General features: G+C 39.6%; 105 protein-coding genes, 2 pseudogenes and 1 other annotated feature. Of the genes and pseudogenes, 93 read left to right on the top strand and 14 right to left on the bottom strand.

All coding sequences use genetic code 11. The features are described 5' to 3' along the window. Positions 1–231: 231 nt before the first annotated feature. A complete protein-coding gene (locus G622_RS0120865; protein ID WP_026512248.1) occupies positions 232–807 on the bottom strand; it encodes a hypothetical protein in 576 nt (191 codons plus the stop codon). Between the two features lie 206 nt (positions 808–1,013). On the opposite strand from G622_RS0120865, the gene G622_RS0120860 reads away from it, so the two are divergent. The 4 genes from G622_RS0120860 (at position 1,014) to G622_RS0120840 (ending at position 5,121) form a co-directional block, all read left to right on the top strand. Then, positions 1,014–1,397: a fibronectin type III domain-containing protein gene (locus tag G622_RS0120860; RefSeq protein WP_026512247.1), complete on the top strand. Its 384-nt coding sequence runs from the start codon at positions 1,014–1,016 to the stop codon at positions 1,395–1,397. 48 nt (positions 1,398–1,445) lie between these two features. Next, positions 1,446–2,561 carry a hypothetical protein gene (locus G622_RS26085; RefSeq protein ID WP_026512246.1) on the top strand — a complete coding sequence of 372 codons (1,116 nt, stop codon included), beginning with the start codon at positions 1,446–1,448 and terminating at the stop codon, positions 2,559–2,561. A 153-nt stretch (positions 2,562–2,714) separates the two neighbouring features. Then, positions 2,715–3,473: an SDR family NAD(P)-dependent oxidoreductase gene (locus G622_RS0120850; protein ID WP_026512245.1), complete on the top strand. Its 759-nt coding sequence runs from the start codon at positions 2,715–2,717 to the stop codon at positions 3,471–3,473. A 385-nt stretch (positions 3,474–3,858) separates the two neighbouring features. Next, positions 3,859–5,121, top strand: coding sequence for a glycoside hydrolase family 27 protein (locus G622_RS0120840; protein ID WP_026512244.1), 1,263 nt, complete (start codon positions 3,859–3,861; stop codon positions 5,119–5,121). Positions 5,122–5,397: 276 nt separating this feature from the next. On the opposite strand, the gene G622_RS26075 is transcribed toward G622_RS0120840, so the two are convergent. Continuing rightward, a complete protein-coding gene (locus tag G622_RS26075) occupies positions 5,398–5,571 on the bottom strand; it encodes a hypothetical protein (protein ID WP_155831589.1) in 174 nt (57 codons plus the stop codon). A 194-nt stretch (positions 5,572–5,765) separates the two neighbouring features. On the opposite strand from G622_RS26075, the gene G622_RS0120830 reads away from it, so the two are divergent. Then, entirely contained in the window at positions 5,766–6,167 is a 402-nt protein-coding gene (locus tag G622_RS0120830) for a hypothetical protein (RefSeq protein ID WP_026512243.1), read from the top strand. Between the two features lie 471 nt (positions 6,168–6,638). Continuing rightward, positions 6,639–6,845: a hypothetical protein gene (locus G622_RS0120825; protein WP_155831588.1), complete on the top strand. Its 207-nt coding sequence runs from the start codon at positions 6,639–6,641 to the stop codon at positions 6,843–6,845. A gap of 169 nt (positions 6,846–7,014) precedes the next feature. On the opposite strand, the gene G622_RS24120 is transcribed toward G622_RS0120825, so the two are convergent. The 4 genes from G622_RS24120 to G622_RS0120805 form a co-directional block, all read right to left on the bottom strand. Further along, positions 7,015–9,846, bottom strand: coding sequence for an alpha-L-rhamnosidase (locus G622_RS24120; protein WP_044958240.1), 2,832 nt, complete (start codon positions 9,844–9,846; stop codon positions 7,015–7,017). Between the two features lie 92 nt (positions 9,847–9,938). Beyond that, positions 9,939–10,820, bottom strand: a complete 882-nt coding sequence (gene alsK / locus G622_RS0120815) for an allose kinase (protein ID WP_026512241.1) — start codon at positions 10,818–10,820, stop codon at positions 9,939–9,941. A gap of 92 nt (positions 10,821–10,912) precedes the next feature. Further along, positions 10,913–11,902, bottom strand: a complete 990-nt coding sequence (locus tag G622_RS0120810; RefSeq protein WP_049946006.1) for a Gfo/Idh/MocA family protein — start codon at positions 11,900–11,902, stop codon at positions 10,913–10,915. Beyond that, positions 11,890–12,909, bottom strand: coding sequence for a Gfo/Idh/MocA family oxidoreductase (locus G622_RS0120805; protein WP_026512239.1), 1,020 nt, complete (start codon positions 12,907–12,909; stop codon positions 11,890–11,892). The genes G622_RS0120810 and G622_RS0120805 overlap by 13 nt, the downstream gene beginning before the upstream one ends. Before the next feature lie 121 nt (positions 12,910–13,030). On the opposite strand from G622_RS0120805, the gene G622_RS0120800 reads away from it, so the two are divergent. Continuing rightward, the gene (locus G622_RS0120800; RefSeq protein ID WP_049946005.1) at positions 13,031–14,113 is read left to right on the top strand and encodes an AraC family transcriptional regulator; all 1,083 of its coding nucleotides are present in this window, start codon (positions 13,031–13,033) and stop codon (positions 14,111–14,113) included. A 40-nt stretch (positions 14,114–14,153) separates the two neighbouring features. On the opposite strand, the gene G622_RS0120795 is transcribed toward G622_RS0120800, so the two are convergent. Beyond that, positions 14,154–14,771, bottom strand: a complete 618-nt coding sequence (locus tag G622_RS0120795) for a hypothetical protein (protein WP_026497807.1) — start codon at positions 14,769–14,771, stop codon at positions 14,154–14,156. A gap of 413 nt (positions 14,772–15,184) precedes the next feature. Between G622_RS0120795 and G622_RS0120790 the strand changes: the two genes are divergently transcribed. Next, entirely contained in the window at positions 15,185–15,631 is a 447-nt protein-coding gene (locus tag G622_RS0120790; RefSeq protein ID WP_026512237.1) for an Hsp20/alpha crystallin family protein, read from the top strand. 100 nt (positions 15,632–15,731) lie between these two features. On the opposite strand, the pseudogene G622_RS25580 reads toward G622_RS0120790, so the two are convergent. Beyond that, positions 15,732–15,914: pseudogene (locus G622_RS25580) on the bottom strand (transposase); the annotation flags it as partial. Positions 15,915–16,151: 237 nt separating this feature from the next. Here G622_RS25580 and G622_RS24115 point away from each other — a divergent pair. From G622_RS24115 to G622_RS0120580, 40 genes are all read left to right on the top strand, one after another. Then, on the top strand, positions 16,152–17,072 hold the full coding sequence (locus G622_RS24115; protein ID WP_081675449.1) for an alpha/beta hydrolase: 921 nt from the start codon (positions 16,152–16,154) through the stop codon (positions 17,070–17,072). A 17-nt stretch (positions 17,073–17,089) separates the two neighbouring features. Then, positions 17,090–18,634: a cardiolipin synthase gene (gene cls, locus G622_RS0120775; protein WP_026512236.1), complete on the top strand. Its 1,545-nt coding sequence runs from the start codon at positions 17,090–17,092 to the stop codon at positions 18,632–18,634. A gap of 14 nt (positions 18,635–18,648) precedes the next feature. Further along, positions 18,649–18,801, top strand: a complete 153-nt coding sequence (locus G622_RS26070; protein ID WP_155831586.1) for a hypothetical protein — start codon at positions 18,649–18,651, stop codon at positions 18,799–18,801. A 72-nt stretch (positions 18,802–18,873) separates the two neighbouring features. After that, complete coding sequence (locus G622_RS0120765; RefSeq protein WP_026512235.1) at positions 18,874–20,139, top strand: hypothetical protein; 1,266 nt, start codon at positions 18,874–18,876, stop codon at positions 20,137–20,139. A 298-nt stretch (positions 20,140–20,437) separates the two neighbouring features. After that, on the top strand, positions 20,438–21,061 hold the full coding sequence (locus G622_RS25040; RefSeq protein WP_026512234.1) for a DUF998 domain-containing protein: 624 nt from the start codon (positions 20,438–20,440) through the stop codon (positions 21,059–21,061). A 144-nt stretch (positions 21,062–21,205) separates the two neighbouring features. After that, entirely contained in the window at positions 21,206–21,364 is a 159-nt protein-coding gene (locus G622_RS26065) for a hypothetical protein (protein ID WP_155831585.1), read from the top strand. A 153-nt stretch (positions 21,365–21,517) separates the two neighbouring features. Further along, positions 21,518–22,267: a LytR/AlgR family response regulator transcription factor gene (locus G622_RS0120750; RefSeq protein ID WP_026512233.1), complete on the top strand. Its 750-nt coding sequence runs from the start codon at positions 21,518–21,520 to the stop codon at positions 22,265–22,267. Positions 22,268–22,358: 91 nt separating this feature from the next. Then, positions 22,359–22,565: a hypothetical protein gene (locus G622_RS0120745; RefSeq protein WP_026512232.1), complete on the top strand. Its 207-nt coding sequence runs from the start codon at positions 22,359–22,361 to the stop codon at positions 22,563–22,565. 155 nt (positions 22,566–22,720) lie between these two features. Next, a complete protein-coding gene (locus tag G622_RS0120740) occupies positions 22,721–24,055 on the top strand; it encodes a sensor histidine kinase (protein WP_026512231.1) in 1,335 nt (444 codons plus the stop codon). Positions 24,056–24,148: 93 nt separating this feature from the next. Beyond that, complete coding sequence (locus tag G622_RS25035) at positions 24,149–24,892, top strand: AAC(3) family N-acetyltransferase (protein ID WP_026512230.1); 744 nt, start codon at positions 24,149–24,151, stop codon at positions 24,890–24,892. After that, positions 24,885–25,121 (top strand): hypothetical protein, encoded by a 237-nt coding sequence (locus G622_RS0120730; RefSeq protein ID WP_026512229.1) that lies wholly within the window; start codon positions 24,885–24,887, stop codon positions 25,119–25,121. The genes G622_RS25035 and G622_RS0120730 overlap by 8 nt, the downstream gene beginning before the upstream one ends. Before the next feature lie 31 nt (positions 25,122–25,152). Then, positions 25,153–25,680 carry a GNAT family N-acetyltransferase gene (locus G622_RS0120725; RefSeq protein ID WP_026512228.1) on the top strand — a complete coding sequence of 176 codons (528 nt, stop codon included), beginning with the start codon at positions 25,153–25,155 and terminating at the stop codon, positions 25,678–25,680. Further along, positions 25,680–26,654 (top strand): phosphotransferase family protein, encoded by a 975-nt coding sequence (locus G622_RS0120720; protein WP_026512227.1) that lies wholly within the window; start codon positions 25,680–25,682, stop codon positions 26,652–26,654. The genes G622_RS0120725 and G622_RS0120720 overlap by 1 nt, the downstream gene beginning before the upstream one ends. Before the next feature lie 176 nt (positions 26,655–26,830). Beyond that, on the top strand, positions 26,831–27,319 hold the full coding sequence (locus G622_RS0120715; RefSeq protein WP_026512226.1) for an isochorismatase family cysteine hydrolase: 489 nt from the start codon (positions 26,831–26,833) through the stop codon (positions 27,317–27,319). 194 nt (positions 27,320–27,513) lie between these two features. After that, positions 27,514–28,389 (top strand): alpha/beta fold hydrolase, encoded by an 876-nt coding sequence (locus G622_RS0120710; protein WP_026512225.1) that lies wholly within the window; start codon positions 27,514–27,516, stop codon positions 28,387–28,389. A gap of 187 nt (positions 28,390–28,576) precedes the next feature. Then, a complete protein-coding gene (locus G622_RS0120700; protein WP_242833038.1) occupies positions 28,577–29,110 on the top strand; it encodes a GNAT family N-acetyltransferase in 534 nt (177 codons plus the stop codon). A gap of 157 nt (positions 29,111–29,267) precedes the next feature. Continuing rightward, on the top strand, positions 29,268–30,170 hold the full coding sequence (locus G622_RS0120695) for an AraC family transcriptional regulator (RefSeq protein ID WP_026512223.1): 903 nt from the start codon (positions 29,268–29,270) through the stop codon (positions 30,168–30,170). A 471-nt stretch (positions 30,171–30,641) separates the two neighbouring features. Then, the gene (locus tag G622_RS0120690; protein WP_026512222.1) at positions 30,642–31,046 is read left to right on the top strand and encodes a GNAT family N-acetyltransferase; all 405 of its coding nucleotides are present in this window, start codon (positions 30,642–30,644) and stop codon (positions 31,044–31,046) included. A 53-nt stretch (positions 31,047–31,099) separates the two neighbouring features. Continuing rightward, entirely contained in the window at positions 31,100–31,600 is a 501-nt protein-coding gene (locus tag G622_RS0120685) for a hypothetical protein (protein ID WP_026512221.1), read from the top strand. Positions 31,601–31,791: 191 nt separating this feature from the next. Then, the gene (locus G622_RS24095; RefSeq protein WP_049946004.1) at positions 31,792–32,838 is read left to right on the top strand and encodes an alpha/beta fold hydrolase; all 1,047 of its coding nucleotides are present in this window, start codon (positions 31,792–31,794) and stop codon (positions 32,836–32,838) included. Between the two features lie 8 nt (positions 32,839–32,846). Continuing rightward, positions 32,847–33,023 (top strand): hypothetical protein, encoded by a 177-nt coding sequence (locus tag G622_RS26290; RefSeq protein WP_155994906.1) that lies wholly within the window; start codon positions 32,847–32,849, stop codon positions 33,021–33,023. A gap of 1 nt (position 33,024) precedes the next feature. Next, positions 33,025–33,456: a GNAT family N-acetyltransferase gene (locus tag G622_RS25030; RefSeq protein ID WP_049946003.1), complete on the top strand. Its 432-nt coding sequence runs from the start codon at positions 33,025–33,027 to the stop codon at positions 33,454–33,456. Between the two features lie 61 nt (positions 33,457–33,517). Next, positions 33,518–33,883 carry a dTDP-4-dehydrorhamnose 3,5-epimerase family protein gene (locus G622_RS24080; RefSeq protein WP_049946002.1) on the top strand — a complete coding sequence of 122 codons (366 nt, stop codon included), beginning with the start codon at positions 33,518–33,520 and terminating at the stop codon, positions 33,881–33,883. A gap of 94 nt (positions 33,884–33,977) precedes the next feature. Further along, positions 33,978–34,277, top strand: coding sequence for a GHKL domain-containing protein (locus G622_RS24075; RefSeq protein WP_026512220.1), 300 nt, complete (start codon positions 33,978–33,980; stop codon positions 34,275–34,277). Between the two features lie 9 nt (positions 34,278–34,286). Continuing rightward, positions 34,287–34,751, top strand: a complete 465-nt coding sequence (locus tag G622_RS0120650; RefSeq protein WP_026512219.1) for a GNAT family N-acetyltransferase — start codon at positions 34,287–34,289, stop codon at positions 34,749–34,751. Positions 34,752–34,898: 147 nt separating this feature from the next. Continuing rightward, a complete protein-coding gene (locus G622_RS0120645; protein WP_026512218.1) occupies positions 34,899–35,315 on the top strand; it encodes a YjdF family protein in 417 nt (138 codons plus the stop codon). 165 nt (positions 35,316–35,480) lie between these two features. After that, positions 35,481–36,161: an MATE family efflux transporter gene (locus G622_RS25025; RefSeq protein WP_049946001.1), complete on the top strand. Its 681-nt coding sequence runs from the start codon at positions 35,481–35,483 to the stop codon at positions 36,159–36,161. Beyond that, positions 36,137–36,826 (top strand): MATE family efflux transporter, encoded by a 690-nt coding sequence (locus G622_RS25020; protein ID WP_049946000.1) that lies wholly within the window; start codon positions 36,137–36,139, stop codon positions 36,824–36,826. Before G622_RS25025 ends, G622_RS25020 begins: the two co-directional genes overlap by 25 nt. Further along, positions 36,805–37,020: a hypothetical protein gene (locus G622_RS0120635; protein ID WP_155831583.1), complete on the top strand. Its 216-nt coding sequence runs from the start codon at positions 36,805–36,807 to the stop codon at positions 37,018–37,020. Before G622_RS25020 ends, G622_RS0120635 begins: the two co-directional genes overlap by 22 nt. A 92-nt stretch (positions 37,021–37,112) precedes the next feature. Continuing rightward, positions 37,113–37,859 carry an EFR1 family ferrodoxin gene (locus tag G622_RS0120630; protein WP_026512216.1) on the top strand — a complete coding sequence of 249 codons (747 nt, stop codon included), beginning with the start codon at positions 37,113–37,115 and terminating at the stop codon, positions 37,857–37,859. Positions 37,860–37,881: 22 nt separating this feature from the next. After that, the gene (locus G622_RS0120625; protein WP_026512215.1) at positions 37,882–38,505 is read left to right on the top strand and encodes a GNAT family N-acetyltransferase; all 624 of its coding nucleotides are present in this window, start codon (positions 37,882–37,884) and stop codon (positions 38,503–38,505) included. Between the two features lie 78 nt (positions 38,506–38,583). Then, the gene (locus tag G622_RS0120620; protein ID WP_026512214.1) at positions 38,584–39,363 is read left to right on the top strand and encodes a CPBP family intramembrane glutamic endopeptidase; all 780 of its coding nucleotides are present in this window, start codon (positions 38,584–38,586) and stop codon (positions 39,361–39,363) included. A 97-nt stretch (positions 39,364–39,460) separates the two neighbouring features. Further along, the gene (locus G622_RS0120615) at positions 39,461–40,741 is read left to right on the top strand and encodes an MFS transporter (protein WP_330363727.1); all 1,281 of its coding nucleotides are present in this window, start codon (positions 39,461–39,463) and stop codon (positions 40,739–40,741) included. A gap of 212 nt (positions 40,742–40,953) precedes the next feature. Further along, the gene (locus tag G622_RS0120610) at positions 40,954–42,366 is read left to right on the top strand and encodes an MATE family efflux transporter (protein ID WP_026512212.1); all 1,413 of its coding nucleotides are present in this window, start codon (positions 40,954–40,956) and stop codon (positions 42,364–42,366) included. Between the two features lie 16 nt (positions 42,367–42,382). Beyond that, complete coding sequence (locus tag G622_RS0120605) at positions 42,383–42,577, top strand: DUF6796 family protein (protein ID WP_026512211.1); 195 nt, start codon at positions 42,383–42,385, stop codon at positions 42,575–42,577. Between the two features lie 200 nt (positions 42,578–42,777). Continuing rightward, on the top strand, positions 42,778–43,128 hold the full coding sequence (locus G622_RS0120600; RefSeq protein ID WP_155831582.1) for a hypothetical protein: 351 nt from the start codon (positions 42,778–42,780) through the stop codon (positions 43,126–43,128). 192 nt (positions 43,129–43,320) lie between these two features. Next, complete coding sequence (locus G622_RS24065) at positions 43,321–43,764, top strand: ADP-ribosylglycohydrolase family protein (RefSeq protein ID WP_049945999.1); 444 nt, start codon at positions 43,321–43,323, stop codon at positions 43,762–43,764. Between the two features lie 216 nt (positions 43,765–43,980). Beyond that, positions 43,981–44,370: a hypothetical protein gene (locus G622_RS24060; RefSeq protein ID WP_049945998.1), complete on the top strand. Its 390-nt coding sequence runs from the start codon at positions 43,981–43,983 to the stop codon at positions 44,368–44,370. Between the two features lie 71 nt (positions 44,371–44,441). Then, positions 44,442–46,184 (top strand): ABC transporter ATP-binding protein/permease, encoded by a 1,743-nt coding sequence (locus G622_RS0120585; protein WP_026512209.1) that lies wholly within the window; start codon positions 44,442–44,444, stop codon positions 46,182–46,184. After that, positions 46,181–47,839: an amino acid ABC transporter ATP-binding/permease protein gene (locus G622_RS0120580; protein WP_026512208.1), complete on the top strand. Its 1,659-nt coding sequence runs from the start codon at positions 46,181–46,183 to the stop codon at positions 47,837–47,839. Before G622_RS0120585 ends, G622_RS0120580 begins: the two co-directional genes overlap by 4 nt. 180 nt (positions 47,840–48,019) lie before the next feature. Here the strand turns inward: G622_RS0120580 and G622_RS0120575 are convergent, their stop codons facing one another. After that, a complete protein-coding gene (locus G622_RS0120575; RefSeq protein WP_026512207.1) occupies positions 48,020–48,925 on the bottom strand; it encodes an alpha/beta hydrolase in 906 nt (301 codons plus the stop codon). A gap of 84 nt (positions 48,926–49,009) precedes the next feature. Between G622_RS0120575 and G622_RS0120570 the strand changes: the two genes are divergently transcribed. The 7 genes from G622_RS0120570 to G622_RS25015 all read left to right on the top strand — a co-directional run bounded on the left by G622_RS0120570 (position 49,010) and on the right by G622_RS25015 (position 52,864). Continuing rightward, on the top strand, positions 49,010–49,240 hold the full coding sequence (locus G622_RS0120570; protein WP_026512206.1) for a hypothetical protein: 231 nt from the start codon (positions 49,010–49,012) through the stop codon (positions 49,238–49,240). A gap of 178 nt (positions 49,241–49,418) precedes the next feature. Continuing rightward, entirely contained in the window at positions 49,419–49,772 is a 354-nt protein-coding gene (locus G622_RS25575) for a transposase (protein WP_196814249.1), read from the top strand. A 59-nt stretch (positions 49,773–49,831) separates the two neighbouring features. Further along, positions 49,832–50,644 (top strand): class I SAM-dependent methyltransferase, encoded by an 813-nt coding sequence (locus G622_RS0120565; protein ID WP_026512205.1) that lies wholly within the window; start codon positions 49,832–49,834, stop codon positions 50,642–50,644. Continuing rightward, complete coding sequence (locus G622_RS0120560; RefSeq protein WP_026512204.1) at positions 50,641–51,441, top strand: NAD-dependent epimerase/dehydratase family protein; 801 nt, start codon at positions 50,641–50,643, stop codon at positions 51,439–51,441. The genes G622_RS0120565 and G622_RS0120560 overlap by 4 nt, the downstream gene beginning before the upstream one ends. Positions 51,442–51,500: 59 nt before the next feature. Beyond that, positions 51,501–51,965, top strand: a complete 465-nt coding sequence (locus G622_RS0120555; RefSeq protein ID WP_026512203.1) for a GNAT family N-acetyltransferase — start codon at positions 51,501–51,503, stop codon at positions 51,963–51,965. Between the two features lie 11 nt (positions 51,966–51,976). Beyond that, positions 51,977–52,348: a metallophosphoesterase gene (locus tag G622_RS24055; protein WP_049945997.1), complete on the top strand. Its 372-nt coding sequence runs from the start codon at positions 51,977–51,979 to the stop codon at positions 52,346–52,348. Positions 52,349–52,420: 72 nt separating this feature from the next. After that, positions 52,421–52,864, top strand: coding sequence for a GNAT family N-acetyltransferase (locus G622_RS25015; protein WP_049945996.1), 444 nt, complete (start codon positions 52,421–52,423; stop codon positions 52,862–52,864). Positions 52,865–53,133: 269 nt separating this feature from the next. On the opposite strand, the gene G622_RS25010 is transcribed toward G622_RS25015, so the two are convergent. Beyond that, positions 53,134–54,174, bottom strand: a complete 1,041-nt coding sequence (locus G622_RS25010) for a helix-turn-helix domain-containing protein (RefSeq protein WP_026512202.1) — start codon at positions 54,172–54,174, stop codon at positions 53,134–53,136. A gap of 217 nt (positions 54,175–54,391) precedes the next feature. Further along, positions 54,392–55,774, bottom strand: a complete 1,383-nt coding sequence (locus tag G622_RS0120535; protein ID WP_026512201.1) for a TrpB-like pyridoxal phosphate-dependent enzyme — start codon at positions 55,772–55,774, stop codon at positions 54,392–54,394. 74 nt (positions 55,775–55,848) lie between these two features. Further along, positions 55,849–56,098, bottom strand: a binding site (T-box leader). Positions 56,099–56,661: 563 nt separating this feature from the next. On the opposite strand from G622_RS0120535, the gene G622_RS0120530 reads away from it, so the two are divergent. The 9 genes from G622_RS0120530 to G622_RS26670 all read left to right on the top strand — a co-directional run bounded on the left by G622_RS0120530 (position 56,662) and on the right by G622_RS26670 (position 64,226). After that, positions 56,662–57,042 carry a hypothetical protein gene (locus G622_RS0120530; RefSeq protein WP_026512200.1) on the top strand — a complete coding sequence of 127 codons (381 nt, stop codon included), beginning with the start codon at positions 56,662–56,664 and terminating at the stop codon, positions 57,040–57,042. Between the two features lie 60 nt (positions 57,043–57,102). Further along, on the top strand, positions 57,103–57,426 hold the full coding sequence (locus G622_RS0120525) for a hypothetical protein (RefSeq protein ID WP_026512199.1): 324 nt from the start codon (positions 57,103–57,105) through the stop codon (positions 57,424–57,426). A 64-nt stretch (positions 57,427–57,490) separates the two neighbouring features. Then, the gene (locus tag G622_RS0120520) at positions 57,491–58,474 is read left to right on the top strand and encodes a LacI family DNA-binding transcriptional regulator (protein WP_026512198.1); all 984 of its coding nucleotides are present in this window, start codon (positions 57,491–57,493) and stop codon (positions 58,472–58,474) included. Positions 58,475–58,674: 200 nt separating this feature from the next. Next, on the top strand, positions 58,675–59,232 hold the full coding sequence (locus tag G622_RS0120515) for a hypothetical protein (protein WP_026512197.1): 558 nt from the start codon (positions 58,675–58,677) through the stop codon (positions 59,230–59,232). 2 nt (positions 59,233–59,234) lie between these two features. After that, positions 59,235–60,308, top strand: coding sequence for a glycoside hydrolase family 53 protein (locus tag G622_RS0120510; RefSeq protein ID WP_026512196.1), 1,074 nt, complete (start codon positions 59,235–59,237; stop codon positions 60,306–60,308). A 20-nt stretch (positions 60,309–60,328) separates the two neighbouring features. Then, a complete protein-coding gene (locus tag G622_RS0120505) occupies positions 60,329–61,531 on the top strand; it encodes a sugar ABC transporter substrate-binding protein (protein WP_026512195.1) in 1,203 nt (400 codons plus the stop codon). Between the two features lie 4 nt (positions 61,532–61,535). Beyond that, entirely contained in the window at positions 61,536–62,447 is a 912-nt protein-coding gene (locus G622_RS0120500; RefSeq protein WP_044958237.1) for a carbohydrate ABC transporter permease, read from the top strand. Continuing rightward, the gene (locus tag G622_RS0120495; protein ID WP_044915777.1) at positions 62,447–63,286 is read left to right on the top strand and encodes a sugar ABC transporter permease; all 840 of its coding nucleotides are present in this window, start codon (positions 62,447–62,449) and stop codon (positions 63,284–63,286) included. The genes G622_RS0120500 and G622_RS0120495 overlap by 1 nt, the downstream gene beginning before the upstream one ends. Before the next feature lie 100 nt (positions 63,287–63,386). Further along, the gene (locus G622_RS26670; RefSeq protein WP_242833037.1) at positions 63,387–64,226 is read left to right on the top strand and encodes an ATP-binding protein; all 840 of its coding nucleotides are present in this window, start codon (positions 63,387–63,389) and stop codon (positions 64,224–64,226) included. A gap of 163 nt (positions 64,227–64,389) precedes the next feature. On the opposite strand, the gene G622_RS0120480 is transcribed toward G622_RS26670, so the two are convergent. After that, positions 64,390–65,871 carry a PucR family transcriptional regulator gene (locus tag G622_RS0120480; protein WP_026512192.1) on the bottom strand — a complete coding sequence of 494 codons (1,482 nt, stop codon included), beginning with the start codon at positions 65,869–65,871 and terminating at the stop codon, positions 64,390–64,392. 195 nt (positions 65,872–66,066) lie between these two features. Here G622_RS0120480 and G622_RS0120475 point away from each other — a divergent pair, with 195 nt between their 5' ends. Together G622_RS0120475 and G622_RS0120470 are read left to right on the top strand one after the other, a co-directional pair. Then, the gene (locus G622_RS0120475) at positions 66,067–68,001 is read left to right on the top strand and encodes an oxidoreductase (RefSeq protein WP_026512191.1); all 1,935 of its coding nucleotides are present in this window, start codon (positions 66,067–66,069) and stop codon (positions 67,999–68,001) included. Positions 68,002–68,016: 15 nt separating this feature from the next. Then, positions 68,017–68,877, top strand: a complete 861-nt coding sequence (locus G622_RS0120470; protein ID WP_026512190.1) for an SDR family NAD(P)-dependent oxidoreductase — start codon at positions 68,017–68,019, stop codon at positions 68,875–68,877. Between the two features lie 257 nt (positions 68,878–69,134). On the opposite strand, the gene G622_RS0120465 is transcribed toward G622_RS0120470, so the two are convergent. Next, positions 69,135–69,413 carry an HU family DNA-binding protein gene (locus G622_RS0120465; protein ID WP_026512189.1) on the bottom strand — a complete coding sequence of 93 codons (279 nt, stop codon included), beginning with the start codon at positions 69,411–69,413 and terminating at the stop codon, positions 69,135–69,137. Between the two features lie 204 nt (positions 69,414–69,617). Here G622_RS0120465 and G622_RS0120460 point away from each other — a divergent pair, with 204 nt between their 5' ends. The 10 genes from G622_RS0120460 to G622_RS0120410 all read left to right on the top strand — a co-directional run bounded on the left by G622_RS0120460 (position 69,618) and on the right by G622_RS0120410 (position 74,348). Next, positions 69,618–69,935 carry a hypothetical protein gene (locus G622_RS0120460; RefSeq protein WP_026512188.1) on the top strand — a complete coding sequence of 106 codons (318 nt, stop codon included), beginning with the start codon at positions 69,618–69,620 and terminating at the stop codon, positions 69,933–69,935. Between the two features lie 10 nt (positions 69,936–69,945). Continuing rightward, entirely contained in the window at positions 69,946–70,338 is a 393-nt protein-coding gene (locus tag G622_RS0120455) for a hypothetical protein (protein WP_026512187.1), read from the top strand. Between the two features lie 3 nt (positions 70,339–70,341). After that, positions 70,342–70,524, top strand: a complete 183-nt coding sequence (locus G622_RS0120450) for a hypothetical protein (RefSeq protein ID WP_026512186.1) — start codon at positions 70,342–70,344, stop codon at positions 70,522–70,524. A 32-nt stretch (positions 70,525–70,556) separates the two neighbouring features. Further along, positions 70,557–70,919 (top strand): SWIM zinc finger family protein, encoded by a 363-nt coding sequence (locus tag G622_RS24035; RefSeq protein WP_081675443.1) that lies wholly within the window; start codon positions 70,557–70,559, stop codon positions 70,917–70,919. Positions 70,920–70,966: 47 nt separating this feature from the next. After that, positions 70,967–71,428 (top strand): HD domain-containing protein, encoded by a 462-nt coding sequence (locus G622_RS0120440; protein WP_026512185.1) that lies wholly within the window; start codon positions 70,967–70,969, stop codon positions 71,426–71,428. Next, complete coding sequence (locus tag G622_RS25000) at positions 71,397–71,963, top strand: NUDIX domain-containing protein (RefSeq protein ID WP_081675442.1); 567 nt, start codon at positions 71,397–71,399, stop codon at positions 71,961–71,963. Before G622_RS0120440 ends, G622_RS25000 begins: the two co-directional genes overlap by 32 nt. A 404-nt stretch (positions 71,964–72,367) precedes the next feature. Next, a complete protein-coding gene (locus tag G622_RS0120430) occupies positions 72,368–73,033 on the top strand; it encodes a hypothetical protein (RefSeq protein WP_026512184.1) in 666 nt (221 codons plus the stop codon). 289 nt (positions 73,034–73,322) lie between these two features. After that, complete coding sequence (locus G622_RS26060; RefSeq protein ID WP_155831581.1) at positions 73,323–73,490, top strand: hypothetical protein; 168 nt, start codon at positions 73,323–73,325, stop codon at positions 73,488–73,490. Positions 73,491–73,565: 75 nt separating this feature from the next. Continuing rightward, positions 73,566–73,739, top strand: coding sequence for a macro domain-containing protein (locus G622_RS25570; protein WP_155831580.1), 174 nt, complete (start codon positions 73,566–73,568; stop codon positions 73,737–73,739). Positions 73,740–73,901: 162 nt separating this feature from the next. Next, positions 73,902–74,348, top strand: a complete 447-nt coding sequence (locus tag G622_RS0120410; RefSeq protein ID WP_026512182.1) for an Hsp20/alpha crystallin family protein — start codon at positions 73,902–73,904, stop codon at positions 74,346–74,348. Positions 74,349–74,430: 82 nt separating this feature from the next. On the opposite strand, the gene G622_RS0120405 is transcribed toward G622_RS0120410, so the two are convergent. Continuing rightward, complete coding sequence (locus G622_RS0120405; protein WP_026512181.1) at positions 74,431–75,042, bottom strand: TetR/AcrR family transcriptional regulator; 612 nt, start codon at positions 75,040–75,042, stop codon at positions 74,431–74,433. A gap of 277 nt (positions 75,043–75,319) precedes the next feature. Between G622_RS0120405 and G622_RS0120400 the strand changes: the two genes are divergently transcribed. The 17 genes and pseudogenes from G622_RS0120400 to G622_RS24015 form a co-directional block, all read left to right on the top strand. Beyond that, positions 75,320–77,260 carry an oxidoreductase gene (locus tag G622_RS0120400; protein WP_026512180.1) on the top strand — a complete coding sequence of 647 codons (1,941 nt, stop codon included), beginning with the start codon at positions 75,320–75,322 and terminating at the stop codon, positions 77,258–77,260. Between the two features lie 240 nt (positions 77,261–77,500). Then, on the top strand, positions 77,501–77,656 hold the full coding sequence (locus G622_RS26055; protein WP_155831579.1) for a hypothetical protein: 156 nt from the start codon (positions 77,501–77,503) through the stop codon (positions 77,654–77,656). After that, entirely contained in the window at positions 77,653–78,165 is a 513-nt protein-coding gene (locus G622_RS24025; protein WP_044958236.1) for a metallophosphoesterase family protein, read from the top strand. The genes G622_RS26055 and G622_RS24025 overlap by 4 nt, the downstream gene beginning before the upstream one ends. 384 nt (positions 78,166–78,549) lie before the next feature. Further along, on the top strand, positions 78,550–78,897 hold the full coding sequence (locus tag G622_RS0120385) for a Mor transcription activator family protein (protein WP_081675451.1): 348 nt from the start codon (positions 78,550–78,552) through the stop codon (positions 78,895–78,897). Position 78,898: 1 nt separating this feature from the next. Then, the gene (locus tag G622_RS0120380) at positions 78,899–79,678 is read left to right on the top strand and encodes a zinc ribbon domain-containing protein (RefSeq protein WP_026512178.1); all 780 of its coding nucleotides are present in this window, start codon (positions 78,899–78,901) and stop codon (positions 79,676–79,678) included. Between the two features lie 162 nt (positions 79,679–79,840). Continuing rightward, positions 79,841–82,408 (top strand): PD-(D/E)XK nuclease family protein, encoded by a 2,568-nt coding sequence (locus tag G622_RS0120375; protein ID WP_026512177.1) that lies wholly within the window; start codon positions 79,841–79,843, stop codon positions 82,406–82,408. Positions 82,409–82,411: 3 nt separating this feature from the next. Continuing rightward, the gene (locus tag G622_RS0120370) at positions 82,412–85,843 is read left to right on the top strand and encodes a UvrD-helicase domain-containing protein (protein WP_026512176.1); all 3,432 of its coding nucleotides are present in this window, start codon (positions 82,412–82,414) and stop codon (positions 85,841–85,843) included. 21 nt (positions 85,844–85,864) lie between these two features. Then, positions 85,865–87,535, top strand: coding sequence for a PD-(D/E)XK nuclease family protein (locus tag G622_RS0120365; protein WP_026512175.1), 1,671 nt, complete (start codon positions 85,865–85,867; stop codon positions 87,533–87,535). 227 nt (positions 87,536–87,762) lie between these two features. After that, complete coding sequence (locus G622_RS0120360) at positions 87,763–88,791, top strand: helix-turn-helix transcriptional regulator (protein WP_026512174.1); 1,029 nt, start codon at positions 87,763–87,765, stop codon at positions 88,789–88,791. A 23-nt stretch (positions 88,792–88,814) separates the two neighbouring features. After that, entirely contained in the window at positions 88,815–89,837 is a 1,023-nt protein-coding gene (locus G622_RS0120355; protein ID WP_026512173.1) for a hypothetical protein, read from the top strand. Between the two features lie 119 nt (positions 89,838–89,956). Then, complete coding sequence (locus G622_RS24995) at positions 89,957–92,020, top strand: AAA family ATPase (RefSeq protein WP_049945993.1); 2,064 nt, start codon at positions 89,957–89,959, stop codon at positions 92,018–92,020. 174 nt (positions 92,021–92,194) lie between these two features. Further along, positions 92,195–92,422 carry a hypothetical protein gene (locus tag G622_RS0120345; RefSeq protein WP_026512172.1) on the top strand — a complete coding sequence of 76 codons (228 nt, stop codon included), beginning with the start codon at positions 92,195–92,197 and terminating at the stop codon, positions 92,420–92,422. Between the two features lie 39 nt (positions 92,423–92,461). After that, the gene (locus G622_RS0120340; RefSeq protein ID WP_026512171.1) at positions 92,462–93,223 is read left to right on the top strand and encodes a ParA family protein; all 762 of its coding nucleotides are present in this window, start codon (positions 92,462–92,464) and stop codon (positions 93,221–93,223) included. 181 nt (positions 93,224–93,404) lie between these two features. Continuing rightward, complete coding sequence (locus tag G622_RS0120335) at positions 93,405–94,448, top strand: helix-turn-helix transcriptional regulator (RefSeq protein WP_242833035.1); 1,044 nt, start codon at positions 93,405–93,407, stop codon at positions 94,446–94,448. A gap of 34 nt (positions 94,449–94,482) precedes the next feature. Next, complete coding sequence (locus G622_RS0120330; protein WP_026512169.1) at positions 94,483–95,676, top strand: MBL fold metallo-hydrolase; 1,194 nt, start codon at positions 94,483–94,485, stop codon at positions 95,674–95,676. A gap of 9 nt (positions 95,677–95,685) precedes the next feature. Further along, entirely contained in the window at positions 95,686–96,684 is a 999-nt protein-coding gene (locus G622_RS0120325) for a hypothetical protein (RefSeq protein WP_026512168.1), read from the top strand. A gap of 219 nt (positions 96,685–96,903) precedes the next feature. Continuing rightward, a pseudogene (locus tag G622_RS24015) lies at positions 96,904–97,087 on the top strand (IS4 family transposase); the annotation flags it as partial.

Genomic DNA, 97,087 nt, shown 5'->3' with positions numbered 1-97,087 from the left:
TCTAAGAAGCTGAGAAAATATGCGAAGATTAAAATAAACAATTCAAAAAGAAAGATCAAGATAACCTTTAAGAAAGGTGCTCCTAAAGGAAAATACAAGTTTAATGTTGCAGTAGGATCAAAGAAAAAAGGAACAAAGAGTACAGAAACCTTCGAGGTTGTTGTTAAGTAATATAGAGGGACTGTGAAAAAATGGAAATCATTTTTTCACAGTCCCTATTAAGTTAGCAAATCACTTTACAATTAAATTAAAGGTCACATATTGTTGTGATCCACCCCAATAATACGGAACAAACTCAAAATACAGGTATGCTGTTTGATTTTTCTTTAGTTTAATTGTAGCAGTAGTGACTAATGGGTACTGACTGTTATTAACACCGATACTTCCAAACTTAGGTGCGTTTGTTTTAATACCTCGAGCCCACATATCCCTATAGGTCAGATATTTGCGTCTTCTTTTTTGTGTAACCTGGGTCTGTAACATTATATGACCAAAGGTCGAATCTCCATTATCGGTATCAAGATCAGACAGTGTAATATTGTATCTTTTGGTTTTAGGTGCTGTAAACTTTACGTATCCATAATGCTTTCTCCCTAACTTGTATATGGTTACAGTATATTTCTTCTTGAGCTTTATCTTTTTTGCAATTTTTTTGACATTAGCTACTCTAATTACCCCGTCATGGGTTTTTAGTGTGATGTTCTTGGCCTGTGCTGTCACAGGATTTAACATCGTAATCAATGCAATAAACGCAAGTACCAGCCCAAAAGTCCGTTTCAATAAAGCTGTATTGAATTTTTGTTTCATAGTAATCCCTCCATATAAGAAAAAAACTTACATTGCAGCTAAATTATACAATCCTGAAATATGGCCAACAAGGTGTTTATGAACTTTTAATATTTCACCTTTTTTATAGGTATTGAAAAATTGAATATTTGATAATTATTGAATGTATTTTTGAGTTATTGTAGAATGTTTCCTTGAGGAAAGTTTATTTGGGAGGAAACTAAATAATGAAAAAATCTAAGATGTTCACATTTCTATTTGTGCTGAGCATGTTTCTTTGTGTGTTTGGCACGTCTTCAATTACTGCTAAAGCTCAAAAAGAGTTTACTATCACCGATGCAACCGACAAATCAATTTCAATTGATTGGAGCACTGTTGCTAATAGTTGGCTAAAAGAAAAAGATACCAAAAAGAATAACGGAAAATTTAGAGATTTCAAGATTGATATTTCAGAGTATAAGGCAAACAAAAGAAAATTCGAAAAGTTAAGAACTGATACTGTTAAAAGTACGCAATTCAGTTATACCATAAAAGATTTAAAGCCCGGAAAAAGATATAAAATTGTAATAAATTTTTATATGGACTATAAAGGAGGCGGTGGGAAAACCTGATATATAGGGGATGATGAAGTTTATACTACAAGAACTTATCCCTATTCCATGGGAATTGCCGGTGTTACAAGTAACAGTATAGTTCTTGATTTTTCTAATGTTATTAATAAATTAGAAGCCAAGGCTGCTGCAGATGGTGGTAATCTTTTATGGATATCCGGTGTTACCTATTCATATGTTCATCAAACTGCAGACGCAACAACTGCGATAAGGCAAGCCAGAAAAAAAGCTTTAAAAATGGGACGGTCATATAATAATTTCAACAATAATATGACTACATATACAATTGGTGGATTAAGTCCAAGTACCACATATGCATTTTCATGTTTATTTTCTTATAGCTATCATCTTCCGAACGGAAATGGGGTAAGTGGAATGGAATATGTGGAATTGGGTAACATACCAACTGCACCCAAAGATATGCCGGCACCTACACCTGCGCCGAATCCGACACCTACACCTGCGCCAAATCCTACACCTGCACCTGCGCCGACACCTACACCTGCACCTGCGCCAAATCCGACACCCGCACCAAAGCCGAATCCTACACCTGCACCTGCGCCAAATCCGACACCCGCACCAAAGCCGAATCCGACACCTGCACCGAAGCCGAATCCGACACCTGCGCCAAAGCCGAATCCGACACCTGCACCGAAGCCGAATCCGACACCCGCGCCGAAGCCGAATCCGACACCTGCACCGAAGCCGAATCCGACACCCGCGCCGAAGCCTAATCCGACGCCTGCACCGAAGCCAAATCCTGCTCCTGCACCAAAGTCAAATCAGGAAACACAAAAGCCGCAGGAAGCAGCAAAGGTTAATGATACAGCACCCAGTGACAACAATTCTTCTATAATGGTTTTAGATCAGAAGAATACACTTGTTGCTGTAGATAAAGATCAGCTTAAGGCATCTAAGTTAAAGAAGAAAAAGCAGTCTATAACCATGAAGGTGACAAAGGATAAGGGTAAAATCAAGGTTAAGAATGCATCTTCTAAGAAGCTGAGAAAATATGCGAAGATTAAAATAAACAATTCAAAAAGAAAGATCAAGATAACCTTTAAGAAAGGTGCTCCTAAAGGAAAATATAAGTTTAATGTTGCTGTAGGTTCAAAGAAAAAAGGTACAAAGAGTACAGAAACCTTCGAGGTTGTTGTAAAGTAATATAGACAGGTTATTATTAGTATATCACTGATAATAACTTGTTTTTTATCTTGGGAATTCTTCCGGATTTCCTGAATGATAAAAAACGCTCCGCTATGACAATTTCGTATAATTTCATATTAAGATAGCAACCGATATTGAAAGGAGAATAAAGTGAAAACAGTTTTTATAACAGGTGCAACTTCAGGAATTGGAAGAGAATTTGCGAAAGTCTATGCATCAAAAGGCTACAGACTTATTATTACAGGAAGACGTACTGAGCGTCTTAATTCCATTCGCAACAAAGTAGGAGAAAACTGCAGAATTATCACATCTGATCTGGCAGATGAAAATGGATGCAGGCAGCTTTTAAAAGAAATCGAAGCTGAACATATAGATATTTTCATAAATAATGCTGGGTTTGGAACAGCCGGAACCTTTTTAGAAACGGATCTGGATAAGGAAATCTCAATGATTCGTGTCAATGATATTGCCATGCACATTCTGTTCAAAGGCATCCTTCTCAAAATGAAAAACCAGGGAAAAGGAACAATTCTGAATGTTGCTTCATCAGCGGGACTACTTCCTGCAGGGCCATACATGGCGACTTATTATGCATCAAAAGCTTATGTTGTTTCGCTTACAAAAGCTGTGGCACAGGAGCTCAAGGAAAACGGAAGTAAATTATATGTCTGTTGTTTATGCCCGGGACCTGTGGATACGGAATTTAACAGCAAATCGGATGTGATATTTGCACTTAAGGGAATTACTGCGAAAACCTGTGTTACTGAGTGTCTAAGAGAAATGAAAAAAAGAAAAGTGGTTATAGTTCCCACGCTTAAGATGAAGCTTGCAGTTACGTTCCAGCATCTTCTTCCTGAAAATATGCTGATAAAACTTGTAGGACATCAGCAAAAGAAGAAAATTTACTGATAGTTACATAAAAACGCCGGACACCCCGGCGGAATGCTTCCTCTGACTGAAGCAGAAAAGGATACCTTACACAATCCAGCTTTACCATATAACCTCTATGTGGCAGATGCGACTATACTGCCAAAGGCTATGGGAAATCCGCCGATTCTGACTATCATGGCTTTGGCGAAAAAAATTGCTAAAATTAACTTGGAAATGTTCTTGTAAAGTGCCAGCAGGAAATCTGGTGCAATAATATAAAAGCAAAATGGCTTTTCTTTTAGTTAGATTAGTTTATAATTTTAAAAGGTATAGATTCTGTTTTTTCTGATGAAAAAACAAAAACCTATGACTTTTTGTGGGCAAAAGCGGAAATCTATGAAAATTGTTTTGGGAGGAATTATAAATGTTTAGACCTGAGATTGCACCAAGAGGTTGGAATAGTTGGGACTGTTACGGAGCAGCTGTTACAGAGAAGGAAGTACGCCAGAATGCAGAGTTTATGGCTAAGCATCTTAAGCAATACGGCTGGGAGTATGTTGTAGTTGACATACAGTGGTATGAGCCAGGTGCTACAAGTCATGAATACAGGCCATTTGCAGATCTGTGCATGGATGAGTATGGCAGACTTATTCCGGCACCGAATCGTTTTCCGTCATCTGCAGACGGTAAGGGCTTTGCACCGCTTGCAGAATACGTACATTCACTTGGATTGAAATTTGGAATACATATCATGAGAGGAATTCCAAGGCAGGCAGTTCATAAGAATCTTCCTGTTCTTGGAACTGATAAAACTGCACGTGATGCGGCAAGATTTAACAGTATCTGCGTATGGAACCCCGATATGTATGGCGTGGTTCCGGATGAAACCGGCAGAGCATATTATGATTCTATTTTTAAATTATATGCACAGTGGGGTGTTGATTTCATTAAATGCGATGACATATGCAGAGAGCTTCCTCACGAAGAGGCAGAGATGATCATGCTCTCAGAATCACTTAATAACTGTGGAAGAGAGATGATTCTTTCTTTATCACCGGGACCTGCTCTTCTTGAAAAAGCTGAGTTATATAAGCAGGTTGCCAATATGTGGCGTATTACAGATGATTTCTGGGATGACTGGAAGCTTTTGTATGCTATGTTTGAGCGTGCTGAAAAATGGAGTATACATGCAGGAGCTGGTCATTATCCTGATGCAGACATGCTTCCTATCGGACCTATCAAACAGGATTATGACAAGAATAATAAAACCGCATTTACAGAGGATGAACAGATTACAATGATGACTCTTTGGAGCATTATGCGTTCACCCCTGATAATCGGTGGAGAAATGACTGGATTTGATGATTTCACCATTAAACTGATCACGAATGAGGCAGTGCTCAGGATGCACGCAAATTCCAGAAATGCCCGCCAGATCTTCAGACGGGAAATAAACGGCAATGAGTATATACTTTGGACTGCAGATGATTGTGAAGGCGGAAAATATATAGCAGCCTTCAATGCCGGAGAAAAAGCCGGATGTCTGGAATTTGAACTTGCTGAGCTTGAAGACATATTGCCCGGTAGTAAGGCAACAGAGCTCTGGTCCGGAGAGAATACTGAAATAGGAAGTACATTTAGTACAGGGCTTCCTGCCCATGGTGCAAAAGTGTTTTACTTAGCTTAATAAAACAGGCTTTACCAGGTTGCCTACTCGCATTTACGTACCATGGAAGTGAACTTATACAAGGGAAAAGCTGGCGCCTTGTCACGGGAGTCGCCAGCTTTGTGTGTTGAAGAAAAGTTTTCTGTTCTTTATGAGGGGTATCTAAGAGTGGGTATCTCTTTGATGGTTATATGATACCGCCAAAATCGTAACAAACAGTGATTAAATTGTGTACAATCTGTGAAATCAAAATATTAGTTGTAAAATCTACTTATTTATTACAGAATCACAAGAAAGTTAAATTATATTATCCTGCTTTATTTTTTTGAAAATAGCTTCTGCAAGAATCCTGTGATTATCTGCATCAATGTGAACTCCGTCTGCTTCACTTACCTCAACAAAATCTGCAGCATCAAGGAAATAAGTATTATACATTTCAGAAAGCTGCTTGTACCAGCCTGAAAGCTCCAAAGAAACCTTCCTGACATTATTTCTACTGATGATTATGATTACTATAGCACTTTTCGCGGAGCAAAATAGTATGAATCAGCTTATTTTGGTAAAAAAAGCAGTATTTGAGCAGTCTTTATTCATATGTGAATAGTAGGCCGTTTTAGTTCTGGTTATAATTTATCTAAAATAAATTTAATCAATGGAGAAATGATATGGGAAATTGGGGCGATAATCTTGATTACGAGGCTATGTCAATAAAAGACCATGAGGGTCGATTTACGATAAATTTCAAAAAGATTTATATGGATGTGGATGAGATATCGCAGAGAACTCTTGAAGTAACTGATAAGCATCCAAAGGATTCATTGCTAAAACTCTGGGCCGGTGCTATGACAGGAATATTCATATTCTTTATTTTTTCCTATCAGATACTTTTTCTGGTGACTATACCTTTCATAGTCTTTTATTTTATTGCGATTTTCAGGATAGCGGCTTGCTGGATCAGCTTTAAGTATAGTGCAACACAATTCTGGCTGATGACGATATTATCGGTTCCTGTATTATTTGCAGTATCGAGAGTTGTACAGTTTTTTATCGATAAATTTCTTTTGTGAATTGCATGTCATTATACTAGTGCAGCTGTCATTAAATACCTCGAGTATTTGATGAGACAGCACTGGAAAACTCCCTCACTTTATGACAATATTATAAAAAGAGGAAAGCTGGCGCCTTGTCACGGGGGTCGCCAGCTTTGTGTGTTGAAGAAAAGTTTTTTATTCTTATGAGGGGTATCTAAGAGGGGGTATCTCTTTGATGGTTATATGATAGCGCCAAAATCGTAACAAACAGTGATTAAATTGTGTGCAATTTGTGAAATTCAACTTCGGATAAAACTTGCGTAGTATAATCAGCAGACATTTAATAGATTTGTTGGCCCGACACAGGTACTTGTATCCGGAGATACTCTGCAGGTTGCAGACTATGGCAAGCTTGACTGGGAATGGACGATGTTTGACCCAGAACAAAAAATAAAGCGACATGAAGAGGTATTAGTATGCCATGAGAAGAAAAGGGGATTTAAATTAATGATTAGATGTAATAAATGTGACGTTGAGATGTTTACTGCAAGTATTAACACGACATATCCGGTTTCACTTCCGGTGATGCTTGTAAACAGGGAGAAGGGACTCTTTGCAACTGAACACAAAAGTGAACTCTTATGCTACGTGTGCCCGGAGTGTGGTCATATAGAGTTGTATGCAAAAGATCCTCAAAAACTCAAATCAAAATGATCTTATAAATAAAAGAATCACCGTGGCCATTGTGACACAGGTGATTCTTACTATGTGCTCATATAACACCGCTTACATACGAATAATGACAAAAAAGCAATCATCCCCGGCTGTTTGGCAGCTATGGATGATTGCTTTTTTTACTCCCGGCTTTTATTAGTCTTCGTGATCAGATAGAATTGGCATTTATCCTGTTTTCGTGGGAGGAAGGTTTGCTATTTAACATATCGATCATACGTCTGAACAGATCCAGCGCTTTTTGAGGAATCATACTGCGGGGCAGAGTAAGGTCTATCTCTATGACAGACAGATTTCCGGCAAATGTTTTTATAAAACCGCTGCCTGCGAGGTAAGGCATTTCTTTTTCAAATAATTCACCGGCTTCGGGATTTGAAAGAAGCTCATTTAGAGTGGAATCCTCTGAATACTTCTTTTTTTCGAAGGATGCATCCGTAGCATATTCGAAGTGATAGGCTCCTGAGCCATATTCTTCCTCAGCTCTGTCCGGAAGGGAGATTAGTGCGGTGGTGTTTGCAGGGACTTCTATGTCTGCTATATATTTTCCATTCTCACAGGAAAAACTAATCCTGATTTTCCCATAAGGGCTTTCATAGGATAGTTCAAAGGAGGCGATTCCGGGCACTAGTCTTGGAGAAATCCGGAACTTTTTAAATCCGGCTTCTATAGAGTTCAGCCCGCACAGATCCTTGTAGAGCCAGTCGCCAACAGTTGCAAAGCCGAACTGATTTAGCGAGTTCATTTCAAATAGATTAAAGCTGCCATCGGGATTCACGCCGTCCCACAGTTCCCAGATCGTTGTGGCGCCTAAGTTTACACTATATAGCCAGGAGGGGCAATCCTCCTTAAAAAGGATGGTTCCAGCAAGCTCATGCATATTGAATCTGCTTAACACGTGCATTATATATTCTGTTCCCACAAAGCCGGTATAGAGATGCTTCTTGGTTTTTACAAGATCGTAGTAAAGTCTTGCAGCTATTTTTTCTCTTACTTCTATAGGTGCAAGATCAAAGTATAGAATGAGTGCTGCAGCTGTCTGGGTGCCGGATGCTATTCGCCCTGATGGTGTGATGAATTCTTTTCTGAACTTTTCAAGGACATCGCCGTACAGATCGTTGTATTCAGTATAATCCTTTGTTTTCCCAAGAATTTCTGCCGTTTTTCGTATTATGTCTATGGAATACAGATAATATACATTTGCTGTCAGATGTGAGTCTGTACCGCCGGCACGTTCATCGGAAGATGGGTTGAGAATACCTTCAGGCACTTTTCGGAATGGCCCCTTTGGTGCATCAAGGGCAACCCAGTCTCCGAACTGTGAACTGTTGTCTGTGCTTAGAAGTCCTTCTTCTCCTGCGAGCTTTTTGGTGTATTCCACGCTTTTTTTCATGCTTTCATATTGCTCAGTAAGTACAGAAATATCTCCGTAGGTTTCCCATAGGATCCAGGGGACAATGGTCGCTGCCTCGTGCCATATAGACATGCATGCATGGGTTTTTAGAATATCCGGAGCAGATAATGGAACGCCAAACTCATCTGTCTGTTCTGTGGCAACATCTCGAAGCCATTTCCTGATGAAAAGGGCTGTATTCCGGTGAAAAACTGCTGTCGGAAGGAAAATCTCTGTATCACCTGTGTAGCCTAAGCGTTCATCCCTTTGAGGACAATCTGTAGGAATATCAAAGAAATTGGCACGTAAAGTCCAGTCTATGTTTTGAAAGAGCCTGTTAATTTTATCATCAGAGCATGAGAAAGCTCCGGTTTTCTCCAAATCTGTGTGCATAACACAGGCTGTGAAATTGTCGATATTTATCTCATCAAGTCCTTCTATGCGGATGTATCTGAAACCATGGTATGTGAATTCCGGGAGGAAGGTGTCATCACCACCGCTGCAGATAAAGGTGTCACAGGCTTTTGCGGTCCTTAAATTAGTCGTAAAAAGATTCCCGTTTTCATCCAGAGCCTCTGCGTGATAGAGCTTAATTGTTGTTCCCCTGTCGGCCTTTATTTTTGCTTCTACTACACCTGAGAGATTTTGACCAAAATCAATTATTTTTTCACCCTTTGGAGATGTCAGGAGTGCCTTTGCGGGAATGCGCTCTGTGATTTTTACGGGTTCACAGCTCTGTGCGATCAGGATGTCTTTTGGCTGGTCAAGTATTGACACAGACTTCACTTCCTGTTTGGGCAGAGAATAGTCAATGGTCTCACCGTTATAGATATCACTATATCTGATCTCCGCAGTGCTGCTCATCCAGCTTTCATCGGTAATAACAGTGTCGAAAGTCCCATCGACGTAGGTGATCTCTAGTTGAGCAATGAGTGCGGTCCTGTTGCCATAATGACAGCCCTGACCATAGAAACCGAGAATACCCTTAAACCATCCGTTTGCCACAGTTATCTCTATTTTGTTCTGACTTTCTATTAGCCCGGTTACATCAATTGTCTGATACTGGAGTCTCTTCTGATAGGAAGTCCAGCCTGGAGCAAATCGATTTTCATTTATTCTTTTTCCGTTTATAAGCGCTTTGTAAATTCCAAGAGAGCTTATGTAGAGTCTTGCCTTTGACACTTTTTTGTCTGAATGGAATTCCTTAAAAAATACAGCACAGGGTTCAAGATCAGCTTTAAATCCGTGGGTAATAAAGCTTGCCTTAAAGCCGCCGCAGTTCATAAGACCTGTCTCAAAAAAGCTGCTATGCTCAGCCTTTTCCCCGTGATTATCCGTTATGAGCAGGCGAATATCATATCTTGTTTTAGGGCTAAGGGCAGTTCCTTCATAGGTTATGTACAGGCTTTGATCTGAAGCGCATTTACCTGAATCCCACACAATATCATCACCATGGGATATTATTATCTGATAATCTGCCTGAGTAGTATTATTATGTGTAGATGAGAGTTTATAGGAAAAGGAAGGAGTGGGAGAATCAATGCCGATGGGATTGGTCTGATAGTCTGTTCGTAAATCATATATTTTTAGCATAGTTTGACCTCAAATGATTGTGAATAGGATAGTTACTGTAAAATGGTGCATTGTCTGATTGAAAACTGTAAGTGTAGATCGGTTATATTTTGTCAGATCCTGGTCCTTGCGTATATGGCTGCACCTATAACGCTTTTGGCAGGCTCATCTTCGGTAAAGACGATGTTAAGATTTTCCGCAGGGTATGGCTTTCTGGAATGTTTTATTATCAGTTCTTTTAATCTGTCCTTTGGAAAATCAGTCATATTTGTGACACCTCCACCTATGAGGAGATGGTCCGGGTCAAGAATATTTACCTCCGAGGCAGCCGCGATCGACATATTATTAAGGAACTGCTGTATTTGGGCGGAATTACCATGATGTGTAAACACATCGGAGATAGGAGTTTCGGGAAAAAATCTTTCCAGGATGCTTCGCAGTGCTTTTCCCCCCGCAAGACTTTCAATACATCCGATGTTTCCACAGCCGCAGGGAGTGGTGTCTCCTATGACGGGGATGTGGCCGAGTTCACCGGCGGTTCCGTTTTTTCCGACTAGTGGCGTTTCGTTTATGCATATTGCATTTCCCACACCGGTGCCATAATATACAGCACAGGTTATGCTGGAAGCAGCGATGTTGTATTTTGCCATATCGAAATATATGGCCATTGTTACATCCCGCTCAGCATATACCGGAACATTCAGCCTTTTTGAAAGATAATCCGTAACATTAAGGTTTTCCATAAACCGCAGATTGGGCGCCTGGAGAACTTTTTTTCTTTCTCTGCCGAGGGTTGCAGGAAAACCTATGGCTAAAGCATCAAATGGAGTATCCTTTAGGAAGTCCTCTACATATTCGGAAATATCCTCTAAAACAGAGGTTGATTTTATCACTGCAGAGGTAGGAACCTTCTTAAATGAGAGGACATTATTATTTTCATCAACAAGTCCAATGCGAAAATTGGTTCCGCCAATATCTATTCCGATTATATTCATGTATGTTCCCCTTTTGCATAGTTGATCTGATTGTTGCGGTTATCAGTAATAACTGCATGCAAGATGAGATAAGATGTCATCTGTATTTTTAATCAATCATCTCCTGGGAAGATGATGCCTGCTTCCTTGCGGGATTTTTCTATGATTTCAACGGTTTCAAGAGTAGTAGCAAGGCGTTTTTTCACTTCTTTCGTATCATCTGTCAAAAAGATACGTGTAAGTTCCCTGATCTCATAGTACCATCTGTCAGGATCAGGCTGTTCATTGTAGGTATCATCGCTTTCCTTGGTGACTACACGTACAGACTTTATCCCGTTGGATCCATTCTCGATATAGATATAACCCTTTTCTCCCTCTATCTGGAAGAAGTTTGTGCCGAAGGTATCTTTGGCGCCTGCATTAGTGCTGATGAAGTCTTCATATTCCATGACCATAACGCCGGAGGTGTCAGACAGTCCGGGATAAAGATTTGCGTGGTAGGTCGCCTTCTTTGGTTTACCAAACAAAAGTAAATTCAGAAGTACATTGTAGAAGTTGATATCCATTAGACAGCCGCCAGCATACTCGGGATCAAATATTGCAGGCTTCTCACCTCTAAGTACCGCGTCATACCGGCTGGAATACTGGCTGTAATTACTCATTACAAGCTTCAGCTGCCCAATCTTGTCCAGGGAATCTTTTAATATGTTAAAATTCGGTAGAAAGCTTGTCGGTGCAGCTTCTACAAGAAACAGGTTCCTGTCAGATGCTATATCCGAAAGCTCTTTTGCATGGGAATACTTTGTTGTGAACGGTTTTTCACAAATCACATTTTTACCTGATAGGAGAGCTTTTTTGGTGTATTCGTAATGCAGAAGATTTGGAATTGCGATATACACTGTGTTTATTTCATCATCAGCAAGGAAGGCATCAATATCTGTATAGGTTTTTTTGCATCCATACTCATTGGCTAAATTTTTGGCCTTTTCGGCGGATCTCGAATAAACTGCGTTAAGCTCTATTCCGTCGTTTCTTATTACATTATCCAGGATGGAGTGAACTATAACTCCGCTCCCGATAGTGCCAAGTGTTATCTTTTCCATGATTTTGCCACCTCCGTTGCTTCTTCCAGTATTTCAAGAACTTTGACAACTTCCTCATCTTTTACACATTTTTCTGCTCCGGTTTCTATAGCCGATACAAGTGAGTCATATATTCTTTCGTAGTGCGCACAGCCGACAGGAACCTTCTCGGTAACTTTTTCACCGGATTCGTTTATGTAGACAAGAGTTCCCCATCTGTCTTTTGGTGCGGGATCGGTGCTTACCACATGCCTCCCGACGACCTTTTTCTTTCCTGAATTGTGTATTACGGGTGGAAGAGTGAAGCTGCCTTTAGTGCCATGCAGAGTGAAGCGGGGATAATCTATCAGTACACACATAGAGGTGTTGACCGATGCCTTGCAGTTTCCATAAAAGAATTCCAGATCATAGTAATCATCGCCTGTTCCCGGATGATGTATGCTTCTGACATCAAGATTTGTTCGGTCCGGGATGCCTAAAAGGCTTATGATCTGATCAGTGGTGTGGACACCAAGATTATAGAGAGTTCCAAGGTGGTCATACCAGCCGTTTTCCTTGTAATAATCATAATGGCTTTCCAATCTTACTAGGTCACCAAGCTTTCCGCCGGCTATTACTTCCTTAACTGCGAGGAAATCCGCATCAAATCTTCGGTTCTGGTTGGGCATGCAGATCAACCCTTTTGATTTTGCAAGCTCGAAACACTCACGGGCTTCTTTAGCAGTTTGGGAAAATGGTTTTTCTATTAGAGCATGTTTTCCTGCATTCAGTATCTGATGTGCGTAGGGCATGTGGAAACGGTCAGGTGCTGATACAACAACCAGGTCGACTTCACTGTCATCAAGGACATCGTTTATATTGGTTGTAAATCTTATCTCAGGATAAAAAGGTTCGTACTCAGCAAATTGAGGGATATCTTCTTCTCTTCGAAAAACGTATTTTACCTTAATATCATCCCTGTTTTCTACGTAGGGAATGTGGTATTCGCGCACTGAAACTCCAAATCCGATATAAGCTACTGTAATCATTTAAAAATAACCTCCGTTAATGTGATTATGTATTATCGTAAGGCATTTTCAGAGAGCATACAATGTGCTATTATGACAATAATAATTGACTAAATTTGATATTGAAATGTGGGCGGCGATTATGGCTATAACCAGGAAGATAATGGATAGAATAAAGGAGTATACAGAGGATGAGCTGATATATAAAAAGTATTATGAGATGAGGGATGACGATGCAAAAAGACTGGCCTATATGAATGAGATTGAGGAATATGTCAGGGAACACGGATTGTTTATCAAAGAATTTCCATTTGTAGAGATACCGGAGGTTTTTTCTGAAGACAATTTCTATCCCGATCTTGCAATTAATAATGAATCCAGTGTAGATGTCGTCAGACATTCAAGATATACTCCCATATTCAGATACAGATGCGCATATTTTGAAATTCTCTATGTGTTTAGCGGCAAATGTGGGCATGAGCTTGGAGATAAGCACTATACGTTGGGAAAAGGAGATGTGGCATTCATACCGCCGCAGACAATGCGCACAATAGAGGTTTTTGACGACAGCCTGGTTTTTACAGTACATATAAGACGGGATGCGTTCGAGGATGCATTTTTAAATACATTAAGATATGACAACGTCTTGTCCGACTTTTTTATGAGTAGTCTTTATTCCAGGGAATCGGCAAGAAGCATGCTTTTTCCGACAGGTGATGACAAGGAGGTGAGGGATAGTATTTTGGAAATGTACCTTGAGGTGCAAAGAGGAGATATGTACAGCAGCAGACTTCTAAATAACATGGTGCCAATTTTTTTTGCAAGGCTTTTAAGGAATCATTCCGACAAGGTACTGGTGCAGGATGAGCACTTGAAGGAAGGGCTGCAGAGCGAGATGCGAAGTGCCAGACTTAGGATATTGAGCTTTATAATCGATAATTATAAGAAAGTCACATTAAATGAAGTGGCAGAGCATTTTAATTATTCGCTGGCGCATTGCTCCAGACTTATCAAGGAAGAGACAGGAGAGAGTTTTTCTTCTTTTGTGAGAAATATAAGGCTCCAACACGCTGAGTCACTTTTAGTAAATACAAATACTACCATAGCAGATATAAGCAGTATCATAGGGTATGAAAATCCGGAGTCTTTTATACGGTTATTCGAGAAAATATATAATATGTCGCCCTCGAAATATCGAAAAAAGCACAACTGCATAGAAGAATAAGGCAGACTTCTTGGGATATATATGGTAATAGCATATTCTGTCAGTCATTATATTCTACTTCAAAATCTTTAAAGAAAGCCTCTGTTCCGATTTCAGAAAAGAATCCTATAGATCCGTGTGCATCTTTACCGTGTTTCATAAAATGAACCACAAGTACAGGATCTTTTTCTTCATTCAAATAAAACTGAGCTTTTTCATCATGAATAATGGCTGTCAGCTGTACCCACTCATTTAATCCATTATGAATCGGCGCTTCATAATTAGTGATTCCAAATTCTCTAAAATAAGCAAAAGTATATCCCGGATAAGAAAAGTACTGACATCCATGTGCCTTACGCACAGGATCATTTGTCGTCCCATTAGTTGGTCTTATATAAAAAGATTCGAACTCGCTATTATCCTGATTTACCCTAAAAACGATCCCTATGAATCCTCTGGCGAAATCCGGAGCGTCGGGAAGAAGCCTGCTCAACATTTTTACCCTGATGATACCATTATGGAAATCTATATTTCTCAGTTTGACAAAGGTATTCTCATCGAACTGCATGATTTTTTCCTTTTTTATGACCCTGAAAACCTTCTCTCCATCTAGCTTTTCCTGAGTAACTGTTGTGTGTACCGGAATAAATTCTTCCAAATCTTCATATCTTGTCATCATTGATGTGTTGTCCTTTCATCTATTTCGAGTAAATGTCTATAATCCATCAAATCACGATTAACTAATACTAAAATTTTAACCATTTCAACAATAAAAATAAAGCCCACTAATGTGAGCTTTATTCTGTATACAAATTTAATCTGTGAATAGTAACGAGGGGTTAAACAACTAAAAAAAAATTAGCACTCTGCTTGACAGAGTGCTAATTTGGTGTTATACCATATATAGAACAAAGGAACAGAGAAGACCGTTAGGACTTATGAATTCCAATGATCCAAAGAGTGGAATCGCCCCCTCCCCATGGTCGGCGGCATATCGGTCGCCACATGAGAGTCAGCTTCGCTGATGGTGGCTCCCTCCCTCCGTCCCAATGCTCAAAAATAAATGTTTTTGATGCAAAGGAGGAAAAAACTATGTTAGCACCAAGTATTTTTGAAGAAAATCTATTTGACAATCTGTTTAATTTCCCTGATTTCAGAGAACAGAATAACATGGAGCGTAAGCTCTATGGAAGACATGCCGACAGGCTGATGAAGACTGATGTTAAGGAAGAGGACAATCAGTATGAAGTAAGCATTGACCTTCCTGGTTTTGCCAAAGAGGATATCAGCCTTGAATTAAATGACGGATATCTTACCATCAGCGCTTCGAAGGACATTAACAATGATAAGAGTGATAAGAAGGGCAGACTAATAAGGCAGGAACGGTACTCAGGATCCATGCAGCGTAGCTTTTATGTTGGAGATCAGGTCACAGAAGATGATGTAAAGGCATCCTTCAAACACGGAGTCCTCACGCTGATGATTCCTAAAAAGGAACAGCCTAAACTTCCTGAAAAGAAGCATATTCAGATAGCATGAAAAGATAAGGCATCTTCTCATAGATAAACTCCTAAAAGGGGCTGTGAAAAAATGAGAAATCATTTTTTCCAGCTCCCTTTTATTGCTATTTTTTATGCAGGACTATTCTTTTATACCAGCGATCTTTTTTGATGATTCCGAAAGTACCTTCCGCCTGAATGGATCTGTTCATTCTAAGAAGTGTTCCCTGGATGCTCTCAAGATTATCTATGACCTCCTGATGCATGGCAGTCAGTTCTTCATTTTTTAGATAAGATTCAGACCCTTTGTCCCGGTAAAGCACATGCTGCCTTTGCGATGGGGCTGTAGTTGTTTAATCAGGTTATCTCCCCCTCATGAGAAACTGATAAAAATTGTGTGTCGTCCTTATCTGTTTTTAAGTATACAGGGGGTTGTCCAACAAGGCCGGACGTCTATTTCTTGCAATATATTGTGTACGGAATTACAATTTTAAAGTAACGTAAACAAATCTGTCTATGCAGATAAATATCGGTTGGGATTAATATAAGAAAGGCTAATCATGAAGACTAAATATCCCTTAGATAAAGAACTAAGAAGCTTAACGATGGCACATCTGTTTCCCAACATTCATGTTTATCCATTTGTGAATGTGTTTATGGGAATGATTCCCTGCAGATCTGATGAAAAAGTAGAAGTGACGAAGCATTTCATACCGGGGTATGAAGGATATAAGCTGCCTACACTGATAATAGAGCCCGGGAATAATAAAGAAAAGCTCCCTTGCATCATGTTTTTCCATGGTGGCGGTCTGATATTAAAAGCGGCGGGAGCACATTATCAGTTTGCAAAATGGTATGCAGAAAAAGCGCACTGCAGAGTTATTATGCCGGACTACAGGCTTATGCCAAAGTATCGGTTCCCTTATGCGGTGGAAGACTGCTATTGCGCGTATGAATGGACGATAGCTAATGCCAAGGACCTAAATATCGATGAAAACAGGATTATAGTCATAGGAGACAGCGCCGGAGGTAACATTGCGTCAGCAGTAGTATTCATGGCCAGGGACAGAAAGCAAGTCATTCCTGCAGGAGTTCTTATGTCTTATCCTGCCCTGGACAGACGCATGAATACTGAATCGATGAAAGAATATACGGACACACCGGTTTTGGACACAGGCCTTGCAAAAATGTATTGGGATGAAATGCTGATAAATGGACTTCCCCGGCATATAGAGTATGCTTCTCCGATGGAAGCAGAGTCTTTTTCAGGATTCCCGACTACATATATAGAGATTGCGGAATTTGATTGCCTTCACTATGATGGGATTTTATTTGCGGAAAAACTGAAATCAGCGGATATACCCGTAGAGCTTCATGAAGTAAAAGGCACCTGTCATGGTTTTGAAGTTGCTCTTAAGAGCAGGATTGTCAGGGAGTCGATTGACAGGAGGATTGTCTGGATAAAGAAAACATTAGAATAAGATATGAGGAGGTTCATGTGAAGAAGATACTTGGCAGAATCATAATTGTAATACCGGCGATTGCATTACAGATAGCTTGGTTTTATCTTACACTGAGCTTTTTAAGGAAAATAACCGGCGGATATATTGTTGATATTGTAAATGGCTTATTTACTGTGCTTGCTGTGTTCTTTGTTACAAGACTCATCGCAAGAAGAGATGAAAGTACCTACAAGCTGCTTTGGGTTTTAGTGATAGTGGCACTCCCTGTTCTGGGTGCGATGCTATATTTTACCCTCGGAAATAAAACAACCGGCAAGGGTCTTCGCGTTAAACTTCAGGAATCTGCATCTGATTTAAACAGATTGTATGGCACAGACCGAATTAAGAATACCGAATATATCGATGAGATCAAAAAAGAAGATTATCGCCTGGGGCAGACACTGTCCTTTGTCAGCGAAACTACAGGCTTTGACATTGTGAAAAATGATACTTCAAAATACTATCCTTTCGGTGAAGATATGTTTGCCGATATGTGCAAGGATTTGAAGACTGCAGAAAAATTCATATTCATCGAGTATTTTATTATCCAGTCAGGAAAGTTCTGGGATACAATTACAGACATTCTGGGAGAAAGAGTTCAGGCCGGTGTGGATGTAAGAGTAATGTATGATGATCTTGGAAGCATTGCTACATACTCTGTAAAAGACATAGCTGAACTCTCCGGGAAGGGAATCAAGTGTATTCCCTTCAATCCCTTCTTTTTGATCAAGTCACAGCTCAATAACAGGGATCATCGAAAGATTATGGTTATTGATGGAAAAATCGCATACAGTGGCGGCGTGAATCTTGCGGATGAGTATATAAATGAGAAGCAGATGTTTGGAAAATGGAAAGATATAGGCTTCCGTGTAACGGGTGAAGTAGTTGACGGCTATACTTACATGTTCGCTGAATTTTGGAATGCGTTCTCTCATCAGAAAATTTCTGATGAAGAGCTTAGAAAAATGGCCATACAGGAAAGAACCTGCGCAGATAATGGCTATGTTTTACCATATTATGATTCTCCGATGCGAGATGAGCATACGAGCAACATTTTTTTTACCGAGATTCTTTCAACCGCAACGGATTATGTCTGGTTCTATACTCCATATCTTATGCTTGGTGATGCGCTCTTTGATGCTTTCATCAGGGCAGCTCGCAGAGGGCTTGATGTAAGGATTATTATGCCTGGGATTCCTGATAAGAAGCTTGTTTATCGTCTATCCAGGAGTTATTATGAGGATCTTTTGAAAGCAGGCGTGAAAATTTATGAATATACACCGGGATTCGTTCATGCGAAGGCATTCGTTTCAGATGACAAGATAGCAGGAATCGGAACGGTTAATCTTGATTACAGGAGTCTGTTCCTTCACTTTGAATGCAGCTCTGTCTTTTACAGAGCTGACATTGTCAGTGAATTAAAAGCAGACTATTTAAATACTTTAAAAGACTGCAGAGAAAGGCATTTAGAGGATATAAACCGAGGCTTTATCCACAATACCGTAAATAATTTCCTTAGAGTCGCAGCACCATTATTGTAAAATGAGGAACACTAATGAAATATAATTGTTTTTTGATATATATAAAGGAAATAACCGATTTAGCTAAAAATTTTCAAGCAAGGCTTAATATCATCCCTTATGACGGTTCCTCAGAGGTTAAAAAGAATAATAGCGGAAGTGTGGCTTTATTATTTTTTTACAAATGAAATAAATGCAAAATGGTAAAATGTAACTGATATGTTGTTTGTAATAATTTACTTCGGGACGAGGTGGAAATTATGATTAGAGTAACAGCAGGAGATGCATTGCATTTATATGGAAATGTTGGACGTGGAAGCTATTCGGTTAGACTGTGTATCCGAATGGATGAAAATATAGATGGCAAGCTTCTTGCCAATGCTTTGAAAAACACTGAAAAGAGATACCCATATTTATGTGTACGACTTATGAAGAATGACACTGAATATTACTACGAAGAAAATGACAACCCGGTGTGTCTCTTTAATACAAGTGAACAGATAACGTTAAATGCTGCAGAAACTAATTACCATGTCTGGGCAGTCTGTTATAAGAATGATTACATTTACCTGGACTTTTTTCATGGTATATGTGATGGAACCGGAATGTATTATGTCCTGAGCACACTGCTTTACTATTATCTGTCAGAAAGATATGGACATATCAGCCACGAGGGAATAAGAACGCTTGATGATCCAATTGAAGAAGGTGAATATCTTGATCCTGTGGATACACTTCCGGAAGTTGATCTGTCACAGATGCCGCAAAGTCTTAACAGGCGTAACCCTGCATTTTCAATTGTAAAAGACGGAAAAATGACCATTATTGATAAGCCAGTGGTAAGGGATGTTATCATTCCTGAAAAAGAACTGCTTAAATTCACCTCTGCAAATGACGCTAGTCCCGGAACTTTCATAGCGGTTCTTGTTGCAAGAGCTATCGATAAGCTAAATCCTGAAAGAGAAAAGGATATCATTGGATCATACATAATAAATGGAAGACCAATGCTCGGAAAGTCCTGTACGCACCATAACTGCGTTAATACTACCATATTAAAATACTCTGATAAGCTAAAGAAAATGCCGCTGGACAGGCAGTGCACAGCTTATAGAGGAATGACTTTCCTTCAGAGTGATGCGGAAAATGTTCAAAAAATAATGACTTTTTCATCCTCAAGAAGCAAAATGATCATGAAGATGCCTGACCTTAAAGGTAAAAGAGAGGCCTTTTCCCAAATGATAGATGGTGGAAGGTTGTTCTTTACATATATGGTCAGTTATGTAGGACAGTGGAAATATGTGGATATTGCAGCACATATCCGAGAGTTCTGGACACATGTACCTGTTGCCAACGGTTTTCTTACAGAAATTGCTGCCGTTAACGGGAATATATTCCTGTCCATACATCAGAATTTCGGAGAGGATATTTATTACAAGTCTTTGCTTAAAGAACTGGAGGATAATGGAATCCCATATACAGAACGAGCAGTTATAATCAATGATATAGCAGGTTTTGCCGAACCATGAAGCAAGGTGGTACAGAAAGTGCAAGCAAAGAATACATTATGCAGGCTATAACGTATGCATGATTCGCACAAAAAAGTAAGTGTAAAACAGACCTTTATCAGTGTAATTGATAAGGTCTGTTTTTCTCTGTAGTAGTGTATTTTTTGGAATGGAGGTGACTGAGTTGGAAAAGAGAAAAAAGAAACCTATTGGAGTGATCATTACGACTACTGTGTTGCTGGTAATGGTAGTCTGCGGTCTTGTGTATAGCCATTTTGGAGGATCCTACTAAGACAAGACCCAAAACAGGAGATAAACTATGAAATTAACAAAACTTGGTATATGTGGAATTATCAGCCTGCTTTCATATACGGCGATGGTTGTGTTTTCGCCTCTTGCTTATCCGGGATATGACTGGCTTAGCATGGCGGTAAGTGATCTAAGTGCTGTCGGAGCTCCATCTGCGGAGCTTGCCGGGCAGCTGAATGCCTTGTATGGACCGTGCGGGCTGGTTTCTATCATGGCCGTCTGCGTGGCTTCTCAGAATCTTAAGACTAAGGTTATGAGGCTGGGAATATATTTCTTTGCTGCTATGGAATGGATTTCGGATGTAGGATACAAGCTTTTTCCATGGGTGGCAGATGCTGACAGTAGTCACCCCCAGAACATAATGCACCTTATAGTAACTGCTCTAGTGGTGATCTTTTCTCTGACAGCGCTTATCCTCTCAATAATCGGAGCTAAAAAAGAGGGGATGAAATCTCTTTTTATATGGGCCTGCGTGTGCCTTGCTGCGATGCTCCTTGGGCCTGTCGGAACAGGAATCATGCCAAAGGCAGTATTCGGGTTGTTTGAGAGATTCAGTACCTTTTCGGCAGTAACATTTAACGCAGTGTTGGGAACATTCTTGTTGCTTGGAAAATTCGGTAAGAGTTTTGACTGATCTGCAAAATATATTAAAGTAAGTGAAAAACAGACCTTTATCAGTGTAACTGATAGGGGCTGTTTTTTATTGTGATAGATTAGGGTGTGAAAGGGGAGTGGCATCAAGTAAAGCTTTGGTATGGTTATTGAAAGGAGTAAGAAAATGAATAGAAAACATGAAATTATATGTAATAGCGAAAGAGAAATGGACAGACGGGCAGATTCCTTGATAGAGCAGGGATACACGGTTGAGAGACATTCAGGTGTATTGCCTCTTCAGCCGGTTAGCATCCCCACATATAAAGTAGTATTTTGGGGGTGAATCAGCGTAAAACAGGAAGAGAAAAACATATTAGGAAAAGGAGATTGGCCATGACGGATTATATCGCATTCTGCGGACTTGAGGGTAAATAAACTCAGGACTTTGATATAATGTGTTGTAGTTAAAGATAATCGCGCTATGACAGGGGGATTTATGGAAAACAAGGACTTTATTGAGGGTTCTGAATTACGTATTGCTATATGTGATGATGACAAGTCTGATCGGGAAAAGGTACATGTTCTTCTTCAGGATTACTTGAAGAAAAACTCTATAAAAGCTCAGGTCAGAATATTTGATCATCCTGACACACTTATAGAGGAGTGCGAGCATTACAGACCTCATATTTACATTCTGGATATAGTTATGCCAATGGTTACAGGAATACAGGCTGCCAGGGAACTTAGGTGGAATCAGCCCGATGCCCAGATTATTTTTGCAACTTCTGAGAGCTCATATGCGCTGGAGTCTTTTGATGTAAATCCTATAAATTATATTTTGAAGCCAATTGAAAAGGAAAAGTTCTTTTCAACTCTTGATCTTGCTATTTCCCGCGTGGATATCGGTAGTGATAAAAGCGTCTGTATAAAGATAAAGGGTGGTATGCAGACCCTGCACCTTAGTGACATTCTTTATATAGAATATCGTAATCATGTGGTTTCATACCATATGGATAATGGTGAGATCATATCAACCCCAACCCTGAGAATAGGATTTGCAGAATATCTTTCAGAAAATCATTCCGGAAAAGATTTTGTAAGATGCCATGAATCTATAGCTGTGAACATAGCAGCAATTGATAAATTGACTAAGATAGATATTACGCTTCGAGGTGGGGAACAGATACCTGTTACAAAGAGTAGATATTCTGAAGTTATGGATAGTTACATGGACTTTAGGCTGTAAGAACCTAGCGAAGTACTTTTGAGCTTGGTTCGCGCGTCTTCCGGCGAGCGAATGCGAGAGCGGAAGTTCATTATAAGGAGAGTTACTTTTAATGGATAACAAAGCAAACAATTATGATATTCCCAAGAGAGATGGAAGTGTGTGGCCAGAAGATATCTGCCCGGCATACACACCAAGAGAGGATGCTATTCCAAGTATAAAAGGCTGCTGGTATTGTAAATATGCAGATTTTCATCTTAAAGAAGAAAGGGCACTTGAGGTAGGCATCTGCAAATGGCCAAAAAAAATTATTGATTAAGATGGAAATGAAAAATGATTTTTATAACACCAGTGCTTGGAATTATAGGCATAATAGGAGGACTGCCTGGAACTTGAAATGGTATTATGAAAGACCGGAAAAATTAACGATGCTATAATAATTTAGAAATACATAGTATCAAGGGGGGATTAGTTATGGCTGACCTTTTGTCCAATCCATATACATTGCTGCTATTAGGGGATATAGTAGCTCTTTTTGTGTACTATGCCATACATTTGAGTTTTTACGTGATGCGAGAATTCTTTAAGAAGCATAGGATTCTCGTATTTATGATATATGCATTAACTGTGCTGTCTTTCTTTTACGCCAATACGCTGGGAGTGATTTATATAAATCTGATAGCATCATACCTGGCATTCCTCATTCCATTATTCATTTGCTATAAAGTTAATAATATTCGAGGCATAATATATTTCATTTTCTATTTTGCTGCCCAGAGCGCAATTGAAGTATTCATCACGATTTATGTTCAAGGCGTTCAGAGTATGGATATGGTTAAGATAAACTATGACTTTATGACTCCTCAGAGCTATGGAATTATCTTGTCTTTGCAGATTATTGTGGTCAGAGTCATCTGTCTTTTCGGAAATAAGGATAAGGACAAGGACAAGAGGCTTGATAAGGAAATGCTTCCATATGTTGTGCTGCCAATCGCTACTATCATTATTTTGGTTCTTGATGGCAACAGATATCTTAGAGGAGAGGAATATAACCTTTCCCAATATACTGAACTTATGGTGGTTCTTGTAGCTATTAACATACTTGTCTTTGGATTTCTTGAAAAACACACAAGACTCATGAAAATGGAGATGGAAGCAAGGCAAAATGAGTTAAAGCTTCAATCAGATGCGGTTATTATGGAGATTGCAACCAAAGCCATGAGGGAACGACTTGCTATTTCTGAGAGCATCATGCAGCAGGACAGAGCCATGCGTCATGACAGAAGACATTTTGAGGCTCTTCTTCAAACTCTTTTACAGGATGGCAAGACGCAGGAAGCCCTGGATTGCCTTAATGAGAGGCTCAAACAGGAACCCCACTCTGTAAAAAGATATTGCGAGAATACTACACTTAATGCGGCAATCACACATTACCTGTCTATGGCCGAAAAAGAGAATATAAAGGTAAATATATCTGCTAATATCCCTGCAAATCTGAATGTGGATGAGATGCAGCTTGCCATAGTGATCAGTAACCTTATAGAGAATGCTATCCATGCTTGCGAAAAAGTTCCTGAGAGTGAGAGACGGATTGACATCACGGCAAGGTATAAAAGTCAGCTTCTGTTTGAAATCACGAACTCATGCGCTGAGGAAGTAAAGCTGGATGAGGAAGGACATCCGTTTAATACTGAGGAAGAGCATGGAATAGGAACTAGAAGTGTTCTTAACTTTATTAATCAGACAGATAGCGAGATTAGATATATAGCAGAAGAGAAGACTTTTAAGGTCAGGATGCTGATAAATTAAAGAATAAGTGTAAAACAGACCTAAATCAGTGAAACTGGGGTGGTCTGTTTTATTTTTGGGGGATAATAGTATTGTGAAAGGGAGAAACTGATTATGGTTACGAAGAAGGAACTAAAAGAATCACTAAAAGCACTTGGGATAGAAAATGGGATGACCTTGGAGGTACATTCTTCACTAAGCAGTTTCGGCGAACTAGAGGGTGGTGCAGAAACAGTGATAGATACGTTAAAAGAGCTTGTTACAACAGAGGGCAGTATTTTCATGCCTGCACTACGCCTAAGCCCAGAACTGCCGCTATCTGAGGAAGATAAAAAGCTTGGTGTTACGGTGAAAATAAAAGTACTTCCAGCTGATGCAGACAGGACAGCCATGGGAATAATTGCTGATACATTCAGGAAAATGCCAGACACCTATACGGGAACAGATACGATCAGCACTTCCGGTTGGGGAAAGCACGGAAAAAAGGCGGTGGAAAGCGGCCTCGATTATCCAATCCACAATGGAGGAAAGGCTCTTTTGCTGGGAGTTGATATATATAAATTGACAGCGATGCATTACGTGGAAAGTATCACACCTGAGGATATCAATAAGAGGTTTGAACCCAATGAGGAGATAAATCGAATATATCCCCCGGGGGAGTGGTTTATGGAAGCAGGGCATCCACCTGTAAAGGCATGGTACAAAATACAGGATATGGCTTATGAAAATGGACTTATCAGAGAAAGCTTTATCGGTGACTGCAAGGCAATGTTTTTTGATATATGGTCTGTAGTTTCTTTATATGAAAATGAATTAAGACAAGATCCTTACGGTCTATGGGGTATGAAAAATGAATAAACGGTTCAGACAATATATAGGCATAGTAGTTGCAATAGTTACGTATTATGTGGTTCATGAGGGTGCTCACCTTATCTGCGCCGCTTCTTTTGGCGTATTTAAGCAGATCATCTTTTCAGGGATTGGCATGCAGATAGATGTCTATCGTGAAAAGATGGAGGATTCCAGCTGGAATTCAGGAGAATTATATTCTGCACCAAGGGAATCTGTAAATGGCCAAATAAAATAATTGATTAGTATGAATGATCCGGGAGGTTACTATGAAAATAGAAACAGAGAGATTAATCCTCAGAGAATTCACAGTAGATGACTTTGATGCCTTATATGAAATATTATCCGATCCTGAGACTATGCAGCATTATCCGGCCCCGTTTGACAGAGAGAAAACTATGGGATGGATAACCTGGAATCTTGATAATTATAAAACTTATGGGTTCGGATTATGGGCAGTCACACTTAAAAATACAGGGGAATTCATAGGCGATTGTGGCATTACTATCCAGAATATTGACGGAGAATTGCTACCTGAAATAGGCTACCACATTAACAAGAAATTCTGGAGACAGGGATTTGCAAAAGAAGCTGCGCGCGCATGCAGAGACTGGGCATTTGAGAATACAGATTATGAGAAGATTTACTCTTATATGAAGTACACAAATATCGGCTCCTACTCAACGGCTATGGCCAATGGCATGAAAAAAGTGAAGGAATATCCTGATCCCAAGAATGAAATATCTTATGCATATGCTATTACGCGTACAGAGTGGGAAAAAGAAAGGGCTGAATAATGATCAAGAGTAAAACGAAATATGAAGCAACTCTAGAAGAAATAAAGGAGCTTTTCGCATTCCATAAACTTGGGAATGTGTCAGATATAGCACCACTTGGCAATGGAGAGTTCAATTCTGCATATAAGGTAATGCTTGATGATGGAAAGAGCTTTGCCCTCAAGATAGCTCCTCCGGAGGGTGCTACGGTTCTTTCATATGAGAAAAACATGATGGGATCAGAAGTGTTCTGGTATGAGAAAATGCATGAAAACACAGATATTCTTTGCCCGGAAGTATATGTGTCTGATTTTTCAAAAAGCATCGTAAAGAGTAACTGCTTCATCATGCAGATGATGGAAGGAGAGCCTTTGTGGGCTGTGAATTTTTCGGATCATGAATATGAAAACGTTCAGAAGCAGAAAATAGAAATGCTTGCCAAGATACACAGGATCAAAAATGACAGATTTGGCTACATACAATCCGGACTTCACGATACATGGTATGATGCGCTAAAGTCCATGGCGGGTAATCTTGTTAAGGATTGTAAGGCTCTTGGATACGAGACCCCTGATGGGGAGAAGTTTATCTCATATATTGATAAACATGCTGGGTTCCTCCGGAATGTACCTTGCCGAATGGTGAATTTTGATCTGTGGGACAGTAATGTCCTTTATCATGATGGCAAGATCTGCTGGATTGATCCTGAGCGAGGGTTTTGGGGTGATCCGGTAGCTGATTTTATTACTCTGGGTGCAGGACAAAAAGCACCACTTTCAGCCAAACAGAAAGAGCTGGATATTTACAACGAGACTGCAACAGAAAGGATAATTCTTTCTAAAGAGACTGAAGTTAGATATGCATTAGCGGTTTGTTACCTGGCCCTTATTGAAGAAGTAGAAAAATATGTAAGATATGAGCCGGACGAGCCAAACTATATAAGAAATACCAATGATGCAAGAGAAATGTATGACATGGCTTTTGATATACTTTAACTATGGATCGGGTATGAGTATGAGAGACGATGAACGCTGCAGGTTGTGACCTGCAGTGTTTTTTGTTACTCAAAAATCAGTGTAAAACTTATGCAAATCAGTGAAACAGACAGTTTAACGCTTCCGGACTGTTATGCTGTAAACATAACAAAGCCCGAGAATAAAGGAGATCAAATATGGAAAACAAGGCATTGGTTGTTATAGACCTTCAGAACGACATCACGAAGAACTACAAACTGATCGTAGAGCGTGTAAATACAGCTATTGACTGGGCATCAGAAAATGACATGCGCGTAATCTATATAAAACATTTTAATCTGTCTGAGAAAACAAGAACCTTTAAACCCGGCAGCAAGGGAGCTGAGCTGGTCCCGGAATTAAATGTAGTATCAGAGAATATTTTTGAAAAATCAAAAGCAAGTGCACTCACCTGTGAGGCGTTTTCGAACTTTATTGAAAATAATGAAATAAAAGAGTTCTATATCGCTGGAGCTGATGCAACGGGGTGTGTGAAATCTACAAGCTATAACCTTGCAAAATGCGGATACAAAGTGCATGTAATATCTGATTGTGTGACAAGCTATGATCTGAAGAAGTTGCCTGAGATGTATGATTATTATGCCAAAAAGGGCTGTGATGTATTAACACTTGCAGAGTGCAGGTAAAGTACTGAGAATGGTGGGAGAAATGCATTAGGCAAGTCTTCTGCGTGGGGCATAAGGGAAGACGGATATATGGAGATAGATATTTGTTTTCCATTGAAATGAATTATTATAAGTGCAGAACAGGCTCAAATAAGTGTATTTGGGTCTGTTTTATTTTGAGGATGATAGGATGAATCGGAAAGGGGAATGCTATCATGAATTATAAGATTTTTGGAAGTAAAACTGTAGATATCGTAATAGAAATGGGCCTTGGAGCATGCATAGCTGAATGGGAAGCGCTTGCAAGAGAACTTGGAGAGAATCACGGTGTGCTTGTCTATGAAAGAGCCGGGATAAATCACAGTGATAAGAGTGATAAAGAAAGAACGCCTACGAATATTGCTAAAGAATTAATGAATCTCCTGGATGAAATCCCGCATGATGAAAAGCTGGTGATAATAGGACATTCGCAGGGAGGACTGTATGCCAGCGAGTTCTGTGGTCTCTGTCCGGAGATGGTAAAGGGACTAATTCTTTTGGACCCATTAACTACAGAAGATAATAGATTTAAGAAGGAATTAACTGCGAAGGAGTTTAAAAAATCCGGAGTAGATAAGAGTAAAAACTTTATTTTTTTAGAAACGCTTACTAAGCTTGGAATGAAAGGCTTTGTAAAGAAAGTGATGTGTCAGGCACCGCCTTTTTATTACGCCAATTTTTCCATGGAGCAAAATGAGGATATCCTTAATTCGCTTGTAAATACCACGCATCTACGCACGTGCAGGGAAGAGTATAGGTTAGCTCACGATGGTGCATCGTTAAAAAATATGGTATCTAAGGAAAAATATCCTGATATTCCGATCATTCTTGTGACTCATTCATCTGAGGAAGCAATTAAGGAAAACATGGAATTTGGTGGAAACAGCCGTCCTTTTGCCGCCAGGATCGAACAACTGTGGCAGGAGATCATGAAAGAGTATTTAGGGTATTCGAAAAGAGCAATATGGATCCAGGCTAAGAAAAGCACTCATTATATTCACCTGACGGAACCGGAAATAGTTATAGAGAGCGTCAATACCTTAAATAATTGATATACTTAAGAAAGTAACAACATTCGGTAAAGGAAATTCAGTGATCGGCAAAATCTGTTGGATTGATCCTGAGCGAGGATTTTGGGGTGATTCGGTAGCTGATTTCATAACCTTAGGTACAGGACAAAAAGCTCCGTTATCAACAAAGCAGAAAGAGCTTGATATGAGGGAGTTATAGGTGAGCGACATGGTAATAGAAACTGATAGATTGATAATTAGAGATATAGAACTGCCGGATGGAGAGGCGTTTATTCATATGGCTTTGGATGGGAGCTTGAATGATGTAGGCTTTGGCAAAGATTGCAGTTACTGGATGGATGACTGGATTATAAAGGCACAAAATCTGGCGCGAGAGGACGATCCTCGAAAGAATTATCTTGCTTATGTGATTGAAGATAAAATAACAGGTTTGCCTGCCGGAGCTGTTGGATGTACATTTTATGAAGATTTGGAGAAAGTGGGCATTACTTATTTTATCGGAGCAGATTTTCGAAATAATGGATACGCTTCAGAAGCAATAAAGGCATATGTTTGTTATTTCTTTGAGCATTATGATGAAAATGAGATAATTGCCACTATCCGTGAGGATAATCTTCCATCTTGGAAAACGATAGAAAGAGTAGGCTTTTCTCTGACAGAGAAAAAAATGTACAGAGATATTAATGATGCAAAAGAAAAGCTATACCGTTTCTATTTGGCACAAAGAAATCAGCAATTTTAAGTTAATCGGACTGAAAATAGGACAGATTTGAACAGAAAATGACAGGATGAGTACTGACTGACCAGATATACTAATTGTGTCAGGGTAAAGGAAAGGCTGTTTCGAGTCGTTGGTGTATGTTTAGCAACGGCCGGAACGGAGTAGGAGATTGTATAAGATGGAGTGGCTTACCAGCATTCGCACAGCAATTGATTATATGGAAGAACATCTGAAAGACAACATCAGTGCGCAGGATGTGGCAGATCAGGTGTATATTTCTCCGTTCTTTCTTCAGAAGGGATTCTCCTTGATGACCGGATACGGAATTGGGGAGTATATCAGAAACCGCAGGCTGTATCAGGCAGCATTGGATCTGAAGAATACGGATGATAAGGTAATCGATATTGCATACGCTTATTGCTATGAGACGCCTGAGAGCTTCACAAAGGCATTTTCTCGCTTTCACGGTGTAACACCATCACAGGTCCGTGATGGGGCGGCTGTGAGGACGTTCCTTCCACTGACTGTAAAACTACAGGTTCAAGGAGGCGATCAAATGAATTGTAAAATTACAAAAATGTTCCAGTTTAAGGTTATCGGTTTTCAAAAGATATTTGATAATGATACTGCTTATCAGGAGATTCCAAAGTTCTGGGATGAGATTTGCGAGAAGTATGCAGCAAATGTTTATGCCGGGAATGCTCCGGCCAATCCTTATGAGAAGGCTATCGTAGAGAACTGCATTGGAGAGTATGGAGTCTGCATCGATGATATCGGAGAGGGAAAGTTTAGGTATCTTGTGGCTGGGAAGTATGCCGGAGGGGAAGTTCCTGAAGGAATGGTGGTTTATGAGTTTCCGATGGGTGACTGGGCAGTATTTGACTGCATCGGCCCTATTCCTGAGGCACTGCAGAGCCTGAATACACAGATTTTCAATGAGTGGCTTCCGGGTAATCCGGACTATGAACTTTGCGGGAATGCATCTGCAGAATGGTATGACTGTGTAAATGGCGAAATGACGGATAAGGATTATCACAGTGCAATCTGGATCCCCGTGAAGAAGAAAGATGGAAATAACTGATGCATGTCTTGGAGAGAAGAATCGGGCGACCGATTCTTCTCTCATTAACAAACATGATACCAGTTTCGCAAGATGAAAAGCATTACAATGAATGAGAATAAGAAATCCCTTGTGTGACTGTAATAAGTGCAGTGATGCTATTACTGAAGCACGGTACATCTCATAGTGGGCTTCTTTTTTCCAGGTGTGGAGAACCACATTGTCTTTTTCAATGTATTCAATCCTTGCGTAGTTACTTTCAAACATTACTTTTTCCGCATATGATTCTACTTCATTATTTTTTGTAAACAAAGTACCATGTAGGATTAGTGAAAAGCTAAAGTGCACTTATTTTGTTGTGTTTTACACCGAAGTGGGGACGGGGTTAGTGGTTCAACATGTATGTTCAGAAAAATAAGTGTAAAACAGGATCAAATATGTGTGTTTTGGTGTTTTTTTAATGGGTCTGTTAGGATAAGGAAGAGGTGAAATATGGAAATATTATATAAAGATATAAAAGATTTTAGAGCTGAAGATATTGAAAGATTGTTTTTGTCAGTGAACTGGGAGTCCGGACATTATCCAGAAAAACTGGTCAAAGCTATGCATAATTCGACCCATGTTGTATCAGCATGGGATGGTGACCGTTTGGTGGGGCTGGTTCGAGCATTGGATGATGGAGAGACAGTTGCATTTTTACATTATCTGCTAGTTGATCCTGAGTATCAAGGCTATGCAATAGGAAGAGAATTGATGAAAAGAATTCTGGCATGCTCTGAAAAACACTTGTATATCAAGGTAATGCCTTCAGATCCGAAAACAATACCATTTTATGAGAAATTTGGTTTTCAAAAATATGAAAACTATTCAGCAATGGTAATAAAGAATTTTGGATGATAGGCTAAGATTAATATAAAAGCAGACTTTAGATTAGTCGAGGGAGAACTGTTTTGAGTAAAAGGACGAGACAATACCTTGGATTGATTGTAGCTATAATTTCATATTACATGATTCACGAAGGAGCACATTTGTTATATGCAATGACCATCGGAGTGTATAAGCGGATCAACATGATAGGACTAGGGGTTCAGGTAGATGTATTTGCTGAGAAAATGACAGACATTCAGATGGGGGTGTTTTGCATTGTTGGTTCAGTGGCTACGCTGATAACTGGCTATATACTTGTAAGAATGATAGATATTTTGATCAAAGTTCCTTCAGATGTATTTAAGGCATGTATGTTCTACGTAACGATAATTATGCTATTTGTGGATCCGATATATTTATGCTTTCTGTATTCTTTATTTGGTGGTGGAGACATGAATGGGATATCACTTATCATTCCTGAAATTGCTGCGAGAATACAGTATGGATTCTTTCTTGCATTGAATACAGTGATCTTTATTAAAATAGTTTTGCCAAAATATAAAATAGCATTTCAACAGGAATAAGTTTTTTCAAAGGTACTGAATGCACGTGATGATTACAGGATGGGGTATCTCTGGAAGAACGATGAGCTTCTATTCCGCTGTGGGTTTCCGTCTCAGTTCTGACCCAATTTCATCCTATGTGGAAGATGAGCCATATGATCTTCAGATGGAATGTATTATTAAGTAAGAGCATAAAATCATGAGAATAGTGGGTGATTAAATTGAAATATATGTATATCATAATACCTTTAATACTGATTACTATCATATGTGACTTAATTCCTCCAAGTACCGGGCAACTGCCTAAGGGCCATGCGATAAGTGAGAAGACAAAATTAGACATAAATGGCACCAATATAGGGACGATCATCTTATCAGATAATGTTGACAACCCTGTGCTGCTTGTCTGCGGAGGCGGCCCGGGAATTCCGCAGTATCTGGTAGAGAGTTTATATCCATCGATACTCCCCGAGCATTTTACCGTGTGCTATTTCGATTACAGGGGAACCGGCCTGTCTTTTGAAAGTGATGCCAATCCTGATGATATGACGACAGAGAGATTTATCGATGATGCCATTTTGGTGACAGACTATCTCAGAGACCGCTTTGGACAGGAACAGATATATATCATGGGCCATTCGTTTGGAACCTATATTGCGTTAAATGTGGTTTCGCTTCACCCGGAGAAATATATCGCATATATGGCTATGTCACAGTGCTGTGATCAGCATCGCTCAGAACTTCTGGCTTATGATTACATGCGTTCTCAGTATGAGGCACAGGGTAACAACTCGATGATTAAGAAGTTTGATAAGTACAGGATACACGAGTCGCAGGAGGATTATAAAAAATATTCCGGCTCAGGTCTCAGAGACAAGGCCATGCATGAACTTGGTGTCGGGACGACATCGGACATGGATAATGTGATAACAGGCCTCTTTTTCCCAAGCCTTCGGGTAACAGCTTATACTCCGCTTGAGAGGATAAATCTGTGGAGAGGGAAGGCTTCTTCCGGTAAGTTTGCGGTTCATAATGAATCTAGGATGTTTAATGCGTTTGAAAGCGTCAGAAGCATTGATATACCGATCTGGTTCTTTGCCGGTGAGCATGATATGACATGCGCCACATCGGTGCAGAAGGAATACTACGAGGCGATACAAGCACCGGAAAAAGAGTTCTTTTTATATAAAGGATGCGCCCACAGTCCTATCTATGAGGATGGAGTAAGGACGCGGGAAATACTGAAGAAAATGCTTTAGCAGAAGTGATGAACGAACAGAAGGAGAGAATGCATGGAAACTTGCCGGCACCTGTTGAGCAGATGCTTGAGAGGAAACATGGATTGTTTGATTCTGAAGCTGTGGATTACAGATTTGATGAAGTGAATGGAGATGCGGCGGCTTTGTGCAAGTCGCTTCAAGAACATATCTTGGTGGGACAGTAAAATGATTAGACTTATGGAGAACATTGACTTAGCACAATGTGGCATGATTTATGCAAAAGCATTCCCCATGGAACATTGGGGAATAGATTGGACTGCAGAAAATGCAACAGAATATCTTCGCGATTTTTTTGAACAGAAAAGATTTGTTGGATATGTTTATGAAGAAAATGATGAAGTGTTAGGTTGTATATTCGCGCTTTGTAAAATTTCCGGAAGCAAAGAAGAGATTTACATTAATGAGATGGCGGTACTTCCCGAACGACAAGGGCATGGAATAGGTAAACAATTATTAAATGCAGTTAAAGATTACAGTAAAGAAAAAGGACTTGCAGGCATTGTTCTATATACAAGTGAGTATGCACCAGCGGCTAAGTTTTACGAAAAGAACGGATTTAAGTTATCAAATGGAACAATATGTATGTATTGCGAATAATTGAAAAGTTTTTGATGATAACACTGCTGATTTTAAAGCCCTGGAGACAAGAATTTACAGTATGCCTAAAGAAGGAACTTTTTTTGGAATACACTACAGAGATGAAAGTTCACCAATGACGAAGTTTGTGACAGTTATAAAAGGCAGAGGGTTGGATTACGTTATTGATCTGAGAGAAAAGTCGCCAACCTATCTTCAATGGGAGTCAATTGAACTATCAGAAGAAAATACCTTGGCTGTACTGATTCCTGCAGGTTTTGGTCATGCGTTTATATCATTGCAGAATGATACGATACAGCTATATTCTGTGGACAGAAGTGGCGACGATGCTCATTCAAAACAAATAAATCACAGAGATTCAAAAATCGGTCTCAAACTGCCCGTACCCATTTCCGAAATTTCGGATTATGATTTAAACGCTCCTTAATGCAGCAATAACACACTATGTAGCAGTTGCTGAAGAAAAGAGCATTAAAGTAAATATATCTGCTACTATACCTGCTGATTTGAATGTGGATGAGATGCAGCTTGCCATAGTGATCAGCAACCTTATTGAAAACGCTATTCATGCCTGCGAAAAAGTTCCAGAGAATGAGAGAAGAATCGACATCAATGCCAGATATAAGAGTCAGCTCTTGATAGAAATCAGCAACTCATGTGCAGATAAAATCGTCCTGGATGCAGAAGGACACCCATTTAGTAATGAGGAGAATCATGGAATAGGAACCAGAAGTGTTCTGAATTTCATAAATCAGACTGATAGCGAGATAAGATATATAGCTGAAGAAAAGGCCTTCAAAGTCAGAATGTTGGTCAGTTAAGGAGTCAATATGAGTTTACAGTTATTAAAGGCAAGTACTTCTGATGCGCTTTCATTGAATGGAATATCGAAGCGCGCATTTGACAGTGATGTACTGATCGGTGCGGAATCACCGGGAGGACCTCCCGGATATATGTCATTACAATTTCATACGAAAATGGCACGACAGGGGCATTTGTATAAATTGACAGATGATGGACTCATTGTTGGCGGAGCAATCCTTTTTTTGGAAAATGATGTTTTAAATGTTGGCAGGATATTCGTTGCACCGGAGCACTTTCGAAAAGGGTATGGGCTTTTTATTATGCAGGAAGTTGAGAATATGTTCCCGGAAGTAAAGGAGTATACACTGGATACACCTGTTTGGAATGTCAGGACAAATAGTTTTTATACTAAGCTTGGCTATAAAGAAATAAAGCGCGATAAGGAGTTTGTGTTTTATTCAAAACATGTAGGACCACATTGTCTTTTTTGATGAACTCCTATTAAATCAGTGAAAAACAGACCTAAATCAGTGTGATTTGGGTCTGTTTTCTTTTGCTATGATAAAGTATGGTCACTACTACTACATATAAATGTACAGAGGCTAAATTGAAGGGCCTAATATGAGGGATGATCAACAATGGATAGAGTAAGTGGCAGGCTGATCGTGTATTTTGAAGATCCATTTTGGGTGGGGGTATTTGAGAGGGTTATCGATAAAAAACTATCAGCAGCTAAAGTGACTTTTGGTGCTGAACCAAAGGATATAAAGTTGCTTGAGTTTATTAATCGGAACTATTATCATCTGCATTTTAGTCCAGAGATTGAAACTACCGTAAAGGAAACTAAGAAGAATCCCAAGAGAGCGCAGCGTGATGCGAAAAAGCAGATACTGGAGACTGGCATAGGTACTAAATCACAGCAGGCTCTCAAATTACAACAGGAGCAGAATAAACTGGAACGGAAATGCAAAAGCCGCGAACAAAAGGAAGCTGAGAATCAGCGTTTGTTTGAACTAAAACAGGAAAAGAAAAGAGAAAAGCATAAAGGGCATTGAATTTTATTAACTGGAAAAAGAAAGGAAAAGTATGAGTAATTACACAATTAGATTACTCAATTAAAATCAGTGTAAAAAGACTCCAAATAAGTGCAAGGAGTCTTTTTTATTTTGCAAAGTGTATAGTTACTAAACAGTATTGCAGCTATACAAAAGGAGGAAAAAATGAATAGCAAAATTGATTTTATTAATGGAGAAACAAATAAGTCACTTATCAAGATGTTTGCTCCACTTATGGTAGGCATGATCATGCTAATGATCTACAACATGGTGGATGGCTTGTGGGTTGGAAACCTGCTTGGAGAGCTGGGGATGTCGGCGCTCACCGCTGGAACGGCGATTGTTTTGTTTCTAAATTCCATTTCAATGGGTGTTGGTAACGGTATTTCAGTTATGATAGCTAATCTTGTAGGAGCAGATGACAGGAAACATATTCCGGGGGCAGTAGGGACCGTTATAGCAATGTCCACCATTTTTTCAGTTGTACTTCTCATCTTAGGCGAAGTACTTGTTGATCCGATACTGGTTCTTATGGGAACGCCGGAAATTATTTTTTCTGATGCCGCAACATATTTAAAGATCTACTTATTGGGAAATGCAGCATTATTTATCTATATGGTGTTTACATCAATCTTTAGGGCATTTGGTGATCCAATGTTTCAGATGAAAGGTATGATGCTCACAGCCGTGTTTAATGCAGTTGTTGATCCTTTTGCAATAAAAGCTTATGGACTAGCCGGCGCAGCAATTGTTACAGTGGCTTCTGAAGTTCTATGCCTGGTTTACGCCATTATTTATCACAAAAAGAAAAGATGTTTTCTATGGATTTTAAAAAGATCAATATGAATGATGCCATAACCATGGTCCGTTTATCTGTGCCAACTACAGTACAGTCGATCATGCCGCCACTTAGTTCTGCTTTTATGATTTCTTTCATCTCCTCATTTGGAATGAACACTATAGCAGGCTTTGGAGTCGCCAGAAATCTTGAGCTTATAATGTTTATGCCTACTACAGGAATGTGTATGGCAGTAACATCCATAGTGGGACAATGTGTTGGAGCAAAAAGGCATGACAGGGCGATGGATTATTTGAAATCAAGCATGATCATAGGAGGCTCTCTCATTGCAATTACAAGCGTGCTAGTGATTCTTTTTTCAGGTCAGCTCACAGCAGTTTTTGGACAGGGGGCTGAAGTCGCACAGGTAGTATCAAGGTTCTTTTCAATAATCAGTATTGGCTATGTTCTGTACATGCTCACAAGTTGTATGCAGGGATATATTACGGGAATTGGTAAGCCGGGAATGGCGATGGTTCTTTTGGTTCTTTATTACATTGTGTTTAGAATTCCAACTGCCTATATTTTTAAACAGCTCTTTGGCTTAAACGGAGTATGGTTTGCGTTTCTGATAAGCCATATTTTATCCATGATAGTGGCTTTTGTAATGGTATCCTATATACAAAAGACATATTCAGCAGAGTATCGTATTTGTCACAAATTAGGAGCGTGAGCTATGAACAGCTACAAGGAACTTGCCTGGTTAAGGGTAAAGCGGCAAGGAATGATCACCGCAAGATGCATGAAAACATGGGAACTATGTATGAAGCTATGCTCGACCAGATACCTGAAAGTACTTTGGATAGCATGGGGCAGTTCCTTGAAGCTTTTGACAGAGCGCTTGATGATATGGATAAATCAGTGTAAAAAGCAAAATAATCAGTGTAATCCATGTTTTCTTTTCTCCAAAGGGTATAGTTACTATACAGTTTATGTTTTACACATTTGGAGGATATTGAATGAAAACCTTGTATTTCAGCTCAACTGGAAATTGCTTGTATGTGGCCAAGTGCTTGGGAGGAGAGTGTTTATCTATTCCCAAGCTGATCAAACAGGGAACCTGTGAGATAAAAGATGATGTTGTAGGTATAGTATTTCCGGTTTACGGGCTTTGCATACCACCATATATTGAGGATTTTTTGCAGAAACTGAAGGTAGAGTGCAACTATCTCTTCGCCATAGCAACTTACGGATGTTTTGCTGGATCTGTTTGCAACGAGGTAAACAAGATTACTCTGGCAAATGGAAGAAAGTTCGACTATATTAATTCTGTTTTAATGGGCGAGAACTGCATTACTTTTGCTGACATGAAAAAACAGGAAGGCGATAGCAAAAAGCAGCAGGACGCAATTGACCAGATTGTGGGCGATATAGTTGAAAAGAAAAAGTATGTAAAGAGGAATTCGTTTTTAAGCAAACTTATTACAAGTAGTCATAAGAAAAAGTATGAGTTTCCTATAGGAATTGGTATTACAGAAGAAGTTACCGTGAACGATGCGTGTACGGGATGTGGCACATGTTCAAGACTTTGTCCAATGGGAAATATACATATTGAAAATGGTCACCTACTCTTTTCAAAGAATTGTATAAGCTGCGGAGCTTGTATTCAGAACTGCCCTAAGAATGCTATCCACCATAATAGAGAGAAGAGTTCCGCCAGATATAGGAATCCACATATAGAAATTGGTGAGCTTTTAATTTCTTAACGATGAAAAATGGAGAAAAAATATGAGTAATTACACAATTAGATTAGAAGAAAAGAAAGATTATAGAGAAGTTGAAAATTTAGTAAGAGAGTCATTTTGGAACGTTTATCGTCCTGGATGCAGTGAGCACTATGTAATTCATGTGCTCAGAGATGATCCAGCATTTATTCCTGAACTCGATTTTGTTATGGAGCAGGATGGAAAGCTGATCGGACAGAACATGTTCATGAAAACTTTCATTGAGGCAGATGATGGAAGGACTATTGATGTGCTTACCATGGGTCCAATTGGAATTACACCTGAACTTAAGAGAAAAGGCTATGGAAAGGCTATCTTAGATTATTCTCTGGAAAAGGCTGCAGAGATGGGATTTGGAGCAGTTCTTTTTGAGGGGAATATCGGATTCTACAGCCATTGCGGATTTGACTATGCAAGCAAGTTTGGGATCAGATACCATGATCTTCCAGAGGGCGCAGATGCGTCATTTTTCCTGTGCAGAGAGCTGATCCCGGAATATCTTGATGGCATCACAGGGGTATATCAGACCCCTAAGGGATACTATGTTGAAGACTCAGATGTCGAGGAGTTTGACAAGACATTCCCTCCGAAGGAAAAATTAAAGCTTCCCGGACAGATTTTTGATTAACGATTGGAGAACGAAGATGGAAACAAATTTGCAGAGATGAAATAAAATAAAAATATCGGAGGAATAAGATAACAATATATGGAAAAACGTGTAAAATGGTACGTGGGTCTAAGTTATTTTGTATTTTGGTTTATGGTGCTTGGATTGTGCGGGACTGCAAGTATGGTATTCCATTGCCCGCCGGTTGTAATGAGGATTTTATCTAATATCTGCGCGTGGGCACCGACAATTGTGCTGCTAATAGGCTTTAAGTTTTTTTGTTCTGGTCGTAGTATTGCTGAATTTTACAAAAAAGCTTTTGGTGGAAAGATAAGCATAGTAACGCTGGTAGCTTCAGCTATACTTACTCTTGGAGCTACTATTATTACAGTATTTGTTTTGTCCTTGATTCAGGGGAAGGCATTTGGTGAGTACTGGAATCTTGGATCCTACCCGTTCTGGGCATCAGTTTTATTCTCGATCACAACTGGGCCAACAGGAGAAGAGTCAGGCTGGAGAGGTTATCTTCGCCCATACCTTAATGCAAAATACAGTTTTTTCAGTGCATCAGTGATACAGGGAGTTATATGGGCGTTCTGGCATACCATTCTGTGGTTTGTAGATTCAGATTATATGGGAATCCAGATGATACCATACGTTCTGTCCAACGTTATTGTAATGACGGGACTTTGCTTTATCATGAATCTATTCATGGAAAAGAACGATAACCTGATCTATGGCATAGTGATACACTTTTGCTTTAATTTTCTGTATTGTTTCTTACAGGTTGATATCTGGTTTTATGTTGTACTGTCAGCAATATACATAGTGATTATTGCGCTGATATGTTGGAAAAAGAATGTGATGTCAAAAGAATGATATCCGTTTAAAATAACAAGAAGGAGGAAGGACATGATCAATTGCAGTGTATATGCTCCATGCAGATGAAAAATATTTGTATGGAGGTTAAATGATAATGAAAAACAGAATAAAGGAATTAAGAGATTTTTACATAATCTGGATCACACAGAGTCTATCACAGCTTGGAAGTGCAATAACTGGATTTGCGCTGACACTGTGGATGTATGAAAAGACTGGATCAGCGCTGAGTACTGCAGCACTTACAATCTGTACATATGCGCCATATGTCATTATGAGCATTTTTGCCGGAGCAATAACAGATAAATTCGATAAAAAGAAAACCATGCTCATATGCGATCTTTTAGCGGCACTTACAACGGTTGTTGTATTTGTACTGTACAAAACTGATACGCTGACCATGTGGCACCTATATGCCATCAATGCCTTTTCGGGTCTCATGAACACTGTTCAGCAGCCTGCTTCAGAAGTGGCATATTCACTTATTGTACCAAAAGAGCATTATCAGAAGACCAGTGGCTTTCAGCAATTGTCCCGTTCGCTTATTTCAATTGGCAATCCGCTCATAGCTGCAGCACTCTATGGACTGGCAGGGTTGGATACGGTTATTGCGGTAGATCTTCTGTCTTTTGCCATAGCATTTGTGGCATTATTGTTCTTTATTAAATTGCCAGAGATCAAGGACGGAACAAGTAAGGACGAAAACGTGATCAAACTGGCTAAGGAGGGACTAAAGTTCCTAAAGGAAACTCCGCTCATACTTACTGTAATACTGTTTATGGCGGGGGTTAACTTCACAGCTTCAGCCTTTGATGCTGTACTTCCGGCCCTTGTTATACCTCGAAAAGGTAACAATGTTTATGGGATCGTAACAGCATGCTCAGGACTGGCCATGGTGGCAGGAAGTTTCCTTCCAATGATCCTGCCAAAGCCCAAGGACAGGGTAAGAGTCATATATCTCACGATGCTTTTTGCGCTGGGGATAGAGAACTTTTTACTGGCCTTTGCAAGAAGCTCTGTTTTATGGTGCATAGGCCAGATAATAGGATGGGTGTTTGTTCCACTCATGGCAGCCAACCAGAATGTAATAATGCGCAATGTTATTCCAATAGAGCTTCAGGGAAGAGTATATGCTTGCAGAAATACTCTGCAGTTCTTTACTATTCCAATCGGACTTTTCCTTGGCGGACTCTTTGTAGACAAGATCTGCGAACCGTTTATGGCATTGAAAAGTAATGATCCGTTCTGGACTTTTCTTTTCGGAAGCGGAAAGGGATCAGGCGCCGCAATGATGATGTTCATTCTTGGTGTGGCAGGAACAGCCATATGTATAATCTCCGGTCAGATTATGAAAAAATATAGATATACTGAAGAATGATTTTTGACTTAAATATCAGTGTAAAACAGCCTCAAATGAGTGTAAATTTGAGGCTGTTTTTTGTTTTGTGATAAATATATTATTGGAAAAAAGAAATTAAAGATTCATGACAGGTGGGAGGAATGAATGGAATGATCCTAAGGTTTTATGACTGTTATTTGAAAAATGAAGGAGAGTTTTCAGTAGAGGAGTGCTACTGAGCTATTTAACAGATGGAAAAAAAGAATTCGATTTTTGGAAGTGTTAAATTTTATAAAAATGTGTTGGCGATAGCAGTACCTATAATGCTTCAGCAGCTTATACAGAGTATGGTGTCGCTGATAGATAATTTTATGGTGTCAGGACTTGGCGATATATCAATGTCGGGTGTAAACATTGCCGGTCAGGTTCTTTTTGTGTTTATGGTCTTAATTAACACGATCACCATGACTGGTGGAATATTCCTTACGCAGTTTTTTGGTGCAAAAGATTGCGGTGGAATGCAGCAGGCGTTTATGTTTAAACTGCTTGCAGGATTTGTTGCGCTTATTCCATACCTTATGGTCTGCCTTGTATATCCAAGAGAGATCCTGTCACTTATGGTTATTGGAAACACGCAGGCGCCTCTTATTCTTGATGAGGCAGTTCCATACATACGGATCATGGCTATTGTGGGAATTCCCATGTTCATTTCTATGAGTATCGCAAGTTCACTAAGAGATATGGGAAAAGTCAAAACACCACTTGCTGTAACAGTAGTAGCAACTCTTACAAATACGGTATTCAATTACCTTCTTATTTACGGTAATTTTGGAATGCCTGCACTTGGTGTAAGGGGAGCTGCTTACGCCACTGTTATAGCCAGAACACTGGAGTTTGCTATATTTGCATTCATCTATTTCAGGAGCAAACCTGATTTTGCAGTTCGCTTAACAAGGGACTTTATGTTAGATGGAAAGTTGTTCAGGGAAATTTTAAGAAAAGGCGCTATGATGCTGCTTTGTGAAATGACCTGGGTCCTTTCAGAAACTTTGACGACGGCTATCTATAACGGAAGGGGCGGAGCAGATGTAGTTTCAGGTATGGCGTCCAGTTTTGCTATAGCAAACCTGTTTTTTGTAGCATTTGGTGGAATCTACTCGGCAACTACCGTCATAATTGGAAAAACTCTTGGAGAAGGGAATCTTGAAAAAGCCCGCAAAGAAAAAACATGGCTTTTATCAGGAGCTATCGTATTTGGTGTTGCCATGACTTTTGTCGGATTTGCTACAACACTTATCATTCCTGTTGTATTTGGAAAGCTAAGTCCAAGTGCTATTGCAATTTCAAGGAGTATGGTAATACTTATGGCATTCTTTATGCCTGTATGGGTACTTGTAAACGCACAGCAGGCTATTGCAAGATCTGGCGGCGATACCAAGATGGGCGCATATGCAGATGCTGGAATAACAATAGTGGTCATGCTCCCTATGCTTTTCATGCTTGCAAGATATACCAATTTCGGCCCGGTACAGATGTACCTTTGCGTAAAGCTTCTGGATATTGTCAGGACCGTTATATTCCATTTTTGGCTAAAGAAAGAGCACTGGCTTAATAATCTTGCAGGTGAACATCAGTCAGACCCACATGCCCAGAAGGCTTCATGAAGTATTGGAGGAAAAAATGAATACTATATTGGCAGTAATTGGAATTATTGGCGGTCTTCTTTGTGCTACCGCAGATCTATTACTGGATTTAAAGGGACCGAAAAATAAGAAACTTGGTAAGATGGGCGTCATTGACAGCGAATGGAAAAATATGGCCCACTGGAGGTTTGTGTGGTCTGATATCCTTGCGATGTTTGTCTTCTATGTTTAGACTGGCATTTTTCTTCTGACATCAAGTGCATGATATAATTTTCAAACGAGGTCTCGTATGTGACGGGGCCTTTTATTTTATGCATTTTTTACTTGTGACGTTTTAGGGAATCTTTCTGGTAGAAAAAGGGTATGTATTTAATAAAAACATAGAAAATATTGGATAGCTAAACATTAAGGATACAAAATGTGTACCTCCGTTTGGCGGTTTGTACCCTAAAACATCCGAAGTATCAACTGATTAAAATCAAGGACTGTAATCCTGAAGATAAAGTTGAGAAGAAAGATGCAAAGAAAACATCCGCCGGGAAGAGCGCAGCGAAGAAATCATCAGTAAAGCTTCCTACACAGGCCCAGGTTAAGAAGATACTTGGTGCTGCAAACAGCGGATATGCAAAAACAGTGATGGAAGTAATAAAGACATCCAACCAGATAACATTTGAGATGAACATGAGGATGAAACTTGCAGAGGCAGGACTTGGTGGTACAGTATGCCAGGAACTTGCCAAGGCATTAAATGATGAGTTTGGGAAAGCATTACCCACATCCTAAAGCAAACGGAGATATATGGAACACATGGTGCTCTTTGATTACGGTCTTGATCCGCTTTCAAGAGAGACAAAATAGTTTTTTCAAGGTCGCCTCTCGTGCGACCTATTTTTTTCCCAAATAAAGTAACATTACCTTACAAGCTAAACAACACCACATGATAAGAGTAAAACACGGCTGGCGCGCAGGCCGGGGATGCAGAAGAGGGCTATGGAGGTGGCAGCCGTATCTCACAATCATCCTGAAGGGATAAAAGGAGCGGTTGTGACATCAACATGTATCTGGATGGCACGTCATGATAAATCCAGGCAGGAAATCTATGAGTATGTCCTTGAGCAGTATCCGGTAAAGGATTATAAGTACAGCATTGGCTATAGCCTTGATGAAATGAGACCGCGTTACAAGTGGGATGTCAGCTGTCAGGGATCAGTTCCTGCAGCCATGAGGTGTTTTTATGAGAGTACAGATTATGAGTCTTTTATCAGAAATATCTATAGTCTGCCCTGTGATAGTGATACATTCGGAGCAATTGCCGGTGGAGTAGCGGAGGAGTTCTATCATGGCTTCGGAAGTGTGGATGCAGATAAGATATTGAAGGAATATCTGACAAAAGAACTACTGGAGATTCTTGAATTGTAATAAGGGGATATCTCACAAATGGACGTTCGACAGATAAGGCATAGCTGATGATTGTTTGGAGATCGTTTTTGCTAGCTTTCAGAAACAGGAAGCGGGTATGGGCATATCAGTAACCAGAATTTTGTGCAGGGCATCTTTTTTGAGATGATGTTAGCAATAACTAACATAAAGTGATATTATGAAACTGCAGATAAAGTTAAACGATTGGAGGACGGTATGAAAGCAGATTATAAGAATTGGATGTCGAAGGGCATGGTGCTGGGATCACTTGCAGCCACTGTAGTATTCTGTGTTATTATAGCTATAGTTGGGATTGATTCGATTATAGGAATAGTACTGCAGGTTATTTCGATTCTATGCGCAATAATGACACTATGGATGTTTCTGATGTACAGAGCTTTTTCCTACAACGGCACGAGGCAGATGTCAAAGCAGATTATCGATGGAGTTTCATCATATGTGGTTATCCCTGATGGTGGTAAATGTCTTGATGTTGGCTGTGGCAGCGGTGCATTAAGTAATGCTGTTGCAAAGAAAAAACCGTGTGCGCAGGCTTTTCGAAGATTAAGACAGACCATCATGAGAGTAAACCTTGGATTACAGTGATTGCAAGAAGTTTGCTGAAAGGTTTGTCGATTACGGCATAACAGGCCTGTCAGTTTAGAGGTGTGTAGTAAATGTTTGATAAGAGATTGATGGCTATGTGCCCAGAGAGCAAAAAATACATAGTGGGTAACATTATCTGCCAATGGTTGGAACTTATGATGAACGCAGTGATGATTTTTGTCATCGCAAATGTAGTAGGAAAGCTGTATCGCAAGGAAATGATCGTAAATGAGATGCTTATTTTTCTTGTGATACTTGCAGGTGTTCTCATTGTTCGGTTTATCATGACAAAGGAAACGACGGAGATGAGCTATCGCGCATCGAAGACTGTAAAGCGCGTCATGAGAGAGCAGATATATAAAAAGATACTGCAGCTTGGAAATACTTACAGAGAGCACGCGACAACTGCAGAACTTGTTCAGGAATCGGTGGAAGGGGTAGAACAGCTTGAAAGCTATTTTGGACAGTATGTACCTCAGTTTTTCTACGCATTTATAGCTCCGATCACCTTGTTTGTGTTGTTCGGTCTTGCGGGAAGTTTCAAGGTGGCAGGAGTGCTGCTTATCTGTGTCCCCCTCATCCCGGGAACTATAATGATGGTTCAGAAGATTGCAAAGAAGCTTCTGTCCAAGTACTGGGATCAGTATGCGAAGCTTGGAAGCACCTTCCTCGAAAACCTTCAGGGGATGACAACTCTGAAAACATACAAAGCAGATGCTTATAAGAACGAACAGATGAACGCGGAATCCGAGAACTTCAGAAGGATTACCATGAAAGTCCTGACGATGCAGCTCAATTCCATTATCATCATGGATTTCTTCGCATACGGTGGTGCCGCACTTGGCATTGCGCTTGCGGGAAAGGCCTTTGTAGACGGAAATCTTACAATTCAGAGTACGGTCTTTATGATCCTTCTTTCAGCGGATTTCTTTCTGCCGATGAGAAAACTTGGTAGCTACTTCCATGTGGCTATGAATGGAATGGCCGCAAGCGATAGAATATTTAAATTCCTAAGCGAGGAAGAGCCAAAAGAAAAGACTGCGAGACTTCCCGAGACCGGTCTGGATATTAGACTTTCAGATGTCTGCTTTTCTTATGATGATGAAAAGCAGGTACTTGACAGTGTTTCAATAGATATCCGAGAGCATACGTTTACAGGTATCGTGGGGGAGAGCGGAAGTGGTAAATCAACCATCGCATCTCTTATCATGGGACGAAATACGATTAAGCAGGGAACTCTTACTATTGCCGGAATAAACGTTTTTGATATCAACGAAGATAATCTTTTTATGAATATCAACTATGTAGGTATTGGCAGTACGTTCTTCAAAGGAACTGTGCGGGAAAACCTTCTTTTGGCGAATCCTGAGGCATCAGAGGAAGAACTTTGGAATGTGCTGACTGAGTGTAATATAGACGGATTCTTCAAGGAAGAAAAAGGACTGGACACTCTTCTTACGGAAAATGCGGGAAACCTTTCCGGTGGGCAGAAACAGAGGCTTGCTTTGGCAAGAGCAATCCTTCACGATGCGAAGGTATATATATTTGACGAGGCTACAAGCAATATTGATATCGAGAGTGAGGAACTTATCCTTTCTGAGATAAAGAAACTTGCTGAAAAAAAGACAGTTATCATGATCACCCACAGGCTTATGAATGTTGTGGATGCGGACAGAATCTTTGTGATGGATAACGGCAGGATCTCCGGATCGGGAACGCATGTAGATCTTCTTGAAACGAATAACGTATACAGAAATCTGTGGAATACACAGAAAGAACTTGAGGACTACGGGAAGGGAGGTTTTATCGCATGAAAAAGCAAAACAAAGCACTGATCCTGTTCAGAATGCTTAAGCTTGTAAAGCCTCTCTCCGGGTTTATGATCCTGGCTGTCGTGCTCGGAACACTTGGCTTCCTTACAGCAGAGTTCATTCCGATACTTGGTGGAGAAGCAATACTCATAGGGCTTGGGATACAAACAAAGCTATCTTGGAACACGCTTGTATGGCTGCTTTTATCATTTGCGATACTGCGAGCGATATTCAGGTTTACAGAGCAGCGGACGAATCATTATATAGCATTTACGCTGCTCGCGATCATAAGAGACAAAGTGTTTAAGGCACTCAGAAGGCTATGCCCTGCAAAGCTTGAAGGAAGGGATAAAGGAGATCTGATATCTCTCATCACATCGGATGTGGAGCTTCTGGAGGTGTTTTATGCACATACTATCTCGCCGATATGCATCGCTATAGTATCGGAAACGATTATGTGCCTGTTTATCAGAAGCTTTCACCCGCTTCTTGGTATCGTCGCACTGATTGCGTTTATTCTTGTAGGCGTGATTCTTCCCATGATCATTTCAAAGCGGAGCGGTACAACGGGCGATGAACTTCGGGCGCAGTCAGGAGAACTTTCAGCACATATGCTTGAAAGCATAAGAGGGATCGATGATATGCTTCAGTATTCCTTTGGAGAAAAGAGACTGAAAGAGATAAGTGATAAAACGAGAGCACTTTCGGAGAGACAGGGAGTTTTGAGTAAGCTTACCGGAACCAACATGGCGATAGCAAATATGCTGATACTGATCTCCGATATCGCAATGCTGCTGGTTTGCGCATGGCTTTATCAAGCCGGGCAGATTGGATTTGACGGATTCCTTATACCGATGATCGCTCTCATGTCATCCTTCGGACCTGTTATCGCACTTGCGGCACTTGGTACAACTCTTCAGAGTACAGTGGCTTCAGGTGCAAGAGTCCTTGCAATCATAGATGAAGAACCGGAGACGGAAGACATAACAGGGAAGGCATCTGTAGACTTTGACGGTGCGGAAGTAAAAAACGTTTCTTTTGCCTACGCAGGAGAAAATGTGCTGAATAACATATCGCTGCAGGTGCCAAAGGGAAAGATTGTCGGTATTGTTGGAAAGAGTGGGTGTGGCAAGTCTACACTTTTAAAGCTTCTCATGAGATTCTGGAATGCCTGTAATGGAGAAATCTCGGTATCCGGAAGAAATGTAAGTGAGATAAACACAGCGGATCTTCGGGACATGGAAAGCTACATGACTCAGGAAACAGAGCTTTTCAAAGATACGATTGGTAACAATATCCGCATCGGAAAACTTGATGCAACTGACGAAGAAGTTGTGAAGGCATGCAAAAAGGCTTCTATACATGACTTTATTATGACGCTTCCGAAGGGCTATGAAACTGAAGTTGGAGAATTGGGAAGCACCTTGTCCGGAGGCGAGAGGCAGAGAATAGGACTTGCAAGGGCGTTTCTTCATAATGCACCGTTTATGCTTCTCGACGAACCAACAAGCAATCTTGATAGTCTCAATGAAGCTGTGATTCTGAAATCTCTTAAAGAAGAAGGGAGAGAAAAGACTGTCCTCCTTGTATCTCATAGAGAGTCAACCATGAGGATTGCAGAGAAAACATTGGTGATGGAAGGCGGACGAATTTCGTGAATAAGAAAGGGGTACCTGTAGATTATTATATCCCCTGGTCTCCCGATCATATAGGTAAGGATGTGGAGTTGGATTACTGTTTGAAATTGATTTAAAAGACTATAAAAAACAGATTTTGTTTTCCGAAGACCATCAGGCAGAGCTATCATTATCAAGGGTGATATGATAGCTCTTGTATAATTAAGCGGCAAGCTCCAGACATTTGACACTGTACAAGAAGTGTTTGATTATTGCTTCATAACGCTCTGCGTCAACAAGGATATTGCGAGTATGATCTGCGCCTTCAAATATGTGCATTTCTGTATAGCCCTTGGTTGCGGACTCAAGTTCCATAGTATCATTTACAGGTACAACGCAATCACTGTCTCCTTGAATGAAGCATACCGGAATTGTATTGCCTTTAAGGCTGTCTTTTGTAAAAATGTTTTTATAAGAGAATCCGAACATAAGCTTGAAAAAAATCTCCGCCGGATCAAAAAGTACAGGTGATACATGTGCTACCTGCTGAGCAAGCTTGCAAAGAAGTGAATAAAGTGAATTGTAGCAGCTGTCAGCGATAACAAAAGAAATATGAGGATTATACTTAAGAGCGGTAAGAGCAGTCACACCGCCAAGGCACTCGCCGTGTACGCCTATTTTGATATCATTCCCGAAACGGTTAACTGTATCATTTATCACACTAAGAAGATCCTTGCTTTCCTTGATGCCCCATGTTGATGGAGACTTTTTGTTATCACCATGCCCACGAAGATCAAAGAGAATACCATTATATCCCATTTTTTGGAATATGTTAAAATATTTGATTCCTCCAATTCTGCAATAAGTTGATGAATGAACCAGAATAACGTATTTTTTGGAAGGTATGGCTGAAGGAATATATGTTGCATGTAGCTCATAGCCGTCAAAGGATTTAATTATATATTCTTCCTTTTTCCAGTTCTTATAACCATCCAGAAAATGTCTACGATTTTCTTTCTGATATGCTATGCTGGGATCGATGCATTTAACAAGTCCCATAGATCTTGCAAGTATTGCGCAGACAAAAAGATATAAAATGATTAGAATTATTGGTACTACTATTATCATATAATGACTCGTTTCTTACAAAAAAAATAAACAAATGATTTTTAAGATAGAATCATATCATAAAAAATCAAAAAAGCAAATATTTTGTTTCCAAGGAGATCTGGCTATGAAGAAGATCATTATTATTCTCATGGCTATGTTTTTTTTATAGTCAATGTGTTTATGTATGTGACGATTACAAGACGCCTTGGCAATAACTATAGCGATGCTACCAAGAACAGGATGGTTGATCATGATAATAATGCGGTTAAAAGCGGTATTTTCAATCTGTTTAAACAGATTGCATTCAGGAAAGCTTCATCTAAAACAGAGTGAGTCGGTAATTAAATTGCAAGCATCCTTCAGACATGGAACCCTCCCGGAAATAGTGCATTTCCGGGGGAATTTTTAGTGGTGCGTGCTCAATAATTAATAACTACTGATATTTACTGACTTTACGGGCAATCCGTGAGATAATAAATGCAAGGAGATCATTACTTTTGCTTCAAAAACCTTGCACTTTTCGCGGAGAATCCCATGTATAAGATACCGAAACAGAATCAATCTTGCTTACTGCAAGGATCTTGGAATAAGACTTGCTGGCCCAGCTCTAGGGCGCCCAGGTAAGGACACAGTTATCGATAAGCGAACAGAGTACATTGATAGCGTAGACAGAATCGAAGCCCGGCGTATATTTGGATTATCAAAGCACAGTCATGGACTGGGTCTGATTATGACAAAGCGTGAGGATACCACACGCAGCTCAATAGTATTGTCAATCATTTCAATGAACCTGGATAGCCTACTAAGGCTTTCTTTGTTCCAAAAACTGATTTTGATATTTTCAAGGTACAATTGTTGTTATTGACTTTGCCCTTGGGGCAGCCTTTATCATTTGAAAAAACGAAACAACAGGAGGATTACACAATGCAGATAGGAAGTTCAAATGATTCAGAAGCAGTAAAGGCGCAGTATGCCACATCAAAAGGATTAGATACCAGGTTATCTTTTCACGATAAATATTCCACAAATAAGCTGGGATACGGAAATTGGATAGTGTCAAATTATGAAATAGCTGAAGCCATGAAGGTGCTGGAACTTGGCTGCGGCACAGGAAGTTTGTGGATGGGAAGGGATGAACTTGTGGATAAGTTTGGCAAGTTTGTTTTAACCGACTTTTCGGAAGGAATGCTTGCTACAGCAAAAGGAAATCTTGGAGAGAGAAAAAATCTGGAGTACAAACAGGCTGATATACAGGACCTCCCCTTCGAAGATGACTCTTTTGATGTGGTTATAGCAAATTCCATGCTGTACCACGTGCCGGATATCATGAAAGGAATCAGCGAAGTTCGAAGAGTTTTGAAGGACGACGGAGTTTTTTATACGGCGACGCTTGGGGAAAATAACTTTACAGACATACTTGCTAAGTGGTTTGAACTTGGGGGCGAGAGCTTTAATCCAAACCATAACTTCACTATGAAAAATGGCGGCGACATGCTGAAAAAGGCTTTTGCAGATGTGGAAGGAAGAATTTACGGGGATTCACTTCATGTGACAGATATAGAGGACCTTGTTGATTATCTGTGCAGCCTTGCATCTTTTAAGACGATAATGGATATTCCTGTGGATAGGATCGCTTGGATATTAAAAGAGCATGCGGTGGACGGAGCTATTGATCTGCCAAAGGAATATGGCATGTTCATAGCAAAAGGCGTGCGTAATTTTGGAGGAAGAGTATGAAGGCCATGATAATAGGAGCCAGTGGATTTCTTGGTGGAACTATATATTACAAATTAAAAAATGCAGGCGCTGAGGTGCTTGGCACATACAGTCAGCATAAAAAGCAGGATGATTTTGCAGAGCTTGATGTTATGGACTCTCAAAGACTACTTGAGATTGTGCGTGATTTTGCTCCCGATGTCATCATCTGGACAGTTATGAACCATGACGCAGAAGAGGAAATAGCAGAAAAGGTAATGCCTGCGCTGCGGGATGCAATCGGAGATACGAGGTTTATTTTTATCTCTACTTCAGTAGCCTATGAAAAGAATATGACCGAGGATGTGACACCTTTTCTAAGGTCAGAAGAGATGTACAACCATCACTATTTTAACGGCAAGATAAAGTCCGAGAATGTCATAAGAAAGATGCGGGATTACTGCATTGTCCGCCCAGGCAGCATATATGGGATCAATCCTTACGGCGAGATGGATGTAAGGAGCTGCAAGTTAAAAGAGCATGTGGACTTAGGGCAGCAGTACGTCAGGGCTGACAACATTCTATTTAGCATAGTTGAGGTGAATGAGCTGGCAGATGCCGTAATTGAACTTGCCACCGGGGATTATGTTGGAATTATAAATGTTTCTGAGGATAAACCCATTTCCCATTATGGTTTTAATAAGGCTCTGTGCAGGCGTTATGGCTGGGATGATAGCTGCGTTGTGGCTAATAGAGAGATCGAGAATATCTACTATTTTGATAATAGTTTAAGAAAGCGTCTATTGAAGACCAGGATCATGAGTATTGATAAATCATAAGAAAACGGATGTAGAAGGCATTCATGGCGGGATAGAAGGAATAATAGTTAAGGAGAGTTATGTTACCTACAAGATTAGAAGCTGAAAAACAGATAAGGGAAATAAAGATTGATGATATACCTAGCGTTTTGCCGCTGTATATCACTTATTACAATGAAAATGAAGATGGCTGCTGGACAGAAACTACTGCAGGAAAAAGAATCCATCAGGTTCTTTCAATGGAAGATTCTTACGGCCTGGTTTTGGAAAAGGATGATCAGGTGATTGGCTTTGTAATGGGTTTTTTCAAGCAGTATGACGATATTGTGGGTTATACGCTGGAAGAGATAGTCATTGCCAAGGATTTTCAGAATCAGGGACTTGGCAGCTTTTTATTAAATGAATTGGAACAGCGCGCTAAAGAAAAGGGCGCATCTTGCGTAGAACTGCAGGCAGTAAATGACGAGATGCATGAAAAGTACTATGGAAAAGCCGGATATTATACAGCTGCGAATTTTGTGATGAAGGCAAAGTGGTTTGAATAATTGGAGGCTGTATGAATATTGCAGTTTTATCAGACATTCATGGAAATCATATTGCACTCAGAGAGTGTTTAAATTTTCTAGAGAGTAAGGACATAGATGCATATTGTTTTTTGGGCGACTACACCGGAGAGTTTCCGGGAATAGAAGAGACCATGAAAATGCTCTATGATCTGCGTGATAGTCATACTTGCTATTTTTTAAGAGGAAACAAGGAAAACTATCAGATAGATGAGCTTGGTGAAGACTACCCGGAATGGGACGCATATCCCAGTACCATAGGAATACTTAGGTATGCGCATAAGCACCTTACTAAAGAGGATGTTGAGTTTTTTAACAGCCTCCCAATCACTATGAGAAATACGGCGAGTGCAACTGGCCCATGATCCCTGAGGAGTGCTATGCAGCGGCGTTTGAGGAAATCGTAAGTGAATGCGGAGGAATCAGAGGTATAAGTCATGGGATACAAAATCAGAAAAGCGGTTTCGGAAGATGAGCAGAGAATACGCGAATTGTTCATAGAGATGTTGCAAACTATTTATCATACAGAAGATGTACAGGATTATGAGCCGGGGTATCTGGACAAGTATTGGACAGATGGCGAGGATGTTATTTTTGTATCTGAGGATAATGGCGTTATTGCGTTCCTGGGTGTGGAAGTTCATCGAGAGGACGAAGAAGATTTTGTTTATCTTGATGACTTGTCGGTTACAGAGAAGTACCGCAGCCAGGGGATAGGTTCCGCTTTGATTCATGAGGCTGAAAATTACGCCAAGAAGAAGGGTGTGGAGAATATCCTTTTTCATGTGGAAAAATCAAATACTGAAGCGTTCAGGTTATATGAAAAACTTGGATATAAGATATTCAGGGATGATGGTAGCAGATATCTGATGAAGAAATAAAATGAAACCAATTACCAATGAGTAGACCAAGAAGCGAATTTTATAAACGAGAATAATACTGTTGACTTTTATTTATTCATAAGAATTGCCTTGGCATTATGTTGGTATGAGAAAATCGGAAAGCTGACATAAGAAAAAAGAGCATGGATTATGATATGATTCCCCTTAAGTAGACAATGGAAATACTTTAAGTCTCTTAAGGGGATTTTTATTATTATTATTATGGCTTTGAAACTTGTAGAAATATAAAGTACGTGATTTGACAATCTTTATCTAAGCTTGTGATGGGTAATATTTCCATCAATCCTGTCCCTGGCAGCCATCTTCTGGTCATCTGTAGCATCGGCCCGGTTAATGTCTTCTGATAAAGCGGCGTATACCTCCTCTGCCTTATCTCCCTCACCGGCTTTGTAAAAAGCAACCATTTTATGAAAAGCGACATCACTTCTAAATGCGAGATAGTCGCCCATATCAACAGCTTCTTTTCTTGATCCGTAGGCTTTAATGACATCGTCGCACCAGTTACAGATTCTTAAAGCATCATCCTTTTCACTCCACCATCCACAGTTAAGGGATATGGTGTAAAGTATTCCGCTAAGGACGTTGAACAGGAGTTTCTCATTGACCGCTATAACACCCTTCATTTTCTCAAAGCCGCCCTCAAAGAATGCCAGTTCCATATCGATTTTCTCTTTTATTCTGCTGGATTTAAGACTGGGTAGCACTCCTAAGTGATCTCTCGCATTGTCAAAATCTTTGGTATGAATGTAAATCCAGGTAAGTGCGTAATGAGTTTTTTCCTTCAGAATCTTGTCTCCGCAATGGCTGATAAGATATGCACCTTTCCTTATTGCGTCTTTGAGGATTTTATCTATTCTCTCATCCTGCCCTTCATAGTAATTATGCAGAACCGGATCCGCATACATGCTTAGGCTCGCTGCTTCCTGCGCAAAATCCTTTATGATTTCAAAATTAGAGGGATTGAGATTTGTCTCTGCTGAAAGGTATTCACAGATTTTAAGAGTACTTCCGGCTCTGTCCTCATCATCCTTCATGGCATCAACTGCCTCCTGTATCCTGGCTGTCTGCACTTCAATCTCAGATATATTGTCATACCCAAGCAGCGCGTCCGTGCTTACTCCAAGCACCTTAGCCAGTGGAATAATCATCGATACATCAGGATAGCCGGATTCAGACTCCCACTTGCTGACAGCCTGCGGTGTCACGCTTAAAAGCCCTGCCAATTCTTCCTGTGTGAATCCTTTATTTTTACGAAAAGTCTTAATATTTTTCCCAAGATTTGTACTCATGATTAGCCTCCAAAAATTAAGTTTTCAAGGGTTTTCCGATCGGTTATTTCCTTTGTAGCCTAATCATAGCCTTTGTAATATAGCTTTACAAACAACGCTCAGTTGAAAAGGGCTCAACTTAAAACCGGAAAAAAAGAGAACATGCTTGTCTTCATTATAAAAACATGGACTGTAGCACTATAGTACAACAGCCCATGTCCTGAATTTACGGATTAAATTAGATTCCCTCTACCTTGGGAAGTGTTGCAAAGCTCTTTTCAAGCTCTTCGTCCGTCGGTATGTAATCTGTCATATCGCCGTCGTTGAACTTCTGATAAGCAACCATATCGAAGTAGCCTGTTCCTGTAAGGCCAAAGAGAATTGTCTTTTCCTCTCCGGTCTCCTTGCACTTAAGTGCCTCATCAATAGCAACCTTGATTGCGTGGGAGCTCTCAGGAGCAGGAAGAATACCCTCAACTCTTGCGAACCTCTGAGCTGCTTCAAATACAGCTGTCTGTTCTGCGGTTACTGCTTCCAGATATCCATCATGATAAAGCTGTGACAGAATCGGGCTCATGCCGTGATATCTAAGTCCACCTGCATGGTTAGCTGAAGGAATGAAGTTGCTTCCAAGTGTATACATCTTAGCAAGAGGACAAACCATTCCTGTGTCGCAGAAGTCGTATGCGAATTTACCTCTTGTAAAGCTGGGACAGCTTGCGGGCTCTACTGCGATGATTCTGTAGTCCTTTTCACCGCGAAGCTTTTCTCCCATAAACGGAGAAATAAGTCCGCCAAGGTTTGATCCGCCACCTGCACATCCGATGATTATGTCAGGGGTAACTCCATACTTATCAAGTGCAGCCTTTGCTTCAAGACCGATAACTGTCTGATGGAGAAGAACCTGATTAAGTACGCTTCCAAGAACATATCTGTATCCTTCGGTCTTAGTCGCTACCTCAACAGCCTCTGAAATTGCACATCCAAGAGAGCCGGTTGTTCCGAGATGTTCGGCGTTGATTTTTTTACCAATCTCGGTCTCCATGGAAGGTGAAGGCGTTACGCTGGCGCCATAGGTGCGCATAACCTCTCGTCTAAAGGGCTTCTGTTCATAGGAAACTTTAACCATGTATACCTTGCAGTCGATTCCAAGATATGCGGATGCCATTGAAAGAGCTGTTCCCCACTGGCCTGCTCCGGTCTCGGTTGTCACGCCCTTAAGTCCCTGCTTCTTTGCGTAGTAAGCCTGAACGATTGCAGAATTAAGTTTATGGCTTCCACTTGTGTTGTTCCCCTCAAACTTGTAGTAAATCTTTGCAGGTGTTCCAAGTGCCTTTTCGAGACAGTAAGCCCTTACAAGTGGTGAAGGTCTGTACATTTTATAGAAATCCTGAACTTCCTGCGGGATATCAACATAAGGTGTTGTATCATCTAGTTCCTGCTTAATAAGCTCATCGCAAAAAACAGGTCGCAGATCTTCAAAGCCCATCGGCTTAAGAGTCCCGGGATTAAGAAGCGGAGCCGGTTTATTCTTCATGTCCGATCTTACGTTGTACCATTGCTTTGGAATCTCATCTTCGCTTAAATAGATTTTGTACGGGATTTTTTTCTCTTCACTCATTGTTTTTGTCCTTTCTGCATTAAATCAAGTGTTTGGGAAAGGAATAAAATAAAAAACCTGTCCCAACAGTTACTTGCTGGGACAGGTAAAAATCTAACCTGCGGTGCCACCCGGCTTGGTGAAATAAATCACCCACTCATACGTACTATCATACGCAAATCTTTGTTAACGGAGGATTATCTCCGGCTAACATACTAGTTAAAAAATAACCTTCAGCTCGCCCTCAGAAGCCCATTCACAAATGTCTCTATATCGTCTCGCACCAACCGACGACTCTCTGTAATAGAAATCCAAATGTTACTCTTTCTTCTTCAACGGTTTAAACTATTAAAGCATTTTTCAAGTTCAAAGTCAATAAAACTTCTAATATTGCAGAATATTACTACATTCTGGATAATCAGTCTTAATTGCATCTATTACCTTGTAAGTGAGACTTTTGCAGGGAAAATGGCTTTTCATCATGCAGGATTATCCCCCATTGAGCTGGATGAAACTAAGTAGATGGAAACATTGGAGTTAACGATGAGGGGATTATCACGGCGCCGCTGTATGTGGTCCGAGAGAACTCATCGACTAGGCGCAGGATGCTATCCTGGAATCAGAAGACAGGGGCGAAGATAAGATATCTGAAAAAGCAGTAATAGCTGCAGCCCTTGAAACAGTTCTCGAAAAGGTTGCACAGAACGAGGACGATATTGAAGATGTTATTACAGGTGTCTTCAACAAGCACTTCAGCCTTTCAATGGTTAACGGTATGAGGCGGAAGAAATAGGATTATAGGGGAAGGCTTAAGGCTTTCTCCTATTTTTTTATGGTTTTCACGGGTTTTCTTAGCTCTTCAGGGTTTATAATATCAAATAAAGTGATCAAGAAAGGTGAGTGAGACCATGAGTTTACCGGCAGATTGGGATAAACCATCTCCTGAAAACAGCATATTATGCGAAAGGTTCCAGTATGGTGTATTTGATTATTCTGGCACATTGCCATACCGATTCTTTGTGCCCGAAACCTTGGAAAAGGTGCCTCTTGTAGTATTTCTTCATGGGGCTGATGCCTATGGTGATGACAACGAGCTTCAGCTTTCCATGCATGATATAGGGACGGTATTTGCCGCGGATTCCTGGCAGAAGAAACATCCCTGTTATGTGCTGGCTCCACAGTGCAGAAAGGGAAGGCACTGGTCGGGACTTCTTGAAGGAAATCGTATATGCGTCCTGGTGAAAAGATTCATGGAACAGTATGCCAACATAGCCCCTGAAAGGATCTAAATTTATGGCTACAGCGCGGGAGGCGTTGGATGTCTTGAGATATTAAAGTACCATTCTGAAATGTTTGCCGGTGCTGTTTCCATATGTGGGGCTACGGGATTTAGAGACTTAAGCAATCTTCTGAAAACACCCATATGGCTTATCCATGCAGCTGACGACAATATTGTAAAAGCATCATACAGAGAAAATAGCGTAGTAAGTACTCATCTGGGTTCACGGGATATTTACGCAGAGCTAAAAGACAAACATCCGGATCTCCATTATACAGAATATGAAGCTGGTGATCTTAAGGAAAAGTACGGTATAAATCCTCACTGCAGCTGGGTTCTTGCAGGACGAGATGACCAGGTGAAAGAGTGGCTGTTTTCAAATGAAAGATGTTGATATAATTACCAAAATGTAGTAAATTATTTATTAGATTAGATAAATGTTTTACGGAGGAGTCTTCATGGCTACAATTAAGGAGATTGCCGAAATGGTCGGCGTATCCAGCGCAGCAGTATCCAGGGTCCTTAATTATGACGAAGGTATTTCTGTAAGCCCTGAAACTAAAGAAGCGATATTTGCCGCAGCAGAGAAGGTAGGCTATAAGAAAAAGGTTATTTATCCAAAGATAGAAAACGTGGTTCTTCTCTACTGGTGTGAAAAAATAGATGAACTTGAGGATATCTACTATCAGAATTTCAAAAAGGAATTGATAAAGCAGGCGGCCAGGGTCAATATAGACATGACGATAGTAACAAGGGAAGATGGAATGTCGGCTATTCCGAAAGGAACAATTGCTTTTATTGCTATCGGATGGATGAACCGTAAGGAAATAAATGCACTCTATAAAAAATGCAAAAAGGGTGTATTTATCGGAACCTCGCCAGATGAAAAACTCTTTGATGCAGTAAGACCAAACCTTGATTCATTTGTTACTCAGATGGTCGATTACTTTATGGACAATGGCATTACGGATGTTGGATTCGTTGGAGGGACAGACAGAAATATCGATACCGGGGAACCCTCAATGGATGTACGAGAGTGGTCGTTTAGACAGAGTATGCTTTACTATGGGCATCTTAATGAAAAGCATATACATATCACGGATTCATTTACTGTAGATGCAGGCTATAAGACAGGCCTTGAGATGGTTAAAAAAGGCGACCTGCCTAAGGCAATCTGTGTAGCGTGCGATACATTGTCTGTCGGATTATTGCAGGCATTTAATGAAAAAGGTGTAAGTGTGCCTGAAAACGTGAAAGTATTTAGCATAAATGATATAAATGTGGCAAGATACGTTTCTCCGCCGCTTACGACATTCCATGTTGATCATGAAGCAATCTGTGAAGCAGCATTGGATCTGCTCCGTAGTAAAGTGCTTGGAGGAAGTAAAATTACTAAAACCGTGTTTGTTAACGGGCTTCCGGTAATGAGAAAAAGTACCTGAAAATATAGAATACATAATTGCTTAAAGCTGTCCTATGGGGGCAGCTTTTTGTGATTAATAAACAAAAATATACTTGAGCGTTTTAGCATTCCTACAAAACTTATTTACCTGGATTGAATTCTAAAAAGGGGAGTATTATAATGCAAAACAAGTAAAACATTTACTAGTAAATAAATAAATTATTTATCGGAGGATGACATATGAAAAGAAGGATGATCGCTTTAATGCTCATAACAATGGTTTTTGCATTACAGACAGGTTGCGGAAGCGCAAGTAAAGTAAGCGCAGCTAAGCCGGATGATAAAGGGAATTTTATTGTAAACGGAAGTTTTGAAAATCCTGAATTTGATCCCTGGGTAGTTACAAATGTTGATAACGTGACAGAAGAACTTGATGTCTATGATAGGGATACGGATGCTTTTGAAGGTGTTCAGTCACTTCATTTCTATTCTGGTTCTTCTGATGTTAACTTTACGGCAGAGCAGACCATAACAGGTCTTGAAAGTGGAAAGTACAAATTCACAGGACATATCCAGGGTGATAATGCCGGTGATACAGATGGAACAGCCTGCTTCTACGTAGAAGTGGGTGGTGAGAGAACAGAGATACCAGTTTCACTTAATGGATATGTTGCATGGGATACACAGGAATTATCAGGAATAGAAGTTGATGGTCAGGATGTAAAAGTAGGCGTGAAGATTTCTCTTGCACCAGGTGCATGGGGAACCATCGATGACCTGACACTTGTGAAGGAGTAAAGATGCAGTTTATTAAGGGGATGGATGTTTCCATGATAAAGGAGCTTGAAAATCATGGGGCAAGTTATTACTTAAAAGGGCACAAAGAAGATATATTCAGTATATTGAATGAATGCTCTGTAAATATGATAAGGTTAAGGCTTTGGAGAGATCCATATAGCAGCGATGGCGAAAGCTATGGCGGAGGAACCAATGATCTTGAAACTACACTTGAACTTGCCAGACGTGCTAAAGAAAATGGTATGCAGGTACTTTTGGATATACATTACAGTGATTTCTGGGCAGATCCTGCAAAGCAGGTCAAACCCAAGGCATGGTCAAAGATAAGCGGAGCAGAGCTTGAAGGAACAGTGTATGGTTATACGGCACTGGTTCTTAAGGAGTTTAAGAAGAACGATCTTATACCGGAGATGATACAGATTGGGAATGAGATAACAAAAGGACTTCTGTGGCCGGATGGACATATAGACAGGGTTTCCAATATGGCAAGACTTCTTAAAGCAGGAATAAAAGCTGCAAGGCATGTCTGTCCTGAGAGCAAGATAGTATTACACCTCGATTTTGGGACAAATAATGAGCTCTACAGGGACTGGTTTAAGGCACTGGAACCTTATAATATAGACTATGATGTTATAGGAATGTCATATTATCCACACTGGAATGGAAGCATCAAAGAACTTGTTGATAATATGAATGACATAAGCAAAAGATATGATAAGGATGTAATCGTAGCAGAGACATCAATAGGCTATACTCTTGATGATCTTGGATGCAAAGGTATTGTTTACGGAGAGAACGAAGAGAAGGCTACAGGATATCCCGCATCACAAGAGGGGCAGGCAAAGTTCCTCAAAGATCTCTATGAAGCAGTAAGAGGAGTTAGTGACAATCATGGAATAGGAGTTTTTTACTGGGAACCGGAATGGCTTCCTATCCCTGATTGTACGTGGGGAAGTCCTAAAGGCTGTGATTACATGCATGATCCCGTGGAAGCAGGGAATGCAATGGCTAATCAGGCATTGTTTGATAAAAACGGTAATGCTAATGAGGCACTGCTGGCACTTGCCGGTATGTGATATAAACGGAGGGTTACAGAATGAAAAAAAGGATTATTGCCACAATTTTATCGATGGCATTGTTAACAGCAGCATGTCTGGCTGGATGTGGAGCTAAAGCAAAATCAAATAAGATTGTTGTATGGACAAATATGGAAGTGGAACAGCCGACTATTCAGAAACTGGCAGATGCATGGGGAGTAGAGAGTGGCTATGAAGTTGAGGTGATCCATCAGTCCCCTTCAGTACAGCAGTTTGCACAGGCTGTAAAGAGCGTTGATGGACCGGATGCAGTTATCGGCATCCCTAACGACCAGCTGGCTGATTATGTAAATGCAAACCTTGCAGCAAAAGTTCCTGATGATCTCTATACGGATAGTGATTATTCAGATGCTGCGATCCAGGCATGCTATGTTGATGGTGCAAGATATGCAGCCCCGCTGTCTGTTGAGACAATATCCCTGTTTTATAACAAGGATAAGGTAAGTGAAGTTCCCGCAACATGGGAAGAACTCATAGACAATGCAAAAAGTCATGGTGGTGTACAGTTTGATGCGACAAGTATCTATTATGACCTCGGATTTGTAAGAGCAAGCGGAGGATATATCTTCAATTACTTAAATGGTTCTTATGATGTCTCCGATATCGGTCTTGGAAATGAAGGAGCGATAGATGCATACAGCTTTATAAATAAGCTTTGCAATGATTATGGCCTTGTGTCTGCTGATGTTACAGCTGATATTGCAAGAAGCAATTTCCAGAATGGACAGACTGCATTTTATATTGGTGGCCCCTGGGATATAGATGGCTTTGAATCCGCGGGAACAAACTTTGCGATAGCAAAGATGCCTACTTATAACGGGCAGGAGTTTGTAACACCTGTAGGAACACAGGTGAGTTTTGTAAGTAATCAGAGTTCAAAGCAGGACAAAGCGTGGGAACTTATCACATATATCATGGGAAATGGAGCATTGGAACTCTATGAATCCGGAGATAGAATTCCTGCACGACTTGCTGATCAGGAAATCAGCCAGATCAAGGATAATGAATTCACCAAGGCATTTATTGAACAGATAAACGTAGGTGAACCCATGTCTACCGTATCTGAAATGGGACAGCTCTGGGGAATTTACACGAACAATATCAGATCCATGTGGTCAGGTGAACTTACTTCTGAAGAAACAGGAGCAAATATCGTAACCCAGCTTAAAGAAGCTGTAGAACTAATGAATTCAGGGAAGTAACAGAATGAGAAAAAAGAATAATGCAAGGGCATATCCGTATCTGGCACCGGCACTTATCTCGATATTTGTAGTGACACTGATTCCTATAATATATACGGTTGTTCTTTCATTTACTAATTACAACATGTATCACCTTTCGGATTTTTCATTTATTGGGGTTGAGAACTATGTTACTGTTCTTTCCGGCAGTATAAGGAATGTATTTTTTCCCGTTCTTGCCTGGACTGTATGCTTTGCAGTCATAAGTACCTTTGGTTCTTATTTTGCCGGACTGATACTGGCAATACTTTTGAACAATCCAAACATGAAGGAATCTAAAATTTACAGGGCAGTGCTCATCGTTCCATGGGCACTTCCCTCAACAATAGCTATTCTTGCTTGGCAGGGACTTTTAAACGAGCAGTATGGTGGAATCAATAATCTTCTGCATATGCTGGGAATAAACTTTAATATCCCATGGATGACAGACGCATTCTGGGCAAGGGTTGCAATAATAATCGTAAATGTATGGCTCGGATTCCCTTACATGATGAATGTCTGTCTTGGAGGGCTTCAGTCGATATCAAATGACTATTATGAAGCAGCCAGAATTGACGGGGCATCAAAATGGCAGTGTTTTAAGAGTATCACTTTCCCAATGGTATTCCATTTGTCAGTACCACTCGTGATATCTTCATTTGCTGCAAACTTCAATAACTTTGGAAATATCTACATGATAACCCAAGGTGGTCCAGCCAGAGTTGATAACCAGTTTGCGGGTTATACGGATATCCTTGCAAGTACAACATATAAGATGACAACGTGGTCAAACAGGTATGAATTATCAGCTACATTCAGTGTTCTTATATTCCTTATCGTTGGAACATTTACACTTGCAAATATGCACTTTTCAGGACAGTTTAAGGAGGTGGACTGATGAATAAAGTATTATCTGCCTCAGAAAAACGAACATTGTGGATCAGCAGGATCGTCATATGGATTACCATAGTTGCGGTGCTGTTCCCTGCACTTTGGATAGTGATGTCCTCATTCTCAGCAGGAGACAGCTTCTTTCTATCATCACTGTTTCCTGAAAAATTCAGTATAGAGCATTACCGAGAATTATTTACAAATACTGATTTTGTGCTGTGGGTGTGGAATTCATTGAAGCTGTGCTTGATAGTTGCAGTGATACAGCTTGTCCTGACATCCCTTTCTGCATATGCATTTGCCAGAATGAGATTTACAGGAAGAAAATACGGGCTGATGTCACTTCTAATCCTGCAGGTATTCCCAAACAGCATGGCAGTCTCTGGATACTACATACTGATCTATAACTTTGGACTTGTAGACAGCAGCCTCGCCTTGATATTTGTACTGGCAGGGGGAAGCGCATTTAACATATGGCTGTTAAAATCCTACATAGATGGTATACCGATTGAACTTGATGAAGCGGCAATGGTTGACGGAGCAGGACAGTTTAAAGTGTTCTATGCCATTATTCTTCCGCTTGCAATGCCACAGCTTGTTGTTATATTCCTGTTCTCATTTATAGCAACATACAGTGAATATGTTATAACTTCTGTATTTTTGCAGACACCTGGAAAGATGACCCTTGCTCTTGGATTACAGTCATTTATCACTAACCAGTTTGCAGCACACTGGACACTATTCTCAGCAGCTGCAGTAATATCATCATTACCAATTATGATTGTCTTTATGGCACTTCAGAAGTTCATTCAAAACGGGCTAGTTGCAGGTGGTGTTAAAGGCTAATTGAGTAATTATGTACAGAAATAAAGTTATATTCTAAGGAGAAAGGTTTTGATACAAAGCACAAACAGACTATCCTATACACCAATGTCACTAACTGTTGATGACAAGCCTTGCAAAGTATCTGTCACTCTTTGATCCTAAAAAGAGCCTTGATGATAATATCAAGCGTCTATTCTTTAATACTGATGGATATCTTTTTGAAGAAACAAAGAACCTTCTTACCCAGGAATTTGCTGATGTAACACTTGTAAATAACGTAATAGAGCAGGTAGCATCAGGAGAAAATGCCCTTAATATCATTGCATCCAAAGTAAAGGAAAAGGACCCGACAGTTCTCTATTCCCTTGAAAAACTTATTGATGTAGGTCTTGTAGAGAAGAAAAAATGCATCACAGAGGAAAAGAATAAGAAAAAGACCCAATATGTACTAAAGGATCATATGTTTAAGTTCTGGTATGAGTTTATTCCAAAGGCCATAAGCGTAATAGAGATGGGGCAGGGAGATCTCTACTATGAAAAGGCAGTAAAGCCAAAACTTCATGAATTCATGGGAAGTGTATATGAAGAAATGTGTAGATACTATACTTTAGAGCAGGGAATCCAGGGAGCATTTGGATCATTCCTAACAGAGACCGGAACCTGGTGGGGCGTAGAGCAGCTTCAGGATGCGGAAGATAAGTGGTATCAGCAGGCAACAGATATAGACGTTGTTGGCATTTCTACAATAGATAAGACTGCAGTTATCGGTGAATGCAAGTTTAAGAATGAAAAGATCGATAAAGGAATATATGAAACCTTGATAGGAAGAGCAAGACTCATTTCCGGTAAATATAACATAACAAAATATCTGCTCTTTTCACTTAGCGGATTTACAGACTGGTTTAATGATATAGATAAGACAAATCTTGTTCTTATCACAGTTGATGATATGTATAAGTAACATTTGCACCTGCCATTTTTTAAGAGGGATAAGTCATGACATTTGAAGAATTCAAAGCGCTTTATGGTCCTCAAGAACATCAGAAGGAAAAGAGAAAACAAATAAGTTCATCCCACAGTCTGGGCGAAAAGACTGTGGGACTTTTATATCATAAAAGTTACTATCATAATAAGTGTAGAATCCCATTGATCTGATATGAGCATTGAAGCCTGAACACAGTTGCTGCGTCGTTTAGATCAATGTCTGTAATTTCTGTAATCTTGGTCATCCTGTAATTCATGGTGTTTCTATGTAGGAATAGTGCATCTGCAGTATCCTTTATGGAGCAGGACAGGCTCAGAAAGACCTTTAAGGTTTCAACAAGATCTGAGTCGTGCTCAAGGTCATAACGGTGAAGCTTATATAGAGCGGGATGTATATAGGACTGCAAAAGGCTTATATCCGATACATGGTTAAGAAGATGGTAAAATCTGTAGTCTTCATATCTGTGTACTTTAGACGGATTTCCAATTTGTTTCCCTATACGATATGCCTCCTGAGCATATTGGAAACTCTGAGGGAAAAGAGAAGCCGAATTAAACTCCGGGCTTATTCCTACATCCGATACATTTTTTAGAAGTTCATCGTTATTTTCTATGTCACCTATTATGCCGATATATGAAGAGATAACAACAACAAGTTCTCTGAAGATGAATATTGTGTTCCCGGGTATCATGGAGTCAAGAGTTCTTTTGATAAAAAAGAGCTCATGTCTTGAGTGATGGATTGGCTTTAATACCACACAAAACGTATGCTCAGGTAGTTTGGGCAGCATTTTCTCAGTACTCTTTAAATCTTCCTCACTTCCATCAAGAAGCTTAATATACATATCCGTATCGTCCTTTGACAGATCAGGATATGTATTATGTATATTGATAAAAGCTGACAAAAATTCACTTATCTTTGGCAGATATGTCTTGTGAAATGATGTAAGACCACGGTTGTTATCGAGCAAAACAAGATATGCTACCGGCCTGTTTTCTATGAAAAGCTGTGAAGCCAGTTTCTCTTCTGTAGAGCTGGCGCATGTGACCTGAAAGCAGGCAGAAGTCTTGGGAAGACTCTGGGCAGGCATAAGCTCGTTCATCGCATTAATAAACTCAAAAGTGCAGGATCCTTTCTCTATATATCGCTGCCACAAAGGGTCAGTGATGGATACGGAAGTGGAGTGCGCAAGAACTTTAAATCCTAAGTCTGCAAGAACAATGGATCTGTCCAGGAAAAGGGCAGATTTGTTTATGAGCTCCGTTATGGAGATATTTTCCTTGGACAGCTCTTTCAGATGCCTGAATCTGCTCTCGTGGTCAGTGGCTCTGAAAAATGCAGAAGTAAGAGCGTTCATACAGTTCATCATCTCTTTATCTGTTGTATATATAAATGAGATATTTTCAGGAAGTCCTTTTGTTGTTGTGAGAATACAGGGGGATTTTTCAGTTTCTCTGATAGTATCAGTATCCACTTTTCCAATATAGAGGCACGAAGGATCATCTAATGGCATGCCATCAGATAAAAATGAAAAGTGCGTAAGTTCCGGATTTGAATTCCCTACGTTTATGCTGCAGTTGCAGCTTTTCTTCATTATTTCAGCTATTTCTTCAAAGTTCATAAAATCCATCTCCATTTGTGTTGTGCATCAAGCACAATATATGCTCATCTGTTTATGCAGGCAAAATCTAGACCATTATTTTATAGCCCAGTAAAATTATTGTATTCATGGATGTTCATGGATGCAACTCTAAATCGAAACATTGTTGTAGTCTATGCACAATAAGTAGCATTTATATGTTTAAAGGAGGTACTTATGGCTTACGAAAAATTGTTTAAAAGTGGGCGTATAGGGGGCGTGCGAATCAAGAACCGCACAGTAATGCCTGCGATGGGAGTTTCGCTGGCAGATCCAACAGGAGAAGCTAACGAGCACATTATCAGATACTACGAAGACCGTGCAAAAGGCGGTGTGGGTCTCATTATCACTGAAATCACAAGAGTAGATGAGGTAGAAGGTATTGGTACACCTAATCAGCTGGGAGCTACAGATTCCAGACATGTTCCTCATCTCGAGAGGCTTGCTGAGCGTGTACACAAATATGGAACTAAAATCCTTGTTCAGCTTCAGCATCCAGGAAGGGAAAATAAATCATCCATGATAGGCGGCAGACAGATTGTTGCTCCTTCACCTGTTATGTGTAAGGTTACTAAGGAAATGCCAAGGGAGATGACAACAGAAGAGTGTTCAGCACTTGTAAAGAATTTTATCAAGGGTGCTGTCATCTGCCAGAAGGCCGGCATGGACGGAATCGAGCTTCACGCAGCTCATGGCTACCTTTTAAATGAATTCCTTTCTCCATATACAAATAAGAGAACGGACAGATATGGCGGATCTTTTGACAACAGAATAAGAATTCTTGAGGAGATAATCACAGGTATAAGATACATGTGTGGTCCCAGATTCCTTATTTCAGTGAGAATTTCAGCTGATGAATTTGTAGAAGGCGGATTAAAGCTTGAGGATACAATCAAGATTGCAAGAACACTTGAGAGCTTCGGCATCGACTGTATCAACGTTTCAAGCGGTATCTATGAATCTGCTACAACAATTATCGAGCCTTCTTCATATCCTCAGGGATGGAAGAAACATCTCGCATCCGCTATCAAGAAAAATGTAATGATTCCGGTAATTGCAACAAATAACATCAAGGATCCTGAAGTTGCAGAAGCACTTCTTGAGGAGGGCGTTTGTGATTATATTGCTCTTGGCCGTGCTCATCTTGCTGATCCCGAATGGGCAAACAAGGCTAAGGAAGGCAGAGGCGATGAGATCAACAAGTGTATCGGATGTCTATACTGCTTCACTGCACTTTCAGACGGAGGACATATCAAATGTGCCGTTAACCCCAAGTGCGGAAGAGAAGTTGACTATAGCTGCGTAGAAAAGACTGGCAATGGCAGAAAGGTTGCTATCATAGGTGGAGGCCCTGCTGGAATGGTTTCAGCACTCACACTTAAGGAGAGAGGTTTTGAGCCTGTAATTTTTGAAAAGGCAGACTCTCTTGGCGGACAGCTTAATATTGCAACAAAGCCTATCATGAAGGAAAAGCTTCAGGCTTATCTTGATTCTCTTGTTTGCAGAATCAAGAAAAACAACATCGAAGTCAGACTTAATACAGAAGGCACTGTAGATGCTGTAAAGGCACTTGATCCCACAGCTGTTTTTGTTGCGACAGGTGGAACACCTATCATTCCAGGGCTTCCCGGAGTTGATGGAGCCAATGTTATCACTGCTGAAGAATATCTGATGGGCAAAAAGGAAGTAAAGGGTGACGTTGTAGTAATTGGCGGCGGTGTAACAGGTATGGAAACTGCTGAGACCATTGCAACAAGAGGCGGAAATAAAGTTACTCTTGTAGAGATGACAAAAGACATCGGAAGAGGTCTTTACCGCTCTGTGATCGCTGATTTCACCATCAGATTCGGAAAACTTGGTGTAAATGTCATGACAAGACAGCAGTTCATGTCTGCAGATGAAGAATCAGTTGTTGTAATGAATACAGTAACAAGACAGATGACAAAAATTCCTGCTGGTACAGTAGTTCTTGCACTTGGAGTACGCTCAAATGATGTATCAGCACAGTTTGAAGAGAACTTTGACAATGTAATAGTACTCGGCGATGCAAACTTCCCCGGAAGAATTGCGGAAGCTACAACAGATGCACTTGGCAGAGCATCAACACTGTAAAGGGGAGGTTTTCAGATGAAAGAATTCAAGAATAAAGTTGCACTGATAACCGGTGCAGCAAATGGTTTTGGTAAAGAATTTTTAAAAGAAGCATCAAGGAGAGGCATGCGCATCGCTGCTCTTGATATCGAAAAGGACGAAGTAGAAGCAGCTGCCAAGGAAGCAAAAGAGCTTGGAGCTGCAGAAATCTTCACTATCCAGGCAGATGTAACAAAGGTAGAAGACTGTGAGAGAGCGGTTGATGAAGTTATTGAAAAATTCGGCGCGATTGACCTTCTTATGAATAACGCAGGTGTTGTGGTTCCTGGTGATATCTGGGACACACCGGTTCGAGACTGGGAGTGGATCACACACGCTAACTTCCTTAGCCATGTTTACTTCATGCACAAGGTTATTCCGATCATGATGAAGCAGGGTACACACTGCAATATCGTGAACACATGCTCAGTAGCAGGACTTATCACTTCAAATGGAATGCCCGCTTATCACGCTACAAAGCATGCTGCAGTTGCACTTTCTGAAAGTGTTAGCTATGACCTTCAGGCAAAAGGCGCAGATATTTCCGTTAGCATATATTGTCCGGGATTTGTTCAGACAGACCTTCACCATGCTGAAAGACACCGCCCTGAGCAGTACAAGGATGCATCTGATCCTTACTACACAAGCAAGGAATTCGCTATGGGTCAGAAAATAGCAGAGCAGGTTATTGTAACAGGTATGCCTATAGATTCTGTGGGAATGAGAGTATTTAATGCTATAGAAGAGGATCAGTTCTATATCCTTACTCACCCTATCTATACGACCCTTATCGGTAAACGTGTGACAGACATGCTTGCAGGAAAAGGACCAAACCTCATGGAACTTCGCGGAAAATAATCAAAGCAAAGGGCTGTCAAAATGATGGCCCTTTTTCTTTATATACCCAGGCAAAGAATATCCGCATTATTGATACCTTCATATGAAGAACTGCCTCGTGATCTTTTGCCATAAGATTTAACCTCGCTGATTCTTCAACAAAATAGAGATTAACTTTCCAGATTTTAAAACAGGCTCTGTTCCAACAAAAAGATGGTACAGAGCCTGAAGTTTGTAATGAATTAAATATTTAACGCGGTTTTCAAAGAGTTGCTAGATTACTTCTTGTTTACAAGGTCCTTAAGAGCCTTACCAGCCTTAAATCTGGGAGCGATAGAAGCAGGAATCTTGATGGTAGCACCAGTCTGAGGGTTCTTACCAGTTCTAGCAGCTCTCTTTGTAGTCTCAAATGTACCAAAGCCAACAAGCTGAACCTTATCCTTCTTTTTGAGCTGTTTTGAAACTACATCAACGAAAGCCTTTAAAGCCTTCTCTGTGTCCTTCTTGCTAAGGCCAGTCTCTTTAGCCATAGCTTCAACGAGTTCTGTCTTATTCATACTTTTCATCTCCATAAGAATGTGTAGTTGCGGGCTTATGCGCCCTGGTTGGTCACATTTTACGCCCTTCTTTGCATTTTGTGAATAAGTTTCCTTGATTTTATGTGGTTTAGTTCATCAATTGTTCATGGCTTCATTATTGTAAAACGCATACTACAACCTTAAAATTATAAGTAATAATTTAGAAAAATGGAGACTTGAAATATGGTAGGATTGTCTGAAAAAGACTGGAAACTTTTTAGAAAGAACCTTCCTGAGTGGCAGGAAGCATATATGGGGAGGCTTGTTGAGGAATATAAGGAAATCCTGAACAGCGATAAGCTCCCATCTGATAAATACTGGGCACTTGAAGGGCGCATAAAGTCTGACAAGAGAAACCCCGGAGTTGTGATCACAGATATAAGCAGATCAAACTTTTATGATCAACTTGTATCTCTCTTAAGGTACAAGGTCATAACCATGGAAGACCTTAAGGACTTCAGTGATGATACAAAAGATATAATTAAACGGCTGATAGGATAATGAGGGGATAATGAAAAATAACAGATACACGAACATAATTGTATGTTATGGGGATGCTGACAGGGATATCCTGACAAAGCAGATAAAGATGTACAGGGAAAGATACCAGTCGAAGGTTGTAATGGTAATGGATTCTGAAGCTGACACTAAATGGTTGGATAAACACAGCGAACTATTTGAAGAGACTATGGACAGGACAGAAGGGGTGAGCCTTCAGGATGATATTGTAAGTTATTGCAACGCTCATCACTTATCAGAAAAAGAGACAATGCTTATAGCAGAATTTGGTGATACTGAACCTTTAACCGGGCTTGGATTTGAAGTTAAATGCCCTGGTGCCATGGCAGAATCCTATAAAAAGGCGCTTGAGATGCTAGGAAATATGATAAAGCCGAGGGTATAAATCATGTGGAAGATAAAACAGATTTTTGATGGTGATTACGGATGTGAAGAACTAAACCCAGGGGAAGATCCAAAGCTATCCGTAACGCTTATATCAGATGGTGGAAATGAGAAATATGTCCAGGCTACAGATAAATGGCTTACGGAAAAAGGGCTTGATGTCGGTTCTATTTGGCCTGAAGAATAAAAAATTAGAGGTTTGGTATTAAAGGGGGAAGAATGGGACTTATAGAAATAGCCAGCGGTAATTCTGTATGGCGAGGCATGGATTACTATAACAGTAAAAAAGTAGAAGAAGTAGAAAAGACCAGTGATACTACGATAGATGGCACAGTAAGGGGCGAAAATCTATACAGGGTTCATGTTGATATATCGCATCCAAGGAAATCAACCTGTACATGTCCGTTTGCTGACGGAAGAAGAGTTGTCTGTAAGCACATGATAGCCCTATATTTCACAGCATATCCCAAAGCTGCAGAGGACTTTTTAAAGCAGGTAGAGGAATGGGAAAAGGAAGAAGAGGAGCTTGATGCCAAGGATTTTATCATAGATCGCCCCTGTGAAACAGAAGATGAAATGTAATAATACCAATTTATTAGAAAAATAATTCATAGCATCCGGAGGTACACATGAGTAGATTAAAAGATTTGAGGACATATATCGACAAGGAACTTGCTAACATTACTGAATCAGACAAAAGGACTAGCGCAACAGCTCATCTTTACGGCGTATCACTTGCGGCAACAATTCTCGCAAAGAAGCGCGGACTTAATGAGCAATTAGGTGCTATGTCAGGAATGCTTCACGATCTTCATGCATATAAGAGTGGTTCCTATGAAGACCACGCCCATCTCGGAGCAGATCTGGCGAGAAAGATTCTAGAAGAACTTGGCATCACGTCAAAAGAAGAAACTGATATCATATGTTCTGCGATATACCATCACGATGATAAACTCGTGACAGATTCTCCGATGGATGAGCTTCTAAAGGATGCAGATGTTATAGACCACTGTTTTAAAGATTCATCGAAGCCTGTAAAAGAAAAAGAGCAGAAGAGATATGATGCTCTCTGCAAAGAACTGGGGCTGTAATCGTTTCATGGAATATATAGATGTATATACAAGGGATGAGATCCCTACAGGAAAAATTAAAGAAAAACATGAAGCTAAGATCCCCGGCGAGTATTACAGACATGTACTAATCATAATGAAAACTGCGGATTCTCCCACACCCGGAGAAGGTGAAGGTATGTACGTAGTACAGCAGCGTTCACTAAAGGCCAGATATTATGCCGGGAAATGGGACATGACAGGTGGCGGGGTACGTTCCGGGGAAACACCTGGTGAAGCTGCAGTAAGAGAACTTTCTGAAGAACTGGGTATTGCCGTCAATCCACAGGATCTGAAACTTGCCTTTGACTACATAAAGGACTGGAATGATGGAACCGGGCTGTTGGCATCGGTATTTATGATACGTGTAGAAGTCCCTGAAAATGGCTTCTCATTTAATCATTATGAAGTAAATGATGTAAAAACAATGCCTTTTCATGAATTCTATAATCATGTGATGGATCACAATGATGAAGAGATGGGAAATGGGCTAAAGGTAATCGAACAAACATTATGACCTTTGGCGGTAGATGATTGGCAGGAGTATCTTTCTGCAGTCACCACACCCCATTAATGGGGAAAGCTGGAACTTTGTCACGTAAGTTCCAGCTTATTTTTTTGAAGAAAAGTTTTTGTGTTCTTATGAGGGGGTTGTTATCATTTCTGATGTTTATATGATACAAACAAAATCGTAAGAGAAAGTGTCAAAAGTATGGAGAATCTGTGAAACTATCTCTTCATTGAAACAGATATAATCCTTTAAACTCAGGACTTAACCACCTGTATTTTGCATTTATAAATATATATTCATGACTTTTATCCATATAAAATGTTGACAAAAGGAAAGATTGCTTCAACTCTTTACAGATTTACCCTATAATTGAAGCTCGGGGAACTTTTTACGCGGAGGAATTGATTGATATGAAATACAAGCTAACGGTGTTCATTGCTATCCTTGCATTTGCTGCGCTACTAAGTGGTTGTTCCAAAAAGGTATCAGAGGCAAAAGCAAAAAAATATATGCTTTCATATTTAAAGCAAAAGTATGATGAGCAATTTGAAATAACTGGATCAGAACTCGAAAATAATAACAATATGATGGTTGCAAGATACTATTACAGATTTGATGCAAAATCTGAAGATACCGGTGTCACTTTCACATGTAACTGTGATGCATACAGGCAGAAAGATTCTGATCCATATATGGCCGATAACTATGAAAAAGCTTTATATCAAGATACAATAAACAAGGAATTATCTGATGTAGAAACAAATGCTGATGGATGGACTCTAAGAAGTATTGAAGATCAGATTTTTAGCACACACACAGGTAGTCACAGCTACGAAGAGTTTAAAAACGATGCAGATAAAAATACCATCTTCATAAAGATTGATATTATAGCTGATGATCCATACACAGCGGCTTCATCAATATATGATTATCTGTGCCGTGTCCGCACCATCAGTAAATATATATGTGTTGATTTATACTATCCTGATAAGGACGTTGTTTTTATAAAAGTAAGGCCTGATTCAGATTTGGAATATAAAACTGTGCTTCAGAAAATGCAGAAACTATGGGGCTAAGGTATAACTATTACAACATGGAGGATAACATGAGCAAACATAGTGTGAAATATAATAAAAACTCATGGAAGAAGCATCTACTAAGGATACTGTTAATAATTGAAATAATAATTGTTGCTTCATTTGTATTCTTAATGATGTCAGATTTTCATACTATAGCCCTTATTTTCCAGCTTTTTATACCGTATTTTTTAGGCCCCATTTTACTGGAAGCTTTTCCGTTTATCTTAATTATGGCAGGACTCATCATTGCCATGAACCGTATAATGAGGCATATGCCCTGCTTAAGATGATCAAGGATTGCGGGCATGATAATAGTGATGATCTGTGGGCAGAATTTACCGTAAAGACAGAAGAATTTGTTAAAAAGCATGATACAGATATCGGACATTCAATAGCAAGGATGATAACTGATGTAGCTGACAGTGTAGCAGACATAAATGGTGAGGAAAGCTGATCAACAGACTGAAAGAATAGGTGGCAAAAGAATTTCGGAGATTCAATAAAACATATAAAGCGTAGGTGATGGATAATGCCATTTCAAATTATCAGGAATGATATTACAAAAGTAAAAGCAGATGCCATAGTGAACACAGCAAACCCGAAGGTTGCTATTGGAAGTGGCGTAGATACTGCTATATATAATGCTGCAGGAAGAGAAGCTGCAGAAAAAGTTGCAAATTTTCTGGAAGTGTTAAATCACTAAAAAATAATTAGCACTCTGCTTGACAGAGTGCTAATTTGGTGTTATACCATATATAGAACAAAGGAACAGAGAAGACCGTTAGGACTTATGAATTCCAATGATCTAAACCCTCCGTCCCAATGCTCAAAAATATATTTTTTTGATGCAAAGGAGGAAAAAATTATGTTAGCACCGAGTATTTTTGAAGAAAATCTATTTGACAATCTGTTTAATTTCCCTGATTTCAGAGAACTGAATAACATGGAGCGTAAGCTCTATGGAAGACATGCTGATAGGCTAATGAAGACTGATGTTAAGGAAGAAGATAATCAGTATGAAGTAAATGTAGATCTTCCAGGATTCAGTAAAGAGGACATTAGCCTTGAATTAAATGATGGATATCTTACCATCAGCGCTTCTAAGGACATGAATAATGACAAGAGTGATAAGAAGGGCAGGCTAATAAGACAGGAGCGGTACTCCGGATCCATGCAGCGTAGTTTCTATGTTGGAGAGCAGGTCACAGAAGATGATGTAAAAGCATCCTTCAAACACGGAGTTCTTACTCTGATGATTCCTAAGAAGGAACAGCCAAAGCTTCCTGAAAAGAAGCATATCCAGATAGCATGAAAAGATAAGGCATCTTCTCATAGATAAACTTCTACTAATCCTCCCGGAAATAGTACATTTCCGGGAGGATTTTTTAGGGGGGTCATTTGTTATTTTGGGTTTTTTTAAGGTAACGCTTATATAAATCTCGCAGATCATCCCTTACATCAAGCATGGCATTAAGGCCCAGATAAAATTCTTCAAAATCATTGCTCTTCCCATTGCAGATGCACCATTTGAGTTCATGGCCTGTAAAGAGGTGGGCAAGAGAATGGTACAGTATTTGGGGATCATTCATATTTCTTATTTCGCCTTTATTCTGGGCTTTTTTAATTATGAGTTCACCCATTCTGGTAAGTGAATCGCGCATGTCAAGGCTATGACGGTTATCCTGAAGATTTGCTATTATCATCTGACTGAAAAGATCATATCCAAAAGCAGTAGTATCTTCTATCAGTTTTGAGAAGATATACAAAAGCTGTTCTAATGAGGAATCAGTTTCTATGAAATGGTAAGGATCAGATATCAGTTCTTTTACTGTTGTATCATACAGATCCAGGACAAGCTCATCTTTAGAGCCTGCATATTTGTAAAAAGTCGGCTTCGTAATGCCACATGAATCACAGATGTCATTTATGGTGACACTGGAATATCCTTTTTTTCTTATAAGTTCTATTGCAGTATTTTTAATGTAATCTCTTGTAATTTGTTTCATATAAATTTACCTCGGTAAACATAAATTAACTATACAATAATATCATGCACTATTATAAGCGTCGATAGTAAAATATTTTTTATTTCGAAGCTCTTATACCGTAAGAAAAATTAATAAAAGTTGTCAGACAAATTTGTGTAAGGTGACAGAAATACAGATTGGACACCATGTTTTATTGACACACATTTTTAATGACGTGATAATTTACGTATGGCAACTATATATTTACCTGTGTAAATATGTAAAAACATTTTTGGGTAGGAAAGGTAGGAGAAAAATGGATTATAAGGAATTGTTTACACCGTTTAAAATCGGGAACATGGAAGTCAAGAACCGCATCGGTATGAGCCCAATGGGTACAAACTCTGCATTTACTAATGGCAGAAAGGATGCACAGGAAATTGACTATTTTATAGAGAGAGCTAAGGGCGGTACAGGAATAATCTTCCTGGGATGCCAGATGCTTAATGAAAGACTTGCACAGGGTTCTATGGAGGGATATCTTGACAGTTTCACCGTTCTTCCGTCACTTACAGCAGTTTGTGATGGAGTTCACCGTTATGGTGCCAAGATTGTATGTCAGATAAGTCCCGGCACAGGACGAAATGCCTTTCCTGACACATTGGGTAATCCTCCAATTTCATCATCAGAGACCTCATCTGTATTTGACCCCAGTATTAAGTGCCATGCACTTACTAAAGATGAGATCAGGGAAATGATGGAAGAATTTAAGTTTGCAGCAGGACTGGCTAGGGATGCCGGCTTTGATGCAATAGAGATCCATGCGCACGCAGGATACCTTATCGATCAGTTTATGTCACCTGTATGGAACAAGAGAACTGATGAGTATGGCGGAAGTCCTGAGAACTGTGCTCGTTTCCCAGTTGAAATAGTTCAGGCAATGAAGAGTGTTGTTGGCGATAAGCTTCCTATCATTTTCAGAATATCATTAGATCACCGCTTTGAAGGTGGAAGAACGCTTGAAGATAGTATGAAACTCCTTAAAGTCCTGGAAGAAGGCGGCGTTGATGCATTTGATATCGATGCAGGTTGCTATGAGACTCTTGATTATATCTTCCCTCCGTCATATCTCGGAGAAGCATGCATGGCTTATGTATGCGAGGAAGCAAGAAAAACAGTTACTGTTCCGATATTCAACGCAGGAACACACAACCCTGATACAGCATTGGAACTCATCAAATCTGGCAACGCAGATTTTGTAAACTTTGGACGTGCGCTTATAGCTGATCCCGATATCTGCAATAAGCTTATTGAGGGAAGAGTAGAGGATATCCGTCCATGTCTTAGATGTAATGAATTCTGTATCGGACGAATCTGGAATAACCATACAAAGCTTTCATGTGCGGTTAATGTCCAGGCTATGGAAGAAGAGCGCTTTAAGCTTACTAAGACAGAGAATCCCAAGAAAATTGTTATCATTGGTGGCGGTCCTGCCGGAATGGAAGCTGCACGTGTCGCTGCAACTGTGGGTCATAAGGTATCACTTTATGAAAAGTCCGATAAGCTTGGCGGAGTGATGGGCGATATCTGCACAGCAAAGTTCAAGACAAACATTAAGAAATTCACAAAGTATCTTACAGTACAGCTTGAAAAACTGGGTGTTGATATACATCTCGGCACAGAAGTTAAGGGTGATGAAGCATTCCTTTCTGATTGCGATAACATCATTATAGGATCAGGAGCAGCGCCTTTTGTTCCTCCGATAGATGGAATAGATGGCAGCAATGTGGTTACTATCTTGGATGCACATAAGGATCAGTCCAGGATCAAGGGTGATAACATTGTAATCTGCGGTGGTGGACTTTCAGGTCTTGATGGAGCCCTTGAGATGGCTTCTGAGCTTGGAAAGAAAGTTACAATTGTTGAGATGCTTCCTGAATGTGGAAAGGATGTAATGTTCATCAATAAGATAACACTTTTCCAGAAGCTTGCTGAAAATGGGGTAGAGATGAAGACCGATTCAAAAGTTGTTTCCATCTCATCTGATGCAGTTACTATTGAGAAAGCAGACGGTTCAAGGGAAGAAATAAAGGCAGATACTGTTATTGCAGCATTTGGAATGAGACCTGTAAGAGATGTTGCCGAAAAGATCAGGGATAAATATCCTACAAAGACAAGAATCATTGGTGACAGCATGAAACTCGGCAAGATTGGTGATGCTGTAAGAGAAGGATTCTATGCAGGTTCAAGTCTTTGATTTGAATGCGGAATTTCTTTTGATAGTTCCCTTTCAATATCAACCGTTTTTGACGATTTTACTAATGGTCAAAGCTAACTTTAAAAGCTAAAATTTATTTACTTGAAGAGATTTAAAGATTCTTCAGATAATAGAGGCCAGGCGGTGCTGTGGGAATACCCATGGTGTTGTCTGGTCTCGCCAATTAATCCGGAGTGCCATATAATTAGAAAAGAGTAATATACAGGCAGGAGACATATCGTGGCAAGAGAACTGACAGATGAAGAAAAGAAAGCATATGACCATATGCTGGAGGGTGCAAAACAGCTTAACATCTTCGGAGAAGAAGAGGCGCTTGATGCAAAGGATTTTATCATTTATCCATCAGATTATAATGAAGCGGAGATATCGTTATGAACAAAAAAATACTAGTAATATCAGATTCACATGGATATCCGGGCTTTGCAAAAAAAGCCATTGAAAAAGAATCTCCCTTTGATTTTCTTGTTCACTGCGGTGATATCCAGGATTCTATTTCTACCATAACAGGAGATGATCCATCATATGAGGTAAAGATAGTCCGCGGTAACTGCGACTTTGGAAACAGTCTTCCACTTAACGAGGAATTCAAGGCTGGCTTCTTAAACGTATGGGTAACACATGGAAATGCCTACAATGTTAAATATGAGGAAAGCCTTAAGACTTTGAAAGAAGCGGCTAAATCAAGATGCGCTGATCTTGTCCTCTTTGGTCACAGCCACTTTGCAGAGATTGTGAAGGACAAAGAAAATAATATCACTCTTGTAAATCCGGGAAGCATCTGTTATCCGCAGGTTACAGGCGATAAAGCTACATATGCCGTTATTACAGTTACAGATGACTACGAGGTAATACCGGAGATTAAAGAAATAGAAGAGTCCTTATAACCCAAAGCACCACCACCGGGATCCTGCCACAGTGACGGTACCTTATAGGTTTCCTTTAGTATTCATTTTTAGGTTCCTCCTTCTATGCTTATATAGTAGCAGGAGGAGAGCAAAAATAAATCAACCAGTTTGGGGAAATAATATTGTCTATTTTTCTTTAGTTATAAGGTGGATGATTAGTATCGACATCATAGCAATATGCTATGGTGTCTTTTTTTCTTCAAAATGGCTAATCTGATTCTTCTATTAATATATGAAAAGCCTTGTGCTATCTGCATTTACGGCTATGCCACCTCTGAATTAATTCCGCAAAAATTACACACCTTGTAGTGAAAGGAGGAATGCACTGCAAATAAAAGAGGAAATATGCGGTGCAAATTTCACATGAAAAATACAAGGCAATTAACAAAGGATAATTTCAAATCGGAAAAATTACAATTGAATGAGGAGGTGATAGAAGGCGTGAATAGTAATCCAGACCTATATGGAGGCATTTATAAGGAATTAGCGGAACTGCTAGGGGATACTGCAACAATAAAAATCTGGAAGAGATTTTCAGGTCTAAATGTTACCTTTCCCCAAAGGCTATATTCTAAAGAATACACAAGAGAATTTATAAAAGAAAACATGAATAGGCTGAAACCCGCTGAACTGTCAAGGGCTATGGGACTATCTGAGAGAAGAATAAGGCAGATTATTACCGAGATCAAGCATGAGAATGAGGAGGTGTGATATGGCATTTTGTTCTAACTGTGGTTCTGAAATTAAGGAAGGCGAAAAATTCTGTACTAATTGTGGCAAAGCAGTCGCTACGGAAGAACGTGCGCAAAACACTGTCAATTATGCAGAAGACAATACCGTTAAGAAGCCTAAAAAGAAGATAAAGATATGGAAGATCATATTAGGAATCATTCTAGTGATGATAATCGGTGCGGTTGCATTCGTATATCATGAGTTGAATGAGGATTTTCCTAAAGATATCGGGAAGGAGAAAACAACTGATATAGAGATTGGTGGGATAGTATTCCCAATGTCAGAAGCCTATGAGTTTGCTGGCTCGAATGCTAGTGGCGGTCAGTCCTATAAAACAAAAGGTAGTAGGTCATATATGTTGTTTGAGAATACAGATCTTGATGTACCTGAAGGCTTCGATATTAAGGATAAGTATCTTGAAGCCAAAATATATGAAGCAATCAAGTCCAATGCGGATGCTATCCTAACTACACCAAAAGAAGTAAATACAGATAATATGAATATCGATGGTTTGCCTTGCTGGTCAAAAGCATACGAAGGTAAGTATGAAGGCATAGATGCATACCTAAAATGCGTAGCTACTTATAATTCCTACAGTAAGAAATTCGTCGCGGTAACGATAGTTGCATCTTCAAACTATGCGGATAAGGCAATGACCAGATTTGACCGCATGCTTAGTACGGCAAAGGTTAATAAATCCTTATCATCAAGCATAGAAGGAGTAAGCGTAGATTTAAAGGAGCTTCTTGATGTACTTTAAGCAATACTTTATATTTCCGAAGAGATTTTATTTTTATTTAGGAATTGTATTGTCGGTATCATGATACAATTATTTCGGTATGTTATGCAGTATTTGATAATTTTATCATTGTAAATTTATATGCAAAGCTGCTGGTTCAGATTTATATATGAGGATATTTAAATGCGAGAAATAATCGTTTTTGCGCCTGGCTTAAATGGTCAGGAATTTATCAAGAGCCTTGTTATGCATGGTAAGAACTGTATCAACCTTAGAATATGCAATTCTGGAGAATTGGCACGTATTGCCCTTATGAGATCTGGTATATCGATACAAGAAGATTTCGTTGATTCAGATGAAGAGACAACTCTTGTCGCAAAGGCGGTTGAAGGTAATAGCTATTTTGATAGTCCATCGTATGCCGATATCAAGGAGCTAACTGCTGCTATAAGACGTATGAGAAGCCTTGTCTCTGATGCAGATGAAGCAAAAGCTGTAGAGGAGACACTTAGTAAGGGGATCTTTTCTGAGAAAAATGCTGCGCTAATTAGTGTATATAAGAAATATAATGACCTGCTGACTTCTCAAAAGCTCGTGGATTCTGTGTCTCTCGTACGAAGAGCAGCAACAGTTAGTAATACCATAGAAGCAGACTTCATCACGTTAGATGAATTTCCGCTTACGCCGTTGGATAAAGCACTTTTGAATAAGATTTCTGAAGGAAAGTTCCAGCAGATGGGTGTCTGTGATCTGTTTGGTAAGGCAGACGCCGGGATCCAGATTTCAAGCTTCAAAAACTGTTATGGAGCTCCAAATGAGGTTGAGTCCGTTATTGCGGATATATATTCGAATAAAAATTTGGATGAATGCACGGTGGCTGTCACAGATATAGCGACATATGGGCAGCTGTTCTTTGATTATGCGCTTCTTTATGATATTCCAGTTACTTTTGGCTGCGGAATTTCTATAGTAAATTCTAATCCGGCCAAGCTTCTGTCGTTGTATTACAAATGGATGACAAGAGGCTTCTTTGGCGCAGCAGCTTTAAATGAAATGATTGGAAGCCCGGCTTTTAATAGGGCCAAGTTACATAATATGTTCCCAGAGCCAGGAGAGAACTTTAAATGGAAGGTATTTTATGAAGTACTGGGAGCATTAAAACTTACAAATGATAAAAGTAGTAACGACAAAAAGATAGAAAAACTAAAGAAAACTGTTATTGACGAGAAAAAGAAGGCAGTGTTGCCTTCTTTAGAGATTATGGCATCAGAGCTTTCCTTGCCAGTTGAGGAGTTTATCTCAAAGTATTCTTTTGTTCGGGATGGAACCGAAAATAATAAAGATAAGTTACTTATGAATCTGGACATGGCTGCATCGGGCGTTATATACGGAGAATTAAGTACCATACATAAAGCAGGAATTGAGCAGGATACAGAAGGACTGATTCTATCAATTCTAAAGAATAATGTCTGTGCGCAGCGAAGCGAAGCAGGAAAGCTCCATGTCACCAGCATTAGCGGGGCTATTTCTGTCGTGAGAAAAAATATGTATATAACCGGGCTTTCTGCAACAAAATATCCTGGTTCTCCAAGGGAAAATTATCTGCTTTTGGACGCGGATCTGAACCTATTTGGCAAAGGGGCAGAATTTCTTACGGCTGATGGACGTATTCTAAAGAAGAGAGAAAACCTGCTGAAACTGGCAAGCTTGGCAACCGCTTTGGAATCAGATATCAATGTTTCTTATGCTGGACTAAATGTGTCTGAATTAAAGCGCGATAACGCATCTTCTTTGATGTTTGAATTATTCAGGCAGGAACACGGAGAGAATGCTACTGCTAAAGATTTGGAGGCAATAATTAAAAAAGTCGATTACTTTGCACCAGCTATATCAGTTACCAGAGGTATTGGCGATGCATATGACAAGGGATATAAGATCATTAAGCCTGCAGAAACATCTGATGTGGCTTTCAACTTTGGATGGAACCTTGAAAATGAGTATTCCCCGACAGCTCTTGATAGATTCTTTAGCTGTCCAAGGAGTTTCTTGCTCAGCTATATTCTTGGTATACCTGAGCCTGAAGTGGATGACCCGTTTGAGATTATTTCTGCTGCAAAAAGTGGTTCTATGGCACATTCTTTAATGGAAGAGCTGGGTAACTCAAACATCTCAAATGATGAATTTCAGAAGTTGGCTGCAGAGTCTTTTGACAGCTTTATTTTAGAAAATCCCCCTCTTATAGAGGGGAATGTTGAAGCTGAAAAGGAACAGTTCCTACAGATGATGGATACAGCATATGAAATGGATCCCCACAGAGAAGTTGTGCTAAAGGAAGAGGATGTTCACTGCGTTCACGAGAGCGGCGTTAAGATACACGGGCTTCCTGACCGTGTAGAAAAGCTTGATGATGGTTCATATCTGATTGTGGACTTTAAAACAGGACGCAAGGTTTCCCATATTCAGGATGATATTGGGACATGTTTGCAAGTCGTTATATACGCTTACCTTATGGAAAAGAAGGGTTTTAAGATTTCCGAAGGGGAGTATAGATATATAAGGCTTGGAGAGGTTGTGACTTGCAAATACGATGATGAAATGAAGAAACTCTTACTAGAAAGGTTAAATGAGTTTAGGGAAAGTATCCTTAAGGGAGAGTTTCCTTTGCCAAAGCCTGAGGAAGGTAAAGATCCTTGCAGGTACTGTAAGTATGGCTACATATGTGGAAAGACTACCGAAGAAAGCGAGGTGTGATAAATGGGAAACCTTAAATCAAACCTTGAAATCGATACAATATCAAGAAATAAGATAATTGCCGAGATAAATACCAACTTTTTTGTTGAAGCCGGTGCAGGATCCGGAAAAACAACCATGCTTGTAAGCCGCATGGTTGCCATGGTTGAAGCCGGTATAGACATAAGTAAAATCTGCGCTATTACATTTACTAAAGCAGCCGCCGGAGAATTCTATGAAAGATTCCAGAAGGCGCTTATAGAGCGGAGTAATCCCGTCTTTATTTGGAAGGATAAGGGATTTGCCGGGCAGCTTCCTGCCCCAACAGCTGAATCTAGAGCCAGATGCGAGAAAGCTCTTCAGAATATAGATTTGTGCTTTATGGGAACCATAGACGCCTTTTGCGGAATGGTCTTATCAGAACATCCTTCTGAAGCAGGAATTTCTTCTGATTCAACAATTGTTTCCGACATTGATGTAGAGACAATGTACAAACAGCAGTATGTGAAGATATGTGATGGCGATTATGGAAAAGAAATACAAAATCTTGCCAAGTCTTTCCGCTCAGTTAACAGATCTGCGGAGGAAGTCTTTGTGAAGGGAATGCAGCTGTTAATGGATAATCGGAACGTGCATTTCAATTTTAAAGAGACCACTTCTTTAGACATAGATAAAGAGTATGGCAATCAGAGAACCGAGATAATTAAAGCGGTAAAGTGCCTAAAGGATCACCCTGAAGTAATGTATGACGGTAAAAAAGAAAGCCGAGAAGCGTGGGCAAGAATAGGCTTTATTTATAATGTACTTAAGAGAAAATGGTCTAATGATTTTACCGGTGTACTTAGTGCTCTTGATATTCTTAAGGATATTCGGACAATTTCTAGTGCAGTTGACGATTATGGAGCTTCTCTTGGCGGCGTCTTTGAACCTGGCGGAGCAAAGGGAAAGTGGCTTTCATGCTCTGTTGGACAGGAAGATAGTCTGCTTATCAGAGCTGGAGAACTTAAATACAATGTATCTATGACGTTTCTAAGCAAATGTGTTCCGTTGATGGAGCAGGCTATGCTTGAAAAGGGACAGCTTACTTATTTTGACAATCTCTATTACCTAAGAGAAATGTTGAAAAGAGATGCAGAACATAGTGGAAAGCTGATTCGATATATCTATGATCGTCATAGCTATTTCCTCATTGACGAGTTCCAAGATACCAATCCTATGCAGGCAGAAGTCTTTTTCTATCTAACAGCCATGAATCCGGTTCCACAATGGAGAGAATGTGTTCCGAAGCCCGGATCGCTTTTCATTGTGGGCGACCCCAAGCAGTCTATATATAGATTCAGGAGTGCTGATGTCACTTCATTCCTTAATGTAAAGAAGCTGTTTGAGAAAAATGGTGGTGAGATAGCGCCTCTTTACAGGAACTTTAGGTCTACGAAGGTGCTGTGTGAGTACTATAACAAGGTCTTTTCCGAAATGCTTCCGGAGGAGACTGAGGATCAGAGTAAATATGAGGAGATTCCATTATCTTCAGAGAAAAAAGATGAGTTTCAGGGAATTTATTCCTATAAGGCATATATGGGGAAGGCTATTCTGGATAAGCCGGATGAAGCAGATCCTGTCATGATAGCAGATTTGATAGAAAGGCTTGTAGGAAGACAGGAATATCTTGTAACCACAGAGGGTGATAAAGCACCAAGGCCAATCAGATACAGCGATATTATGGTCATCACCTCTTCAAAGAAGAACTTAGCACCTATCACAGCGGAATTGAGCACCAGAGAGATTCCTACAAGAGTTGAAGGTGATGTACCTTTTGGCGAAAATGTGGCACTTCGTGAAATGCTTCTTATTTATAAAGCAGTGGTGGATCCTGAAGATAAGATAGCGCTATATGGAGCCTTGAACAGTAACGTATTAGGAGTGTCACAGACAGACGTAATGAAATACCGCCAGGCTGGGGGCTCGGTATCTTTGAGTGGAACAAAAAAACTTGATGACAAGGATGAAGTCGTTCAGTTGGTTCAGGAAAAGCTCGAGATGCTTACAGATTTAAGCAAAAAAGCTCATAGACTTTCACCGGCTGCTCTTTTCTCGAAGATTATGGATACTCTTATGATCTACAAGAAAGTGGATACAGATAATCTGGAGGTGGTTTATTACACACTTGAGCTTATCAGAAATGCTGAAAAGTCTGGGGAAGTGGTAACACTTAAGGACGGAGCAGCATTACTCTCTGACCTTATTGCAGGTGAATCTGATGAGGAGCGTTGTCTAAGCCTGAATGATGAGAAAGACTGCGTCCATATGGCAAATCTTCATAAGGTAAAAGGCCTTGAGGCTCCTATTGTAATTCTAGCAGCCTCGTCGAAAAAGACCTTTGGTGCTACTTCCAGGTTTATTCATGGAGAGAAATCTTCTGAAGGATATGTTTTTGCTCTTGAGAGTGATCGTGGTGATAACGGCAGAAGTTGGAAGTACTTTGAAACTGCTAGCTTTCCGGATGAGAAGGCTGATGAGGATGCTTCATTGAAGGCTGAAGGGGCAAGGCTTGTATATGTTGCAGCAACAAGAGCACGGAACGCGCTGATTATCTGTAATAGTGTGCAATTGAGAAATGGGAAAGAAATTCAGAATTCCAAATGGAAGGATCTTCTTGCTGCAGGGACAGAAGATATCTTTTCGCTTCTGACAGAACCTGCCAAGAAGAATAAGGATAAGGTTAAAACAGCTGAGGCAGAACAGTTGTATAAGGATGCGCAGGAGAACTGTGCGCTTAATGATAGAAATCGAGAGACTGGAACATATATGGTCGAAAATCCTAGCAGACTGGAGCTGAAGTCAAAGCTTGCGGATAAGGATGATGTGCAAACTAATGTGCAGGATGTAGTACCATTAGCGATTGTCACTGATGACACCGCGGCTTCGGATGACAAGAAGGAAGGTGCTCCATCCGGAACTCATGGCAAAATGGCGGCTATTACTGGAACTATGGTTCATAAACTGATGGAGATGATGGTATCCACTAGAAACAAGCTTGATGTTTCAGACGCAGTAATGGAGATAATCAGAGAGTATAGGACTCCGGAATATGAACCATATGAGAAAGCAATGGTTAAACGGTTAGAGACCGTAGCAAACAAAATGAGATCTGGTGGGTATGCTCAGACAAATGGACTACCGCAGGACATGTTGAATACGCTTATCAGTGCTGATGAAGTATACTGCGAGGTTCCATTCAGCTATAGAGATGATTCCGATGGACTTGTTATTTGGAATGGAATCATGGATGTAATCTATTGCAAGGATGGTCAGTGGCATATTATCGATTACAAGACTAATGCTGATGGAAGTGATTTGGATACGAAGTATCAGGCGCAGCTTTCGGCATATATAAAGGCATTCAAGGCTACAACCGGAGAAGATGCAGATGCGTTGACGTATCATATCAATGTGTGAAAGGAATTTTTCGGAGGCTATATGGAGTATAAGAATTATTTAGATTTGATCAAAGAGCCTGCATATTTGGAATTGTATGAGTACTATTCAAGCGAAACAATTATGGGAATATTGGGAGTTGATCGTCAAGAGAATCCGCATAGCTCTTTTATCAGATGGCTTCTTGATATAAATGGAAACCATGGTTATGGAAGCAGCCCTATGCGTAAATTTTTGGAGACTGTCTGCCTTTTTAAGGAAAAAGTTTATACAGCCCCAGATACTCACAAATTAAGAAAGCAGGACTTATGGCCTGGTAATAATTTGTTAAATAGTCGCAATGAGAAAGTATTGGATGAGATAAAGTATGGAAAGTATGAAATAACCCAGCAGGTAATTGCCACGGAGCAGGTCCTATCTGGCCAAAGAAGGGCAGATATTTTTTCAATATTAAAACTTGAAGGCAGTGGCTTTAAAGAGAAAAATCCCGTGTATCTGCTTGTTGTCATCGAGAACAAAGTACATAGCACAGAACATACAGAGCAAACTAAAGCATATGCAGAGAGTCTTAAGGACAATGTCAATAAGGTGTTGAAGAAAGTTGCAGATAAGTCTCATCAAGATTGGATATCCAAAGAGTTACTTGGGAAAGAGAAGAATAGCCAACCAACTATTCTTAATCTTTTTGTTTATCTAAATGCATTTCCAACACGTGAAATAAAAAAATTTTTAGGATCAGAAGTAAATAGTATCTCTCCATTGGCGGAATCTGATGATTTTATTACGCTAAATTATCAGTATCTTCTTGATGGGGTAATTGAACCGTTAGCCGCTACGTCAAAGGGCAAGATAAAGGAATGGATGAATGAGTATATCCGATGCCTTGGACAGGCCAAGATATCGTTATCAGATGAATCATCGTTTGATAAAAATGAAGAATACTTAATAATGGCTGTATCAAGTAGAGAAAAAAAGCTCGCTTTAGATTTGTGGAATAATAGTCAATATCGAAATGCAATTTACGATATTTTAAAATCAATTTTTGAAAAAGACGAGGATTTTATATTAAGAAAGCGAGAAATAGTTTTTTGGAGATCATTAGCCAATTTATACCGATTTATAGGGGACGATATTCCAGAAAATTTGGGCTTGGATTATGTTGTATCAAAGCAGGAATTATTAGATTTGGTAAATACTGATAATGTGTCAAAAGTTGTGCACAAATTTTGGTATAACGGAAACTTATATATTTCTAATAGACAACGCTCTTTGGGGTTGCTTTTTAGAGATATGGTTAATGATTATATCCAAGCGTTGGGGGATACTGATAAGCAGAAAGCAGCTATAGAAGAATTGAGTGATTATTTTAACGCAAACACCAACTTAAACTGCAAGATGTTTATGTATGAAGATGAAGTCAATGATCTCAAAAAACGTTCAAAGCGCGGCAAAAGGTCTGCTCGTATCACATCTATAGATTGTATTGAAGACTTTACATCTAGGTATTTCTCAGATTTAAGGAAAGATGGCAAATATATTAAGGAAAAAATTTCTGGTTATGATAGCAATAATAATGACGATACATCAATAATGCTTAATAATGGAACAAAGACTTTCATTTGGAGATATTGGTCAGCTGAAGAAATAGAAATGTTAGTAGATTGGTTAAAAGATAAGGGGCATACGGCTTTTAAATATGAGAAAGTCCAATAGAATAAGGAGCATTCTATTAAACAATGCAAATTAAGACATTCATTGGCATGAAAATGCTGAGGGATAGATAATTTGTAGCAACTTCTATATAGCCGTCTTGTCAATATGAAAGCGATGTACATTAATTTGTATGTCGCTTTTGCTATTGTTCTTGCTAATGTGCATAAAAACGAACATTAAACAGGATAGGATATGATAAAATTAGTATATGTCGGAGGTACATCCTTATGATTGAAGTATATGGAACTGAAACAAAAAAGATGCTCAATATACTTATTTTAGATGTATTGAGGCGTTATTCTGATGAAGAACATCCTCTTACGCAGCAGAAGATAATCAAAATCCTTAAGAATGACTATGGCGTAGAGAAAATAGACCGCAGGTCTGTAAAGGCAAATGTACAGTCTCTGTCAGATATGGGTTATGAGATATCCATGGAAGAGGGAGCAGGGTATTTCCTTATAAGCCGTGAGTTTGAGGATGCTGAACTTCGCATGCTTATTGATTCTGTGCTGTTTTCAAAAACTATCTCTGACGCATATGCGAAGAGACTTATAGAAAAACTAAAAAGCTTCGGGAATATATATTTTGACATGAAAGTGTCACATGTTAAGCCCACGCCTACACTGCAGAGAACGGATAATAAGCAGGTTCTCTTTAACGTGAATGAAATAAATGATGCCATGGATCAGAAAAAGAAGATCAGCTTCCGGTACAACAAGTACAAAGCTGATTTTAAGCTTCATGACCAGGGAAAGGATTATATTGTAAATCCGTATCAGATGGTAGCTTCAAACGGTTTTTATTATCTTCTTGGAAACTTAGATAAATATGATGATGTATCCTACTATAGGATAGATAAAATGACTGATGTAGTAATATTAGATGAAAAGATAAAGCCTCAGAAGGATGTAGTAGGACTTGAAGGACAGCTGAACCTCTCCAAGCATATGGCAGAACACATATACATGTTCTGCGGAGAAAGCCTCAATGTCAAAATGAGGACAACCCCTTCAATGATGGATACACTTGTTGACTGGTTTGGAAAGGATTTTAAGATAACCAAAAGCACCGATGATGTTCTTGAAATCATGGTAAGGTGCAATGAAAATGCTATCTTTTACTGGGCACTGCAATATGGGCCATATGTAGAAGTCATTGCCCCCAAAAAACTACGTCAGGATCTGGCATTAGAGATAAGCAGAATGAATGCTAAATATAACAGTAGCTTATGTTCTGGTGTCAGTGCAGATTAGGCTTTTTGTATGGAGGCAAAATTATGAATTTGGAGATTAAAAGAAATGAAGTTATAAAATTCTTACGGAAGTACAATCTTGATAGTAAAGATTATAAAACAAGAGTTGTTTTGGCTGCTCCTGCATATGGAAATAAAAACGAACTTCGTGTTTACATGAATGGCGGAAATGTCGGAAAAATAGCTCTTAATAAGAAAGGCATTACGACAGGAATAAGTAAAAAATACTCGAACAAATATAATGGTATAGCTCCTGAGGCTGTATATATACTTGAAAAAAATAGTAGATACAGTGAGTCAGATAGATTGGATTCGCTGATTGATTTGAATTATCTTAAATATGCACAGGAGGCAACTACCACATACTCAGTAAAGAGCGCTAATGATTCTGACAGGGAAAGAGCAATAGAAACTCTGATAATGGATTATAGAAATCAAAAGTACGGGAATGCAGCTATTGATATGGAAATACAATACTCTGTAAAAGATCATTTCGGGTGGACAAGAAATAAGCAGGACGGTCATGTATATCCAAGTACTATGAAATATAGAAAACACGAATGGTTTAATGAAGAGTTTTTTTGTGATTCGGATGATACAAAAAGTCCCAGAGTGGACTTGATGGTTCTGAATGATGCTGGGATTGGATTTGTTGAACTGAAAGTTGATAACGAGAATTGCGAAAATCTATCAAGTCATATTAGACATATGAATTATATTTTGTCGCATCCGGATGTATTTATCAGTGATGCAGATAGAAGATTATCAGTGCTAACTGAGTATCATTTGATTGAACCAGAAATGCTGACCAATCAAGAAAAGTGGATAAGAAATCATCAGATATGGTGTGGACTCATGTTTGTTGGTACCGCAGATAAGCTTGATGGTGCGAAACGCATGATAAAAAAAGAGTTGAGTAATATTCAAAACATAAAGTGCTGCTTTGTTGATATAAGTGCTGTCAGGGAGAGAAGACTTAATATGAAAAGTGATATTTTTATCAGCAAAGAGACGTTTATTTCGTCCGAATATTTAGGGGAAAGATGATGAATATTTATAAAAGGGCTCTTTGAAAGGGCTCTTTTTGTGTGCAAAAAAATGCACATTGCTTCTGATACTATAAAGCCAGAAAGAACAAAGTCTCTGTAGTATTTGGAGGTGTATAGATGTTTTTTTATCAAATGGTAATTGCATATGATTCCTCAGATGTTCCTTTTGTGGATGAAGAAAGAAGACTCTCGTATACAAAGGGGTCAACTGAAGAAAAGAGTGATTTTTATGATAAGATCAAATCGATAAATAACGATTTTGCAACAGATAAATCTCTTACCGATGTGCACATATTTTTCTATTCCGCTACAAATGGAAATCTTTTTGCTGTTGTATCTGCTGACTCTATAAAAACCAGTAATCGTGCTATAAAAATCCATGTGATAGAGTACATTAACAAGCATTTTGATGTTGCGAATTTACATATAGAAAAAATGCGTGAAATCCCAGTCAGTGATTTTAATCAATTACTGTTCCTGGCAGACAGAAAAGACCTGATAGCCAGTCAGTACGACATAAAAAAGGAGATAGGAACAGACTATTTTGACAATAACTCCTACAAGATAAAGGAAATCATGACTGACGGGAAAAGACTGTCATATAAAGATGCTTTAGAGCAAGCGGCAAACATAATTGCTGATAAATCTTTGTTGCAGGAACTTGAGAGAATATACTCTGACCTGAATGAGAAAAAGTACTACGGCAATCCTGTTCACTATAAAATTGAAGCCGCAAACATGGATGCCGCCATGGATATAGCCGAACTGCTAACAAAAGCTCTGGCTACAAATAAAAGACTGCCGGGAAGCAGGATAACCAAGATATATGATATAGGCGAAAACTGTTATGATGAAGATGATGTAGCAAATATCATAAAGAATGCGCAGGGTGGGGTGATAATCCTTGATATGTCCGGAACCGAAGAAGATCATGGGAATTATGCCTCAGCATATCACGATGTTGTCGATTTCTTCATAAGTCAGATACAGAAATATCAGCTAAATACTTTATTCATATTCCTGGAAATTTCAAGTCATCCTGGATTTTCCAAACCAATGATCTCCAAAGCAACGGAAGATATAAGCATAGTTGAGATAAAGGAAGGTACCGCTAAAAAGAAAGAAATCTATTCATTCATTAAAAGTGCAGCAAAAAAGAAAAAAATAAGCGTTACCGATGAGGATATTGCTAATGTTCTGACCGCCCAAGATGAATATACTTCCGGAGAAGCATATTGTGCAGTTGACAAGCTTTACCATGACAGCCTTAAAAACACAAGGTATAAAGCGTACAAAGCGGTATCAATGGTATCTGTTGAAAAAAGTGAAAAGAAAACTGAGCCGTATAAAGAGCTGTCAGCTATGATCGGGTTAAAAGAAGTAAAGAAAGTCGTTGATAACATAATCGATTCAGCAAAGATAAGGAAACTCAGAAGCAAGATGGGCATGGATAATTACAAGCCATCCATGCATATGGTCTTTACAGGGAATCCTGGTACTGCGAAGACTACGGTTGCCAGGCTTCTTTCTCAGATATTGTATAAAGAAGAAGTTATAGGCAGTGCCAAGCTCACGGAGTGCGGCCGTGCAGACCTTATTGCAAAATATGTCGGCTGGACTGCAAAGACAGTCAGATCAAAGTTCAGGGAAGCCAAAGGAGGCGTATTATTTATTGATGAGGCATATTCTTTAGTAGATGACGAAAACAGCTTTGGAGATGAAGCTATAAATACCATTGTGCAGGAGATGGAGAATCACAGGGATGATGTGATCGTTATATTTGCAGGATATCCTGAAAAAATGAAAGCATTCTTGGACAAAAATGAAGGCTTAAGGAGCAGAATCGCATTCCATGTGGATTTCCCAGATTATAATCCAGACGAGCTTTGCCAGATCTTTGATCTTATGGCAAAGAAAAAGGGGTATATCGTTGATGAAGCTGTAAAGCAAAAATGCCTCTCCATCATGGAAACAGCCAGTAAGAAACCTGAATTTGGTAATGGACGTTTTGTAAGGAATCTTTTGGAACAGGCAGAGATGGCACAGGCTGGAAGAATCCTAAAGGAATATAATGGACAGGATATTAATTCGGAAGTCTTGAAAGTGCTAAAGCCTGAAGATTTCAATGTCAATGCCAGCAAGGTGGGAAAAGAGTTAACAAAGATTGGATTTGGGGCATAATAATATTAGGGATATTCCCTGCATTCCATATGAAAAATAAGTCAAAGTACATAGTAAACAATAGAAGAGGGCATGTAATATGCTCTCTTTTTTATGTACAAAAAAATGTTCAAACATAATGGTAGCATATAGTTGTAGGAACAAGATAAGACTAATGAAAAAGGAGACAGAGCTATGTGGATGGATGAATTTAGGCTAATTGATAATGAGGGTAATGTTCGTGCAACAAAACATCTTATGGGGCATATTCAGAGTAAATTTGCAGAGATAAAGTCGACCGAAAACATTATCTATCCATGGAAAGTCACATCTGATGTTGCAAAAGATGTTTTTGTTATTGACGAGAATACTACTCAGCAGGATTGGCGAGACTATTCTGAGTATTGTAGTAGGCTGCTTTGACACATTTGCGGGATTGATTTATGACAGGAGACAAGAAATATGTCAAAAACTATATCCATAGCGTTACAAAAAGGAGGAGTCGGGAAGACAACAACAGCAATCAATCTCTCTGCAACTCTTGCTGAGGCGGGAAAGAAGGTGCTTTTGGTCGATATGGACCCTCAGGCTAACACCACTGGAGGCTTGGGAATAGATAAAGCAAATAATGAAAAGACTATTTACCAGGTATTGCTGTGTGAAGTATTGGCTGAAGAAAGCATCTTACATATCCAAGCTGAAAAGCTGGATCTGATACCAGCAAATGAACATTTGTCAGCGGTGGGAGTCGAACTGGCGGGAGCTGAAAAAGCGGAATTCAGATTAAAGGATTCATTGGAAAACATACGAAGACAGTACGATTACGTGATAATTGACTGCCCACCTGCCCTAAGCTTCTTAACGATCAGTGCTTTTGTCGCATCTGAAGGTATTTTGGTACCGGTTCAGTGTGAATACTATGCATTGGAAGGATTAAGCCTTTTATCACAATCTATGAATCTAATCCGGCAACGAATGAATCCTGTGCTTGATATTGAAGGAATCGTACTCACTATGTTTGATACGAGAAATAATCTATCTGGCGCGGTCGAAAGAAGTGTAAGACAATGCTTCCCAAATAAACTATATCAAACAAAAATACCGAAAAATATACGCATTGCCGAGGCTCCAAGCTATGGAATGAGTTCTATTCGGTATGCTCCTAATGCACCGGGCTCAGAAGCATATCGAAAACTGGCAATAGAATTTATAGAAAGGGGTTAACGGAGGATGAATATGTTTGAGAGATAGAAAAAGCCTAATGTGGATTCGACGCCATGTGCTAAAAAAAGCACATGGCTTATTTTATTGTAAAGTTGAAGGAAGTTGAAAGAAGTTGAAAAAAATATAAACATTGCATGAAAAGAGTTTAAGAACAAACATTTTTGATATGTGAGGATATAGAATGGACTGTAGAAATGAACCTTCAAAAAACAAGGCAGCTCATGAATCGGAGGACTACTCTATGTATGGCACAGGCACAAAGAAAATGCTGAATATGCTCATTTTAGACATTTTAAGAGAACATTCTGACAGTGAACACAAGCTTTTGCAACAAGATATCATAGATTTACTGAAAACAAACTATGACATGCCATGCGAGCGAAGGGCTGTCAAAAACAATATTACGTGCCTTCAGGAGATGGGTTATGACATAGTTGCTGATAAAGGCTATTATCTTAGAACCCGTGAATTTACTGATGCTGAGCTAAGGCTGATGATTGACAGTATCTTTTCTTCCGGTGCTATTACTGATAAGGAGGCTCATCAGCTGGTAAAAAAGCTGGAGAAGTTCTCAAATAAGTACTTTAAAGCGCATGTTTCCCATATCCATAGCTCCTCCAGCGGGAAAAATGCAGATAATCAGAATGTTATGGAATCCATAGCAACTATTGATGCAGCCATATCCAAAGGAAAGAAGATCCGTTTCTCATATTTACAGTATGGCACTGACTTTAAGCTTCATCCCAAGAGAGATATACGGCATGTAGTAAGTCCTTATCAGATGATCTGCAATAAAGGTAAATATTACCTGGTGGGAAACTATGATGCATATGACGATATTTCTCATTACAGGCTGGACAGAATTACTGATGTTGAGATACTCAAGGATCCTCGCAAGCCAATTAAATCGATAAAAGGTCTGGAAAATGGGCTTGATATTGCAAAGCATATATCTGAGCGTGTCTACATGTTTTCCGGTGAAAGTGAGCATATTAAAATCCGGGTTAATGAGAACCTTATGGATACACTCATAGATAACTTCGGAAAAGACTTTCGGGTAAAGTATGGAGATGGTAGCGATATCATAGTTGACCTTAAATGTAACCCGGACGCCTGTTTTTACTGGGTAATGCAGTATGGACAGCACGCTGAGGTTTTAGAGCCCGAAAGCATGAGAAAACGCATAAAAGAGGCTTCTTATAACGTGTATAAGATGTACAAATAACGTATTTTGAAAGAAATAATTTGGAGGCCATGATATGAGTGATGACAAGAAGATAAGAGTAATACCACACAGAGGAATGCGGCAGATAGGTGGAGTTTGCACGGAAATTGCTACGGATGAAGCCAGAATTCTATTTGACTTTGGATCCCCACTGGAAGATGAGGGCGACCAGAAGCCTTTGAATATTGAAGGTGTTACAAGAGGCGAAGTGGATTGTGATGCGGTTTTTCTGACACATTATCACGGTGATCATGTTGGTGAGGTACCCAGCATTAAAGCAGGCATTCCTGTGTATATGCAAAAGACAGCAAGAAGAATCCTTCAGGCACAGCAGGAACATAAAGAATGCCTGGGAGAAGTGGTTTGGGCTTCAGGCGTGAAAGAAATGGAATACGGCGTTCCTGTAATTATTAAAGATCTTACTGTAACACCCATTGAATCGGACCATTCTGCGATAGATTCCCTCATGTTCTTAGTAGAAGGCCATGGAAAAAGGATTCTTCTCACCGGGGATTATAGGATGCACGGATACCATGCAGAAAAAATGGAAGAGACTTTTAGTAACATGGGGCATATTGACCTTATGATTACTGAAGGGACAAATCTGACAAAAGAGTATAAAGGCGAATATAAAACCGAAAAAGATGTTGAAGAGAAATTTAAAGAGATAAAGAAGAAATATAAGTATGTATTCCTATTTACGTCATCTTCAAATATCGACAGGATAGCAGCTTTTACAAGACACGTTCCACGTGGCCAATATGTTGTTACAGACGAATATCAGAAGAAAATACTTGAAATAGCGGATGAGAATCGTGAAGAGGAACTGAAATTGCATAAGGTATTGTATTATAGCCGTTACCTAGAAGATAAAATCGAAAAGCCAGGCTTTAGTATGGTCGTAAGATCCGGGGATTCCTTTTATGACATTGTAAAGGAATATTTTGAGAAATATCCGGATGAAACTATTCTAATTTACTCAATGTGGAGTGGATATAAGAAACTTCCTGGAGTTAAGAGAATTTTGGATATTGCTAAAAATCAGATCAGTGTTCACGTATCTGGACATATTACAAAAGAGGATTTAGAACATGTTATAAAAATTGTGGAACCTGATAAACTGATTATTAACCATACTTCAGCGAATAAAAGAGACAAAAATACAATACTATTACCTACAAAAACTAAACTTCTTAAAGTCGATGATACAGATTCCGTACAGATATAAGGGGAAGTTATGACGAACGATGAAATTAAAAAAGCTATGAAAGATAAATTTAAAGGGATAAGATTTCCTAGAGATATTGATTTTATTGGAGATGAAAAGAATATTACTGTAGAGCTGAAATATGAGCTAATTAAGAAACATAATATGCAAGTCGCGGGAAATGCTTTTGAAGGATGGGCAATTGCTATACATATGGTATTTTCGGATATGATTGTTAGACTGTCGGTTGACTTATATCCTGATGCAGGCTTAATGAAAGGACATTGGGCAAGATTTATCTATAGAGCAATGAAGTTTTCTGAGCAATATGAATGGTTTAGAGTATCAGAAGAACTTGCGAGTATTATAAAAACCTTTAAGACAGATTTGGATGAAAAAGTTCTTGTAAACAACATTCCTACTCAAGATGCAAAATGCATTGGAGAAGATATTGAAGCTGGATTAGAAAGTGAGGTCGAGGATAAGTTAGCAAGAAGAGGTATATTGCATAGCTACTTACCATCATATGTAGGAATAGATCAAGAAATACACAGGCAATTACCAGTAGGATTATTTGAAATTAATGATAATATGGAAAAGATAGGAAAGAAAAATGCTTGGTTTACATATGGTCATTCTGCTATCGATCTATGGAATATCAACGGTGATGCTATTAATGTTATAGAACTTAAGGCAAGAAATCGTATGATTGGAATAGTTACTGAAATATTTTTTTACACCAATTTCGTTTACGATTTTGTTATGAACAAAAAAACCACGGGATTTATCATGAGTGATATTCCGGAAGGTGTTAATGAAAATGAGCTTAGAGGATATTCTGAGCTTTATAAAAGTAAAGGGAAAATAAGGAAGGTTAATGGAATTATGTTGGTGGATGACGACAACTATCATCCTTGTGTTACAAAAGATATACTTGTTATATTAAATGATAATGGAAAGGGTGATTTAAATTATTTCCGTGAAAGCTATCACTTGGGAATAGTTCTAGGAAAATATAGCAGATTTTAGAGTTGATTATCACATAAAAAAAGCAATGCGCTAAAAACGGCACATTGCTTTTTTTATTATGTAACTGAAAGAGTACTTAAGAAACTTAAACTTCGCACATAAAAAAGTGCTTTAGAACCTTGATAATTCAATAAGAACTGGCATTTTTAAAGGCGTGAAACCTCTGCATTTGGTATAATTTAAGTACCACCAAAAACCATCCCAAAGGAGACTCACGCCTTGTCTAAAATTATATCACAGAACGACTACGATTCTAAGCAGATTACTGATTCTATCAGATACTTTTTTGAACGTTTTCATTTATCAGCTGTTCTCAAAGCATCCAATGCAAAGAAGTCGAAAGGCGTCACACCGCTCCAGATCGTGAGTTATGCCTTTGCTTTGGTTTTTAGAAACAAATCTA

Origin of the sequence: Butyrivibrio sp. LC3010 (assembly GCF_000424385.1) — a bacterium.
Lineage (GTDB): Bacteria > Bacillota > Clostridia > Lachnospirales > Lachnospiraceae > Butyrivibrio.
Note: the sequence above shows the minus strand (reverse complement) of the source record. Positions and strands in the feature narration are given on the sequence as shown.

Bases quoted from the DNA above. Each gene is read 5' to 3' on its own strand.
- G622_RS0120865 (WP_026512248.1), bottom strand. From the start codon at position 807: ATGAAACAAAAATTCAATACAGCTTTATTGAAACGGACTTTTGGGCTG.
- G622_RS0120860 (WP_026512247.1), top strand. From the start codon at position 1,014: ATGAAAAAATCTAAGATGTTCACATTTCTATTTGTGCTGAGCATGTTT.
- G622_RS26085 (WP_026512246.1), top strand. From the start codon at position 1,446: ATGGGAATTGCCGGTGTTACAAGTAACAGTATAGTTCTTGATTTTTCT.
- G622_RS0120840 (WP_026512244.1), top strand. From the start codon at position 3,859: ATGTTTAGACCTGAGATTGCACCAAGAGGTTGGAATAGTTGGGACTGT.
- G622_RS0120830 (WP_026512243.1), top strand. From the start codon at position 5,766: ATGGGAAATTGGGGCGATAATCTTGATTACGAGGCTATGTCAATAAAA.
- G622_RS0120825 (WP_155831588.1), top strand. From the start codon at position 6,639: ATGATTAGATGTAATAAATGTGACGTTGAGATGTTTACTGCAAGTATT.
- G622_RS24120 (WP_044958240.1), bottom strand. From the start codon at position 9,846: ATGCTAAAAATATATGATTTACGAACAGACTATCAGACCAATCCCATC.
- alsK (WP_026512241.1), bottom strand. From the start codon at position 10,820: ATGAATATAATCGGAATAGATATTGGCGGAACCAATTTTCGCATTGGA.
- G622_RS0120810 (WP_049946006.1), bottom strand. From the start codon at position 11,902: ATGGAAAAGATAACACTTGGCACTATCGGGAGCGGAGTTATAGTTCAC.
- G622_RS0120805 (WP_026512239.1), bottom strand. From the start codon at position 12,909: ATGATTACAGTAGCTTATATCGGATTTGGAGTTTCAGTGCGCGAATAC.
- G622_RS0120800 (WP_049946005.1), top strand. From the start codon at position 13,031: ATGGCTATAACCAGGAAGATAATGGATAGAATAAAGGAGTATACAGAG.
- G622_RS0120795 (WP_026497807.1), bottom strand. From the start codon at position 14,771: ATGATGACAAGATATGAAGATTTGGAAGAATTTATTCCGGTACACACA.
- G622_RS0120790 (WP_026512237.1), top strand. From the start codon at position 15,185: ATGTTAGCACCAAGTATTTTTGAAGAAAATCTATTTGACAATCTGTTT.
- G622_RS24115 (WP_081675449.1), top strand. From the start codon at position 16,152: ATGAAGACTAAATATCCCTTAGATAAAGAACTAAGAAGCTTAACGATG.
- G622_RS26070 (WP_155831586.1), top strand. From the start codon at position 18,649: ATGAAATATAATTGTTTTTTGATATATATAAAGGAAATAACCGATTTA.
- G622_RS0120765 (WP_026512235.1), top strand. From the start codon at position 18,874: ATGATTAGAGTAACAGCAGGAGATGCATTGCATTTATATGGAAATGTT.
- G622_RS25040 (WP_026512234.1), top strand. From the start codon at position 20,438: ATGAAATTAACAAAACTTGGTATATGTGGAATTATCAGCCTGCTTTCA.
- G622_RS26065 (WP_155831585.1), top strand. From the start codon at position 21,206: ATGAATAGAAAACATGAAATTATATGTAATAGCGAAAGAGAAATGGAC.
- G622_RS0120750 (WP_026512233.1), top strand. From the start codon at position 21,518: ATGGAAAACAAGGACTTTATTGAGGGTTCTGAATTACGTATTGCTATA.
- G622_RS0120745 (WP_026512232.1), top strand. From the start codon at position 22,359: ATGGATAACAAAGCAAACAATTATGATATTCCCAAGAGAGATGGAAGT.
- G622_RS0120740 (WP_026512231.1), top strand. From the start codon at position 22,721: ATGGCTGACCTTTTGTCCAATCCATATACATTGCTGCTATTAGGGGAT.
- G622_RS25035 (WP_026512230.1), top strand. From the start codon at position 24,149: ATGGTTACGAAGAAGGAACTAAAAGAATCACTAAAAGCACTTGGGATA.
- G622_RS0120730 (WP_026512229.1), top strand. From the start codon at position 24,885: ATGAATAAACGGTTCAGACAATATATAGGCATAGTAGTTGCAATAGTT.
- G622_RS0120725 (WP_026512228.1), top strand. From the start codon at position 25,153: ATGAAAATAGAAACAGAGAGATTAATCCTCAGAGAATTCACAGTAGAT.
- G622_RS0120720 (WP_026512227.1), top strand. From the start codon at position 25,680: ATGATCAAGAGTAAAACGAAATATGAAGCAACTCTAGAAGAAATAAAG.
- G622_RS0120715 (WP_026512226.1), top strand. From the start codon at position 26,831: ATGGAAAACAAGGCATTGGTTGTTATAGACCTTCAGAACGACATCACG.
- G622_RS0120710 (WP_026512225.1), top strand. From the start codon at position 27,514: ATGAATTATAAGATTTTTGGAAGTAAAACTGTAGATATCGTAATAGAA.
- G622_RS0120700 (WP_242833038.1), top strand. From the start codon at position 28,577: ATGGTAATAGAAACTGATAGATTGATAATTAGAGATATAGAACTGCCG.
- G622_RS0120695 (WP_026512223.1), top strand. From the start codon at position 29,268: ATGGAGTGGCTTACCAGCATTCGCACAGCAATTGATTATATGGAAGAA.
- G622_RS0120690 (WP_026512222.1), top strand. From the start codon at position 30,642: ATGGAAATATTATATAAAGATATAAAAGATTTTAGAGCTGAAGATATT.
- G622_RS26290 (WP_155994906.1), top strand. From the start codon at position 32,847: ATGAACGAACAGAAGGAGAGAATGCATGGAAACTTGCCGGCACCTGTT.
- G622_RS25030 (WP_049946003.1), top strand. From the start codon at position 33,025: ATGATTAGACTTATGGAGAACATTGACTTAGCACAATGTGGCATGATT.
- G622_RS24080 (WP_049946002.1), top strand. From the start codon at position 33,518: ATGCCTAAAGAAGGAACTTTTTTTGGAATACACTACAGAGATGAAAGT.
- G622_RS24075 (WP_026512220.1), top strand. From the start codon at position 33,978: ATGCAGCTTGCCATAGTGATCAGCAACCTTATTGAAAACGCTATTCAT.
- G622_RS0120650 (WP_026512219.1), top strand. From the start codon at position 34,287: ATGAGTTTACAGTTATTAAAGGCAAGTACTTCTGATGCGCTTTCATTG.
- G622_RS0120645 (WP_026512218.1), top strand. From the start codon at position 34,899: ATGGATAGAGTAAGTGGCAGGCTGATCGTGTATTTTGAAGATCCATTT.
- G622_RS25025 (WP_049946001.1), top strand. From the start codon at position 35,481: ATGAATAGCAAAATTGATTTTATTAATGGAGAAACAAATAAGTCACTT.
- G622_RS25020 (WP_049946000.1), top strand. From the start codon at position 36,137: ATGGATTTTAAAAAGATCAATATGAATGATGCCATAACCATGGTCCGT.
- G622_RS0120630 (WP_026512216.1), top strand. From the start codon at position 37,113: ATGAAAACCTTGTATTTCAGCTCAACTGGAAATTGCTTGTATGTGGCC.
- G622_RS0120625 (WP_026512215.1), top strand. From the start codon at position 37,882: ATGAGTAATTACACAATTAGATTAGAAGAAAAGAAAGATTATAGAGAA.
- G622_RS0120620 (WP_026512214.1), top strand. From the start codon at position 38,584: ATGGAAAAACGTGTAAAATGGTACGTGGGTCTAAGTTATTTTGTATTT.
- G622_RS0120615 (WP_330363727.1), top strand. From the start codon at position 39,461: ATGAAAAACAGAATAAAGGAATTAAGAGATTTTTACATAATCTGGATC.
- G622_RS0120610 (WP_026512212.1), top strand. From the start codon at position 40,954: ATGGAAAAAAAGAATTCGATTTTTGGAAGTGTTAAATTTTATAAAAAT.
- G622_RS0120605 (WP_026512211.1), top strand. From the start codon at position 42,383: ATGAATACTATATTGGCAGTAATTGGAATTATTGGCGGTCTTCTTTGT.
- G622_RS24065 (WP_049945999.1), top strand. From the start codon at position 43,321: ATGCAGAAGAGGGCTATGGAGGTGGCAGCCGTATCTCACAATCATCCT.
- G622_RS24060 (WP_049945998.1), top strand. From the start codon at position 43,981: ATGAAAGCAGATTATAAGAATTGGATGTCGAAGGGCATGGTGCTGGGA.
- G622_RS0120585 (WP_026512209.1), top strand. From the start codon at position 44,442: ATGTTTGATAAGAGATTGATGGCTATGTGCCCAGAGAGCAAAAAATAC.
- G622_RS0120580 (WP_026512208.1), top strand. From the start codon at position 46,181: ATGAAAAAGCAAAACAAAGCACTGATCCTGTTCAGAATGCTTAAGCTT.
- G622_RS0120575 (WP_026512207.1), bottom strand. From the start codon at position 48,925: ATGATAATAGTAGTACCAATAATTCTAATCATTTTATATCTTTTTGTC.
- G622_RS0120565 (WP_026512205.1), top strand. From the start codon at position 49,832: ATGCAGATAGGAAGTTCAAATGATTCAGAAGCAGTAAAGGCGCAGTAT.
- G622_RS0120560 (WP_026512204.1), top strand. From the start codon at position 50,641: ATGAAGGCCATGATAATAGGAGCCAGTGGATTTCTTGGTGGAACTATA.
- G622_RS0120555 (WP_026512203.1), top strand. From the start codon at position 51,501: ATGTTACCTACAAGATTAGAAGCTGAAAAACAGATAAGGGAAATAAAG.
- G622_RS24055 (WP_049945997.1), top strand. From the start codon at position 51,977: ATGAATATTGCAGTTTTATCAGACATTCATGGAAATCATATTGCACTC.
- G622_RS25015 (WP_049945996.1), top strand. From the start codon at position 52,421: ATGGGATACAAAATCAGAAAAGCGGTTTCGGAAGATGAGCAGAGAATA.
- G622_RS25010 (WP_026512202.1), bottom strand. From the start codon at position 54,174: ATGAGTACAAATCTTGGGAAAAATATTAAGACTTTTCGTAAAAATAAA.
- G622_RS0120535 (WP_026512201.1), bottom strand. From the start codon at position 55,774: ATGAGTGAAGAGAAAAAAATCCCGTACAAAATCTATTTAAGCGAAGAT.
- G622_RS0120530 (WP_026512200.1), top strand. From the start codon at position 56,662: ATGAGTTTACCGGCAGATTGGGATAAACCATCTCCTGAAAACAGCATA.
- G622_RS0120525 (WP_026512199.1), top strand. From the start codon at position 57,103: ATGTTTGCCGGTGCTGTTTCCATATGTGGGGCTACGGGATTTAGAGAC.
- G622_RS0120520 (WP_026512198.1), top strand. From the start codon at position 57,491: ATGGCTACAATTAAGGAGATTGCCGAAATGGTCGGCGTATCCAGCGCA.
- G622_RS0120515 (WP_026512197.1), top strand. From the start codon at position 58,675: ATGAAAAGAAGGATGATCGCTTTAATGCTCATAACAATGGTTTTTGCA.
- G622_RS0120510 (WP_026512196.1), top strand. From the start codon at position 59,235: ATGCAGTTTATTAAGGGGATGGATGTTTCCATGATAAAGGAGCTTGAA.
- G622_RS0120505 (WP_026512195.1), top strand. From the start codon at position 60,329: ATGAAAAAAAGGATTATTGCCACAATTTTATCGATGGCATTGTTAACA.
- G622_RS0120500 (WP_044958237.1), top strand. From the start codon at position 61,536: ATGAGAAAAAAGAATAATGCAAGGGCATATCCGTATCTGGCACCGGCA.
- G622_RS0120495 (WP_044915777.1), top strand. From the start codon at position 62,447: ATGAATAAAGTATTATCTGCCTCAGAAAAACGAACATTGTGGATCAGC.
- G622_RS26670 (WP_242833037.1), top strand. From the start codon at position 63,387: ATGACAAGCCTTGCAAAGTATCTGTCACTCTTTGATCCTAAAAAGAGC.
- G622_RS0120480 (WP_026512192.1), bottom strand. From the start codon at position 65,871: ATGAACTTTGAAGAAATAGCTGAAATAATGAAGAAAAGCTGCAACTGC.
- G622_RS0120475 (WP_026512191.1), top strand. From the start codon at position 66,067: ATGGCTTACGAAAAATTGTTTAAAAGTGGGCGTATAGGGGGCGTGCGA.
- G622_RS0120470 (WP_026512190.1), top strand. From the start codon at position 68,017: ATGAAAGAATTCAAGAATAAAGTTGCACTGATAACCGGTGCAGCAAAT.
- G622_RS0120465 (WP_026512189.1), bottom strand. From the start codon at position 69,413: ATGAATAAGACAGAACTCGTTGAAGCTATGGCTAAAGAGACTGGCCTT.
- G622_RS0120460 (WP_026512188.1), top strand. From the start codon at position 69,618: ATGGTAGGATTGTCTGAAAAAGACTGGAAACTTTTTAGAAAGAACCTT.
- G622_RS0120455 (WP_026512187.1), top strand. From the start codon at position 69,946: ATGAAAAATAACAGATACACGAACATAATTGTATGTTATGGGGATGCT.
- G622_RS0120450 (WP_026512186.1), top strand. From the start codon at position 70,342: ATGTGGAAGATAAAACAGATTTTTGATGGTGATTACGGATGTGAAGAA.
- G622_RS24035 (WP_081675443.1), top strand. From the start codon at position 70,557: ATGGGACTTATAGAAATAGCCAGCGGTAATTCTGTATGGCGAGGCATG.
- G622_RS0120440 (WP_026512185.1), top strand. From the start codon at position 70,967: ATGAGTAGATTAAAAGATTTGAGGACATATATCGACAAGGAACTTGCT.
- G622_RS25000 (WP_081675442.1), top strand. From the start codon at position 71,397: ATGATGCTCTCTGCAAAGAACTGGGGCTGTAATCGTTTCATGGAATAT.
- G622_RS0120430 (WP_026512184.1), top strand. From the start codon at position 72,368: ATGAAATACAAGCTAACGGTGTTCATTGCTATCCTTGCATTTGCTGCG.
- G622_RS26060 (WP_155831581.1), top strand. From the start codon at position 73,323: ATGATCAAGGATTGCGGGCATGATAATAGTGATGATCTGTGGGCAGAA.
- G622_RS25570 (WP_155831580.1), top strand. From the start codon at position 73,566: ATGCCATTTCAAATTATCAGGAATGATATTACAAAAGTAAAAGCAGAT.
- G622_RS0120410 (WP_026512182.1), top strand. From the start codon at position 73,902: ATGTTAGCACCGAGTATTTTTGAAGAAAATCTATTTGACAATCTGTTT.
- G622_RS0120405 (WP_026512181.1), bottom strand. From the start codon at position 75,042: ATGAAACAAATTACAAGAGATTACATTAAAAATACTGCAATAGAACTT.
- G622_RS0120400 (WP_026512180.1), top strand. From the start codon at position 75,320: ATGGATTATAAGGAATTGTTTACACCGTTTAAAATCGGGAACATGGAA.
- G622_RS24025 (WP_044958236.1), top strand. From the start codon at position 77,653: ATGAACAAAAAAATACTAGTAATATCAGATTCACATGGATATCCGGGC.
- G622_RS0120385 (WP_081675451.1), top strand. From the start codon at position 78,550: ATGAAAAATACAAGGCAATTAACAAAGGATAATTTCAAATCGGAAAAA.
- G622_RS0120380 (WP_026512178.1), top strand. From the start codon at position 78,899: ATGGCATTTTGTTCTAACTGTGGTTCTGAAATTAAGGAAGGCGAAAAA.
- G622_RS0120375 (WP_026512177.1), top strand. From the start codon at position 79,841: ATGCGAGAAATAATCGTTTTTGCGCCTGGCTTAAATGGTCAGGAATTT.
- G622_RS0120370 (WP_026512176.1), top strand. From the start codon at position 82,412: ATGGGAAACCTTAAATCAAACCTTGAAATCGATACAATATCAAGAAAT.
- G622_RS0120365 (WP_026512175.1), top strand. From the start codon at position 85,865: ATGGAGTATAAGAATTATTTAGATTTGATCAAAGAGCCTGCATATTTG.
- G622_RS0120360 (WP_026512174.1), top strand. From the start codon at position 87,763: ATGATTGAAGTATATGGAACTGAAACAAAAAAGATGCTCAATATACTT.
- G622_RS0120355 (WP_026512173.1), top strand. From the start codon at position 88,815: ATGAATTTGGAGATTAAAAGAAATGAAGTTATAAAATTCTTACGGAAG.
- G622_RS24995 (WP_049945993.1), top strand. From the start codon at position 89,957: ATGTTTTTTTATCAAATGGTAATTGCATATGATTCCTCAGATGTTCCT.
- G622_RS0120345 (WP_026512172.1), top strand. From the start codon at position 92,195: ATGTGGATGGATGAATTTAGGCTAATTGATAATGAGGGTAATGTTCGT.
- G622_RS0120340 (WP_026512171.1), top strand. From the start codon at position 92,462: ATGTCAAAAACTATATCCATAGCGTTACAAAAAGGAGGAGTCGGGAAG.
- G622_RS0120335 (WP_242833035.1), top strand. From the start codon at position 93,405: ATGGACTGTAGAAATGAACCTTCAAAAAACAAGGCAGCTCATGAATCG.
- G622_RS0120330 (WP_026512169.1), top strand. From the start codon at position 94,483: ATGAGTGATGACAAGAAGATAAGAGTAATACCACACAGAGGAATGCGG.
- G622_RS0120325 (WP_026512168.1), top strand. From the start codon at position 95,686: ATGACGAACGATGAAATTAAAAAAGCTATGAAAGATAAATTTAAAGGG.